Source organism: Micromonospora sp. CP22 (genome assembly GCF_009712475.1).
Lineage (GTDB): Bacteria > Actinomycetota > Actinomycetes > Mycobacteriales > Micromonosporaceae > Micromonospora.
Genome location: NZ_VCJO01000004.1, coordinates 271,863 through 387,205 on the forward strand (window position 1 = coordinate 271,863; position 115,343 = coordinate 387,205).

A 115,343-nucleotide genomic window follows, 5' to 3' on the forward strand; every position below is an offset into this window, starting at 1 on the left:
TGAGGCACCACCACACTGAGCCGATGATTCGCTCGCTGACGCTCACTCATGCCAGCACTCCGCTTCGCTCCGTGCCGCCATGAGGCACCACCACACTGAGCCGATGATTCGCTCGCTGACGCTCACTCATGCTGTCACCTGCTCCTTCTGGGGCTGCGGTGCCGACGGCGTCGGTGGCGGAGTCCCGCGCCGTCGACGGCGGAACTTGGCCCGGAAGGCGGGCGCCTGGATGAGACAGACGGCGATGACGACTACCGCTTTGAACAGCAGCGCCGTCTGCGGTGAGATGTTCATGGCGTACACCGTGGTGGTCAGGGTCTGGATGATCAGCGCGCCGACGATCGTGCCGCTGAGGTAGAACCGGCCACCGGCGAGCGAGGTGCCGCCGATGACCACCGCGAGGATCGCGTCGAGTTCCACCCACAGGCCGGTGTTGTTGCCGTCGGCGCTGGAGACGTTGGCGGTCATCATGAACCCGGCGATCGCGGCGCAGGCGGCGCTGACGACGTAGACCAGGAAGACGATCCGACCCGATCGGATGCCGGCCAGCCGGCTGGCCTCCCGGTTGCCGCCCACCGACTCGACGATCATGCCGAGCGCGGTGCGGCGGGTGAACGCCGCCACCAGCAGCGCCGCGGCCAGCGCGATGAAGATCGCCAGGGGCAGGGTCAGCAGGTGCCCCAACCCGATCGCCCGGTACGGGCCGGAGTTGATGGTGATGATCTGCCCTTCGGCGATCAGCTGTGCGAGGCCGCGACCGGCCACCATCAGGATGAGCGTGGCGATGATCGGTTGGATGCCGATGACGGAGACCAGCACGCCGTTCCAGGCGCCGAGCACCAGCGCGACCCCGAGCGCCATCGCGAGCGCGGTCAGGACGGTGACCAGGTTGTTCTGGTCCGGTGCCCGGCTGATGTAGAGGCAGGCGATGGCGCCGCTGATCGCACAGAGCGAGCCGACCGACAGGTCGATGCCGCCGGTGGAGATGACCAGGGTCATGCCCAGCCCGACCAGGATCAGCGGGGCGCTCAGCCGCAGGATGTCGATCGGGGTGCCGTAGAGGTGCCCGTTGTTCACCTCGATGGCGAGGAACCCCGGACGGTAGATGGTGTTCGCCGCCAACATGGCCACGAGCACGGCGACCGGCCAGAACAGTCGGTGCCCGAGCAGGGGACGGAAGCGGTTCCCGGCGTCGCTCATCGGTTCGCCTCCTCACGTGCGGTGCCGCTGGCGATGGTCTGCATGACGAGGTCGGCGTCCACAGTGTCGTCGTTGTCGAGGTGGGCGACCAGTTCCCGGTCGCGCATCACCGCGATCTTGTGACTGAGGCGGAGGACCTCCTCCAACTCGGCGGAGATGAACAGCACCGCCATGCCACCGTCGGACAGCTGCACCACCAGCTTCTGGATCTCGGCCTTCGCGCCGATGTCGATGCCCCGGGTCGGCTCGTCGAGGATCAGCAGCCGTGGCTCGGTGATCAGCCAACGGGCCAGCAGGACCTTCTGCTGGTTGCCGCCGGAGAGGTTGCGTACCGGCATCTCCGGGTTGGCCGGGCGGATGCTCAACGCCTTGATGTACCGGTCGACCAGTTCGTCCTGGCGGCGGCGCGGAATCGGACGCAGCCAACCGCGAGCGGCCTGCATGGCCAGGATCATGTTCTCCCGGACCGACAGGTCGGCGATGATCCCCTCGGTGCGGCGGTTCTCCGAACAGAAGCCGATGCCGTGGTCGATGGCCTGCACCGGGTTACGCAGACCCGTCCGGGTGCCGTTCACCTCGATCTCGCCACGGTCGGCCCGGTCCGCGCCGAACAGCAGCCGCGCCACCTCGGTACGCCCGGAGCCGAGCAGCCCGGCCAGGCCGACCACCTCACCGGCGTGGATGGTCAGGCTGAACGGGGCGACCGCGCCCCGACGACCGAGCTTCGACACCTGGACGAACGGCGTGCCGCGTTCGATGGCCGCCAACTCGGGCCGGGGCTGCTCCTCGATGCCTTCGAGGACGTCGAGTTCCTTACCGATCATCTTCTCGACCAGCGCGAGCTGCGGCAGCTCGGCGGTCGGGTACTCCCCCACCAGCGTGCCGTTGCGCAGCACGGTGATCCGGTCCGCGATGCCGTAGACCTGGTCGAGGAAGTGGGTCACGAAGAGGATGGCGATGCCCTCGTCACGCAGCTGCCGCATGATGCGGAACAGTTGCGCGACCTCACCGGCGTCCAGGCTGGACGTCGGTTCGTCCAGGATCAGCACCCGGGCCTGCACGTCGATCGCCCGGGCGATCGCGACCATCTGCTGCACGGCCAGCGAGAAACTCGCCACCGGCGCGGTGACGTCGATGTCGAGATCCAGCCGGGCCAGCAGCTGTCGGGCCCGCCGCCGGACCTCGCCCCAGCGGACGGCACCGAACCTGCGCGGCTCCCGCCCGATGAAGATGTTCTCCGCCACGGACAGGTTCGGACAGAGGTTGACCTCCTGGTAGACCGTGCTGACCCCGGCCGCGGCGGCCTGCATCGGTCCGTTGAAGGCCACCTGCTCGCCGTCGAGGGTGACGCTGCCCTCGTCGATGCCGTAGACGCCCGTCAACACCTTGATCAGGGTCGATTTACCGGCGCCGTTCTCGCCCATCAGGGCGTGCACCTCGCTAGGGAAGAGCCGGAAGTCGACATTGTGGAGTGCGCGCACCCCGGGAAAGGACTTGCTGATCCCGGTCATCGTCAGGACCGGACGACTATCCGTCATCCCATCGATCCTCTTCTAATTTTTATGGATGCGGAAGGGCCAGTTATCCCGGCACGCCGCCCGGACCGGCCTGCGGGCCGGCCGGACGGCGTGGCGCGGGATGTCGGACCAGACGCCCAGCCCGTCCGGGAATGGGCGACGCGGTGGGGCCACCACCTCACGTGCGGCGGCCCCGCGCGTCATCAGTACTTACGGTTGGGCAGGGCCTCCTTGGCCTGCTCCTGCGTGAAGGTGGTCTCCTCGGTCTCGATCCGCGGCGGCACCTCCTCGCCGGCGTGCACCTTCTTGGCCAGGTCCATCAGCTGTGGGCCGAGCAGCGGGCTGCACTCCGCGATGAAGTTGAACTTGCCGTCGGCCAGGGCCTGCATGCCGTCCTTGACCGCGTCGATCGTGATGATGGTGATGTCCTTACCGGGCTCCTTGCCAGCCGCGGTGATCGCCTCCAGCGCGCCCAGGCCCATGTCGTCGTTGTGCGCGAAGAGCACGTCGATCTTCGGGTGAGCCTTCAGGAACTGCTCCATCACCTGCTTGCCGCCAGCCCGGGTGAAGTCGCCGGACTGGGAGGCAATGATCTTCAGCTTGGGGTCGGCGGCGATCGCCTCGGCGAAGCCCTTCTTCCGGTCGTTGGCCGGGGCCGAGCCGGTGGTGCCCTGCAACTCGACGATGTTCACGTCGCCGGTCGCGTCCTTCTTGTTCTCCACCAGCCACTCGCCGGAGAGCCGGCCTTCCTTGACGAAGTCCGAGCCGAGGAAGGTCTTGTAGAGCGACGTGTCGGCCGAGTCCACCGCGCGGTCGGTCAGGATGACCGGGATACCGGCGTCCTTGGCCTCCTTGAGGACGGTGTCCCAGCCGGACTCCACCACCGGCGAGAAGGCGATCACGTCCACCTTCTGCTGGATGTAGTTGCGGATCGCCTTGATCTGGTTTTCCTGCTTCTGCTGCGCGTCGTCGAACTTCAGCTCGATCCCGGCCTCCGCCGCCGCCTCCTTGATGGAGTTGGTGTTGGCCGTACGCCAGCCGCTCTCCGCGCCGACCTGGGAGAAGCCCAGGACGAGCTTGCCGTCGTCGCCGCCGTCGCCGCCGGTGTCGCTGTTGCCGCAGGCCGCCACGCCGCCGGCGAGCAGCACGGCAGCGACGACCGCCATGGCGCGCCGACGCGCCATGGGCATTCGCATGTTCCTCATCGGATCTCCTCGGGTGGGGGTGCGGTTGTTCTCGCCGGCTGCGGAGGTACGGAAGCGGCCAGCGCTGGTGGTGCGATCCTGTGCGTCGGTTGGTACCAACAGCCCCGGTCGGACCGGGACCGGTTCAGGACTTCGCCGAAGGCGAAGATCGTTGGCCGTAGACGTTCTGGTAGCGGTCGTAGAGGGCGTCGATGTCGGCCTGCGCCATCGGCACCGGTTGCCCGAGCGCGCGCGCCAGGTGCGCGGTTCGGGCGACGTCCTCACACATCACCGCGGCCTTGACCGCGGCACGGGCGTTGGGCCCGATGGTGAAGACGCCGTGGTTGCGCATCAGCACCGCGGGCGAACGGTGCCCGGTGAGCGTGCTGACGATCCCCTTGCCGATGTCGTCGCCACCGATCAGGGCGAACGGGCCCACCGGGATCTCCCCGCCGAACTCGTCGGCCTGCGCGGTCAGATGGCACGGGATCGACTCACCCCGCGCCGCCCAGGCGGTGGCGTACGAGCTGTGGGTGTGCACGACACCTCCCACCTCGGGCATGGCGCGGTAGACATAGGCGTGCGCCGCAGTGTCGCTCGACGGCGACAACTCCCCCTCCACCGGGTTGCCGTCGAGGTCGCAGAGCACCATGTTGTCGGCCGACAGGTCGTCGTAGTCGACGCCACTCGGCTTGATGATCATGAGGTCCTGGCCGGGAACCCGCGCGGAGACGTTGCCGGCCGTCCAGGCGACCAGGCCGTACCGGGTCAGTTCCCCGTGCAGCCGGGCCACGCTCTCGCGCAGCTCGCTGATCTGGCGGGACACGTCGACGGTCATGCGAACACCTCCTGGGGCGAGGACTCCACGGCGGCGTTACGGATCGCGCGCAGCCGCAGCATCACGTCGTTGGCACCGCGACCGAAGTGGTCGTGCAGCGCCCGGTACTCGGCGTAGAGGGCGTCGTACGCGCGAACCCGGTCCGGGTCCGGCTGGTAGACCGCCGCCGCTATCCGACCCATCGCCTGCGACGCGGCGTGGATGGACGGATGGGCACCGGCGGCCACGGCGGCGTGGATCGCCGAGCCGAGCGCCGGGCCCTGTGCGGAGCCGATGATCCCCAACGGTCGGTTGGTGACGTCGGCGTAGATCTGCATCAGCAGCTTGTTCGAGGTGAGACCACCGGCGATCACCAGGTCGTCGACCGGCACCCCGGCCTCGACGAACGCCTCGATGATCATCCTGGTGCCGTACGCCGTCGCCTCCAGCAGCGCCCGGTAGATGTCCTCCGGCCGGGTGGCCAGGGTCATCCCGACGATCAGCCCGCTGAGGTCGTGGTTGACCAGCAGCGACCGGTTGCCGTTCCACCAGTCGAGGGCGATCAGGCCGTGCGCGCCGACGGGCTGGGCGGCGGCCAACTCGGTGAGTCGCTCGTGCGAGTCGACCCCGGCGGGGGCGGCGTGCTTGACGAACCAGCCGAAGATGTCGCCGACGCCGCTCTGCCCGGCCTCGTAGCCCCAGGCTCCGGAGCTGATGCCACCGTCGACCACACCGCACATCCCGGCCACCTCGGCGGGCTGGGTGCCGTTGACCACGTGGCAGGTCGACGTCCCCATGATCGCCACCAGCCGGCCCGGGTCGAGCGCCTGGGCGGCGGCGGCGGTGACGTGCGCGTCGACGTTGCCGACCGCGACGGCGATCCCCTCCGGCAGCCCGGTCCAGGCCGCGGCACGGGCGGTCAGTCCACCCGCACGAGCGGCGAGGGGCATCAGCGGGCCGTCCAGCTTGGACACGAAGTCGCCGAAGTCGGGGTTGAGCGCGGTGAGGTAGTCCGTCGAGGGGTAGCGGCCGTCCTGGTGGATGCCCTTGTAGCCGGCGGTGCAGACGTTGCGGGTCTCGACGCCGCACAACTGCCAGACGATCCAGTCCGCGGCCTCGATGAACCGCTCGGCCCGCTGGTAGATCTCGGGATCTTCCTCCAGGATCTGCAGGCCCTTGGCGAACTGCCACTCGGCCGAGATCTTGCCGCCGTAGCGACCGATCCAGGGCTCCGCCCGCTCGTGGGCCAGCGCGTTGATCCGGTCGGCGTGCGGCTGGGCGGCGTGGTGCTTCCAGAGCTTCACCCAGGCGTGCGGACGCTGACGCAGTTCCGGCACCTCGCACAGCGGCGTACCGTCGGCCAGCGTCGGCAGCACGGTGCAGGCGGTGAAGTCGATGCCGATGCCGACGACGTCGTTCGGGTCGACCCCGGCGGCGGCCACCGCGGCCGGCACCGCCTGGCGCAGCACCTCGCGGTAGTCCTCCGGATCCTGCAACGCCCAGTCCGGCGGCAGCGGCGTGCCTCCGTCCGGCAGCGCTGAGCTGATCACCGCGTTGCGGTACTCGTGCACCGCGGTTCCCAGCTCGGCACCATCACGGACGCGGACCACCAGAGCCCGCCCCGAAAGGGTGCCGTAGTCGACGCCGACGACGTACTTGTCGCCTGCTGCCACACCGCTCATCTTCACCTCCGGCCGATGACGGACCTCAGTGTTAACGCTCACATCCGATGTCGTCAAGACACCCCCCGGCAACAGCTCCGTAACGGACTGCATGGTCGCAGGCCCACCCGCCGGTCGGCTACCCCGCGCTACCGCGTCGCCTCGCCTCCGGCACCTCTTCGCCCTGCTCAGGCCGGCTGCCCCGGTGGAGAAACCGGCAGCGCGAACCTTGGCCACGGTCAGCGGCTCGCGCCCGCTCGACGCTTGTTGTAGACGTCGAAGGCCACGGCGACCAGCAGCACGAGCCCCTTGACGACCGACTGCAACGACTGGTCCACACCCATCAGCTGCATGCCGTTGCTCATCACGGCCATGATGAGTCCACCCACCATCGCCCCGACGACGGTCCCGACGCCGCCGGTGACCGCCGCACCGCCGATGAACGCCGCCGCGATCGCGTCGAGTTCGAACATGTTGCCCGCCGCGGGCTGCGCTCCGTTGGAGCGGGAGGAGAAGATGATGCCGGCCACCGCGGACAGGAAGCCCATGTTGACGAAGATCCAGAAGTTGACGGTGCGGACCTTCACCCCGGACAGCATCGCCGCGGAGAGGTTGCCACCGATCGCGTAGACCTGTCGACCGAAGACCGTGCGCCGGGTGAGCAGCCCGTAGACGAGCACCAGGGCGGCCAGGATGATCAGCACGATCGGCAGGCCCCGCGCGTGGGCCAGTTGCCAGGCGAACCACATCACCACGGCGCCGACCAGCGCCATCCGGGCGACGAACAGCGCGAACGACTCGACGGGCTGCTGGTAGCGGACCCGGGCCGACCGGGTGCGGAAGCAACTCACCACGTAGCCGGCCACCGCGATGCCGCCGATGAGCAGGGTGAAGGCGTCATAGCCGTCACCACCGATCAGGCCGTTGAGGAACCCGGCGGCGATCCGGTTGTACTCGGCCGGGAACGGCGACAGCGAGATGTTGTCCAGCACCCGCAGGGTGAGGCCACGGAACAGCAGCATGCCCGCGAGGGTCACGATGAAGGCCGGGATGCCGACGTACGCCACCCAGAAGCCGTGCCAGGCACCGACCGCGAGTCCCACCACCAGGGCGGCCAGCACGCCGACCCACCACGGTTGCCCCTGCCGGATGACGACCACGGCGGAGACCGCGCCGGTCAGCGCCACCACCGAGCCCACCGACAGGTCGATGTGCCCGCCGATGATCACGATGACCATGCCGATGGCGAGGACCAGGATGTAGGAGTACTGCAGGACGATGTTGGTGATGTTGCCCGGGCTCAGCGAGAGACCGTCGGTCAGGAACGCGAACAGGGCGACGATGACGACGAGGGCGACGAAGATGCCGCTCTGCCGCAGGTTGTTCATGATCAGCGTACGTGGGTCGCTGGTGCCGGCGTGCAGTGCCGCGGCGGGAGCGCTCTCGGTCGGCCTCTTACCCACCGAGGAGGGCCTGGTGCTGGTCATCCGACGCTTTCCTTGTCCTTCGCCATGAGTTCCATGAGCTTCTCCTGGGTCGCTTCAGCGACCGGCACCTCGCCGGTGATGCGACCCGCCGACAACGTGTAGATGCGGTCACACATGCCGAGCAGCTCCGGCAGTTCGGAGGAGATGATGATGACGGCCTTGCCGTCGGCCACCAGCCGGTTGATGATCGTGTAGATCTCGAACTTCGCCCCGACGTCGATGCCCCGGGTCGGCTCGTCCAGGATCAGCACGTCGGGATCGGTGAACAGCCACTTCGACAGGACGACCTTCTGCTGGTTGCCACCGGAGAGCTTGCCCACCACCGACATCACGCTCGGCGCCTTGATGTTCATGTCGCGCCGACTGGTCTCGGCGACCTTGATCTCCTCGTTGTCGTGCACCCAGCCCAACCGGGCGAGTCGACGCAGTCCGGCCGCCGAGACGTTGCGCCGGATGTCCTCGATGAGGTTCAGCCCGAAGCGTTTGCGGTCCTCCGTCGCGTACGCGATGCCGTTGCGGATGGCCTCCGCGACGGTGCGCGCCCGGACCTCGCGGCCGTGCACGAACAACCGGCCGGTGATGTCCCGACCGTACGAGCGCCCGAAGACGCTCATCGCCAGTTCGGTACGTCCGGCGCCCATCAGCCCGGCGATACCGACCACCTCACCGGCGCGCACGTTCAGGCTCGCGCCGTCGACGACCAGGCGGTCCTGGGTCGGGTGCCGCACCGACCAGTTCTCGATCCGCAGCACCTCCTCGCCCGGCGTGGAGACCCGGTCGGGGTAGAAGCTGTTCAGGTCGCGGCCGACCATGCCCCGGATGATCCGTTCCTGGGTCACCTCGCCGGCGGCCACGTCGAGCCGTTCCACCGTCCGCCCGTCGCGCAGCACCGTGGTGGAGTCGGCGATCGCGGTGATCTCGTTGAGCTTGTGCGAGATCATGATGCAGGTGATGCCCTCGTCGCGCAGGCGGCGCATCAGGTCGAGCAGGTGGGCCGAGTCGACGTCGTTGAGCGCCGCGGTCGGCTCGTCGAGGATGAGCAGCCGGACCTTCTTGGAGATGGCCTTGGCGATCTCCACCAGTTGCTGCTTGCCGACGCCGAGCTGCACCACCGGGGTCACCGGGTTCTCGGCCAACCCCACCGAGGCGAGCAGCTTCGCCGCCTCGGCGTTGGTGCGGTTCCAGTCGATCAGCCCGCCGGGCCCGCGTTGCTCGTTGCCGAGGAAGATGTTCTCGGCGATCGACAGGTACGGCACCAGGGCGAGTTCCTGGTGGATGATGACGATGCCCTGGCTCTCGCTGTCCCGGATGCCCCGGAAGTGCACCGGTTCGCCGTCGAGCAGGATCTCGCCGTCGTAGCTGCCGGACGGGTAGACCCCTGACAGCACCTTCATCAGGGTGGACTTGCCGGCGCCGTTCTCCCCGCAGATGGCGTGGATCTCCCCACGGCGTACGGCGAGGTTGACGTCCTGGAGCGCCGCCACGCCCGGGAAGGTCTTGGTGATGCTACGCATCTCGAGGATGTTGTCGTTGGTAGGCACCATCCTGAGCCTCCGGATCGTCGGGTGGGGGCGGGGGTGGTGCCGGGCTCGGCGGCGATGCGCCACCGAGCCCGGCAGCGCCGTCAGCCGGCCTGGCCGGCGGCGACCTCCTCGGCGGTGAAGTAGCCCGAGTCGATCAGGACCGGCTTGATGTCGTCCTTGTACACCGTCTGGACCGGCAACAGGTACGACGGGACGACCTTGACGCCGTTGTTGTACGTCTCGGTGTCGTTGGCCTGCGGCGTGGTGTCCTTCAGGAACGCCTCGGCGGCGATGACGGCCTGCTCGGCCAGCAGCCGGGTGTCCTTGAAGATGGTGGAGTTCTGCACCCCGTCGTCGATCAGCTTGACCGAGGCGATCTCGGCGTCCTGACCGGTCACCACCGGGAAGTCGGCACCCTTGTAGCCGGCGTTCTGCAGGGCGGTGATGATGCCCCGCGACAGCCCGTCGTACGGCGACAGCACGCCGTCGACCTTGGTGCCGTTGTTGTAGCTGGCGGTCAGCAGGTCCTCCATCCGCTTCTGCGCGGCCTCCTGCTGCCACCGCAGGATCGCCACCTGCTCGATCTTGGTCTGCCCGGAGGTCACCTTCAGGGTGCCGTTGTCGATGAACGGCTTGAGGGTGTCCATCGCGCCGTCGAAAAAGAAGTGCGCGTTGTTGTCGTCGAGCGATCCGGCGAACAGCTCGATGTTGAACGGCCCGGTCGCCTCGCCCTTCCCACCGTCCTTGGTCTGCACCCCGAGGCCGACCAGCAACGCGGTCGCCTGGGCGACGCCGACCTTGTAGTTGTCGAAGCTGACGTAGAAGTCGACGTTCGGGCTGTCCCGGATGAGCCGGTCGTAGGCGATGACCGGGATCTTCGCGTCGGCCGCCGCCTGCAACTGGCCGCTGAGCGCCGTGCCGTCGATCGCCGCGATGATGAGCACGTCGGCACCCCGGGTGATCATCTGGTCGACCTGCTGGGACTGGGTGGGGATGTCGTCACCGGCGTACTGGAGGTCGACCTTGTAGCCCTTGGATTCGAGCTTCTCCTTGACCGAGTTGCCGTCCGCGATCCACCGCTCGGAGGTCTGCGTCGGCATCGAGACGCCGATGGTCAGCTCAGCGGGCTTGTCGCCGTCGTTTCCGCCGCCGCCGGCACCCTCACCACTGCAGGCCGCCATGCTCAGCGCCAGGGCGGCGCTACCGAGAACGGCCAGGACTTTTCTGTTCACTGGCTTCCCCAATCTGGAACTCGCGCCGTCGTAGCGGCTGCGCGGGTCGCACTTGGGGCCCAAGTGTTAGCGCTCACATTGCGGAGGTCAACACCTGTTTCGAAATACCGCGGTCACGGTCTCGTAACGAACGTCGCGCTCCACCCGGCGACTACGTCGTCGCAGGTCAGGTCGGTGATGACCCGGCCTCGCCGCGGAGTCGCGCCGCCCGACCGCGCGACGCTCATCGACAGAGAAGAATACGGCAAGCCAGGGCCCGCGAACACCCCCGACGGCGACCTCCGTGCACAGTTCAGCCCACCCCGCGACCCGCCCTACCCGAGTCGTCGCCGTCGACGCTCGATGTTCGCGCCGTGACCGGTCCTGGGGTCTTGACATCCCCAAGGGCGGACGCCGATGCTCTGCTAAATCAGTTTAGCGCCCGCTGTTCTCGACGCCCGGCAATGCCGCTCGCGCGAGCCGGACCCAGGCGGACGCGTCCAATGAGGAGGGCCGATGAGACTGCGCAGGACGCTCGTCTCCGTCGCTGCGGTGCTGCTGCTCGCCACGTCCGGCACCGCCGCCTACTCCGCCACCCGGGAGCACGGCGGCGACACCGGTGGCATCCGCAGCATCACCCCCATCACCACGGTCTACAGCTACGGCCAGAAGGTCTCGGCGGTCGCCGTGGAGTACGACGCGACGGTCAACCCCCGCAAGCTCGACAACTCGACCTTCACGGTCTCCGACACCAGCTACAACTTCCGTTTCAACCCCATCGAGGACCTGCCCAAGCTGACCGAGCGGACGATCACCCACACGTACACCAACAGCACCGCCACCGTCCGTGCCGACCGTCAGTCCGTACCCGGCCGGTACGTCATCGTCGAGCTGGACCCCGACCAGAACGCCGGCTGGACCGTCATCGTCTCCAAGTGCCCGACCTTCATGTGCACGGTCAAGGTGAACCCGGACCTGCCGACCCGGGTGACCCAGCGCAAGGACGTGCACGCCCAGCCGGGTAACGGCAAGGGCAACGGACCGGTGCTGGCCAAGGGCGCGCCGCACACCTCGCACGGAGTAACCGAGGCGCCGGTGAACCTGCTGGTCGACGAGTTCCGCTACGACTCGTACCTCAGCGGCGGCATGGTGCTGCCGTACCACTACCACCTGCCGAAGAACTACCGGACCGACCGGACGTACCCGCTGATGGTCGTGCTGCCCGGACACGGCATGGGCTGGGACGGCGACAACACGGGTGTGCAGATCGCCGCCGACATCCCGGCGACGGCCTGGCTCCAGCCGGGTGTCACCGGCAGCCAGGAGGAGGTCATCGTGCTCGCCCCGCAGAACCAGCGGGTGGGCGACGTGGCCGAGGCGGACCTGCTGGTCAAGCTGGTCGAGCAGTTCAGCAAGGACCACGCGGTGGACACCGAACGGGTCTACGCCACCACCGTGTCGTACGGCTCACGGCTGCTGTGGGAGGCCTTCGCCAAGCGCCCCGACCTGTTCACCGCCGGCCTGGTGACCGGTGGATTCCAGGTCAGCGCCGGTCAGGCGGCGGCCATCGCCGCCGCCGAGATCCCGCTGTGGATCACCCACGGCGTCAGCGACCACCTGCTCAACATCTCGCTGGCCCGCAACTCGCGGGAGGCGCTGCGGTCGGCGTACGAGGCGCGGGGCGTGCCGGCGCAGCGCGTCGCCGAACTGCTGCGCTACACCGAGTACGGCGACGAGGCGTTCTCGCTGCCCGACTACCACGCGGCCTACGGCCCGACCTACGACGACCAGAGCATCCTGCGCTGGCTGCTGGCCCAGCGCTGACGACCGGCACCTGTCGAGCGGAAGGAGACCGGGCTCGCCGGCCACGACGGGCGTACGTCGTGGCCGGCGAGCCCATTCGGATCCGTCGACGGTGGTCCGGGCTCAGCCGCCGATCGCGATCGCGAAGATGTGCATGGTCGGTACGTAGGCCGCGGGGCCCGCACTGATGTTGGGCAGTTCCACCCGGGTCACCGGCTTGTTCTGCAGGCTCACCCCGACGTAGTAGATGCAGGCGGTGGTGTTCTGCCGCTGGTTGCCCGGGCGGTTCTGGTACGCCATCACGATGGCCGCCGTGCCACCGGAGTGCGGTCCGCCGTACCAGTCGGGGGTGCTGAGCGTGAACGTCTGCCGGGTGCCGTCGGCGTACACCACGGCACCGGTGCCCGACACGGCCCCGTACGTGCCGGTCGCGAGGAAGCCGAGCGTACGGCCCGTGCCGGTCAGACCGATCGACTGGCCCGAGGCGATGGCGTTGTCGGCACCGCCCGGTGCGACGTTGGGCCAGCGGAAGGTGACGCCGTTGCGGCTCACCGTGCTGCCCGGGGTGACCCCGGCCTGGGCCAGGGCCTGCGCGGAGAGGGTGGCCCCGTTGCCGTCGAAGTTCCCGGCACCGGTGTTGTTGTCGTTGGTGGTGCTGACGTTGGTGAAGCTCTGCTCCAGCGGCGGCGCGGTGGGCCCGGCACCGGAGCCGGTGGCCCGGTAGGTGCGCCCGGCTGCGACGGTGACCTCGATCAGGTCGCTCTCGATCCTCGTGGTCCGGGGCGTGCTGCCGTCGGCGGCGTCGACCACGGTGTGGTCGCCGGTGAACATGCGGCCCCGCAACCGGACCGTGCCGGCCCGGTCCGGCCGGACGAGGATCTCGGTGGCCTGACCGTTGCGCCAGGTGATGCCGACGGTGTGACCACCCCGGCCGCGCAATCCGCTGACCTGCCCGTTCGGCCAGGCCGCCGGCAGGGCCGGCAGGATGTGCAGCTCGCCGACGTGGCTGTGCAACAGCATCTCCGCGATGCCGGCGGTGGCGCCGAAGTTGCCGTCGATCTGGAACGGCGGGTGCAGGTCGAACATGTTCGGCGCCAGCCGGGCCGGGGTGGCGAGGTAGCGGATCAGGTCGTGGGCCCGGTTGCCCTCCTCCATCCGCGCCCAGAAATTGATCTTCCAGGCGAGTGACCAGCCGGTGCCGTCGTCGCCCCGGATCTGGAGGGTGCGCCGGGCCGCCTCGAACAGCGCCGGGGTGCCCCGGCGGGTGATCTGGTTACTGGGCGCCAACCCGTACAGGTGTGAGACGTGGCGGTGGTTGCGCTCGGTCTCGACCCAGTCGTAGAGCCACTCCATGATGTTGCCGCGCGACCCGATGCGGTTCGGCGCGAGCCGGTCCCGGGTGGCCCGCACCTGGGCCCGGAAGGTGGCGTCGGTGTTGAGGACCTCGCTCGCTCGGGCGCATCCGTCGAACAGGTCGCGCAGGATCTGGTTATCCATCGTCGGCCCGGCGCACACGCTGGCGTCGGCGTGGTGGCCGATCTCCGGCGAGTTAGACGGGTTGGTCACCAGATAGCCGAGGTTCGGCTCGGTCACCAGGGTGTCGAGGAAGAACTGCGCCGCGCCCTTCATCGCCGGGTAGTTCTCCCGGAGGAACTCGATGTCTCCGGTGAACAGGTAGTGGTCCCAGATCAGGGTGGCCAGCCAGGCCCCGCCGGTCTGCCACATGCCCCAGAACGCGCCGTCGACCACGGAGGTGGCCCGCCAGGCGTCGGTGTTGTGGTGGGTGACCCAGCCACCGGCACCGTACTGGACCTGCGCGGTGCGGGCTCCGGCCACCGCGAGTTCCCGGATCATGTCGAAGACCGGCGCGTGGCACTCGGACAGGTTGGTGGTGTTGGCCGGCCAGTAGTTCATCGGCAGGTTGGCGTTGATGGTGTACTTCGAGTCCCAGGCCGGGGTCAGCGAGTCGTTCCAGATGCCCTGGAGGTTGGCCGGCTGGGTGCCCGGTCGGGAGGACGAGATCAGCAGGTACCTACCGAACTGGAACAGCAGCGCGGAGAACTGCGGATCGTTGACGCTGTTGTGCTGGGCGATCCGCACGTCGGTCGGCTGGTCGGCGGCGGAGGTACGCCCCAGGTCGAGGCTGACCCGCCCGAACAGCGCCTGGTAGTCGGCGACGTGCCGACTGCGCAGCTGGTCGTAGTTGCTGGCCCGCGCCGCGGTGAGATGCCCACGCGCGATGCCCTGGTAGTCGCCGCTGACGTTGCGGTAGTTGACGTAACTGGAGCCGATCGACACGAGCAGGGTCACGCTGGTGGCACCGGTCACCCGCAGCGTGCCACCGGAGCTGCTCACGCTGCCGCCGCTGACGGTGGCGTGGGCCAGCGCGAGGAAACGCACCGCGCCGTTGACGCCCTCCTGGTTGCCGGAGATGCCGTCGAGGGCGATGGTGGAGCCGTCCGGGCTGGAGACCGAGGTCCGCTGCGGGCTGTCGAAGGTCGCGGTGAAGGTGATCGAGCCGCTCCGGTCGGCGGTCAGCCGCATGGCGATGACCTGGTCCGGCGCGCTGGCGAAGGTCTCCCGCTGGTACCGCACGCCGTTCATCACGTACGACACGGTGGTGGTCGCGGTGGTGAGGTCCAGCTGCCGGTCGTACTGCGACGCGCCGCCGGAGGTCGGGAAGGCCAGCCGGAGGTTGCCGACGGTCTGGTACGCCAACTGCCCGACCGGGTTGCCGAGCATGTTCTGGTTGATCAGGTTCTGGGCCTGGGTCCACTGGTTGGCGAACACGAGCCGCCGGATCTCGGCCAGTGCGCCCAGCCCACGGGGATTGCTCGGTTCGTGCGGCCCACCGGCCCAGACGGTGTCCTCGTTGAGCTGTAGCCGCTCGGTGTCGACATTGCCGAAGACCATGGCGCCGAGCCGGCCGTTGCCGATCGGCAGTGCCCGCAGCCAGTCGGTGCCGGCGGGTTCGTCGTACCAGAGCGCCAGGTCACCGGCGGCGAGCACCTGGGGCGGCGCCGACGAGTTCGCTCGGGCGACGGCGGTCCACGGCACCGGCAGCAGGGCTCCGCCCGCGCCCGCCGCTCCGATCTTGAGGGCCTGCCGTCGAGTCAGGTCTGACATCGATCCTCCAACCGTGACCGATCCGGCCATCCGAAGCCCCACGGATCGCCGGCAGGCCCAGAACGGTCAAACATCTGAGGTGTTTCGCGAATGTTACCGCCGCCGACCCCGATAGGCAATGATCGATCTATGCGAATAGCAGGCGACGCGCAGACCCGCCGTCGAGCCAGATAAGTGCGCTCCAGCAGGCATTTCAGCATCTCGGGCAGGATGCCGCCACACCCATCAACCGACCCTGTCGGGCCCGATCGCACACCGGGCTAGGTGCGATCCGTCGACCATATTCGTCAGATGTATCCCGGCGCGGGGCGCGGCCAGACCACTGTGGCGGCAGGCCGTCGCCGACCGGCGACCCGGTGCTGCGCCCCGGGTCGGATCACCAATGCGTCACGTCGCAGGTCTCCCCCTCCAGGGCAGTGAGTCGCTTTCGGCCCCGGCCGCGCTTGCGTCGCCGGGAAACGTCCGATGTCTCTATAGTGGTGAGGATCGCCGGGGCGGCCACGGATTCCGGGTCCAGGCCGGGGGCGTACGGCTGACCGGTCCGGAGGGGGCGTGGATGGCACTGACCGACGACGCGATCGCGAAGATCCGGAGCATGATCCAGAGCGGTGAGCTGCCCCCCGGGACGCGACTGCCACCGGAGCCGGTGCTGGCCGCCCAGATGGGACTGTCGCGCAGCGGCGTCCGAGAGGCGGTCAAGGTGCTCGAATCGGCCCGCGTGCTCGACGTACGGCGCGGCGACGGCACCTACGTCACCAGCCTCGCCCCCCGCCTGCTGTTGCAGGGGCTCGGCGTCGCGGTGGAACTGCTGCGCGACGACACCCTCCTGGAGGTCATGGAGGTACGCCGGATGCTGGAGCCGATGGCGACCGGCCTGGCGGCGTTGCGGATGACCGATGCCGACCTCGACGAGCTGGGCCAGATCCTGGCGGACATGCGGGCGGCGGCCGATGACGCCGAGCAGCTCATCCGGTACGACACCGCCTTCCACCACACCGTCGTCGCCACCACCGGCAACGAGACCCTCACCTCGCTGCTCGACGGGCTCTCCGGTCGTACGCTGCGCGCCCGGGTGTGGCGCGGGTTGATAGAGGGCAACGCGGCGCACCAGACCATCGAGGAACACCACACCATCTACCTCGCCCTGCGCGCCCGGGATCAGTTGTTGGCCCAGGCCAGCGCCCTGCTGCACGTCAACACCTCGGAGGCCTGGCTGCGTACGGTGCTGGCCGCCGGCTCGGCCGACGAGTAGCCACCCACCGCTAACCCGGATGGTCGGACCACGCCAGACATCAGATGATCCGACCGGCACGGGGCGGCATCCGGACCCGGTCGGTGACCGCCCGCCGCCGGTCATGTTCCCGGCGCTTCCGCGATGACCCACGCGTCCACCCACGCCGGGCCGTCCGGGAAGCGGTACCGCGCCAACGAGTCGGGCCGGATCCGCGCGCTCATCCCGGGAGCCTCGGGCGCGCGGTAGCGTCCGCCGCTGACGTGTACCGGATCGACGAAGTGTTCGTGCAGGTGATCGACGTACTCGATGGCCCGGTCCTCGGTGCTGCCGCTGAGCGCGACGACGTCGAACATGGCCAGGTGCTGGACCAGTTCGCAGAGCCCCACTCCCCCGGCGTGCGGGCAGACCGGCACCCCGAACTTCGCGGCGAGCAGCAGGATCGCCAGGTTCTCGTTGACCCCGCCGACGCGGCAGGCGTCGATCTGCACCACGTCGACGGCGTCGGCCTGGAGCAGTTGCTTGAACATCACGGCGTTGTGCACGTGCTCGCCGGTGGCCACCTTGACCGGGGCGAGAGCCTTACGGACGGCGGCGTGCCCGAGCACGTCGTCCGGCGAGGTCGGCTCCTCGATCCAGTACGGGTCGAACGCGGCCAGCTCCCGCATCCATCCGATCGCCTCGGGTACGCCCCAGATCTGGTTCGCATCCACCGCGATCCGCACGTCCGGACCGACCGCCTGCCGGGCGATGCCCATCCGGCGTATGTCGTCGGCCAGGTTCCCGCCCACCTTGAGCTTGATCAGCCGGTAGCCCGACTCGACCGCCTCCCGGCAGAGCCGGGCCAGCTTCTCGTCGTCGTAACCCAGCCAGCCCGGGGTGGTGGTGTACGCGGGGTAGCCCTCGGCGCGCAGCCGCCGCTCGCGCTCGCCCCGGCCGGGCTCGGCGGCGGTCAGCAACGCCAGTGCCTCGTCCTCGGTGAGGGCGTCCCGCAGGTAGCGGAAGTCGACCTGCGCGACCAGCTGTTCCGGGGTGAGGTCGGCGAGCAGCTTCCACAGCGGCTTCCCCGCCCGTCGGGCCGCGAGATCCCACACCGCGTTGACCAGACCACCGGCGGCCATGTGCACGACGCCCTTCTCCGGCCCGAGCCAACGGATCTGGCTGTCCCCGACGAGCCGGCGGGCCAGCGCGCCCGGATCGGCGATCAGCTCGTCGACCCGCTCGCCGACCACCATCGAGGCGAGCGTCTGCACCGCCGCCACCTGAAGGTCGGTGCCACGCCCCACGGTGAAGATCAAGCCGTGCCCTTCGGCCCCGGCCGACGTCCGCACGATGACGTACGCGGCGGAGTAGTCGGGAAACGGGTTCATCGCGTCCGACCCGTCACGATGCCGGGACGTGGGGAACCGTACGTCGATGGTTTCTACGGACGAGACGCGCTCACTCACCACAACTCCTGAGGGGTCGAACAGGTGTGCCCTGGTTGTCTGCCTCGCGACGCCGGCCGGTCGGCCGCCTCACGTCTGCGCCTTGCCTCCGGTGATGCGGGAGACCACCAGGGCCACCAGGATGACGGTGCCGTTGAGGAAGTTCGTCCACTGCGCGGGCACCCCGGCCAAGGTCAACACGTTTATGATCATGAAAAGCAGCAGCACGCCGGTGAAGGCGCCGAACACGCTGCCCTTGCCGCCGTTGAGGCTGACGCCACCGATCACCGCCGCCGCGAACACCTGGAAGATGGCGCCGCTGCCCTGGGCCGACGGCACCGCCGCGAGCCGACCGCTGATCAGCAGACCGGCGAGGGCCGCGAGCACACTGGCCACGATCAGCGCCATCCAGAGCACCCGGTCGGTGCGGATGCCCGCCGCGCGGGCCGCGTCGGCGTTACCGCCGATCGCGTACAGCGCCCGACCCGCACGGGTGTAGCCGAGGACGACGATCCCGGCGGCGAACAGCAGCAGCGACAACCAGATCGAGGCCGGCACGCCGACCCAGGTGGCGGAGCCGAGATAGGTCATCGAGTCGGGCAGCATGAAGAAGGTCTGGCCACCGGAGATGCCGGTGAGCAGACCACGCAGCACGATCAGCATGCCCAACGTGACGATGAAGCCGTTGAGGCCGAACCGGACGATGAGCAGCCCGTTGAAGGCGCCGACGAGAGCGCCGACGAGCAGCACCACCGGGACCGACCAGGCGTCCGGCAGCAGGTCGAGGCCGAGGCCCCGGGTCAACGCCGGGTCCACGACCAGCCAGGCCGCGATGCCGGGCGCGAGACCGAAGGTGGACTCCAGCGACAGGTCCATCTTGCCGGTGATCAGCACGATGGTCTGGGCGAGGACCACGATGGCGATCTCCGACATGCTCTGCAACACGTTGATGATGTTGTCGGTGCTGAGGAAGACCGGGCTGACGATCGACCCGACGATCGCGACCGCGACGATCGCCGGCACCAGCGCCAGATCACGGAGTCGGGCGATGGCCAGGCTGCGCGACGAGGCACCCGGTGCGGACGCGGGCGGCGTGGCCGCCGACCGCGTGGTGGAGAGCGTCTCAGACATGGTGGAGATCCACCCCTTCCATGGCGGCTACCAGCTCGTTGTCGCTCCAGCCGTGGGGCATCTCGCGGACGAGGCGTCCCTGGAACATCACCAGGACGCGGTCACAGATCCGCAGGTCGTCGAGTTCGTCGGAGACGACCAACACGCTGGTGCCGCGACGACGAACCTCCTCGACCACGCCGAGCAGGGTCTGCTTGGAGCGCACGTCCACACCGGCGGTGGGGGTGATCAGGACCAGCAGCTTCGGGTCACTGGCCAGGGCCCGACCCATGACCACCTTCTGCTGGTTGCCGCCGGACAGGTCGGCGACCGGCACCTGCGGGCCGGACGCCTTGATCGCCAGGTCGGCGATGGTGTCCCGGGCCAGGGCGTCGCGCCGGGCCGGCGAGATGAGGCCCCGTCGGCCGATCCGACCCGGCACGGTCATGGTGACGTTCTCGGCGATGGACAGCAGCGGAACCAGGCCCTCCCGGTGCCGGTCCTGCGGCACCAGGCCGACACCGGCGTCGAGTGCGTCGGGCACGCTGCCGGGACGCAGCGTCCGACCGTCGACCACGACCGTCCCACCCACCGGCCGGGCCAGGCCGACGATCGCCTCGGCGACCTCGACCTTGCCGCTGCCGCCACCGCCCGCGATGCCCACCACCTCACCCGCCCGGGTCTCGAGGGACAGCTCGGCACCGGAGGTGGTGACCAGGTCCCGGACGGACAACAGCACCGGGGCATCGCCTACCAGCGGGCGGTGGTCGGCCTCGGGCATCGTCACGTCCTCACCCGTCATCGCACCGACCAACGCCGGTCGGCTCAGCCGCGCCACCGGGGCGGTGACGATGTGTCGGGCGTCGCGGAAGACGGTCACCTGATCGCAGATCTCGTAGATCTCCTGGAGGTGGTGGCTGATGAACAGGAAGGTCACGCCCTGCGCCCGCAGCTGACGGATCCGGGCGAACAGCCGGTTGATGCCGGCTCCGTCGAGCTGGGCGGTCGGCTCGTCGAGGATGATGAACCGGGCGCCGAAGGAGAGCGCCCGGGCGATCTCGACGAACTGTCGTTGCTCGACCGAGAGGGTCGAGGCGGGCTGGCGTACGTCGACCTCCACCGACCATTCCGCCAACAGCTGCTCCGCCTCCCGACGCAGCCGCGACCACCGGATCAACCCGCCCGGACCGCGGGCGTGCCGGTTGAGGAACAGGTTCTCCGCGACGGTCAGCGTGCCGATGATGGTGGACTTCTGGTAGACGCAGGCGACCCGCCTGCGCCAGGCGTCCCTATCCCCCAGCGGCGGTGCCGGGCGCCCGTCGAAGGCCACCGCGCCGTTGTCGGCGGCCTGTAGCCCGGTCAGGATGCTGACCAGGGTGGACTTGCCGGCACCGTTGCGCCCGACCAGGGCGTGGGTCTCGCCCCGCCGGACCACGATCCCCGCGTCGTCCAGCGCCAGGGTCGAGCCGAACCGTTTGGTGATGTTCACCGCCTCGACGACCGGCTGGTCGGCTCGGGCCAGCTCGTCGCCAGGTCGCTCGACGCTCACGGGTTGTTGCCCCACAGGGAGGCGTCGTCGTACTTCACCGTGGGCTCGCCCGCGATCGGCGCACCGTCCAGCGTCACCAGCGGCGCCGGCAGCTGGTCCTCAAGGAGGCCGTCGCGCACCTGGATGATGGTGCTGCCGTGCTCGGTCGGTCCGGGCTGGAAGGTCTTGCCCTCGATCGCCGCCTGCACGTACTCCAGGCCGTACTTGGCGTAGAGGTCGGCCGGCTGGCTGACGGTGGCGTCGATCAGACCGTCACCGATGTGCTTCAGCTCCTCGGGAATGCCGTCGTTGGAGACCACGAAGACGTGCTTGGGATCGCTCGGTGGCACCTGGAGACCGCGCTGTTTGAGGATCTGGAGGGTTCCGGAGAGGGCGAAGGAGGACTGCATGTAGATGCCCTTGACGTCCGGGTCCGACGCGAACCGGGTCTGGAGCTTCGACGCGGCCACGTCCGCTTTCCAGTCGGTGGCCTCGCCGAAGACGGTGATGTCCGGGAACTCCTGCTGCATGCACTCGTTGAACGCCTCGGTGCGGTCCCGGCCGTTGATCGAGTCGAGGCCGCCCTGGAGCATGACGACCTTGCCCGTGCCGCCGAGTTTGGTGCCGAGGAACCGGCACGCCTTGATGCCGTAGGCACGGTTGTCGGCACGGACGACCATGAACACGTTGCCGGTGTCCGGTCGGGTGTCGATGGTGACCACCGGGATCTTCCTGTCGTCCAGTTGGGACAGCGTCGGCGCGATGGCGGCGGTGTCCTGCGGTGCCATCACCACCCCCTGGACCCCCTGGCTGATGAAGGTCTGGGTGTTCGAGATGAGGTTGGCGATGTCGTTCTGTGAGTTCGTCGTCTTGATCTCGACACCGAGTTCCTTGGCGAACTGCGGAACGTAAGTGATGTAGGAGTTCCAGAAGTCCGTGTCGGAGCGGGGGTAGTCCACCCCGACGACCGGGGAATCGGTCGATCCGGATCCGTCGGCCGCACGGTCACCGCAGCCGGCCACCAAGGTGGCCGAGGCGCCGAGTGTCAACGTCAGGCCCAGGCTCAGCAGCGCCCTGTTTGCCATGGTCGTTCCTCCATATCCGGGGCATCACCCGAAGCGCGTCGGCACGCCCGCTACCGGGCGGCGACGTACACCTCGGATGTGAGGTGCGAAGGGTTCATGCGGGTCGACGGACCAGACCACGGGCGCCCACCCGCACCGGGGACGCCTCGACCGGGCCCGACGGCTGGCAGGGGGACGGGACATGGCGATCCCTCCAGGAACACGGTGATGGGTGGTGGAGTTCGCGTACCTCAGACATCAGACGTTAGGGGTTACAGACGTGTGACGTCAACGCTTTCAAAGCCTGCCCGTAAGGCGATCAGGCTGCCCGACGGACACGAACCCAGCCGAATACATCAGATGGATGACGGCCGGCAAGCGGCCACTTCCCGGGCCGAATCCGGCGAACATCCACGCGACGTTCGGGACGGCTCGTCGGAGGTCGCCTGATGTTGACGATCACATCGGCACTCGCCACAACGGCCGTTACCACTGCTGAGGAGGCTCCTGCGAACGTTAACATCGACGAGGTTGATACTGCTAGCCTCCGCTCGAACGACCAGGAGGTGCCGCGATCGTTCGTCGCGAATCCAGCAGGAATGTCAGCCCCGGCTGGCAGGGTGGATCCGCAACGCACGACGATTGGAGGCACCCGATGAGCCGCCACATCCAGGTCACCTTCGACGCCCACGACCCGACGGCGCTGTCGACGTTCTGGCGGGACACCCTGGGCTACGTGCATCCCGGCCCGCCCGGTGTGGACCTGCCCGAGGGAGCCGACCCGCTGGCCGCGTGGGACGACTTCCTCGCCCGGATCGGCGTACCGCCGCAGCAGCGCAACACGAGGGCGGCCATCGAGGACCCGGAGGGCATCGGCCCGCGACTCTTCTTCCAGCAGGTGCCCGAGGACAAGATGGTCAAGAACCGGGTGCACCTCGACGTACGGGCCGCACCCGGGCTCACCGGCGCGGAACGGATGGCCGCGTTGCAGGCCGAGAGCGATCGGCTGGTCGCGTTGGGCGCCACGCAGGTGCGTCGGGTCGAGCCCGCACCCCCGCTCGAGGCCGGTTTCATCGTGATGACCGACCCCGAGGGCAACGAGTTCTGCCTCGACTGACGGGCCGCCGAGCCGCACCGGGCCGACCTTACCCACGAGGCGTAGGGCCGGCAGCCGTGCCGGCCCTACGCCGACTCGCGCTGCTGTGCGATGAGCGCCACCAGTTCGGCGTGCGTACCGGCGTCGGCCGCCGCGACGAGCCTACCCAGGCCGCTCCCCCACGGCTGGCCGTCGATCCCGGTCACCACACAACCCGCTGCCGCGCAGAGCGCGATACCGGCCGCGAAGTGGACACTGTCGCGCGGCTGGCCGTCCGTCACGTACGCCGCCCGCCGCCCGGCCGCGACCCAGGCCAACGCCAACGAGGTCGACACCACCCGGGGCCGGAACCGCTCGGCGAAACCCTGCTGGGCCAGCAGCCGGGCGGCCCGGAACACCCGCTCGTTGGGATAGGGCGGATCAAGGTTGACGTCCACCAACGCGGACTCGGCCGATGGTGTGAGTCGCTGGTCCGTGCCGGCACGCCGCACCCAGGCGCCGGTGCCGTCGGTCCAGAAGACCTCCTGCGCGAACGGGTCCGCAGCGGCGGCCACCACGACCTTCCCGTCGACCCGCAGGGCCACGTTGACCGAGACCAGCATGGTGTGCACGGCGAAGTTCAGCGTCCCGCAGAGCGGATCGACCAACCAGACGCGCCGGTCACCGGCGGAACCGCTGAGTCCGCTCTCCTCGGCCAACAGGGCGTCCTCGGGCCGGGCGGCCCGCAGCACGGCGAGGATGGCCGCCTCGGCTTCGATGTCCGCCGCGGTCGCGAAATCCCACCCCGACTTCGCGATCCGGGCCACCGGCGTCCCGTAGTGCGAGCGCACCACCGCGGCACCGGCCCGCGCGGCCTGGATGGCCAGATCCGCATCGACGAGTGACATCCGCCCACCGTACGCCGGTCGGCGGCGGACCGGTCCCGTCCGGTCCGGTGCGCAGGTTCGGCAGATCGGCTGGTTCGCAGGGCGTCCACCGGGCCCGGCCGCGTCGACAGGACGCGGCCGGGCACCGGCTCTAACGCTCCAGGCAGTCCCGGACGGCGGCGCAGAGCAGGTTGGCGCGTTCGTCGTCGACGCCGCCCATCTGGTTGACGACGTAGCCGAACCCGGCCTGGTGGGCGTCGTCACCGAAGGCCAGGTGCCCGCCCGCACCGTCGTGGCCGAAGCTGCGTACGCCGAGCATCGGCCGTGGCACCGAGTGCACCAGGAAACCGGTGCCCCATCGGTGTCCGGCGTCGGGCAGGCCGTAGACCTGTTGCCCGCTGACGCGGACCGCGATGGCGTCCTCGACGGACTCGGGGCTGAGCAGCCGCTCGCCGCCGACCTCGGACACGCAGGCGGCGTAGAGGCGGGCCAGGCTCTCCGCCGTGCTGACCGCGCCCGCGCCCGGGATCTGGGCGGCCTGGATCGCCGGATCGTTGAAGCTGACCAGGCCATCCGCGTCAGCGGGGAACGGGAAGGCACCGCCCATGGTGATGGCCCGCTCGGAGACCGGGTCGAAGTCCGGGCCGGGATCCCCGATCGGCCCCAGCATCCAGGCGACGGCGTCGCGCTCGGCGGCCGGCAGTCCGATCCAGGTACGCAGGCCGAGGGGCTCGCCGAGGACCCGGCGGAAGTAGTTGCCGGGCAGCTCACCGGTGATCCGGCGGATCACCTCACCGATCAGCCAGCCGAAGGTGATCGGGTGGTAGCTGTGCGCGGTGCCGGGCTTCCACAGGGGAGCCTGTTCCTCGATCGCCTTGATGACCGGATCCCAGGCGAGCACCTCCTCGCGGGTGAAGGACCGGTCCAACGCCGACAGACCGGACTGGTGGGTGAGCAGCCACCGGACCGGGATCTCCGCCTTGCCGTGCTGGCCGAACTCCGGCCAGTAGCGGGTCACCGGCGCGTCGAGGTCCAGCCGCCCCTCCTGCACCAGCAGGTACGCGCAGATCGTCATCATCCCCTTCGTGCAGGAGAAGACGACGGCGGGGGTTTCCGCCGACCACGCACGTCCCGACCTCGGGTCGGCGACTCCGCCGTGCAGGTCGACGACCTTCCGGCCGCGCAGGTACACCGCGACGGCCGCACCCACCTCCTGACGGTGGGCGAAGTTGTCCCGGAACACGTCGGCGACCCGACCGAAGCCCTCGTCGACGTCACCGTGGATCTGGGGGGTGTCACTCACGCCAGCTATCCCTTCACGGAGCCTTGGAGCAGAGCCTTGATGAACTGCCGTTGGAAGATCAGGAATACGATGAGGGTAGGCGTGAGGATGAGCAGAGAGCCAGCGCAGAGCAGCACCAGATCTGTTCCCCACTGCCCCTGGAAGGCGCCGAGCGCACCGGCCATCGTCCGCTTCGTCGCGTCGTCGACGAGCACGATGGCCAGCAGGAACTGGTTCCACGTCCACAGGAACAGCAGGATCGTCAGCGAGGCGATGGCCGGCCGGGCCAACGGCACGTGGACCCGCCAGAACAGCTGCCAGGTGTTGCTGCCGTCGACCCGTGCCGCCTCGGACAGTTCGCGGGGCACGTTGATGAAGTGGGCGCGCATCCAGAAGACCGCGAACGGCATGTAGAGGCCGATCAACGGCAGGACGATCGCCCATCGCGTGTTGAGCAGGCCCAGGTCCCGCATCTGGTAGTACAGCGGGGTCACCACCGCCTCGAAGGGCAGGGTGAGGCCGAGCAGCAGCAGCCCGAAGGCGATGTGACCGCCGGGCACCCGCAGGTGACCGAGGCCGAATCCGGCCATGGTCGCGATGAGCACACCGGCCGGCACCACCCCGGCCACGATCAGCGCGCTCGACTTCAGCAGCGCGCCCATGTTGGCGGCGGTGAAGGCGTCGGCGAAGTTGCCCCACTGTGGATCGCTGGGCCAGGCCAGGCCGGTGGGCACGGTGCCGCGTGGTTGCAGGGCCGCCGACAACATGCTCAGGAACGGCAGCAGGGTAACCACGACCAGCGCGATCAGGAAGATGCGTCCGGTCAGCCGCTCGCTGCGGGTGGTCAGGTTCATCACTTCTCTCCCCGGGTCAGCCGCTGGATCGGCAGGACGCACACCAGCACCAGCAGCATCAGCACCACCGCGAGGGCCGAGGCGAGGCCGACCTGACGCTGGGAGAAGGCGAGCCGATAGATCTCCAGGCCGGGCACGGTGGTCTGGATGCCCGGTCCACCGCTGGTGGAGATGTAGACGATGTCGAAGCTGGCCAGCGCCGCGATGATGGTCACGGTCAGGCAGATCCCGATCTCCTGACGCAGGCTGGGCAGGGTCACCGCGAAGAACTCGCGTACCGGACCGGCGCCGTCGATGCGCGCGGCCTCGTAGAGCGAGGGGTCGATCTTGCTCATGCCGGTGATCAGCAGGATCGTGCAGAGGCCGAGCATGACCCAGGTGCCGATCACGCCCACGGCCGGCAGCGCGGTGCTGAACTCGCCGAGCCAGGCCCGGGTGACGACGTCCAGCCCGACGGCCCGCAGCGCCTGGTTGACCAGGCCGTTGGTGGAGAGCACCCAACTCCAGGCGATGCCGGCCGCGACGAGCGGGATCACCTGGGGCAGGAACAGCACGGTCCGGACCAGCGTGCCAGCCGGGCCGGTGGTGATCCGCCGGACCAGGCTGGCCACCAGCAGGCCGAGGAGGACGGGGATGAAGCTGAAGAAGATGATCAGGATGAAGGCGTTCGAAATGATCTTCAACAGGTCGCGGTCGGTGAAGACGGTGAGGTAGTTGTCCAGCCCCGCCCAGCGGGCCGCGCCGATGCCGTTCCAGTGGTACAGCGAGTACTGCACGGTCAACACGAGCGGACGCAGCACGAAGATGCCGTACATGACCAGTGCGGGCAGCACCCAGAGCCACCCGGCCCACCGGACCGTGCGGCCCCACCGCTTCTGGTGGAGCCGCACGGGTGCCCGGGTGTCCCCCCGGCCGGGTCGGGACGCGGTGTCCGACCCGGCCGGGGCGCTGCCGAGGGCAGACGTCATCGGGACAGTTCCTTCTCGTATTCGGCCTGGACCGCCTTCACGTACCCCTCGGGGGTCTGTTGTCCGGCGATCAGCTTCTGCATCTCAGGGGTGATGGCCGCGGCGAAGATGCCGCCGGTCGCGTTCGCGGTGAAGTCGACCGCGCCGTTGTCCGCCCCGAGCTGCTGGGACGCCTTGAGCGTCTCGGCCAGCACGGTTCCCTCCACCACCGGCGGTAGGGCGAGGTCGGCCGGGCCGCCCGGGTGCGAGCCGCCGATGGTCACCGAGATCTCGCGGGCCTTGTCGTTGGTGTGCGCCCAGTTGAGGAAGAAGGCGGCGGCGTCCGGGTTCTTCGCCCGGGCACCGACGCCGAACGTGTTCGGCGCGGACATGGCGACCCGCTTGGCGTCGGCGGTCTCCCCCGGGAAGAGGAAGAAGCCGACCTCGCCGGCCATGTTCTTGTCCAGGTTCCCCGACTCCCAGTCGCCGTTGAACATGAACAGGCCGTTGCCCTTCTGGAACTCGCCCATCATCGCCGTGTAGTCGATGGCGTTCGCGTCCTTCGGGAAGTAACCGGCCTCGGCCCACTTCTGGATGGTCTGGGTGGCCTTGAGCGCGGCCGGCGTGTCGAAGGTCGCGCCCGGCTTCTGGAAGATCCAGTCGGCGATGGCGTTCGGGTCGCCGTACTGGTTCTGCAATGCCTGGTGCGGGAAGTTGATACCCGCGGTGTTCTTGTTGAACTGCATGATCGGCAGCAGGTCGGCGGCCTTCGCCTTGGCCAGCAGGTCCTCGAACTCGGCGATGGTGGCCGGCGGCTGGGTCATGCCGATCTGCTCGGCCTGCTTGAGGTTGTAGAAGACGCCGGTCACGCTGTAACCCAGGCCCATGCCGTACAGCGATCCGCTGCCCCGCACCGCCCCACCGTCGGACAGGCGCAGCTGGATCAGCTGGGAGGCGGGGAAGGCGTCCCAGCCGTACGCGTCGAAGTACGGGTCCAGGTTCTTCAGCAGCCCGTCCTTGACCAGGTCGACCATGGTGGGCAGCCGGATGAGGTCGGGCGCGTTGTCCGAGGCGAGCACCCGGGGCGCGTTCTCCGTGATCACCGTGAACTGGTCCTCACGGATGTTGAACGTGACGTTCGGGTGTTGCTTGGTGAACTCCTCCGCGAGCGCCTTGGCCAGCGGGAAGCCGGTCTCGGCGTACATTTCGAGGGTGATTGGGTCGGTCCCCAGCTCGGTGCTGACCGGGGCGTCGGAGTCCCCGGAGGGGGTCTGCTCCGAACCGGGCGCGCTACAGCCGGTGACAGCCAGACCGACGGCCAGTAGTGGCGTCAGCAACGCCACCCGGCGTCGGGTGAATCTCGTCGAGAACTCCGGCACCTCTTGCTCCTTGACTCATCCGCGCGCCGAGCCGGTTGTGACGGCCGTTCGTGGCGACCTGCGGCCATCGGTCCGCCGACCACCACATGTCGCGCCCGTCGCGTGCCGAAACTCCGGCGCGCGGCGCGCGGTACCCAATACGACATCGGTAGGCGCGAGGCGTCCACCGCAGAGCCGAAACTCGTCGCTAAACTGATTTAGCAGAGCATGCGCGCGTCGCCCGGTGACTGTCAAGGACGAGTTCGCAACGGTCTGGAAACAGATGGCCCGCCACCTCCGTGGCGCCGACGGGACACGCCGCCGGCGCCACGGGGGTGACTCGACGCGCGATGATGGGACGACGACGGCATCGGGACGGCCGCCGTGAACGGAGGACGCACATGGGTCGTGAGAGAGCGACGTTGGCCGACGTGGCACGACGCGCCGGTCTGTCCAAGACCGCCGCGTCGATGGTGCTCAACGGGCGCGAGGGCACCAGGCTCTCCGCCGAGGCGCACCAACGGGTCTTCGCGGCGGCCGAGGAGCTCGGCTACCGCCCCAACGTGGCCGCCCGCAGCCTGCGTACCCGCAAGACCGCCACCATCGCGTTCGTCTCCGACATCGTCGCCACCACCCGCTTCGCCGGTGGCCTCATCCGTGGCGCGCTGGACGCCGCCCGCGAGCGGGACCACGCCCTGCTGATCACCGAGACGCAGGGGGACCCGACGTTCGAGCGGTACGCCATCGAGGCGATCCTCGACCGCCAGGTCGACGGCGTGGTCTACGCCGCCATGGCGACCCGTCGGCTGGCGGTGCCGCCGGCCATCCTCGGCGGCCCGGTGGTGCTGCTCAACGCCACCAGTCCCGAGCCGCTGCCCTGCGTGCTTCCCGACGACGAGGGGGCCGGCGCGGCGGCGGCCGAGGCGCTGCTCGCTTCCGGTCACCGGGACCGGATCGCCCTGATCGGTCGCAACCTGGAGAAGGAACAGGACCCGGAGGTCTCCCTGGCCGCCGACGCCCGACTGCGAGGCATCCGGGCCACCCTCGCCGCCGCCGGGGTCTCGCTGCTGGAGGAGAGTTTCTGCCCGGAGTGGTTGCCGGAACACGGCCACAACGCCATGCGTGAGCTGCTGGAGCACCCGACCCGCCCCACCGCGGTGATCTGCATGAACGACCGCCTCGCCTTCGGCGCGTACCAGGCGCTCGGCGAGGCCGGACTCACCATCCCCGACGACCTCTCGGTGATCTCCTTCGACGACGACCCGATCGCCGCGTGGCTGCGTCCGGGGCTGTCCACCGCGGCGCTGCCGCACGAACAGATGGGCCGCCGAGCGGTGGAGGTGCTGCTCGACGGCGGCGACGCCGCCACGTCGTTCGTCCCGATGCCGATGCGGCGGCGAGGGTCCGTGGCCGCTCCCGCCGACTGATCCGACCGTCCCTGAGCCGGGCAGACCACCACCCGCCATAGCCGCTAAACCGATTCACTGGTACGTTTCCGGCCATGCTTCGACTGCCCGACCACTGGGTGTGGGACAGCTGGTACGCCCAGGACGACGACGGCCGCTGGCACGCGTTCTTCCTGCGCGCGTCGCGGGCCCTACTCGACCCACACCGTCGCCATCGGCGGGCCTCGATCGGCCACGCCGTCTCCACCGACCTGCGCTCCTGGGACCTGCGCGCCGACGCCCTGGTGCCCGCCGACGCGCCCGCCTGGGACGACCTGGCGACCTGGACCGGCTGCACGGTACGCGGCCCGGACCAGCGGTGGTACCTCTTCTACACCGGGGTCAGCCGGGCGGAGGACGGTCTGGTCCAGCGCATCGGCCTGGCCGTCTCCGACGACCTGGTCAGCTGGCACCGGCACGGCTGCGGCCCGGTGGTGGAGGCCGACCCGACCTGGTACGAGCTGCTCGATCACGAGATGTGGTACGAGGAGGCGTGGCGCGACCCGTGGGTCTTCCCGGACCCGGACGGCGACGGCTGGCACATGCTCGTCACCGCACGCGGCAACCAGGGACCAGGCGACGCGCGCGGGGTCGTCGGCCACGCGACCTCACCGGACCTGGTGAACTGGACGGTGCGACCGCCGCTGTCCGCCCCGGCCGGGTTCGGTCACCTGGAGGTACCGCAGGTCGCCGTCGTCGACGGGCAGCCCCTGCTGCTGTTCTGCACCAACGCCTTCGCCGCCGACCGGGAGGCCGGGCAGCGGATCTGGGTCGCCACCGGCCCGACGGTACGCGGCCCCTGGGACGTCGCCGCCGCCCGGCCGGTCGCCCAACCCCACCTGTACGCCCCACGCCTGGTCCCGGACGGTGACGGCTGGTCCCTGATCGGCTTCGTCGAGCACACCGACGGCGAGTTCGTCGGCGAACTCAGCGATCCCGTCCCGGTCCGCTACGACCCGTCGGTCGGCCTGGTCGCGCGATCCGTGGGTGAGTGAGGTCGTTCCCGGACCGGCCCCGACACCATCGGACACCGGCCCGGTGAACGTTCGGCAGCGGCTTCAGGGCCTGCGTCGAGGTCCTCGGCTCGGCCGAGGACCTCGACGCAGGACCCTAGCTGTTGGCGGCGGCGAGGTCGGCCCGCTGCGCGGGCGTGGACACCGCCGTGGTGGGGCTGTTCGGGGCGATCCGGAGGCGCACGTCGTCACCGGTCCCGATGCCGAGGGCGAGGAACTCGTTGCGGGTGAGGGTCACCGTGACCGGCTGTCCGTCGGCGGTGGTGACCTCGACCCGGATCTCGAAGCCGATCCGGGTGACCCGGGCGACCCGGCCAGGCACCCCGTCGCCCGAGTCGGTGGAGAGCTGGAGGTCGTGCGGACGCACGAGTTGGTCGCCGAGTTGGGTGACCGGGCCGAGGAACCGCATGACGAACTCGTTCGCCGGGCGGTCGTAGAGGTCGTCCGGCGAGCCGATCTGTTCCACCCTCCCCTCGTTGATCACCACGATCTCGTCGGCGACCTCCAGTGCCTCCTCCTGGTCGTGGGTGACGAAGACGGTGGTCACGTGCACCTCGTCGTGCAGCCGACGCAGCCAGTCCCGCAGTTCCTTGCGGACCTTGGCGTCGAGGGCGCCGAACGGCTCGTCGAGCAGCAACACCGCCGGCTCCACGGCCAGGGCACGGGCGAGCGCCATCCGCTGCCGCTGCCCGCCGGAGAGCTGCGTGGGCAGCCGGTCACCGAACTGTCCGAGGTGCACCAGGGCGAGCAGCTCGTCGACCCGCCGACGGATCTCCTCCTTGGACCGTTTGCGGATCTCCAGACCGAAGGCCACGTTACGGCGTACCGACAGGTGCTTGAAGGCCGCGTAGTGCTGGAACACGAATCCGACGTTGCGCTTCTGCGGGGGCAGCGTGGTGGCATCCACACCGTCGATCTCGACGCGTCCGGTGTCGGCGCGCTCCAGTCCCGCGATGATCCGAAGCAGGGTGGACTTGCCGCCACCGGAGGGGCCCAGCAACGCCGTGAGCCGACCGGCCGGGATGCTCACCGACACGTCGTCGAGTGCGACGAAGTCCGCGAACCGCTTGCCGACGTTGGAGATCTCGATGCTCAACGCTCTTCCTTCGGCCTGAGAACGGATACGACGATGATGCAGGCCACCGCGACGAGGGCGAGGAGGAAGGCCGTGGCGTACGCTCCGCCCTTGTCGAAGTTGAGGTACTTCTCCTCCACCACGAGGGTGGCCGTGCGGGTGTCACCGAGCACGTTGCCGGAGACCACCTTGACCGCGCCGAACTCGCCGAGCGAGCGGGCGAGGCTGAGCACGACGCCGTAGATCACGCCCCACTTGATGGACGGCAGCGTGATCCGGCGGAACGTCTGCCAGGCGTTGGCGCCGAGGCTGCGGGCGGCCTGTTCCTGCTCGTCGCCGACCTCCTGCAAGACCGGCACGACCTCCCGGATGACCAGCGGCAGGGCGACGAAGACGGTGGCCATCACCATGCCCGGCACCGCGAAGATGATCTGAATTCCGGCCGACTCCAGGGTCGGACCGAACCAGCCGTCGCGACCGCCGTAGACCAGGATCAACGCGAGCCCGACGACGATCGGGGAGACCGACAGCGGCACGTCGAGCAACGCGTTGAGCACCCGCTTGCCGGGGAAGTCGTAACGGACCAACAGGATCGAGATGCCGACACCGAACACGGTGTTGATGACCACGGCGGCCACCGCGATCACCACGGTGAGTCGCAACGCGTGGGTCACGTCGGGGTCGGTGAGGATGTCCTCGAAGCTGGTGAACCCGTCGGTGAAGGCGTTGCTTCCCACCAGGTACAACGGCCAGGCCACCAGGAAGAACAGGTACGCCACCACCACGAGCCGCAGCAGGTGGCGACCGGGGCGTCGACCGACCGGGCTACGGGTGGCGATCGAACTGTCAGCCACGGCGCACCACCCTCCGCTGGATGACGTCGAGGACCACGATGACGGTGAGCGAGACGGCCAGCAGCATCACCGCGACCGCCGCCGCGCTGTCCGGGTTGTCGTTCTCGATGCTGCTGAGGATCCGTACCGAGGCCACCTCGGTACGCATCGGCAGGTTGCCGGAGAGCAGGACCAGGGAGCCGTACTCGCCGACGGCGCGGGCGAACGACAGCGCGGCCCCGGCCGCGATGGCCGGGGTGAGGCTGGGCAGGATGATCCGTCGGAACGTGACGAACCGGCTCGCGCCCAGCGAGGCCGCCGCCTCCTCGACCTCCGGATCGAGTTCGGCCAGCACCGGCTGCACCGTCCGCACGATGAAGGGCAGTGTGACGAAGAGGAAGGCGAGGAACACCGCGACCCGGGTGTTGGCGACGTTGACGCCGAGCGGGCTGTCCGGCCCGTACAGCGACAGCAGCACCAGACCGGCGACGATCGTCGGCAGCGCGAACGGCACGTCGATGAGGACTTCGAGCGCCCGCTTACCGACGAAGTTGTCGCGCACCAGCACCCAGGCGATCAGGGTGCCCATGACGATGTTCACCAGCGTGACGAGCAGCGCGGTCCCCACGGTCAGCCGCAGGGTGGCGGCGGTCTGCTCGTTGGTGGCCGTCTGCCAGAAACCGTCCCATCCGCCTTCGGAGGCGGTCACCACCACCGCGGCGAGCGGAATCAGCACCAGCAGGCTGAACCACACCATGGCGACACCGAGGCCCAGACCGGAGAGCCGGGTCAGCGGCAGACCGGCCCGGACCGGCCGGCGGTCGCCCGCCGGCCGGTCCGGTGTCACAGCCGTCGAGGTCACTTCGCCTTCCCGGAGGCCGCGATGACCTTGGTGACGATGCCGTCATTCTCGTCGAAGAACTTCTTCGACAACGCCGACCAGCTCTCGAAGTCCTTGTCGACCGTCAGCAGCTTCTGCGGTGCCGGGAACGGGTCGTTCGGGTCGAGGACGCCCTCGATGCCGCTGGTGTCGACGCCCTCGATGATCGGTCGGAAACCGGTCAGCGCGAACTGCCGCTGACCCTGCGGGCCGAGCACGAAGTCGAGCCACTCCTTCGCCTTCGGGTCGGCGTTGGAGAGGACGGCGCCCGGGTTCTCGATCAGCAGGGTGGTGGCGGGCAGCACCCAGTCCAGTTCTTCGCCCTTCTGCCGGGCCAGGATGGTCTCGTTCTCGTAGGCCAGCAGCACGTCGCCGGTGCCGCCGAGGAACGTGGTCGTGGCGTCCCGACCGCTGCCGGGCAGCGACACCACGTTGGCGAAGAGCTTGTTGAGGAACTCCTCGGCCTGGGCGTCGGTGCCGCCGTTGGCGGCGATGTGTCCCCAGGCGGCGAGGGCGTTCCAGCGGGCGGCGCCCGACGAGGCGGGGTTCGGCGTGACGATGCCGATCCCCGGCTTGATCAGGTCGTCCCAGCCCTGGATGTTCTTCGGGTTGCCCTGGCGCACGGCGAGGACCACCACCGACGAGGAGACGATGCCCTTGTTCGGCCCGTCGTCCCAGCTCTCGTCGACGAGACCGGCCTCGACCAGCCGGGTCACGTCGCTGCTGACGGAGAAGTGGACGTAGTCGGCCTTCAGCCCGGAGACGACGGCTCGACTCTGGTCGCCGGACGCGCCGTACGAGGTGCGGAACCGCACCCCCTTGCCCGCCTCGGTCTTGTTCCATTCCGCGGCGATGGCCTTGTTCGCCGCCTCGGGTACCGCGAAACCGACGATGCTCAACGTGGCGTTACCGCTGGCGGCGTCCCCGCCACCGCAGCCCGCCAAGGCCAGGCCGACGACCACGGCCAGGGCGCTGACTGCTCTGATCCGGTGCCTCATCTGCGAACCCGTCCTCCTCCAGTGCCCCGCACTATATAAATCCGACTGGTTAAATAGGTAATTTGCCCAGCATCATGCCGTCACATTGGACGGACACGACGGACGCGGATCACGCCCCGAGCCTCGATGCCCGGCGCGCACCACCAGAACGATCGCCGCACAGCCGTACGGCGAGCCCGCGATCGACCACGTCGATCGCGAACCGAATATCCCACTAACTCGACAGGTTTTCAAGCCTTGGTGTCGGACACCTGACCGACACCGGGGCACCGCGACGCCGTCACGCCGCGCCGGTGCCCTGGTCGACCACCGGCCGCCGCCCCGGATGCTCGCGCTCGAGCAGGTCGGCAAGGCTCGTCCGGTCGACCACCCCCTCGATGGCCCGGTGCACCGACAGCCACACCTCGCCCAGACCGGTCGCCACACCGTGGTACGTCGCCACCTCGGCGGGCGCCCCCCGGACCGTGGTCAACGCACCTGCGGTGGCCCGCAGCACGTCCCCCACCGCGATCTCGGCCGGCGACCGGGTCAACGCGTAGCCACCGTCGGTGCCGCGCAGGCTGTGCAGCAGACCGGCACGTCGCAGGTCGAGCAGGATGCCCTGCAAGAAGGGGTACGGAATGTCCTGGCTGGCCGCCAGCACCGCCGCCTTCACCACCTCCGGGTGATGCTGCGCCACCGCCAGCATCGCCCGGACGGCGTAATCCGACCGCGCCGAGATGTGCACGACCCCACCCCCGTCCCACTATTCCACACAAAACATGTAGGGATAGTGGACAGGGTGGAGGTCACCATCGTCAAGATGCCGACGGTGATGCGGTACGACTACGGACGGACGGAGCCGGCAACGGTGGTGGCGTGGGCGTTCAGGCCGCCCGCATCGCGCGCACGGCCTCCCCGGCGAACAGGCACGCCGCGCGGTGCTCCGGGGCGACCTCGGCCAACACCGGATCGGTCTCGGCGCACTCCGGCCGCGCCTGGGGGCAGCGGGTGCGGAACCGGCAGCCGCCCGGCGGGTCCACCGGGCTGGGGATGTCTCCACTGAGGATGATCCGACGGCGGTCCCGCTCGACCTGCGGGTCGGCGACCGGCACCGCCGACAACAACGCGGCGGTGTACGGGTGCGCCGGAGCCTGCCAGATCTGCGTCGGTGTGCCGCTCTCCACGATCCGCCCCAGGTACATCACCGCCATCCGGTCACTCATGTGCTCGACGGCGGCGAGGTCGTGGGCGATGAAGAGGTACGTCAGGCCGAGATCCCGTTGCAGGCGACGGAGCAGGTTCATGATCTGTGCCTGCACGCTCAGATCGAGCGAGGCGATCGGTTCGTCCAGCACGATCAGGTCCGGTTCGCCGGCCAGGGCACGGGCGATGCCGACCCGCTGCCGCTGGCCGCCGGAGAGTTCGTGGGGATGCCGGTCGGCCAGGTCACCGCGCAACCCGACCATGTCGAGCAGTTCGTCGACGCGGCGGCGTCGGGCCGCGGCACCGTCGACGAGCCGGTGCACGATCAGCGGCTCGGCGATGCTCGCCCCGATGGTGAGTCGAGGGTCCAGGGACGCCTGCGGATCCTGGAACACCATCGCCACCCGGCGACGCAGCGTCCGCAGTTGCCGCCGGGACCACCGGGTGACGTCCTCACCCGCGACCCGGACCGTGCCGGCGGTGGGATCCACCAGCCGCAGCAGGGCCAGCCCGGTGGTCGACTTGCCGCTGCCGGACTCGCCGACCAACCCCAGCGTCTCGCCCCGCCGGATCTGCAACGACACGCCGTCGACGGCGCGGACCACACCGGCCGCCGTCGGGAACCACACGGCCAGATCGTCGAGTGCGGCCACCACCTCGCTCACCTGTCAGTCCCTCCGGTCGGTCGCCTGCGGATAGAAGGTCCGCACCTGGTGCCCGGCCGAGACCGGCACCAGCGGCGGCATCTCGTGCTCACAGCGCGCGTCGCCCCGCACCGGGCAGCGGGGCCAGAACGCGCAGCCCGGCGGCAGGTCCAACGGGCTCGGCGGCGCACCGGCGATGGTGACCAGATCGGCGTCACCGGCCGCCGGGTCCGGGCGGGCGGCCAGCAACGCCCGGGTGTACGGATGCGACGGCGCGCCGAAGACGGCGTCGACCGGCCCCTGTTCGAGGATCCGGCCCGCGTACATGACCGCCACGGTGTCGGCGATGCCGGCGACCACACCGAGGTCATGCGTGATCCAGACGACCGCCGTGCCGAGGCGGCGTTGCAGGTCGGCGACGAGCTCGACGATCTGGGCCTGGGTGGTCACGTCGAGGGCCGTGGTCGGTTCGTCGGCGATCAGCAGATCCGGCTCACAGGCCAACGCCATGGCGATCACCACCCGCTGGCGCATCCCGCCGGAGAACTGGTGCGGGTACGCGTCCACCCGCTGCCCGGCCGACGGGATGCCGACCAGGTCCAGCAGCTCGACGGCGCGGGACCGGGCGGCCCTCCGGGTCAGCCCGAGGTGTTCCTGGGCGGCCTCGACGACCTGCCGGCCGACGGTGAGCACCGGGTTGAGCGAGGTCATCGGATCCTGGAAGACGAATCCGACGTGCCGCCCACGCAGCCGACGACGACGTTGCTCGGGCAGCCCGGTCAACTCCGTGTCGAGCAGGTGGATCCGCCCGGACACCCGGGCGGTACGGGGTGCCAGCCCGGTCGCGGCGAGCACGCTCATGCTCTTGCCGCTGCCGGACTCCCCCACCAGCGCCAGCGTCTCCCCCGGCCGCACCGCCCAGTCGACCCCGGCGACCGCACGGGCCGGTCCCCGCCGGGTGTCGATGGTGACGGTGAGGTCCTCGACGGCCAGCACGGGTTTCATGACGTGCTCCTCCTGGCTTCGTTGACGGTGAGCTGGCGGGGATCGAGCACGTCCCGCAGCGCGTCACCGACCAGGTTGAACGCCAGGACGGTCAGGAAGATCGCCGCGCCGGGGAAGACGCCCAGCCACCACGCCTCGGTGACGAACCCGCGACCGTCGAACAGCATCCGACCCCAGGCGGGATCGGGTGGCTGGACGCCGAGGCCGAGGAAGGACAACGCCGCCTCGGAGAGGATCGCGAAGGCCAGGGACAGCGACGTCTGCACGATCAACGGGGCCGCGATGTTCGGCAGCACGTGTCGACGCATGATCCGCAGGTCGGACGCGCCGACCGACACCGCGGCCCGGACGAACACCTGTTCCCGCACCGAGAGCACGCCGGCTCGGGTCACCCGGGCGAAGATCGGCGTGTAGACCACCCCGATCGCCACCATCGCGGTGAGCAACCCCGGGCCGAGCACCGCCACGATCGCCACCGCCAGCAGCAGCACCGGGAACGCGAACAGCACGTCCATGCAGCGCATCACCACGTTGTCGAGCCAGCCCCGGTAGTAGCCGGCGAACAACCCGAGGGTCACCCCCACCGTCAGCGCGATCCCGACGCTGACCAGGCCGACCTGCAACGACACCCGGGCGGCGACCATGACCCGGCTGAGCACGTCGCGGCCCAGCTCGTCGGTGCCGAACGGGTGCGCCCAGCTCGGTGGTTGCAGCATCCGGTCGACGTCGACCTCGTTGATCCCCGACGGCGCCAGCCAGGCCCCGCCCACGCCCACCACGACCAGCACCACCAGGACCAAACTTCCGGTGAGCGCCAGCGGATCCCGCCGCAGCGCCGACAACGCCCGGCCCAGCTGACCGTCCCGGTTGATCATCCGTACGCCGCTCACTTGACCGTGATCCTCGGGTCGAGGCGGGCGTAGAGGATGTCGACCACCAGGTTGACCAGCAGGAACAGCGCCGCCACCAGCAGCACCGCACCCTGGAGCACCGGGTAGTCCCGGGCCGCGACGGCGTCGTACGTCAGCCGCCCGATACCGGGCCAGGCGAACAGCACCTCGATCACGATCACCCCGCCGAGCAGACTGGCCAACTGCACCGCCACCACGGTCACCACCGGGATCAGGGCGTTGCGCAGCACGTGCCGCAACACCACCACCCGGGTCCGCAGCCCCTTCGCCTCGGCGGTACGCACGTAGTCCTCGGAGAGCACCTCCAACATCGACGAGCGCACGAAGCGGGTGAGGATCGAGGCGGTCACCAGGCCGACCGTGGCGGCGGGCAACGCCACGTGGGAGGCCCAGCGGCCCGGATCCTCGGTGAGCGCGACGTACCCCGACGGGGGCAACCAACCGAGCACCCCGGAGAAGAGCAGGATCGCCATGATGCCCATCCAGAAGTCCGGCACCGAGACACCGAACTGGCTGAACACCCGCGCCGCGTGGTCGACCAGCGAACCGCTGCGGATGGCCGAGACGATCCCCAGCGGAAAGGCGATCACGACCGCGAACAGCACCGCGGTGACCGCCAGCGACAGTGTCGCCGGCAGCCGCTCCAGCACGATCGCGGTGACCGGGCGTCCGCTACGGAAGCTGACCCCGAGGTCGCCGGTCAACGCCCGTCGCAGGTAGTCGAAGTACTGCACCACCAACGGCTGGTCGAGCCCCGCACGGGCGCGCAGCGCCTCGTACGTCTGCGGGTCGAAGCGGGTGCCGAGGGCGACCCGTACAGGGTCGCCCGGCACCAACTGGAGCAGCAGGAACACCACGAGCGTCACGCCGAGTAGCACGACTGCCGACTGCAACAGCCGACGGATTACGAAACGGGCCATCTGAGAGGTCCCCCGCCAGGTCACCGTGCGAGTGCGACCTCGCGGAAGCGGATGGCTCTGTCCGTGCGTACCTCGTAGCCGGTGACCTGCTTCGACCAGCCCTGGGCGACGTCGGGGTTGTAGAGGTAGATGTAGCTGGCGTCGTCCACGATCTGCTTGGCCACCTGCTCGTACCGCTGCTTGCGGGCGGCCTGGTCGGTCTCCGTCCGGGCCTGGTCGAGCAGGCGGTCCACGGTCGAGTTGGCGTACTTGTGGAAGTTGAACGAGCCGTCGCTGTGGTGCTGCGCGTAGTAGAACTCGTCCGGGTCGATGTTGCCCAGCCAGCCGAGCATGAACGAGTCGAACGAGCCCGCGCCCTGCTCGTCGAGCCACTGCGCGAAGTCCAGCGTACGGATCTTGACGGTGATCCCGACGGCTTCCAGCTGCGCGGCGATGACCTGGGCGGCGGTGACCGTCTCCGGGTACTCGCTGGTGACCATCAGGTCCATGGTCAGCCCGCTGACGCCGGCCTGGTCGAGCAGCTGCCGGGCCTGGTTGACGTCGTGCGAGTACGGCGCGTACTCGTAGTAGAAGGCGCTGTTGCGCGGAATGGCCGTCTGGTTGACCGTCGCCAGCCCGAACTTCGCGGCCTTGGTGATCGCCTCGCGGTCCAGCGCGAAGGCGATCGCCCGGCGGACGTTGACATCGTCGTACGGCTTACGCGCCTGGTTCAGCGAGAGGTACCAGTAGTCGGTCGACGGTACCGACCGCACCGTCGGGTCGTCCCCGTCGAGTAGCCCGGGCACCTGCTGCGGTGGCAGGTTGTCGGTCCAGTGCACCTCACCGCCGCGCAGGTTCTGCAGGGCGACGGTGGGGTCGCTGACGAAGGTGAACCGGACGCCGTCCAGTTTGGGCTTCTCGCCCCAGTAGTTGTCATTGCGGACCAGCCGGATGCTGTCGCCGGAGCTGTAGTTCTCCACGACGAACGGGCCGCTGCCCACCGGCTTGGTCGTGATCTCGCCGGACTCCACATTGGACTTCTGCACGATCGCCACGCCCTTGAAGCCACCCAGGTTGGCCAGCAGGTTCGGCGTCGGCGCGTTGAGCGTCACCACGACGGTCTTCGGGTCGGCGGCCTCGATCGACTTCACCGTGCCGAACTTGTACGCGTTGTTCAGCTTCTCGTCGATGATCCGGTTGTACGAGTAGACGACGTCCTCGGCGGTCAGCGGCGAACCGTCGGAGAACGTGACGCCCTCGCGGAGGGTGAACGTCCAGGTCAGCTGGTCGTCGCTGGTGGTCCACTCGGTGGCCAGGGCAGGCTTCATCTCCAGGTTCTCGTCCGGCTCGACGAGGGTGTCGAAGACGTTCTCCAGCACCTGGAAGCTGTAGTAGGCGGAGGTCTTGTGTGGATCGAGCTGATCCGGCTCGCCGCCGATCGCGGCGTTGAGCACACCCCCGGCACCTGCCCCGTCGTTGCCGTCGACGTCGACGCCCTCGCCGCCACTGCATCCCGCCACGGCGGCGAGCATCAGGGCGATCGTCGCGCCGGCCAACCTGAATCTGGTCCTGGACATGGTCCTCCCCTGGATTCCTTCTCCGGCGGTCGAAGAGCTTGCGAGTCTGGCTCCCTGGTCAGCCGATGTCAACACAAAACGTGGCAAATTACCCTACTGGCGGTCCACCCGTTCGCCCACGCTAACCCGTGATCCCGCTGGTCGACAGGGCTCGGACCGGTGACCATCCCCGATCGCCGTCAAGCTGTGACCCGGCCCGGCCCGGCGCGGCAGCCCAAGGGCCGATCGGCGGCTCGGGCCACCGGGTACTGATACTGACCACAGATCTCCGCTACGGACAGTTGTTGCTGGTCCGGCGGACCGTGTACTCGGCGTCATCGACGGTGATGCCCGACGGGACGCCGTCGAAGAAGGTCTCCACCTTCTGCCAGCCCCGGCGCTGCTCGTAGTGCAGGTGCGGCGCGCCGGAGTTGCCGGTGCTGCCGATCCGCCCGATCTGCTGGCCCTGGACGACCCGCTCGCCGGCTTCCACCATCGGCGGCTCCAGCAGGTGCAGGTACTGCGTCTCCCACCGACCGCCGTGGTCGATCTTCACCCAGTAGCCACCACCACGGCCCCGGGGTCCGTCCGGGTTCTCCGGGGTACGCCCACCCAGCGACCCGTTGATCCCGGCCACCGTGACGGTGCCCTCGTACGACGCCAGCACCGGCTGCCCCCACGGGTCACCGGAGAGCGGGAAGAAGTCCACGTCGTAGTCACCGTGCCCGGGATAGGTGCCGAGCTGCCACGTCTCCCCGCAGCCGACCGGCATCTGGAACAGCGGGCGGGGCCCCGCCGGCCGCAGCACGATCACCGCTGCCACGACCAGCGCGACCACGATTCCGAGGGTGAACAGGAGCCCGGGCCTGGTCCGGCGGGCTCGGCGACGGGAACGAGGTTGGCCGGTCGTCACGGTCCAGAGCATGACAGAGATCGGCAACCTCCGTCGGCCGCTGTCAGGCCGGCACCGCCGGCACGACCGGACCGCCCGACGCCGTCACCGGCACCGGGATCACCACCACCGGGCAGGTCGCCTTGCGTACGCACTCCTCACTGACCGAGCCGAGCACGGTGTGCCGCAGCCGGCCGTGCCCGTGGCTGCCCAGCACCAGCAGGTCGGCGCCACGGGCGGCGGCGGTGAGCACATCGGCCGGCCGCCCCTCGACGACCTCGACCGAGACCGGTACCGTCGCCGTACCTCCGGTGACCTCGCCGATCTCCCGGGCCAGCAGGTCCGTGGCCCGTTCCTCCTCCTCGAACGGGTTCGGCGCGACCATGGCCCCACCGTCCAGGCCGTCCCACCGCCAGGCGATCACCGCCTGCACGGTGCCGTTGCGCTCGGCCGCCTCACCGACCGCCCAGCGCAGGGCACGTCGCCCACCGTCCGAACCGTCGACACCGACGACAATCAGGTACGACATCGTCCTCACTCCTCTCCGTCCTGCTTCCAGTGCAGCGTGCGGACGTGGCGCGGACCAGCGGCCGGAGTCCCCCGCGGACAGGTCGGACGGCCCTGCGCCGGGCGGGACCTGCGACCCGGTCGGGCCACCCGACCACGCCGACCGAGGAGAGCCGCCGTCCACCATGGGCCTTGTGAGGCGTCACGATCACCTGATAGACATCACACGTCTTGCGACTCGTTCGCGTCGCGGTATCTGGGGGTGACGGTGAAGCTGCTGCGAGTAGGCCCGCCGGGGCGGGAGACGCCCGCACTGCTCGACGAGACCGGCCGACTCCGGGACCTCAGCGGCGTGATCGACGACGTCGACCCCGCCTTCCTGGCCACCGACGGGCTGGCCCGCCTGGCCGGCATCACCGCGCACGAACTCCCGCCGATCGACGGCACCGGGCTGCGGATCGGCCCCCCGCTGCACCCCGGGAAGATCGTCTGCATCGGGTTGAACTACCGCGACCACGCCGCCGAGACCGGGGCGGCGCTGCCCACCGAGCCGGTGGTCTTCCTCAAGGCGGCCGACACGGTGGTCGGTCCCGGCGACCCGGTGCTGGTGCCCCGCGGCAGCACCAGGACGGACTGGGAGGTCGAACTCGCCGTCGTCATCGGCCGCAAGGCGCGCTACCTGCCGTCGGCCGAGGCGGCGATGGACTGCGTCGCCGGGTACGCCGTCTCCCACGACGTCTCCGAGCGGGAGTTCCAACTCGACCGGGGCGGCCAGTGGGACAAGGGCAAGTCCTGCGAGACGTTCAACCCGCTCGGTCCGTGGCTGGTCACCGCCGACGAGGTCCCCGACCCACAGGATCTGCGGCTGCGGCTCTGGGTAAACGGGGTGCTGCGGCAGGACGGCACCACCAAGGACATGGTCTTCCCGGTGGCCGAGATCGTCCGCTACCTGAGCCAGTTCATGGTGCTCTACCCCGGTGACGTGATCAACACCGGCACCCCGGCCGGTGTCGCGCTCGGGCAGCCGGAACCCAAGCCGTACCTGGTCGCCGGTGACGTGGTCGAGTTGGAGATCGACGGCCTGGGTCGGCAACGTCAGACGCTGGCACCGGCATGACCGGCGACTTCGCCGGACTGTCGGCGGTGGTCACCGGGGGCGCCTCCGGCATCGGACTGGCCACGGCCACCCTGCTCGCCGAACGTGGCGCCCGGGTGGCCTGCCTGGACCTGAACCCGCAGCAGGTACCCGAGCCGTTGCTCGGTCTGGCCGCCGACGTGACCGACGACGCCTGCGTACGGGCCGCGATCGACACCGTCCACGACACGTTCGGCGGTCTCGACATCCTGGTCAACAACGCCGCCGTCGGCGCGGTCGGCACCGTCGAGGCCGACACCGACGACGAATGGCACCGAGTGCTCGACGTCAACGTGGTCGGCATCGTCCGGGTGACCCGGGCCGCGCTGCCACACCTACGCGCCTCCGGCCACGCCGCGATCGTCAACATCGGTTCCATCGCCGCCTGGCTCGGCCTGCCCCAGCGGGCCCTCTACAGCGCCAGCAAGGGCGCGGTGCAGGCACTCACCCTGGCGATGGCCGCCGACTACGTGACGGCCGGCATCCGGGTCAACTGCGTCAACCCCGGCACGGCGGACACCCCGTGGGTACGCCGACTGCTCGACGCCGCCGACGATCCGGCGGCCGAACTGGCCGCGCTGCGGGCCCGCCAGCCCATCGGTCGCCTCACCACCCCGCAGGAGGTGGCCGCCGCCGTCGCGTACCTGGCCAGCCCGCTGTCCGCCGCGACCACCGGCACCGTCCTCGCCGTCGACGGCGGCATGCACGGCCTTCGCCTACCCAGCCCGCGCCCGAACGCCTAGCGGGAAAGGGCACCCCGCTGCCGCCACAGGTGCAGCAGGTGCCTCCGTGCCATTGCTCAGCCTGCCTGTCCCGACCGCCGGACCCCACCTTGCGCACCGACCGACGCACCGGGACAGCCGAGCCCTCGCCGAGACGAGATCTTGGGCGGTTCCCGTTAGCTGCCAACGGAAACCGCCCAAGATCTCGTGCCAACCTCTTACGAGCGGGCGGCAGCTGGGCGTTACTCGGATTCGTGCTCCGGCTCGGCCACGTACACGCCCTTCCCGGGATGCCCTTCGACCACCTTTCTGTCTTTGAGCAACGACATGACCCGGTGGATCGTGGAGATGTGCACGCCGTACTGCTCGGCGAGTTGACGCGTGGACGGTAGCTTCTCTCCCGGCGCGAGCTCGCCAGCCTTGATCTTGCTCGTGATCTCGTTCGCTATGCGCCGGTAGTCGACCTTCTCAGTCGGCATATGTCGATCTCCGTCGGTTCCCTGGCTTCGGCACGCCAATCTGATCACGAGAGAACCTGTTCCAGCAAGTTTCATGATCTAGCTACACGACTTGACCTGTTCCAACCTGTTGGAGTAGGTTGCCGTCTGGGTCGGTTCCCTGGTTTCGGCAAACTCCGCGGTTCCGGCCCGCACACCCACCTTGGAGGCGCTCCTCCTACACCCCAGGGTGGGCACCTACTCGACGTCGGGCGGAGGGTGCCACATGGCCGGTCCCCTGGAATTGCGGTCAGATGCTCGCGGGTCGTTCGCGCGTTATCGGTCGGCACACCATGGATAGTCAGCACGCGGTTGAAACGGATCGTGGCGGGCAACGCGACGTGCCGGACGTGGCCCGGCTGGCGCGCGACGTCGCGCATGCCTGGACCAGTTTCCAGCATGCGCGGTACCCGACGCTGATCGGCCTGCTGCCGGGGTTGCTGGCCGGGGCTCAGCGTTGTCACGCCCACGATCCGGAGGCGGGCCGGGTGTCGCTGGTCGAGGCGTATCGGGTGACCGCGTCCCTGCTGGTGAAGCTCGGCGAGACGGAGTTGGCCTGGCTCGCCGCTGACCGGGCGATGGCCGTCGCCATCGGTAATCCGATGGCGGTGGCCGCCGCCACGGTGCAGCTCGGCCAGGTGTTGCGCGCCGCCGGTCGGACGCGGGAGGCGGGCACGGCGACGATGGCGGCGGCGTACCGAATCGGCCAGGCCGACCTCGACGTGGCGCGTATATCCCTGTGCGGGACGCTGCTGGTGCACGCGGCGGCCCGGCATGGCGACGAGCGGGTCGCCGCCGCGCGGGTCGACGAGGCCGCCGACCTGGCCACCGAGGTCGGCGACGGCAACGACCACCACCGCACCAGCTTCGGTCCGACCGCCGTGGCGCTCGCCCGGGTCATGGTCGCCATCGAGTTGGGTACGACGGACGAGGCGATCGCCCAACACGAGAAGGCTGTCGGGCGGGACGGCTGGCGCTGGCTGCCACCCGAACATCGTGCCGCCCACCTGATCGACGCCGGTCATGCGTACCTTCAGGTCGCCGACCCGGTCAACGCGGCCCGGGTGCTGCTGGAGGCCGACCGGACCGCGCCCGCCGAGGTACGCCACAGGCCCGCCGCCCGCAACGTGCTCACTCGCACGGTCCGCCATCCTGATGCGCCACCCACGATCGTCGCGTTGGCCGCCACTCTCGGGCTGGACGGCACATGACCGCGCCGTTGCTCACCCTGGCGCAGATCCTCAACCGACTCACCCTGACTGCCCGGTGGACCCTCCGTGACCACCAGCCCCGCCCCGACGGCCGCTGCCCGCTCTGCCAGGTCCCCGACTGTGCCGTGGCCAGCGCCGCCCGCGACCTGCTCACCGCCCTCAAACAGACCCGCTGGATTGGGGAGCGCTGACATCGCGGTGGACGACACGCCAGGCACCGGGCCGGGCGTGTCTCCGGCAGAAACGTGGCGGACCGGTCAGCGCAGTGCGATCAGGCGCATGCCGGCGCGGATCAGGACGACCGCGCCACCGGCGGCCATGACCAGCCCGATGCCGGGCATCAGTTGCCCCCAGGCGTCGGTGCTGGCACTGAGACTGATCAGGCGGACCACCTGCCATCCGACGATGGCGGCGACGACCAGCCCGGGGATCAGGCTGTGCGCGATGGCCACCTTCCGGTACGGCAGCAGGGCACCGGCGACGGCGAGGAACGCCATGCTCAGCGTCCAGAGCCCGGGACCGGCCGCGCCGGAGAGCGACCCGAACGGCGTGATGACCCAGGGCAGCAGCGAGCCGACCAGCACGAGTACGCCGCCGACGAGCATGCCGAGACTGCCGGCGTGGAAGACGCGCCGGCGAACCGGGGCGGCGGTGGATGCGGTATCGGCCATGTCCGGATGCTAGGCGGTCAGCGCCGCCGGACCGAACGGGCAATTCGGTGAACGGTCGGCCGGTGTCGGTGGGCGGCCGAAGCGGGTCCGCGAACGACCGCAAATCGGGCGAGTCCGCACGACAGTTCCTACCGCTGAACCGTTCACGGGATCCAACGGACCGCTCAGCGACCCGAACCCGAACCTGACCGGATCAACTCTTGCCTGGCCAGGCCGCGTCACGTTCTCTTCCCACACCAGAGGTGTGACTGACCGCACAACGTCGAGCAGCCCGTCCCGTATCGACCAGGAGGCTCCAGAGATGACCGAGGTAACCCCCGACAAGGAGACCCGTGGCGGTGAGCCGCCACCGTCGGCACCGCCACCGGCGTCGCCGCCGGACAACGGCTGGCGCAAGGAGTACTGGAGCCGGAACCTGCGGCTCATGGTGATCCTGCTGGCCATCTGGTTCATCGTCTCGTTCGGCTTCGGCATTCTGCTTGTCGAGCCGCTCAACAACATCGTCATCGCCGGATTCCCGCTCGGGTTCTGGTTCGCCCAGCAGGGATCGATCTACGTCTTCGTGATCCTGATCTTCGTCTACGCGAAGTTGATGGACCGCCTCGACAACCAGTTCGGCGTCGATGAGCAGGAGATCCAGGAGGCTGGCAAATGAGTCAGATCCAGACCTGGACCCTCGTCTTCATCGTCGGCTCCTTCGCGGTCTACCTCTACATCGCCTGGCGCAGCCGGGTGCGGGAGACGGCCGGCTTCTACGTCGCCGGTCAGGGCATCCCGACCATCGCCAACGGCGCGGCGGTCGCCGCCGACTGGATGTCCGCCGCGTCGTTCATCTCGATGGCCGGCCTGATCGCCTTCCTCGGCTCCGACGGCACCATCTACCTGATGGGCTGGACCGGCGGCTATGTGTTGCTGGCCCTGCTGATCGCCCCCTACCTGCGCAAGTGGGGCAAGTTCACGGTGCCCGAGTTCGTCGGTGACCGGTACTCCGAGACCGTCCGCACCATCGCCGCCGTCGCCGCGATCATCATCTCCTTCACCTACGTGGTGGGGCAGATGCGAGGTGGCGGCATCGTCTTCAGCCGGTTCCTCGGCCTGGACGTCACCGGCGGCGTCATCGTGGCGGCACTGATCATCGGCCTGTACGCGGTGCTCGGCGGCATGAAGGGCATCACCTGGACCCAGGTGGCGCAGTACTCGGTGCTGATCGTGGCCTACCTGATTCCCGCGATCGCGGTGGCGCAGCAGATGACCGGCTTCCCGGTGCCGCAGGTGTCGTTCGGACAGATCCTCGCCGAACTCGACGCGATCAGTGTCGAGATGGGGCTGAACCAGTACACCGAGGCGTTCGCGGCCCGGCCGCAGATCGACGTGTTCCTGGTGACCATGGCGCTGATGATCGGCACCGCCGGTCTGCCGCACGTGATCGTCCGGTTCTACACGACGAAGAGCGTACGGGGTGCCCGCTACTCGGCGTTCTGGGCGCTGTTCTTCATCGCGCTGCTCTACACCACCGCCCCGGCGGTGGGCGCCTTCACCAAGCTGAACCTGCTCCGGGACGTCAACGGCGTCGCCGCCGACGCGCTGCCGAGGTGGATCGAGAACTGGGCGGCGACCGGGTTGGTCACGGTCAGCGACGGAGCGACGACCATCAACACGGTCAGCAACAACCCGACCTCCGGCGCGGACCTGATCGTCAACAACGACATCCTGGTCCTCGCCAGTCCCGAGATCGCCGGCCTGCCGGCACCGATCGTGGGTCTGGTGGCGGCCGGCGGTATGGCCGCCGCGATGTCCACGGCGGCCGGACTGCTGCTGGTGATCTCGTCGTCGTTCTCGCACGACCTGTACTTCCGGCGGGTGAAGCGGGACTCCACCGACAAGCAACGGCTGCTCGTCGGCCGGATCGCGATGGGTCTGGCGGTACTGGTCTCCATCTACGCCGGCATCAACCCGCCCGCGTTCGTGGCGCAGGTGGTCGCCTTCGCGTTCGGTCTCGCGGCGTCGACCTTCTTCCCGGCCATCGTGCTCGGCATCTTCTGGAAACGATGTAATGCCACGGGCGCGGCGGCCGGCATGCTCACCGGTCTGGTGTTCACCGCCAGCTACATGATCTACACGCTGCCGGTGTTCGGCACCGAGGCCAACCCGCACATCTTCGACATCAGCCCGGAGGGCATCGGCACCATCGGCGCGATCGTCAACTTCGCGGTCGCCATCGTGGTGTCGAAGCTGACGGCACCACCGCCGGACGAGATCGTCGAGATGGTGGAGGGCATCCGCTACCCGGCGTCCCGGCGGGAGGTGACCGCCGGCACCTGACACCCGGCACTCCAGAGCCATCACCACAGTGGGGGGAAGCCGCCGCCTCAGCACCACCTGAGGCGGCGGTTCCCTGCCGTCGTCCGCTCCACCAGCGGTGTGAGGTGCGTAACCTCTGCAGATGTGGGGAATGAGGTCGGCGGCGGCGGGTTGCAGCCAGATATGACCATCGCACCACGTTCCGCCCGCTGCACCTGCTCGCGGAAGACGCTCCGGTGAGCGGCGTCGACACCGTCGCCGCGCCACCCGCGCCGATGCCGGGCGACCTGATGACTCGCCGCCAACGTCTGCGCCTCATCCTCGTCCTCGGCTCGCTGATCGCGGTGGGCCCGCTGACCATCGACATGTACCTCCCGGCGCTGCCCTCGATCGTCGACGACCTCGGCACCACCTCGGCGGCGGTCCAGTTGACGCTCACCGGCACCCTGATCGGTCTGGCCCTGGGACAACTGCTGATCGGTCCGCTCTCCGACGCCGTCGGCCGCCGTACTCCGTTGATCGCCGGCACCGCGCTGCACATCGTGACCTCCGTGGGTTGCGCCCTCGCCCCGAACATCGCGGCCCTCGGCGCGATGCGCGTGGTGCAGGGCCTCGGTGCGGCGGCGGCTGCCGTGATCGCCATGGCCGTGGTCCGCGACCTGTTCAGCGGCTCGGCCTTCGCCCAGTTGCTGTCCCGCCTGTTGCTCGTGATGGGTGCCGCCCCGGTCCTCGCGCCGACCCTCGGCAGTGAGCTGCTCCGGTGGACGCAGTGGCGGGGCGTGTTCGCCGCGCTCGCCGTGTTCGGCGTACTGCTGCTCCTGGTCGCGATGCTGGGCCTGCCGGAGACGCTGCCGCCGCTGCGCCGTCAGCGCGGCGGTGTGTCGTCCACCGGCCGGCTCTACGCCTCGCTGCTGCGTGACCGCCCCTTCGTCGGGCTGGTGCTGGTGGCCGGGTTCGCCATGGCGGCACTGTTCGCCTACGTCGGTGGTTCCTCGTTCGTCCTGCAAGGGCAGTACGGGCTCGACGAGCAGCAGTTCGGGTTCGCCTTCGGTGCCGGGGCGATCGGGCTGATCATCGCCACCCAGGCCAACGTACGCCTGCTGCGCCGCTGGTCCCCGCAGCAGATCCTGCTGACCGCCCTGATCGTGGGTACGGCCGCCAGTCTGGTGCTGGTCGGGCTCGCCGCGACCGGGATCGGCGGGCTACCGGCGCTGCTGGCGTCGCTCTGGCTGGTGCTGGCGACGGCCGGGCTGGCGCTGCCGAACGCGCCCGCGCTGGCCCTGAGCCGACACGGCGAGGCGGCCGGCACCGCCTCCGCCCTGCTCGGCGCGGTGCAGTTCGGCATCGGGGCGATCGCCGCGCCGCTGGTGGGGGTGCTCGGCACCGGGGCCGTGGCGATGGCCGTGGTGATCGCCGGTGGGTTGGCCTCGGCGCTGATCGTGTTCGTCGTGGTGGTCCGCCCCGGCCGACTGGCCGTGCCGGAGCCCGTGGCGGCCGCGACCGTCGTGGCACACTGACCGCCCGATCGCGGGTGACCTGCCGCGCCGCCGCCGGTGTCAGAGGCTTCCTCTACCGTGCGCGGCGTGACCACAGTCCAGACCTACCGCTACCTCGCCCCCTCCACCCTCACGCAACGCTCACTCGCCCTGCAGACCAGCGGCGGGCCCGCACCCAATCCCCGCTTCTTCACCGGTTTCCTCACCACCGGGCAGGCGGCGGCGGTGGGGCTGCTGGCGGTGGCCGAGGTGGCCCGCACCCGCTACCACCGGCCGGTCAGTCCGGCGAGTCTGGATCCGGTGGTCACCGGCAGCCGCGACCGGCTCCGCTTCGAGTCCTTCTCCGGGTGCTGCGGGGTGTACGCGCGGCTCGACGCGTTGCCCGCGGGTCTGGACGGCGACGTCGCCGAGCACGGCACCACCAACGTCGACGTGAACAATCCGCTGCGCGAGTCACTGGCCCGGGTCAGTGGCCTGGATCCGCTGCACCTGTCGGTCGGCCCCGACGACCTCACCGTCTCCACTCTGGACGGCACGGTGGTGGAGAAGAAGGTGCCGCTGCCGGCGCGCTGGCTGCGCGGCTTCGCCGAGGTCCACGTGCTGGCCGCCCGCTTCGAGCCCCGGGCCGAGCTGCCGGCGACCGAGGCCGGCGCCTTCCTGCGTCGGTTGCCGCGCGGCGACCGGTCGGTGCTCTGGGTGGTACCGGCCGGTCGGTCCCTGCGGCTGACCTCCCGGCCCGTCGCCGGGGCGGTCTGCCTGGCCGGGGCCGACCGGCTGACCGCACTGCGACCGATGCTGCGCTTCGCGAAGACCCTCCGGGTGTACGGCCCGACGGTGGCGCCCGGCTCCGCCCCGGCCCCGAGCGTCTGGGAACTCGACACCGGCGCGCTACGACTGTCGCTGACCCTCTCCCCCGAGCCGTACCGTGGCTTCTCCGGTGAGGGGGCCGCGCTCGCCGCACTCGCCGGAGACGATGTCGTCGACGACGCCGACCTGGTCTCGGCCCTGCTGTCCTGGGATCCGACCATCGACCCGGATCGGCTGGCCAGGCAGGCCGGTATCGACACCGCCCGGGTACGGGGTGCCCTGGCCCAGCTCGGCACCGCCGGTCGGGTCGGCTACGACGTCGCCGACGGGGCGTACTTCCACCGGGTGATGCCGTACGACGCGGGCCGGGCCGAACGGGACAATCCCCGGCTGGTGGGCGCGCGGGCGCTGCTCGACGCCGCAGCGGTGCGGTGGGACGGCACGGCGGCGACGGTACGCGGCGGCGACCAGGTGTACCGGGTCCGTCGGCTCGCCGACGGCGGGCTGACCTGCACCTGTCCGTGGTGGGCGAGACATCGGGGGCAGCGGGGGCCGTGCCGGCACGCCCTGGCCGCCCGGATGCTGGTCACCGAACAGGTCGAGGAGTCGGCATGACGCACACGGACCCTTCCCTGCGCACTGTGCGACGTCGGCACGAGCTGGCCAACGGCGGCACGAGCGACCTGTTCGACCTGGTGGACCGGGGTGCGATCAAAGCGGTCGCGGCAGCGCTGCACGGGCTGCCGGAACAGCGCCGCCGGGAGATCGGCGTCGAGCTGACCGCCTGGTTCAAGCAGCACCAGCGGGGCATCTGGTGGTCGGGCACCGGCACGGCCCTGGCGATCGCCGTGGTCGGTTGCCTACCGACCGCCGCCCAGGCCGCGACGATCCTCGGCCGTCCCTCGGTCAACCCGCACGGTCGCCTCGCGGCCGAGCTGGTGCACGCCGTCGCGCGGGAGCGAGGGGTCGACTGGCTCGTCGACCTGGCCCATCGGATCGCGGCCCGGTTCACCGAGCAGACCTGGGTCGGCAAGTGGCACTTCGTCGCCACGCTTCTGCACCTGGACGGTGGCGCGCCACCCACCGACGACATGGCCGTACGCCTGTGGTTGACCGCGGTGGACTCCCCCGCCACGTTCCACCAGGGTCAGCCCCCGCCGGTGGTGGACCGGCTACGCGACGACCCGTTCCTGGCCGTCATGCTGCCTCGGCTGTTCGAGGTGGACGACATCGGCAACCTGATGCTGGGCATCACCGATCACCACGACCGCACTGACCCGGGCCGCCCCGTCCTGCCGCCCGCCCTGGCCCAGCTCGCCGCCGAGGGGGTGGTCGACCGGTCGCTCCTGCTCGACGGCTCCCTCGGTCGGCTGTTGCGCGGCGACCGGCCGGGCGCGCTGCGCGCCTTCACCATGCTGCTCGACCAGCTCGCACCGACCACCGCCGAGGTCACCGCCCGGGTCACGGACCATCTCCGGCTACTCGTCGACGCACCCGCGCCGGTGGCCACGATGGCGCAGAAGGCGCTCCGGACGCTGCCCGAACTGGAGCTGGAGTCGGTCCTCGACGCCTCCCGCCAGCTGCTCATCCGCCCCGACAAGACACTGGTCCGGGCCCAGCTCGGCTGGCTCGACCAGCTCGCTCGCCAGCACCGGGACCGGGCCGGTGAGATCGCCGAGGTGATCGCGGTCGCCGCCGACCATCCCGCCGTGCAGCTGCGGGAGCGTGCCGTGGCACTGGCCGCCCGGCACGGCCTCGACCCGGCGGCGGACGAGCCGACCCCGGCGGTCACCCGACCCCGAGGCGACGACCTGCCCCCGCCGCCCACGCCCGCACCGTCGCCCGCGCCGATCACCGACCTGGACGAGCTGACCGAGGAGGTCGCCGCGCTGCTCGCCACGCCGTACCGGGGGATGGCCCTGGAGCGTGTCCTCGACGGGCTGGTCCGGCTCACCGCGACCGACGGGCCTCGGGTCCACGCCGCGCTCGCCCCGGTGGTCGAACGGCGGCACTGGTCCTGGGCGGACGCGCACCGCTCCGATCCACTCTGCCTCTGCGCGACCGTGGTCGAGTTGTTCACGAGCGCCGGGTGCTCGGACGGTCAGCGGGAACGGTGGGAGCGGCTGCGCACCGCGCTGCACCGGGTCGACGCGACACCGGAGCTGGTGGTCACCGACCCCCGGGTGCCGCCGGTCCACCGGCTGCTCCACGCCCGGCTGGCCGAGATCGGCGGGTACCTCACCGGGCCGGGGCAGCCGGGGCTGCTCGCCGCTCCCACCACGACCAACGGTCAGCTCGACCCGGCGGCGTTGGTGGACCGGCTCGCCGCGCTCGGTGACCGGGAGCCCGGCCACTGGGACCTCACCCAGGCGTTGCTGCGGTTGCCGACCGAGGTGGACGAGGCGATCGCCGGCCAGGCCGCGGCGCTCGGCACGGCGGCCGGTCGACGGCTCGCCGCCTGGGTGCGCGACGGTGGCCTACCCCAGCCGGTCGTCCGCCCCCGCACCGTCACCCAGTCCAGCAGCCAGGGCCGACGTTGGGCGGACGCGTACCTGCCGGACGAGCGGATCCTGGTCGAACTGGCCCCACCGGACGGAGCGGTCGACCGGTACGGGCTGTTCACCACGCCCGTGTCACCGCTCACCGGCGAGCACGTCGGTTGGGTGGACCTGTGGCCGTCGATGTTGCCCGGGCACCGAGGGCTGGTCACCGCGTACGCGTTGCCGCTGATCGCCGGTGCCGCGGACATGGACGAGCGGGGCGGGCCCGCGTTGCTGCCGTTGCTCGCGGAGATCGCTGGTCCGGGCGGGGTGGCCCTCGACCTGGCGTTGGCCTACGGGCTCAGCGCCCGGCACGGCCCGGACCGGGTGGCCACGGTGGACGCCCTGCTCGCCTTGGCGGCCACCGGCGACATCGACGCGGCCGGCATCGGGGAGCAACTCGGGACCCTCGTCGCCCGGCACCTGGTGAAGCTGTCCCGGGTCGTCGAGCCGCTGCGCGACGTCGCGCAGGCGGGTGCGCCGCTGACCGTGTGGCGGCTGCTGGCCGCCACGCTCCCGGCGGTGTTGGCCATGCCCACCGCACCGCGTGGCCTGCCGGACCTGCTGACCGTGGCGGCCGAGACCGCCGCCACGACCGGCGTCCGCATCGAGGTGCCGGGCCTGGCCGCCGTCGCCGGGCGGGGCGGGTCAGGTCGCCTGGTCACCGAGGCCCGCAGGCTGCACCGCGTCCTCGACGCGGGGTGAGCCGAGCAGGGCTCACCCCACGAACCGGTGCCAGGTCACGAGGGCGTGGCCGCTCGTGACCTGGCGCCGGTGCCGCGCTTGCGGTCAGCCGACCGGGGCGGGGAACCTCTCCCAGACCCGGTGACCGGCCATGAGCTGCCCGACGGCGGCCAACACCTCCGTCGCGGAGTCGCCGGTGACCACGCCGGGTGTGCCGACGACACCGGACTGCTCCAGCGCCGTGACGCCGGTCCCCCACGCGCCGATGGCTTTGGCGTGCCGCCAGCACTCGTCCACCATCAGCAGCACCCGGGGGTCGATGGTGGCCGAACCGGTCGTGCCCGCCTTGGCGTCGCGGGCCGGCGTCGCATCCGGTGCCGGAGCGGGTGCCGAGGCGAGCAGGAGCGCGTCGAGTTCGACCGAGCGGCCGGTGGCGAAGCTCCGTTGCGCGGGCAGGTCGCCGATCGTTCCGCCGTGCGGCGCGATCAGCAGCGGCACCATGTCGGCGGCGAAGACCGCCTCGCGGACCGCCCGGACGCCGTCGAGGTCGGCCTCGGGTCCGACGACGATGCCGACCATCCGGCCGTCGGCCGGCCACTCCCGCCCGACCTGGGACAACGCGGGGCTCGGCTCGACGTCGGCCAGCGGGATCGTCGGCTCCGGCGCGGGCAGACCGAGGCCGGTGGCGACCTCGGCGCAGAGCACCGGGTCGATGTTGGCCAGGCACTGGAGCTGCCGTTCCTTGATCGCCTGGTGGTAGCACTTGCCCAGCTCGAAGGTGTACGCCCGGATGATGTGCTCCCGCTCGACCGGGGACATGCTCGACCAGAACAGGCGGGCCTGGCTGAAGTGGTCGTCGAACGAGGCCGGGTTGGCGCGTACCTTGGGTGCCTGGGTGACCTGGACCGGCACCTCGACGAACGGGTTGTCGTCGGCACCGGCCGGGAACGGGTTGCCGCCGTCGAGGGTGTTCGGCCGGTACGGGGCCACCCCGGCGTGGACGGCGTGCTGGTGGAAGCCGTCGCGCAGCATGTCGTTGACCTGGGCGTGCGGCCGGTTGATCGGGATCTGCGTGAAGTTCGGCCCGCCGAGGCGGGTCAGCTGGGTGTCGACGTACGAGAAGAGTCGGCCCTGCAGCAGCGGGTCGTTGGTGACGTCGATGCCCGGCGGCAGGTGGCCCACGTGGAAGGCGACCTGCTCGGTCTCGGCGAAGAAGTTCCTCGGGGTGCGGTTCAGGGTCAGCTTGCCGACCGGCTGGACCGGCGCGAGTTCCTCCGGCACGATCTTCGTCGGGTCGAGCAGGTCGATGCCGGCGAAGGTCTCCTCGGGGGTGTCGGGGAAGACCTGGAGGCCGAGTTCCCACTCGGGGAACGCCCCCGCCTCGATGGCGTCGTAGAGGTCACGCCGGTGGAAGTCCGGGTCGATGCCGCCGAGCAGTTGGGCCTCCTCCCAGACCAGCGAGTGCACGCCCAGCTTCGGCTTCCAGTGGAACTTGGCCAGCACCGTCTCCCCGGCGGCGTTGACCAGCCGGAACGTGTGCACACCGAAGCCCTCCATCGTCCGGTAGGAGCGCGGGATGCCCCGGTCGGACATGGTCCACATGGCGTGGTGCTGTGCCTCGGTGTGCAGTGAGACGAAGTCCCAGAAGGTGTCGTGCGCGCTCTGCGCCTGGGGGATCTCGCGGTCGGGGTGCGGCTTTCCGGCGTGGATGATGTCGGGGAACTTGATCGCGTCCTGGATGAAGAAGACCGGGATGTTGTTGGCGACCAGGTCGAAGGTGCCCTCGTCGGTGTAGAACTTCGTGGCGAAGCCCCGGGTGTCGCGGACGGTGTCGGCCGAGCCACGCGACCCGAGGACGGTGGAGAAGCGGACGAAGACCTCGGTGGTCCGGCCCTTGGCCAGGAAACCCGCCCGGGTGACGGCCTCGGCGGTGCCGTACGCGGTGAACTCGCCGTGCGCGCCCGCGCCCCGGGCGTGCACCACCCGCTCGGGGATCCGCTCGTGGTCGAAGTGGGTGATCTTCTCTCGCAGGTGGTGGTCCTGGAGCAGGACCGGCCCACGCGGCCCGGCCTTGAGCGAGTGGTCGGTGTCCCGCAGCCGCGCGCCCTGCGCGGTGGTGAGGAAAGAACCCTGCTGGCCGTACGCCTCGGCCGTCGCGCCGGTCTCGGCACCGGTCGGCGTACGGGTCTGCGGGGCGCCCTGTTCGGGTTTCGCGGGCAGCGGATCGTGTGGGGTCGTCGGCTCGTCGAGCGGTGGCGGGGCGCTGCCCGGCGCTCCCGGCACCTCCGGGGCGAGGGCGTCGGTCACCTTCTCCGCCGCGGCCTCCACGACATCCTTGACCGCCTTGGCGGGGTTGCGGGCGTTCATTTCTGCGGGTACCTCCTGGGACACGAGAGCCAGATGTCAGGGCGGTACCCGGGGTAGAACGAGCAAAACGGAGCGAATGGCGCGGATGTGGGTATCCTCGATCACTCCGGCCGCAGTTGCTCGTAGTACGCCTTCATCGGCGGGTGGTAGTCGTCGAACGGCGGCATCGCCGTACCGTCATGAGCCGCCGCCAGGCAGTCGAGGTAGTACTCCCAGCCCGGCCCCACCTCACCGATGCCGGTGGCGTCGACGAGGTGCTGGACGAAGCGCAGCTCGGTGCGATCGCCCAGGGTGGTCAGCAGCAGTTCCAGCACCCAGTGGCCGTACTCGTCCCGCAGGGACACGGCCAGCCGGTGGGGCGGCTCACACGCCTCGATATCCAGGTCGGACCAGGGTGCCCCCTCCTCGAGGGTCATCCGCACCCGGATGGTGCGCCCGGGTGCGGCCTCGCCCTCCCAGGGGCCGAACCATCGTGCCGTGCGCTCCGGTTCGGTGAGGCTGGCCCATACATCGTCGATCGGGGCCCGGAACGTTCGGGTGAGGACCAGGTCGACGCCGTTCTCGGCGTCGAGGAGTCGGCCGGTCGGTGTACGGGTCATGCGGTGCGCTCCTGTGGGGCGGTTGGCGTCTCGCCGGTGCGGCGATCGCGGCGGGCACGGTAGACCTCGGTCTCCAGGGCGTCGAAGCGGCATTCCCAGAGGTCGGTCCGGGTGAGCTGGATCAGCCACCGGATCAGGTCGGCGAGCCGGGTCGGATCCAGCTCGTAGAGCCGGTGGCGGCCGACGACGGTGTCGCGGACCACTCCGCTGTCGCACAGTACGCGCAGGTGCCGACTGAATCGCCGGTCGACTGATCTCGAACTGCTCGGCGAGCAGCCGTCGCGCGACCGAGACGACCTTCCGGTCGTAGCCGTCGGCCTGACCGTCCCAGTACCGGACCAGTCGCTCCCGTCGTGGCATCTACCGCTCCCGCCCGTTCCGCCCGGCGCGCGGTGGCCGGGATCCCGACCCGGCCACCGGCCCGCATCGTGTCGCGGCGGTGCTCATCGACTCGGCCCGTCAGCGTTGACAGCCCCGATGGTGACGTGATGTGCTCGGCACGCAATGGTAACGACAATCGTTGTCATTAGTTAAGGAGGATCATGTCTCTCACCGTGTCGCCGAGCCTGCTGCGGGCCGCCGAATCCGGCCCCGTCGACGACGAGGCATTCGTGGCCTGCGTCCGCGAGTCACTGCCGTACGCCTGGCGGACCGTCAACCGGGTGGTGTCGGAACTCGTGTCCTCGGACGCCGACTTTGCCGACAACCAGGTGCCCCCACCCAGCGAGGCCGAGCGGGGCCAACTGTTGCGCGCGTTGGCCAGCGACGCCATCCGATCCAGTCTGGAGCGTCACTTCGGCGTCAAGCTCGCCTTCCAGAACTGCCACCGGATCGCGGCGTTCCGACCGTCCGCCGTCGACTCCGACACCTACCGCCAGTTCATCTCGGTCCGGGGCCAGTTGCTCAACCAGTCTCCGGAGCTGCGCAGCTGCTGATCCGAGCTAGGCCGGGCGGGCCACAAAGTCTCGACCCCGCCCGGCCGTAGGTATGGCGCGCGGTGGCACACCTTTGCGACGCTGGTGATCATGTATGACTACGACCTGTTGGTGCTGGGCTCCGGGCCCAGCGGTCAGAAGGCCGCCATCGCCGCCGCGAAGCTGGGCCGGCGGGTCGGCCTGGTGGAGCGCCGCGACATGCTGGGCGGGGTGTGCATCAACACCGGCACCGTGCCGTCGAAGACCCTGCGCGAGGCGGTGCTCTACCTGACCGGCCTCAGCCAGCGCGAGCTCTACGGCAGCAGCTACCGGGTCAAGGAGGAGATCACGGTCAGCGATCTGGCCGCGCGGACCCAGCACGTCATCAACCGCCAGACCGATGTCATCCGGAACCAGTTGGCCCGCAATCGGGTCACGCTCATCACCGGCACCGGGCGGTTCGCCGACCAGCACTCGGTCTGGATCGACGGCGACTCCGGGCGGGAAACCAGGATCACCTTCGACAAGGCCATCATCGCCGCCGGCACCCGACCGGCCCGGCCGGACAGTGTCGACTTCGACGACCGGACGATCGTGGACTCCGACGGGGTCATCAACCTCCAGTCCGTACCCCGCAGCATGGTCGTGGTCGGCGCGGGCGTGATCGGCATGGAGTACGCCTCGATGTTCGCCGCCCTCGGCACGAAGGTGACGGTGGTCGAGCGGCGCGAGCGGATGCTCGACTTCTGCGACGAGGAGGTCGTCGAGTCGCTGAAGTACCACCTGCGGGACCTGTCGGTGACGTTCCGCTTCGGCGAGGAGGTGGCCTCGGTCGAGAAGCACCCGACGGCCGCGTTGTGCGTCCTCAAGAGCGGCAAGAAGATCGTCGCGGACACCGTCATGTACTCGGCGGGCCGGCAGGGTCAGACCGACGGCCTGGACCTCGCGGCGGCGGGACTGAGCGCTGACCGGCGCGGACGCATCGAGGTCGACGCGCACTACCGGACCGCGGTGGAGAACATCTACGCCGTCGGCGATGTGATCGGCTTCCCGGCGCTGGCCTCGACCTCGATGGAGCAGGGACGGTTGGCCGCGCAGCACGCCTGCGGCGAGCCGGACCGTCCGATGCACGAGTTGCAGCCGATCGGCATCTACACCATTCCGGAGATCAGCTTCGTCGGGAAGACCGAGGAGGAGCTGACCGACAGCGCGACGCCGTTCGAGGTGGGCATCGCCCGCTACCGCGAGCTGGCGCGCGGCCAGATCGTGGGCGACTCGTACGGCATGTTGAAGCTGCTCGTCTCGCCGACGGACGGCCGGCTGCTCGGTGTGCACGTCTTCGGTACCGGCGCCACCGAGATCGTCCACATCGGGCAGACGGTGATGGGCTGCGGCGGCACGGTGGACTACCTGGTCGACACGGTGTTCAACTACCCGACGCTGGCCGAGGCGTACAAGGTGGCCGCCCTGGACGCCTCCAACAAGATCCGCAACATCACCCGGCTCGACGCGGACCCGACACCGTGAGTGACGGCCGCCAGGGCGTTCGGGCATGAGCGCGGCCCCCGGTTCTCACCGGGGGCCGCGCTCCGGTCCTGGCTAGCGAGCGGCCAGCGCCGGCTCCCGGGTGACCCCGAGGTGCCGGGCGTACGCCTTGGTGGTGAAGAAGGACGGCAGGTCCTCACCGAGGGCCGTCTCCTCGACGATCCGGGCGGCGTGCTCGGCGCGCTCGCGCTCCGCGCCCACCCGCCCCTCGGCGAGGGCGGCCAGCTCCTCGGCGAGCATCGAGCGGACCAGTTCCTCGGTCACCGTTCCCCCACCGGCCAGCGGCGTGCCGTGGTGCAGCCACTGCCAGAGTTGGCAGCGGGCGATCTCGGCGGTGGCGGCGTCCTCCATCAGGTTCCACAGCGCCACCGCGCCCGTACCGCCGAGCCAGGCGTCGATGTAGCGCAGCGCCACCGCGACGTTGGCCCGTACCCCCGCCTCGGTGACCTGGCCGGGGGTCTTGTCCACCGCGAGCAACTCGGCGGCGGTGACCGCCACCTCGTCGCGACGCCGGTCGAGCTGGTTCGGACGCTCACCCAGCACCGCGTCGAAGACCTCGCGGCAGGTCGCCACCAGGCCGGGGTGGGCGACCCAGGAGCCGTCGAAGCCGTCGCCGGCCTCGCGCTGCTTGTCCGCCCGCACCTTACGCAGCGCCGCCTCGTTGACCTCGGGGTCGCGGGCCGGGACGAAGGCGGCCATCCCGCCGATCGCGTGCGCGCCACGCCGGTGGCAGGTCCGCACCAGCAGTTCGGTGTACGCGCGCATGAACGGCACCGTCATCGTCACCTCGGCGCGATCCGGCAGGACGAAGTCCGGCCACTGCCCGAAGTTCTTGATGACGCTGAAGATGTAGTCCCACCGCCCGGCGTTGAGCCCCGCGGAGTGCTCGCGCAGCTCGTAGAGGATCTCCTCCATCTCGAACGCGGCGGTGATCGTCTCGATCAGCGTGGTGGCCCGGATGGTGCCCTGCGGCAGCCCGAGGTAGCGCTGGGCGAAGACGAAGATGTCGTTCCACAGCCGCGCCTCGCGGTGGGTCTCCAGCTTCGGCAGGTAGAAGTACGGGCCCTTGCCGGCGTCGAGCTGGCGGCGGGCGCAGTGGAAGAGGTAGAGCCCGAAGTCGACCAGGCTGGCCGAGATGGGTCGGCCGTCCACCACGATGCCCTTCTCCGCCAGGTGCCAGCCGCGCGGACGGACCACGATGGTGGCCAGCTCCTCGCCGAGGGTGTACTGCTTGCCCCGGGCGTCGGTGAAGTCGATCCGGCGGTCCAGGGCGTCGATCAGGTTGAGCTGTCCACTGATGACGTTGTGCCAGGTCGGGGCGGTGGCGTCCTCGAAGTCGGCGAGCCACACCTTGGCACCGGAGTTCAACGCGTTGACGGTCATCTTGCGTTCCGGCGGCCCGGTGATCTCGACTCGCCGGTCGACCAGGCCCGGCGCGGGCGGTGCCACCTGCCAGCTCGGGTCCTCCCGGATCGCGGCGGTCTCCGGCAGGAAGTCGGGCAACTGGCCGGTGGCGTAGCGGTCCCGGCGGGCGCGGCGGGTGTCGAGCAGGGCCACCCGGCGGGCGGCGAACTCGCTGTCCAGCGCGACCAGGAACTCCAGCGCCTCGGGCGTGAGCACCTCGTCGAACCGTTCGGCCATGTCGCCGATGATCTCGTACCTCACGCGAACTGCTCCTCTTCGGTCGACCCCCGCAGCGCGGTGGTCTCGGCGGTGGGGTTCAGCACGGTGCTGATCAGGTCGAAGTAGCCGGTACCCACCTCGCGCTGGTGCTTGACGGCGGTGTATCCGGCCGGCTCGGCCGCGAACTCCCGCTCCTGGAGCGAGACGTACGCCGACATGCCGTCGGTCGCGTAGCCCTTGGCCAGGTCGAACATCGAGTAGTTGAGGGCGTGGAAACCGGCCAGGGTGATGAACTGGAACTTGTAGCCCATGTGGCCGAGTTCCCGCTGGAACTTGGCGATGGTGGCGTCGTCGAGGTGCTTGCGCCAGTTGAACGACGGCGAGCAGTTGTAGGCGAGCAGCTGGTCCGGGTACTCGGACTTGATCGCCTCGGCGAAACGGCGGGCGACCTCCAGGTCCGGCGTGCTGGTCTCCATCCAGAGCAGGTCGGCGTGCGGGGCGTAGGCCAACCCTCGGGCGATGCACGGCTCGATGCCGTTACGGACCCGGTAGAAGCCCTCGGCGGTGCGCTCGCCGGTGACGAACGGCTGGTCCCGCTCGTCGACGTCGGTGGTCAGCAGGGTGGCGGCCTGGGCGTCGGTGCGGGCGATGACCACCGACGGCACGCCCGCCACGTCGGCGGCCAGCCGCGCCGCCTCCAGGGTGCGCACGTGCTGACCGGTGGGGATGAGCACCTTCCCGCCGAGGTGACCGCACTTCTTCTCGCTGGCGAGCTGGTCCTCCCAGTGCACGCCGGCGGCGCCCGCCGCGATCATCGCGTTCATCAGCTCGTACGCGTTGAGCACGCCACCGAAGCCGGCCTCGGCGTCGGCGACGATCGGTGCCAGCCAGTCGATGCCGGAGGTGTCGCCCTCGGCGGTGGTGATCTGCGCGGCGCGCAGCAGGGCGTTGTTGATCCGGCGCACCACGGCGGGCACCGAGTTGGCCGGGTAGAGGCTCTGGTCGGGGTAGGTGTGCCCGGCCAGGTTCGCGTCGGCGGCCACCTGCCAGCCGGAGAGGTAGATGGCCTTGAGCCCGGCCCGGACCATCTGCACGGCCTGGTTGCCGGTGAGGGCTCCGAGGGCGTGGATGTAGTCCTCACTGTTCAACAGCCGCCACAGCCGGTTCGCGCCGTGCCGGGCCAGGGTGTGTTCCTCCTGGATCGCGCCACGCAACCGCACCACGTCCTCGGCGCGGTAGCTGCGCCGCACACCCCGCCAACGGGGGTTGGTGTCCCATTCGTGCTGCAACTGCTCGACCGCGGTAACCATCGTTGCTCATTCCCTTCGGATTCCGTCATCACCCGGTGACGCTGCGCCGATGCTGGTCGCCGGGTGTGTGACTCACGGTCACACGGCCGACCGGAGGTGGTCGAGGGACGGAAAAAGCCAATTCTTGAAAAGTCCACAGGCGATTCTGAAAACTTGTGAAAGGGCCTATTCGCAGCAGTGCTAATGTGACCCGGATCGGATCGCCGGACCAGGGAGGTGGGGACCATCGCCAGGACCTTCGCCGGGGCTCGGCTGCGGCGGATGCGCGAGGAGCGCGGGCTCAGCCAGACGGAGTTGGCCCGGCATCTGAGCATCTCCCCGAGCTACCTCAACCAGATCGAGCACGACACCCGGCCGCTGACCGTGCCGGTGCTGCTGCGCATCACCGAGCTGTTCGGCGTCGACCCGACCGTGTTCGCCGCACACGACACCCCTCGACTGGTCGCCGGGCTACGCGAGGCGCTGCCCGGACGCGCCGGTCTCACCGAACTCACCGAACTGGCCACCCGGCTGCCCGAGGTCGCTGCGGCGGTCATCGAGCTGCACCGCCGCTACCAGCAGGCCGACGAGCAGCTCGCCGAGTTGGTCGGCGACCGCGAGCGGATCGGCCGCAGCCCGCACGACCAGGTCACCGAGTTCTTCTACCGGCGGCAGAACTACGTACCCGACCTCGACGAGGAGGCCGAGCGGCTGGCCGGGCGGATGGGGCTGCGCCGCGGCGAGGTCCGCGCACTGCTCCGCGACCGGCTGGCGCAGCGGCACGGCGTACGCGTCGCCCGCGAGGACGCCGCCGCACTCGGCGGAGACCTGCACCGCTACCGCCCGCAGACCCGCACCCTGCACCTGTCCACGTCGCTGCGCGCCGGGCAGGAGGCGATGCGGATGGCGGCGCAGATCGCGTTGCTGGAGTTCGCCGACGTCATCGACGAGATCGTCGAGTCGGAGGAGTTCGACGACGTGCAGACGCAGATCCTCACCCGGGTCGGTCTGGCCAACTACTTCGCGGCGGCGCTGATCCTGCCGTACGAGCACTTCCTCGCGGCCGCGGAGCAGCGTCGCTACGACATCGACCTGCTCACCCAGCACTATGCGATGGGGTGGGAGACGGTCTGCCACCGGCTCAGCACCCTGCAACGGCCCCGGGCACGGGGGGTGCCGTTCTCCTTCGTCCGGGTCGACCGGGCCGGGAACATGTCGAAACGCCAGTCGGCCACCGGCTTCCCGTTCTCCCGCACCGGCGGCACATGTCCACTATGGACGGTGTATGAGGCGTTCAGCGCCCCGGGACGGGTGGTGACCCAGGTCGCCGCCATGCCGGACGGGCAGCGTTACCTGTGGATCGCCCGCACCATCACCCGGCACCACGGCGGCTACGGCCAGCCCGGCAAGTCGTACGCCATCGGGCTGGGCTGCGAGGTGCGCCACGCCGGTCGGCTCGTCTACTCCACCGGGATGGACCTGCACGCGGCCGAGGCCGCGACGCCGATCGGGCCGGGCTGCAAGACCTGCGAGCGGCTGACCTGCCCGCAGCGGGCCGCCCCGCCGATCAGCCGCCAACTCGACGTGGACGAGAACCGCAGCACCTTCATCCCGTACCCGTTGCGCACCTGAGCCCACGGCCACCCAGCCGCAGGGTCCACTCACCCACCGTGACGAACGGGCCGGGTGTCGCGGGCGGTCCGGATACACTGTCAGCCCGCTCCACGAGCCCAGGGCTGGTGCATGCTCTCCCCTCCGTGCCGCGTACCACGACCGGTGGTCGCCCTCGTCGCCCTGGTCTCGTTCGCCGCGCTGCTGACCGACTGCTCGACGGTCGAGACGGCCACCGCCCAGACGCGGATGCGGGTGCTCCAACTGAACCTGTGCAACAGCGGCATGGCCACCGGCTGCTACACCGGCCGCGCGGTCGCCCGTGCCGCCGAGGTGATCCGCGCCGAGACACCCGACGTCGTCACCCTCAACGAGATCTGCGCCGACGACGTGGACGCGCTGGAACGCGTGATGACGCAGGTGCACGACGGCACGGTGGTGGCCGCCTTCCAACCGGCGCGAAACGGCCGCACCGGTGAGCCGTACCGCTGCCTCAACGGGCAGCAGTACGGCGTCGGGGTGCTCACGCACATCCCGGGGTCCGGCGGTGACCACGAGGTGCACGCCGGGATCTACCCGGCCCAGGACCCCGCCGACCCGGAGCAGCGGGCCTGGCTCTGCGTCGAAGCCAGTGGCCTCTTCTTCGCCTGCACCACGCACCTTGCGTACACCAGCTCGACCCTGGCGCTCGCCCAGTGCGCACACCTGGTCGGCACGGCGATCCCCCGGTTACACGCCGATGGTCGCTACCGCCCCACCGTGGTCAGCGGCGACCTCAACCTGCGCCACGGCGGCACACCCGACGTGCGGTCCTGCGTGCCGGCCGACTACCACCACCGGCACGACGGCGGGGTGCAGCAGTTCATGGCCACCGCAGACCTGCGGATCGACGTCACCAGACCGGTGAGCATGGAACGGACAACCGACCACGCGGCCTTCCTGGTGAGGCTCACGCTGCCCGGTCAGGGCGATCCCGCGCACTGAGGGGTGCCGATCAGTCCCACCAGAACGCCCAGGTCGGGGCGTCGACGATCCGTTCGGCGTAGGCGGCCAGGGTGCACGGCCGCTGCCCCTGCCACACGTTGTCCGGGCAGAAGGCGAAGTGTTCGGCCGCCACCCGCAACGCCTCATCGGTCTCCTCCGGTGGCGCGGCGACGCTGAGATACAGCTCGGCGAAGCCGATCCCGATCACCCGTACCCCGAACCGGTCCTCCCAGCTGCGCAGCACGGCCGACAGCCGCCCCGGATCGTTCGTGTGGTTGACCGCGCCCTGCCAACCGAGGACGGCCAGGGCGTCGCTGCCCCGCTCGGCGGGGACCAGGCCGAGGCGCATCGCCGGTCGGGCCAGCGACAGTTGCTCGGCCCAGTGGTCCGCGTGCCGCTCCGGCGTCGTCCAGGGTTCGCCGGCAGGCGCCAGCCCGGGCCAGTCCCGCCCGTACGGTGCGGTGACGGCCACCCGCCTGTCGTTGGACAGGTCGTCGTCGCCGTCGTAGGGCGCGGTCTGGTCGGCCCACCAACCGGCGAGCAGATCCTCCGGATCATGCTCGCTGGGCGACGACACACGGTCGGGCCAGAACTCGCCGTCGTCCCAGGGACGCGTCGGCGCACCGTCGTAGCCGTCCAGCAGCAACGGCCACAACCCCGACTGCGGATGCGCCGCCCGCAATCGCGACCACAGCTCGGCCGGGGCCGGGCCGTCGCTGAGCCACAGTGAGGGCCGGTCGGCGTCGCCTCCGTCGCCGCGCACCGTCCGGCCGGGCGGGAGCGGCACCGACAGCGCCCGGGTGCGCGGAGCGGCGGTCACGAACAACTCCGACAACTCCGCCGGCATCTCGTTCAACTGTGTGGTCATGGCGCGCGAGGATAGTGGCCGCGTCCGACAACCCACGGCGACAGCCGGTCGTGTCGCCGTGCTACCGGAATCCGACGTCGGCGCCGGGTGCCGGGCCGGCCCGGCGCCCGGCGCTCACTCGGCGGCGAGGATCTGCTCGCGGAGAATCTCGGCGTGCCCGCAGTGCTGGGCGAGTTCGCGCAGCACGTGCAGGTAGACCCAGCGCAGCGGCAACGGTCCGCGCCGGTTGCCGGGCAACAGATCGTCCAGGTCGAGAGCCGCGGTGGCACGGCGGGCGGCAGCGCACGCTTCCCGGTGTGCCCGCCGTATGCCGTCGATGGTGTCGGTGTCGTCGAGCACGAACGACTCGTCCGGCGTCGCGGGGATGCCGATCTCGGCGCGCGACCGGCCGGTGACCGCCTCGTCGAACCAGACCTTCTCCACGAACGTGGCGTGCTTGACCAGCCCGAGCAGGGTGGTCCGCGACGGCACCAGCGACCGGCGCGCCTGCTCCTCGGTCAGCCCGTCCAGGCAGCTGTTGAGCATCGCGCGGTGCTGGTCGAGAAACGCCTCGAACTGCGCCCGCAGCGGCTGGTTGCGGACATCCTCGACGGCGGTGGGTGTCGTGGTCACTGCGACAGCATGCCAGCACGTGCCGACACTCGCTGCGTCCGGACGCGGCGCGAGTCAGCGTTGCACGCGGGCACCGGCCCCACGTACCAACGCCTCCACCTCGGCCAGACTGGCCATCGACGTGTCGCCCGGAGTGGTCATCGCCAACGCGCCGTGCGCGGCACCGTACTCCACCGCGAGCGCCAGGTCGCCGTCGCGTTCGAGCAGGCCGTAGATCAGCCCGGAGGCGAAACTGTCGCCGCCGCCGACCCGGTCCAGGATCTCCAGGCCGGGTCGGTGGGTGGCCTCGGCGAACGCGCCACCGGCCCAGGCGACCGCACCCCAGTCGTTCACGGTGGCGCTGCGCACCCCACGCAGGGTGGTCGCCACCACCTTGAAGTTGGGGTACGCCCGCACGACCGCCTCGATCATCGCCTTGAAGTTGCCCGTGTCGAGCGCGCCACTGTGGATGTCGGTGTCCGGCACCGGGAAGCCGAGGCAGGCGGTGAAGTCCTCCTCGTTGCCGATCATGACATCCACCAGGCGGGCCAGGCGGGCGTTCACCTCCTGGGCGCGCTCCTGGCCACCGACGGCCTTCCAGAGGCTGGGTCGATAGTTCAGGTCGTACGAGACGATGGTTCCGTGCCGTCGGGCGGCGGTCATCGCGGCCTCGGCGGTCTGCGCGGCGGTGTCGGACAGCGCGGCGTAGATGCCGCCGGTGTGCAGCCACCGGACCCCGAGCGTGCCGAAGAGGTGGTCCCAGTCGACATCGTCTGGTTTGAGCTGGCTGGCGGCGGAGTGGCCGCGGTCCGAGGTGCCGACCGCGCCCCGGACGCCGAAGCCGCGCTCGGTGAAGTTCAGGCCGTTGCGGACGGCGCGGCCGATTCCGTCGTACGGCAGCCAGGTGACGAAACGGGTGTCCACGCCTCCCTGCAGGATCAGGTCCTCCAGCAGCAGGCCGACCTCGTTGCGGGCGAACGCGGTGACGACCGCGGTCCGCAGGCCGAAGCAGCGGCGCAGGCCCCGGGCCACGTTGTACTCGCCGCCGCCCTCCCAGACCCGGAACTGGCGGGCGGTGCGTACCCGGCCCTCGCCCGGATCGAGCCGCAGCATGACCTCGCCGAGCGAGACCAGGTCGTAGTGGCAGTCGGCCTTCGGTCGGGGGTTCAGCACGCTCATGCCGCACCTCCGGCGGCGGCCAGCGCCGCCCGGGTGCGGGAGGTGATCTCGTCCCACTGCTCACCGGCGATGAGGTCGGCCGCCACCATCCAGCTCGCCCCGACGGCCAGGACCGCCGGGAGGGCCAGGTAGTCGGCGATCACCTCGGCGGTGATGCCGCCGGTGGGGATGAACCGCACGTTGCGGAACGGCGCCGCGAGAGCCTTGATCATCGCCGCGCCGCCGAGCTGCTGGGCGGGGAAGAACTTGACCACGTTCAGACCGGCGTCGAGGGCCATCTGGATCTCGGTGGCGGTGGCGGCTCCGGGCACCACCGGCACGCCGGCCTCTCGGCAGGCGCGGACCACGGCGGGCGCGAAGCCGGGGGTAACCACGAACCGGGCACCGGCTCCGATCGCCTGCTCGGCCTGCTCGACGGTGAGCACCGTGCCCGCGCCCACCGTCAGGTCGTCGCGAGCGGCGAGCGCCGCGATGGCGTCCAACCCGGCGGCGGTACGCAGGGTCACCTCGATCGCCGTCGCACCGCCCTTGACCAGGGCGTCGGCGAGCGGTTCGGCGAGCTGCGCGTCGTCGAGCACCACCACCGGCAGCACCCGACCGACCGGAAGCTGTTCAGACTCATGAACGTTGGTCACGTATGTGACCCTACTGGAGGCGTTCCGGCTTCGCTAGAGTGGCCCCGTGTCCACCGCCCCCGACGACTTCCAGCCCGTCAAGTCGGCCGGGCGCACCCTCGATCTGCTCGAACTGCTCGCCGACCATCCGCAGCCCTGGGCGCTCGGCGACCTGGCCCGCACGCTCGGCATCCCGAAGAGCAGCCTGCACGGGCTGCTTCGGACGCTGACCAGCCGAGGCTGGGTTCGCACCGACGAGACCGGCACCCGGTTCCGGCTCGGCCTGCGGGCCCTGCGGGTCGGTGCGGCCTACCTCGACGGGGACGACCTGGTCGGTCTGCTCGCCGGGGTGCTGGACGAGTTGTCCCGCCGCTTCGGTGAAGCCGTCCACCTCGGCCGACTCGACGGCGACCAGGTCGTCTACCTCGCCAAACGGGAATCGGTGCACCGGCTGCGTCTCTACAGCGCCATCGGCCGTCGGCTACCGGCCCACGCGACCGCACTCGGCAAGGCGCTGCTCGCCGAACATCCCGAGCAGGAGGTGGACCACGCGCTGCCCGCATCGCTGCCCCGGCTCACCCCGCACACGATCACCGACCGCGCGGACCTGCACGCCGCGCTGGCCGCCGTGCGAGCCGCCGGGCACGCCGTGGACCGCGAGGAGAACACCGAGGGCATCACGTGCTTCGCGATGGCCGTACCGCTGGCCAGCCCGGCGGTCGACGCGGTGAGCGTCTCGGTGCCGGTCAGCCGGCTGCGACCGGATCTCGAAGCGGCGATCGTCGCGGCGCTGCGGGAACTCGTCGGCGGCCTCGCCCAGGCCCGCAGCATGCTGATCGCGTAGGCCGATCGCCCCACCACCCGACGCTCGCCCCTGCAGCCGCCGCGATCTGCGCCCGTGACACTCCGGGTTCGTGACAGTCAGCAATACGGTCCGTCAGGAATCCTGGCCCTGGAGGCGGGGTAGGCGAGAGCGCGGAACACCGCGCCGAGGTGCCGCGCCGCCACGGCCGGTCGCTGGCAGCCGCCGATGACCGGCCGAGGCGTTACGGGTGCTGGGTGCCGCGAGGCGGTCAGGTCCTGACGAGGGTCAACGGACGGTGGCCGAGTAGGACGTGGTGTCGACCTCACCCTCGCCGGTGAAGATCTCCGGTCCGGCTTGGACGCTGGTCAGGTACTTCGAGCTGCTCATCCAGCCACGGGAGACCACGTCGTTGGTGAAGTCGCGGAGGTCGAGTGTGGCGCTGGTCGTGTTGGTGGTCCGCACGTACGAGTAGACGTTCCAACTGCCCACGTGACCACGCCACACCTCCCAGGTGGTACCGGCGATGGTGACGGTGCCCTGGCGAGTGCCGGCCGGGGAGGCGTTGGAACGGTAGAGCCAGATCATCAGCTCGTCGGTGGGCTGGTCGTCCGCGCCCGGGTTCGCCATCGGGTGGAACCACATGTCGTACGCGACGTTCATCCGCGAGTCGCCGTTGGAGGTGACGTTGAACAACCAATGGGTGTCGACACTACGGTTCTCCGCGAGCTGCACCGGCAGCCCGGTGTTCGACCTCCGCCAGCCCCAGTGCCAGCCGAGGATCGCCGCCGCGTACGACTTGACGCTGCTCGGGTCGCCGCTCCAGTTGTAGCTGGTCCGCCACGAGAGGGGGTTCCCCGGCCCGCCACGGGACCAGATGCACTGGTTGCCCGTCGCACCGGTGGCGCCCCACTGGTTGTTGGGAATCCAGTACCTGCCGATCTCGATCACGTCACTGCTGTCGCACAGCGGCCCGACCGGCGACCAGTCGGGTATCGGCCCCGGGGTGGTCACGGTCGGCGTCGGGCCCGGGTTCACCGAGCCGGTGCAGGTCACCCCGTTGAGCGCGAACGAGGTCGGTACCGGGTTGCTGCCGTTCCACGAGCCGTTGAACCCGAAGCTCGCGGTGCCGTTGGTGCCGATCGACCCGTTGTACGACGCGTTGACCGCGGTCACCTGCGCGCCGTCCTGGGTCACCGTGGCGTTCCACGCCTGCGTCACCCGCTGCCCCGAGGCGTACGACCAGGTGAGTCGCCACGACGACACCGGATCGCCGAGGTTGGTGATGGTCACGTCGGCGTTGAAGCCGCCCTGCCACTCCGACGGGACGACGTAGCGCACCGCACAACCGACGGCGGCGGCGTGTGCGACCGCCACTCCGACGGCGGCGGTGACGACGGTGCTGGCTACCACGGCGGCGAGCAGGGTGGTGCGCTTGGGTTTCACCATTGCTTTCTCCATTCGATCCCGGCCGCGTCCGGACGGCCGGGATCGAACACGTTCACCACAGCGACGGAACTCCGCCGAGCAGGTCGTGAGCGCGATACTGATGCGGCAGCCGGCAGCGGCATGTGCGTGGTCGAGCCGCGCCAGCGGCAGTGGCCCCGGCCGTCGCGGCCCGTCTCGTCCGGCGACCATGCCCGAAAGGTCACCCGGCAGACACGGTGCCCACTCGACCGCCCGGCATCGATGGCTGTCGCAGCGACGGTACGGTAACGGTTGGACGGCCGTCAATGAGCTCTTCGGTGGCCCGCATTCGCCGAACCACGCCTTGTCGGCCGACCACCATGGTCGGTGCCGCGACACAGACCGGCCGTGCGGGGCAAGCCCCGCACGGCCGGTGCGACTCGGTCAGATCAACCTGCGGTGCAGGACCTGATCTGCGGTCGAGCGCTGGAGTTGCCGTTCATCATCGTGGTGAAGCCGAACGTGTTGCCGCTGCCGTTGGAGCGCATGGTCATCACGTTGCCGCTGCTGTCCCAGGTGGGGTTGCCACTCCAGGTGGCGGAGATCCGCTGCGGCGGAGTGATCTCGACGACCACCGACCAGGTGCTGGCCCCACTGACCGTCACGGAGGTGTTGTAGCGGTCACCCCAGACCTGGCCCGGCGTCACCGTCGCGGTGCAACCACCACCGGGCGGCGGGGTCGTCGGGTTACCGGTGGGCGGCGGGGTGGTCGGGTCGCCGGTGGGCGGCGGGGTGCCGTTGTTCAACGCGGCGAGCACCGCGTCGTACGCCGGCTTCTTCTGGCCGCTGCCGTTGAACAGCAGCGGGCTCTCGTTCGAACGCCACGAGTCCGAGTCACGGATGCCCCAGACGGTGATGCCCTTGCAGCGCGCGACGGCGAGGCAGTCGTTGACCACGTTGCGGTACGCGTCGGACGGCGCGTTCCGGATGTCCAGCTCGGTGATGTGCACGTCGACGCCGAGGGCGGCGAAGCTGGACAACGTGGTGCGGTAGTTGCTCGGGTAGTTCGAACCGCCGGTGAAGTGCGACTGAAGGCCGACACAGTCGATCGGCACGCCACGGCTCTTGAAGTCCTGGACCATCCGGTAGACGGCCTGGGTCTTGGCGTCGTTCCAGTTGTCGATGTTGTAGTCGTTGTAGCAGAGGTCGGCGTTCGGGTCGGCCTGGCGCGCGGCCCGGAAGGCCGCCTCGATCCAGTCGTCGCCGGTGCGCTGGAGGTTCGAGTCGCGGCGGGCGCCGCTCGATCCGTCCTCGAACGCCTCGTTCACCACGTCCCACCACTCGATCTGGCCCCGGAAGTGGGTGGCGACCTGGGTCACATGGTTGAGCATGGCGTTGCGCAGGGTGGGACCGGACATGTTGCGCATCCAGTCGGGCTGCTGCGAGTGCCAGGCGAGGGTGTGCCCCCGGACCAGCATGCCCTGGCTGCGGGCGTGCTGGACCAGCCGGTCGGCGGTGCCGTAGTTGAACTGCCCCTGCTGCGGCTGGAGCGCGTCGATCTTCATCTCATTCTCGGCGGTGACCTGGTTGAACTCGCGGTTCAGGATGCTCGTGTACGCCGAGTCGTTGAGCCTGTTCACCGCGACGGCGGTGCCGAAGTACCGGCCGCGCTCAGCCGCCGACGCACCGAGGGTGCTCGCGGCGCTGGCACTGCCGGGAAGGACCACGGCGGCCGCGGTGGCGAGCAGGCCGACGGCGGCCGAGACGGCGAACGCGGTACGCACTCGCCTCGACCGTCCAGGTGCTCGGGAAGAGTTGGCCATCTGACGCTCCTTCCAGGTCCGGTGGCCCGTAGCCGGGCAGCATGAATCCGGACTTTTGGGTGCGGACTTGATTGACGACGCGATCCGGGCTAATGGTTCGCAGCGCCCTTACGGGGCCGAAGTATTGCAGCGGGATTTCACGCACGTCAATGATTTCCGGAAGTTTCCTCGGAAGTTTCGGAGCATGACTGGGCGCGACGGCGTTCGCCGTCGCGCCCAGTGGTGGGGTCGGTGCTGTCGGTACTACCCGGCGGTACAGGTGGGACTCAACGTGCCGGCGGTGCCGGTGCCCTGGAAACCGAACTCGGTCGACCCGCCGGCGGAGATGGACCCGTTGTAGGTGACATTGCTGAAGGTGACCGCGCCGCTGGAGCCGCTGCGCTGGGTGTTCCAGGCGTTGGTGACGCTGACGCCGGAGGGCAGCGTCATGGCAACCGTCCAGCCGTTGACCGGGGCCGGGCCGGCGGTGACCCGCACGGTGGCGACGAAGCCGCCCGTCCACTGGTCGACCGACACCGACGCGGTGCAGGCACCGCTCGGCGGCGGCGTGCTCGGCGGCGGAGTCGTGGGCGCAGGCGTGGTCGGCGGGGGCGTGGTCGGCGGCGGGGGCGTGGTCGGCGCAGGCGTGGTCGGCGCAGGCGTGGTCGGCGCAGGCGTGGTCGGGCTGTCGGCGAGGACCGGGGTCTGCCAGTCCCGCCACTCGGGCAGGCTGCCGGCCTTACGGCTGGAGATCCGGAAGACGCCCGCCGAGCTGCCCGTCCTGTGCAGGAACTTCTGGATGTGCTGCTGCAACGGGGTCCGCCACTCCGACCGGGCGGCGCAGTGCGTGCCGTCCTGGACGTCCGACCAGTAGGTGATGTTGTCGCCCGCGCCGAGCGCCCGGTAGACCTCCGCGCCGGCCAGCGCCGCGACGCTGGACGAACGCGCTGCGAGCCAGTCGATGTGCGGATTGTCCATGATGAACAATCCGCGCGGGGCCACCATGGCCACCGTCTGGTGGGTGTCCACCGGCAGGTTGGCCGGGTTGCCGGTGTACGAGCCGAAGGCGTCACCGAGCCACGGCTGCTCACCGTACGCGCTGCTCAGCGGCTGAGAACCGGACTCGCCCGGGATGCCCCGGAAGATCGGCGAACCGGCACTGCCCGACTCGATGGGCATGGTCAGGGCGATGCGCTGGTCGAACGCCCCGGTCACGAAGGCGCCCTTGCCGTAGCGGGAGCACCCGGTGACACCGGTCGCGTCCGCGCGCAGGATGCCGCCACCGGACTGCTCGATGACGTCGATGATCCGGCTCACGCCCCAGGCCCAGGCGACCAACAGTCCACTACTGCTGGACGAGCCGTAGATGGTGTAGAAGGCACCCTGCTTGTTGTTGCGGGGGGTGCCCTCGCGTCCCACCGCGAGCGGGTCGTAGCTGATCACCGCAGCGCCGGCGGCCCGAATGGTGGCGGTGTCGGCACCGAACCCGCCCAGCACCACCACGGCCGGATAGGGCGCGGTGCCACTGCTGGGTAGTTGCACGCTCGCCGAGAAGCTGGCGCTGCGACCGTTGTGCGCCACGTTCACCGTGATGGAGGTGTTCGAGACGGTGCCGCTGACGGTCTGCGGTTTCGCCGGCTTGTCACCGTAGACGTACCGCTGCGCGAGTTGCTTGGTGGCGGCGCGCTGGCAGCGCCAGTCCGCCTTGGTGGTGATCCGACTCCCGTCGGGTTTGCGGAAGGGGTCGGGCAGTCGGGAGTTGGCCGTGGTCGAGCCAGGATCCGGGGTGGGGCAGTCGGCCCCCTCGTCCTCCACCGGCGAGACGGCCGCTAGCCGGGCGGTGGCCCGGGCCGTGTCGGCCGGTGCCACGAGCCATGACGCGGTAAGGGTGAGTGCCGTCACCGCCAGCACGACGACCGTCACGCGGGTCCGGGAACGGCCCAGCTTCGTGATCACGGAGAACCTCTTCGGGGCAGGCAGCGCAGGGACAACCAGCAGAATCGAGGTACATCGATAGGCGGTTGAGGGGAAGTTTCGACCCAGGTAGCGAAACATGTCAATATGGTTTCGGTGATTTTCGGCGACCGATCCGACAGCGGGACAATCGATCACGACCTGCCGCCACCGATCGCGCGCGAAGCCGACATCATTCCGAGCCGACCGACCTCAGCACCGCGCGAGGCGCACCCGGATGATCGGAGCGCGCCAAGGCGCTCACCGACCGCAACCCGGGGGCAAGCGACCGCCAGCACGGCGAGCGGCGATCGGATCTCACCTTTTTGCATTCGTCGTGCTCGATGTTTGGGCTCGCACCGCCCCCAATCACGCGCTGACCAGTGACGTCGACCCGAATCGGCGGACCGGGGTGGGGGCGGCACACACGAAGCCCACGTCAACCCCCGCGCAACCATTGACCTGATTCGATTGTTCTGCCTATATTCTCGGAATAGTTGTCGTAAGTTTACCGAGATTTTCGGTCGCGTTCGGTCGGCTGGTCGCAACTCGTGCCGACGAGGGACGGTGTCGGGCCGGCGCGACAGGACCCAGGAGGAAGACAGCAGATGTCGCAGCTCATCCTGTTCGCGATCGACATCGGCGCGGTGGTGCTGCTCGTCTTCGGGCTCTACTTCCCGAGACACCGCCGCCGTGACCTCGTCGTCGCCTACCTCGGCGTCAACGTCGGTGTCCTCGCGGTGGCGAGCGCGCTCAGCGCCAGCAACGTCGGTGCCGGGCTCGGGCTCGGGCTGGCGCTGTTCGGCGTACTGTCGATCATTCGCCTGCGGTCGACGGAGCTTGACCAGCACGAGGTCGCGTACTACTTCTCAGCGCTGGCCCTGGGCATCCTCGGCGCGCTGAGCACCACCTCGGTCTGGCTCAGCGCCGGGTTGATGGCCCTCATCCTCGTGGTGATGTTCCTGGGCGACCATCCCCGGCTGCTCCGTCACTACCGGCACCAGATCATGGTGCTCGACTCGGCCGTGACCGACCACGTGACCCTCGTCGCCCAGCTGGAACAGCTGCTCGGCGCACGCGTGCACGTCGCCACCGTGCAACGACTCGACATGGTCAACGAAACCACCGTGGTCGACGTCCGATACTCGGTCAACGGCCGCGCCACCCGGGCCACGCCCGCCCCGGCACAGGCGGGAGCCAACCGATGAGCACCGAGGCGATCACCGCGCCGCTGACCCACATGGACCCCATCGGCCTGACCGAACTCATCGAGCGGGCCGCGTTGCAGACCAGGGTGGACCGCAAGTACCTCGTCCCACTCGACCGACTGCCGCACCTGCTGGAGCAGCTCGTGCCGCACGCACGGGTGCTGGACATCGACGGCGCGCGGAGCTTCCGCTACGAGTCGGTGTACTTCGACACCGCGAGGCTGGTCAGCTATCACGGCGCGGCCTACCGGCGGCGACGCCGCTTCAAGGTACGCACCCGCACCTACCTCGACTCGGCCCAGTGCTGGCTCGAAGTCAAGATCAGCGGAGCGCGGGACAGCATCACCAAGCACCGGCTGCCGTACGACCCGCGCCATCGCACCACCGTCGGCCCCGGTCAGGACTTCGTCGAGGACGCGCTGGTGCGGGAGGCGATCTGCCCGCCCGCCGGCAGCGTGCTCGACCCGGTGCTGGTCACCGCCTACCGACGGGCCACGCTGCTGCTGCCGGCAACCGCCAGCCGGGTCACCATCGACACCGAACTCGCCTGGCAGGCCGGTGACGCGTCCCTGCAACTGCCCGCCCTGGCCGTGGTCGAGACCAAGACCAGCGCCGCCGCGTCACCCGCCGACCGGATGCTGTGGCAACAGGGGCTGCGGCCCGCCCGCATCTCCAAGTACGCCACAGGTCTGGCCGCGCTACGTCCGGAGCTGCCGGACGCGCCCTGGCGTCGCACACTGCGCCGCCACTTCCGTACCACGACGTCGGTGGGCACGGCACCGACCGCCACCACCCACCGTCCCGTACAGGAGGCATCGTGCGTCTGACCGACCGCAGCGCCGGCACCTCGGCGGCACCCCTGCGCATCGCGGGGGTCGCGGCCGTCGCCGTGCTGGTCGCCGGGATCCTCGTCCCGTCGCCCACACCGGCCGGCGCTGAACCCGTCGCCGACACGTCCAGTTCCAGTACCCGGGTCGACCAGGCCGAGGCCGCCCGCACCGCCGCGGACACCGCGGCGGCTGCCGAGGCCGCCGACGACCTGGTCGGCGACATCGGCTTCTCCGTACCCAGCGGTACCTTCTCCGGCGAGGTCTCGGTGTCGCTGACCACCACCGTCAGCGGCGCCCAGATCCGGTACACCACCGACGGAAGCCTGCCGAACGCACAGTCGCCGCTCTACTCCGGATCGGCGCTGCGGTTCACCCGTACGACCCAGCTGCGGGCGCAGGCGTTCGTCGGACAGACCGCCTCGGGCGCGCCCGGCACCGCCATGTACGTGGCCCGCAACACCAGCGCCGCACACGACCTGCCGATCATCCTGATCGACTCGTACGGCGCGGGCCGACCCGACCGGCAGTACTTCGACTCCACCACGATGATCTTCGAACCGAACGGTGGCAGCACCTCCCTGGCCGCCGCGCCCGCCGTGGCCACCCGGGCCGGGTTCCGGCTGCGCGGGCAGTCGTCGTCGATGTTCGACAAGACACCGTTCCGCATCGAATTCTGGGACAACGACGACGATGACGCCGACTACCCGGTGCTCGGCATGCCGGCCGACTCCGACTGGGTGCTGCGCGGGCCGTTCAGCGACAAGTCCCTGATCCGCGACGCGTTCATCTACGACCTCGGGCGGCAGATGGGTCTGCCCGCGCCCCGGTACGCCTTCGCGGAGTTCTACCTGAACACCGACGCCGGACCGGTCGGGGCCGACGACTACATGGGCGTCTACATGATCGTGGAGACGATCAAGAACTCCAAGAACCGTCTCGACCTCAAGCAGCTACGCGAGGACGACCGGACCCTGCCGAGGATCACCGGCGGCTACATCTGGAAGTTCGAGTGGATGGCGGCCGAGGAGCCCACCCTGCCCTGCACCGGCCCGACGGCGACCTGCTGGAACTACCTGGAGGTCGCCGATCCGTCGCCGCTGCAACCCGAGCAGCGTGACTGGTTGCGCAACCACATCCAGGAGTTCCACAACGTGCTACGAGCACCGAACTTCGCCGACCCGACAACCGGTTACCGGGCGTACATCGACGTGGACTCCTTCATCGACCAGCTCATCATCAACGAACTGAGCCGGGAGATGGATTCGTACATCCGCAGCGCATACTTCTACAAGGACCGCGACACCAAGATCTTCGCCGGTCCGCTCTGGGACTACGACCTCAGCTTCGGGGTGGGTGGCTTCTTCCAGAACGACCAGATCGCCGGCTGGCAGTACCAGCAGATCCGCCAGCCGCTGGCCAACGACTGGTACACGCAGCTGATGCGCGACCCGGCCTTCGTCAACGAGGTACGGCTACGTTGGCAGTCGTTGCGTCAGGGTCTGCTCTCGGACGCGTCGCTGCAGTCCCTGGTCAACCAGCTCAGCGCACCGCTGACGGCCGCCGCGCAGCGCAACTTCCAGCGTTGGCCCAACCTGAGCAGCCGGATGGTCGGGCCGTTCATCACGCCGACCGCGCCGACCTGGCAGGGGCAGGTCGACTTCATGCGGGACTGGATGCTGCGCCGGGCGGCCTGGCTCGACTCCACCGCCGGTTGGGGCGGGTCGACCACTCCCCCGCCGACCACGCCGCCGCCCACCACGCCCCCGCCGACGACTCCCCCGCCCTCCACGCCGCCGACGACCACGCCGCCGCCCACCGCAGGTGGCTGCACCGCGACCTACACGGTGGTCAACCAGTGGGCAGGTGGCTTCCAGGGCGAGGTTCAGGTCACCGCGGGCAGTTCGCCGATCACCGGGTGGACGGTGACCTGGACCTACCCGGCCGGTCAGACGGTCACCCAGGCGTGGAACGCGACCGTCACCAGTCAGGGATCGACGGTGACCGCTCGTAACGTCAGCTACAACGGCAGTCTCGGCGCGGGTGCCAGCACCACGTTCGGTTTCCTCGGCTCCACCAGCGGCACGCCCAGCACACCGACGCTGACCTGCACGGCCGGCTGACGAACCACGCACCCACCCACAGGACCTGTCCGGGCGGCCTGCCCGGCACCAGACCAGTGTCGCTCTGGTGCCGGGCGGTTCCCGGTCAGATCAGACCTCTCGGGTGCCGGGTGCCGTGGCCCGATCGTCCTGGTCGGCCAGCAACGCCACGACGTCGTCGACGCTGTCCACCGCGCGGCCACCGCCGGCCAGTTCGACCTCCACCCCGTACTCCAGCTCGATGGCGTCGACCAGACGCAGCAGCGCGAGCGAGTCGACGCCCAGGGCGATCATGGACTCGCCGGAGAGGACGTCGTCGACCGCGACGGCACCGCCGGTGGCCGCGCTGACCAGCTCCGCGATCCGTACGCGCCGTTCGGTGGCGGTCATGCTCAGGACTCCTTTCCGGACGTACGGACGACCTCCGCGATCTCGGCGATGGTCGGGGTGTCGAAGAAGGCGTCCAGCGGCACCTCCACACCGAGCCGCTGCTGGATCCGGCCGCTGATCCGGGTGATGTGCAACGAGTGCCCACCCAGGTCGAACAGGTCCTCGTGCACGCCGATGTCGGGGATGCGCAGCACCTCCTGCCAGATGAGCCGCAGCTGTGACACCACCGGGTCGTCGTCCGTCTCGGCCGGGTCACCGGTGGTGGGCGACGCCGAGGCGACCGGCCCGGGGTCCACCGCCGGAGCCGTCGAGGCCAGCAGGGCGGCCCGGTCCACCTTGCCGTTCGGGTTCAGCGGCAGCCGGTCGAGCACCACGTAGGCGTTGGGCAGCACGGCGGGCGGCAGGCTCAGCGTCAGGTGCCGACGCAGTTCGGCCGGGGTCACGACGACACCGGCCCGGCACACCACGTACGCGACCAGCGACGCCTCCCCCGCGTCCTCCCGCAGCACGGTGGCCGCGCCGACCACGTCCGGGTGCTCCAGCAGTCGGGCGTCGACCTCCCCCAGCTCGATCCGGTGTCCCCTGACCTTGACCTGGTCGTCGAGGCGGCCGAGGAACTCGATCCGCCCGTCCGGCAGCCAGCGGCAGCGGTCACCGGTGCGGTAGAGCCGACCGCCGGGCGGTGCGAACGGGTCCGGTCCGAACCGCTCGGCGGTCAGGTCGACGCGCCCCCGGTAGCCGTCGGCGAGCCCGGCACCGCCCAGGTACAGCTCGCCGGGCACCCCGACCGGCACCGGCCGGCCCGCGGCGTCCAGCAGGTACGCCCGCACGTTCGGCAGCGGCCGTCCGATGGTGACCTCGTCGACCTCGGCCGGGATCTCGGCCATGGTCGCGTAGACGGTCGCCTCGGTCGGGCCGTACCCGTTGACCAGTCGAGCGGTGCGGGCCCGCAACTTGCGGGCGAGGGTGACCGGCAGCGCCTCGCCGCCGGTGAGCGCCACCAGTGGCGACGCCGTGGTGCCCTCGCCGGTCGGAGCGGTGGTGCCGAGACCGGCCTCCAGCAAGACCCGCCAACCCGACGGGGTGGCCTGTGCGTGGGTCACTCCGGCGGCGTGGAGCAGGCGGAGCACGGCCGGGCCGTCCAGGGCGCTGATCCCCGAGGCGACGACCACCCGGCCGCCGGTGACCAGCGGCAGGAAGACCTCCACCGTGGAGATGTCGAACGACAGCGAGGTCAGGTGCAGCCACCGGTCCGTCGGTCCGCTGCCCAGCAGGTCACGCACGCCGAGCAGCATGTTCGCCAACGCGCCGTGGGGTACCGCCACGCCCTTGGGCCGCCCGGTCGAGCCGGAGGTGTAGAGCACGTACGCCAGGTCCCGCGTGGTCGGTTCCTCGGCGGGAGGCGGCGGCTGCGGGCCGTCGAGCAGGTCGAGCCGGTCGAGGGCGAGCGTTGGCCGGGTCGACCGGCCCTCGGTGCGGGTGACCACCAGGGCCGGCTCGGCGTCGGCCAGCACCATCTCCTGCCGGGCCGGTGGATGCGCCGGATCGATCGGCAGGTACGCGGCCCGGCGACGCAGCACCGCCAGCAGGGTCACCACCGCCTGCCAGGACCGGTCCAGCGCGACCGCGACCAGCGCGCCGGGCCCCACCCCGCGCTGCCGGAGGACCTCGGCGAGCCGGTTGGCGGCGGCGTCCACCTCGGCGTAGCTGAGGGTACGGTCGCCGTCGACCAGTGCCGGGGCGTCCGGCGCCGCCGCGACCCGGGCGGCGAACAGGGCGGTCACCGTGGTCTGCGGATAGGCGCGGATGGTGTCGTCCCAGCCGGTGGTGACCCGGTCGAACTCGTCGGCGGGCAGCACCGGCAGGTCGGCCACCGGTCGGTCGGGGTCGGCGACCGCCGCGGCGAGCAGGGTCCGCAGGTGGTCACCGACCCGGCGTACCGCCTCGGTGTCGATCGCCGCCGGAGTGTGCTGGAGGCTGATCGTGAGCCCGGTGGATGCGTCGACGATCTGCACGTGCAGGGCGTTGCGGGCGGCCCCGCAGAACATGGTCCAGTCGACCTGGCTGGCCACCCCGGGGAAGGTCGGCTCCGCGCCGCGCCGCCGGTAGCCGATGCTGACCGGTGTCACCGCCGGGGTCGGCCGCAGACCGGGCACCGCGTGGGTCAGCGGAACCGCACGATGGCGGTAGACCTCGCGCAGCCGGGCCCGAACGGCGCGTGCGTGCTCACCGAAGGTGCCCTCGGCCGGGTCGACGGTCACCGGCAGTTCGTTGACGAACAACCCGATCCGGTCGGCCTGGTCCGGGGTCCGGGTGGACAGTGACACCCCCAGCGGGATCGCGCCGTTGCCGTACCGCCCGAGCAGCGTGTGCAGCGCGGTGAAGAGCAGTTCGAAGCGAGTCACCCCGAGCGACCGGGCTGCCCGGTCGAGCCCGTCGGTCACCTCGGCCGGCAGGTCGACGGCGACCGCGACCCCCGGCTCGGCACCGGTCGGGCAGCGACGCAGGCCGGGCAGCACCACCGGCTGCGGGCCGGTCCAGTGCCGTGCCCAGTAGGCGCGGGCGGCGGGCAGGTCGGCGGCGACGCGGTGCTGTTCGGCGGCGGCGAGACCGGCGTACCCGTCGGCGGGCGGAGCGGTGCGGAGCGGTGCGCCGTCACGGGCCGCCGCGTACGCCTCGGCCAGCTCCCGGACCAGCACGTCCTTGGACATGCCGTCGAAGGCCAGGTGGTGTGCCGTGACCAGCAGCAGGTGGGTGCCGTCGGCGGCGGACAACAGGGTGAACCGGGCCAGCGGGCCGGTGCGCAGGTCGTACGGCCGGGCGATCTCCTCGGTGATACGCGCCTCGGTCAACTCGCCGAAGGTGACCGACGAACGGCTGTCGGAGGGGGCGAGACGCGGAGCGCCGTCGTCGTCGCCGGTGACCCGGGCGAGGAGGATCGGATGCCGCTCGGTCGACGCGACGCACGCGGCGACGAGTGCCTTGCGATCGAGGTCAGCGGCGAACCGGATGCCCAGCGCCATGTGGTACGCGGTGCCGGCGACCCCGGCCTGCTCGGTGAACCAGACGGCGTGCTGTGCGTATGTCGCCTCGGCGGTGCCCACATGCGCTCCCTGGGTTGTGCTGGTGGTGGTCAGTCGTCGAACAGGTCGGTGAGCTGCCGCTTGAGCACCTTGCCGCCCTCGTTGCGGGGCAACTGGTCCAGCAGCAGCAGCCGGGCCGGCAACTGGTAGTCGGCCAGCCGGTCGGCGAGGAATCCGCGCAGTGCCGGCAGGGAGAGGCCGTCCGGGTCGGCGTGCGGTCGGGGTACGACGGCCGCGGCGACAGCCGAGCCGAGCACCGGGTGCGGCACGCCCACCACCGCCGCCTGGGCGACCAGCGGATGTTCGTGCAGCGCCGCCTCGACCTCCAGGGTGGAGACCTTGAACGCCCCGGTCTTGATGACGTCCTGATGCCGGTCGGTGAGATACAGGTAGCCGTCGGCGTCGACGCGACCGATGTCGCCCATCCGGACCCAGCCGTCGCGGAAGGTGGCCCGGTTGGCGGCGTCGTCGCGGTAGTAGGAGCGCGGGTGCGGGGCGCGCAGCCAGACCTCGCCCGTGCTGCCGGGAGGCAGTGGTGTCCCGTCGGCGTCGGCGACCATCAACCGGCCGCCGAGCGGCCGGCCGACCGAGTCCCGCCGCGACGGGTCGTACACCATCGTGGTCTGGGCCGGTGCCGCTTCGGTGGAGGTGTAGTAGTTGACGATCGTGGCGGTCGGGAAGGTCGCTGCCAGTCGGGCGGCGACCGCCGGTGCCAGCGGCGCGGCGGTGGAGCCGATCAGGTGTACGCCGCCGGTGTGGCGGCCCTCCAGTGCCCCGGAGTCGAGCAGTTCGTGGGCGATCGACGGGACGACGAAGAGCGTCCCGGTCCCGGGTGCCTCGATCAGCCGGGCGAACCGGGCCGGGGTGAAGCGCGGCAGGGTGAGCGCGGTGGCCTTGGCCGTGAGCGCGTTGAGCAGCATCGTCTGGCCCGCGTTGGTGCCGATGGCGAAGGCGTGCAGGAACTTCTCCGAGTGGCCGAGGGCCAGCCGACGCGGATGGTTCGGGGCACCGGCGGTGAGGTTGGCGTGGCTGGCCGCGACGCCCTTGGGTCGCCCGGTCGTGCCGGAGGTGTAGAGGATCTGCGCCAGGTCGGTGGGGCGGGGCATGGTCACGGCGGGGGCGGTCGGCACCTCGGCGAGCAGTTCACCGCAGCCGTACACCGGTGTCGCGGCGGGCACGGCCGGTGCCGGCGTGCTGTCGCCGTGGACGACGGCGGTGGCCGCGCAGTGCGTCAACGCGTACCCGAGTTGTCCGGCGGCGAGCCGGTCGGACAGCGGGACGGCGACCCCACCGGCCCGCAGCACCCCGCAGTACGCCACGGCGAACGACGTCCAGTCCCGGGCGCCGAACAGCAGGCCCACCCGGTCGCCGGGCCGCAGCCCTCGGGCGCTCAGGGCGGCGGCGACCGAACGCGCACCGGCGGACCATTCGGCGAAGGTCAGCGTGGCCACGCCGTGCACCTCGACGGCCACCCGGTCCGGATGCACGGCGGTGCGCCAGTCGAGCAGGTCGGGCACGGTACGGACGGTGGTGGCTCTCACGACCGGCCCACCCCGGACGCCGTGGCCGGTGCCGGTTCGCCCTCGACACCGCCGGTCCTCGCGCGGCGTTCCTCGAGGCCGATCAGGTCGTCCGGCGGGGCGTCGGGTACCTCGTCGTCGAACCGGGCGAGCACCGGCGTGGCCAGCGACACCAACGCGGTCAACGCGATGCAGACGCCGAACAGCACGTAGAGCAGCCCGTGTCCGCGTCCCGGACCGACGCCGATGACCACGCCGACGGTGTCGGCGAGCGGACCGTCGGCGAGCAGCATCGGTTCCACCACCCGGGCGGCGGCCGGTGCGACGAGTCCCCAGCCCAGTGGCAGGGTGGACTGCGCGACCATCTGGTTGAGCGCGAAGACCCGGCCGTGGACGCGCGGCGGCACCTTGGTCTGGATGATGGTGTTGTAGACGCCGTTGACGATGCCGAGCGCCAGGTACATGCCGAACGCGCCGGCACCGATGACCAGCAGATTCGGTCGTAGCCCGGTGACCACGGCCGCCACCGCGATGCCGAGGGTGCCGAACAGCACCGCCCGCATCCGGCGGCGACGCGGGCCGCCCCAGACCAGCATGACCAGGCCGCCGGTCGCCGCGCCGATCCCGCCGGTCAGCGCCACCTGCGCCACCTGGTCCAACTCGGCGAAGCCCAACACCAGCGGGGAGACCAGGAACAGCACGGGGAACAGGAAGAAGTTCAGCGCCGCGAAGAACGCCAGCATGGCGCGGAAATGCCGGCGCCGCAGCGAGTAACGCAGCCCGGCGAGGATCTCCGCGCCGATGCCCTCCCGGCGTCGCAGCGCCAGCGTACGAGGGAACGTCACGGCGGCCAGCACGCCGAGCGCGAACAGGTAGCACGCGACGTCGATGAGCAGGATGCCGCGCAGTCCGACGGCTTGCAGCAACGCCACGGCGAGCAGCGGCACGGTGAACTGGGTGAGGCCGACGGCGGTCTGGGCGAGGCCGTTGGCGTGCCCGAGGAAACGCTTGGGCACCAACTGCGGCACCGCCGAGACGAAGGCCAACCGTTGGAAGGCCAACGCCACCGACAGCCACGCGGTGAACGGGTAGAAGTGCCACACCTGGACCCGGTCGACCAGCACCAGCGTGGCCATCACCGCGACGGCGCTGCCCGCCGCGGCGCAGGCGGCCAACAGGACGCGGCGTCGACTGAAGCGGTCGACCACGGCACCGGCCAGCGGGGCGACGAGCAGGCCGGGCATCAGCGCGAGCACCGCGAAGAGGGCGAACCGGGCGAGCGAGCCGGTCTGGGTGTAGATCCACAGGGGTACGGCGAAGGTGGTCAGCGCGGTGCCCAGGCCGGAGAGGATCTGACCGGCGGCGACCATGCCGAAGCGGCGCAGGCTCGGCGGTGGCGCGGCATCGACCGCCGTCCGCGCCTCGGATGCCTCGGCCCGGTCGTGTCGGGACACCCCGGCGAGCTGCCACGCGGGGGGCGCGCCGGTCACCGGGGGCCGGTCGGTTCCGGCGGAAGCCGGATCGTCGAGCCGGCGGTGTGCGCCGGTGACGATCTCGGCCAGCTCGGCGGCCCGGTACTTGAGGAAGTAGTGTCCGGCCTCGTCGATCACGGCGAGCGCGGTGCGGTCGGTGAGGAAGTGCCACTCCCGGTAGCGTTCCTCGTAGAAGTCGGTGCTGCGGTCGCGCTCACCGACCACCGAGACGATCGGGGCGCGCAGCGGAGTCACCCGTTGCCGCATGAGTTCGGTGAAGTACTCCTCGGACACCTCGGCGTCGTGCCGCATCGCGCGGATCAGGAACCGGACCTCGTCCGCAGCGAGCGATCCGACGTTGGTGCCCTGCGCCTGCAACCAGGTGCGGTAGATCCGGTCACTGCGCAGCCGTTCGGCCAAACGCAGCCGCAGCAGCGGCCCGAGCAGGCCGCCGGTGGGCCGCCCGAAGGGGAAGACCGCGCCGAGGTAGACAGCCGTCAGCTCCCGCCCGGCGGCCTCCAACCGCCGGGCGACCTCCACCGCCAGGGCTCCGCCGGGGCCGCAGTGTCCGTACAGGATCAGTGGCCCGGGAGCCCGCTCCAGCACCTCGGCGACCACCTCGGCGGCGACCTCGTCGAGGGGTGCCGGGTCGTCCGCCAGGCCGATGTCGTGCCCCGGCACCGCCACCGACAGCAGCCGGTAGCCGGGCGGCAGCGCGTCGGCCAACGGCTGGTAGACCACGGCGCTGCCACCGCCGTAGGGGACGCAGACCAGGGTGGCGGTCCGCGCGGCGGCGGGCATCGGCGGGGTCAGTTCGTGCAACAGGCCCACGCTGCCCCCGGCGTCCCCGGCGACCAGACCGGCCAGGTCGCGTACGGTGCGGTGCCGGAACAGGTCCATCACGCTGACCGTCGGCGCGGTCCCGGCCACCACGGCGGGCAGCTCCCGGCGCAACCGGGCCACCACCTGCGTGGCGAGCAGAGAGTGCCCGCCCAGGTCGAAGAAGTCGTCGGTGGCCCCGACCTCGTCGAGACCGAGCACGTCCCGCCAGATCCCCGCGACCAGGATCTCCACCGGCCCGTCGGGGGCCACCCGCGCACCGGTCGGTGGCTCGTCGGTCGGGTCGGGCAGGGCCCGCCGGTCCACCTTGCCGTGTGCCTGCAACGGCAACCGGTCCAGGTGGACCCAGCGGCTGGGCAGCATGTGTTCGGGGAGTCGGTCGGCCAGGTGGCGACGCAGCCGCGCCGGTTCCCAGACGGTCTCGCCGGGCAGCGGCTCCAGGTAGGCCACCAACCGGTCGGCACGCAGCAGCACCGCCGCCTGCGCCACACCGGGGCAGTCCCGCAGCGCGGCCTCGATCTCACCGAGTTCGACCCGGTAGCCACGGATCTTCACCTGATGGTCCCGGCGGCCGAGGAAGACCAGGTTCCCGTCGGAGCGCCAGCGGCCCAGGTCCCCGGTGCGGTACAGGCGCGCGCCCGGTGGGCCGTACGGGTCGGGTACGAACCGCTCGGCGGTCAGGTCGCCGCGGCCGAGGTAGCCCCGGGCGAGTCGGTCACCACCGAGGTACAGCTCGCCGGGCACGCCGACCGGCACCGGACGCATCCGCTCGTCGAGCACGTACACCCGGGCGTGCGGCAGGGGTCTGCCGACGGGCACCGGCCCGCTGTCCGGCCCGTCGGTGCTCACCTCGTAGGTGGTGACACCGACGGTCGCCTCGGTGGGGCCGTAGTGGTTGACCACCCGGGCTCGACCGACGGCGGCCAGCGGGCGTGTCCGGCCCAGATCGGACGGCTCACCGCCGAGGATCAGCGCGCGCCTCGGCAGCAGGTCCGCCACGGCGGCGTCGGCGGTCAGGGCGGCCAGGTGCGAGGGGGTGATCTTCAGGTAGTCGATCCGGTGGTTGCGTAGCGCCTCGGCCAGTTCCGCGCCGGTGCACCGACGCGGCAGCAGCCGCACCGTGCCGCCGGTAGCCAGGGCCAGGTAGAAGACGGTGACGCTGAAGTCGAACGACATCGACTGCATCAGCCCGTACCGGGCGGCCGGCACCACCGCGAGGCGGTCGGCGACCCCGTCCAGGTACCGCAACACCTGCCGGTGCGGCACCGCCACGCCCTTGGGGGTGCCGGTGGAACCGGAGGTGTAGATGACGTACGCGAGGTGGTCGGGGGTCGCGGTGGCCGGTGGCGGGTCGGTGGGTCGGCTCGCCACGTCGACCTCGTCCAGGTCGACCACCGGCACCTCGTCGGGTAGCCGGTCACCCAACCCGCCACTGGTGAGCACCAGGGTCGGGTGGGCATCGGCGAGCATCAGGCCGAGCCGCCCGGTGGGCTGCTCCGGGTCCAGCGGCAGGTACGCCCCGCCGGCCCGTAGCACGCCGAGCAGGGTCACCGCCAGGTCGACCGACTGCTCCAGCAGGACACCGACCAGCCGGTCCGGGCCGATGCCCCGGGTACGCAGCCAGTGGGCGAGCTGGTTGGCCCGGGTGTCCAACTCCTCGTAGGAGACGGTGTCGGGGCCACACGTCACGGCCGGAGCCTGCGGGGTCGCGGCGACGTGCGGGGCGATGAGGTCGGCCAGGGTCCGCGCCGAACCGGTCACGCCGACCACGTCGTCGCGCTCCGGCCAGCCGAGGGCCACCGTACGTTCCCGCTCGGCGGGGGTGAGCAGGTCCAGGTCGACCACGGGCAGGTCCGGGTCGGCGACCGCGGCCCGCAGGAGTGTCTCGAAGCTCGCCGCCAGCCGCCGTACGGTGGCCGCGTCGAACAGGTCGGTGTTGTAGACGAACATGCCACGCAGTCCGTCCGCCCGCTCACCGACGTACAGCGACAGGTCGAACCGGGCGCTGGCGGCGTCGGTGCCGACCCCCTCGGCGCTGAACCCGGCGGGCCAGCTGCCGCTGTCCTGTGCGTAGTTCTGCAGGGTGAACAGCACCTGGAAGACCGGGGTGCGGCTGACGTCCCGGGGCATGTTGAGTTCGGCGACCAGGCGCTCGAACGGGATCTCCTGGTGGGCCAGGGCGCGTACGACGGTGGTGCGGGTGCGCCGCAGCAGCGCGGCGAAACTCACCTCGGTCGCCGGGGTGTCGGCGCTCGCGGCGACCGGGGACAGGTCGGCGCGCAGGGCGAGGGTGTTGACGAATAGACCGATCAGGTTCTCCAGTTCGGGCACCACCCGACCGGCGACCGGTGAACCGACGGCGAAGTCGCGTTGGCCGCTGTACCGGAACAGCACCGCCTGCAAGCCGGTGAGCAGGGTCATGTAGAGGGTGGCCCGGTGGGTACGGCTCAGCCGGCGCAGCGCGTCGGTCAGCTCGGCGTCGAAGGCGAACCGGCAGGTGTCCCCGGCGTAGGACTGCACAGCCGGGCGGGGCCGGTCGGTGGGCAGCTCCAGCGGAGGCACCCCGGCCAGAGCCTGCCGCCAGTAGGCGAAGCCGTCGCCGGTCGCCGGCCCGTCGAGGCGGTCGCGTTGCCACGCCGCGTAGTCGACGTAGCGGGTCGTCGGCGTCTGCGGCGCGGGAGTGCCGTCGCGCAGCGCGCCGTAGGTGGCGGCGATCTCCCGCAACAGCAGGTCCAGCGACCAGCCGTCGCTGACGATGTGGTGCATGGCGACGTGCACCAGGTGGTCGTGCTCGCCGAGCGGGACGACGAGTACCCGCAGCAGGGGAGCGACGGCCAGGTCGAACGGGGTGTGCACGGCGGCGGCCACCAGGTCGCGGGCCTGGGACTGCGACGACACGGCGGCGACGGTCACCGGTACCCGCACCGACGGCAGCACGTGCCCGACGGGTTCGCCGTCGGCGTTCTCGGTGAACCGCATGCGCAGGCTGTCGTGCCGGGCGGCGGTGGCGTCGACGGCGGCCCGTAACAGGTCCAGCTCCAGTGGGCCGCGCAGCCGTACCGTGGCGTGGATGACGTAAGCGGCGGTGCCGGGAGTGAGCTGCTCGGTGAACCAGATCCGCTCCTGGCCGAACGACAGTCGGGGGGTTCCGGCCGGGTTGATGGCATTCGGCGACATGGTGGCGTTCCGCGTCGGTACGTCAACGTTGGTCACGCAGCGCCTCCCTCCGGTGACGGACAGGAGTCAGTAGTCTGCATCTCGTGTGCAACGCCTTGGATCGGCTGATCGGTCCACTGTGTAAGACTCGATCGATCGATCCGCTGCCGAAACGGCTCGTCGTACCGTCGGGAATGCGCTTCGCCGATGTGGTCATTCCTACCGGGTGGGCCGCGGAGACGCTGGTGCCCGCCGAGTTCGCCGCCACCGACGGCGGGACCGCACCGCCGACCTGGGCCCAGCAGGTGCTGTGGCGGTCACTCGTCCGGTTCGGCTCGAACCACCGGTTCCTCAACCTGCGCCGTACCGTCGCCGTGTCCGCGCGGGCCGGGGTGGACGTGGACCGTGCGGTGCGGGCGGTGAGCGCGCTGGTCGGGCGGCACTCCGCGCTGCGCACCCGGCTGCGCGTGCTCGGCGATGAGCCGCACCAGGAGACAGCGGCGGCCGGAGTGCTGCCGATACTGCTGCGGGTCGGCGACGGCGACGGCGCCGACGCCGCCCGGGACACCGCGAACCGCCTCGGTGACGTGGCCTTCGACCACACCGCCGAATGGCCGCTGCGGATCGCGTTGGTCACCGTCGACGACCGGGTACGGCAGGTCGTCGTGGTGTTCAGCCACACCACCGTCGACGCGTACGCCGCCGAACTGGTGCTGCGGGACCTGCGGCTGCTCCTGCTGCGCGGCGGGCTGCCCACGCCGCCGGGCCCGCAGTCGGTGGACGTGGCCCGGTTGCAGCACGGCCCCGACCGCCGCCGCTCGCAACGGTCCGTCGGGCACTGGCTCCGGGAGTTCCGGCGACTCCCCCAGACACCGCTGACCCCGACCGGGCCCGGTCTGGACCCGCCGCTGCGCCGGGGTGTGCTGGTCTCCTCCGCCGTCGACACGGCGGCCCGGCTGATCGCCGCCCGACAGCGGGTCAGCGTCTCCGCCGTGCTGGCGGCGGCGTACCAGGTGATGGCGGTACGCGGCTCCGGGCGCGAACTCAGCGGCCTGTTCCCGATGGCCCACAACCGGTTCCGCGCCGAGTACGCGAACGCGGTGGCCAACCTGGGGCAGATCGGCTTCTGCGTGATCGACCTGACCGGCCGTCCCGACTTCTCCGAGGTGCTGTCCCGCGTCTGGGCCGCCTCCCTCGGCGGGCTGCGGCACGCCTACTACGAACCGGCGGAGCTGCGCCGGGCCTTCGAGGCCGAGGGGGTGGACTTCGAGCGCGCGTTCCTGCCACACCACTACTTCAACGACGTACGGCTGCCGGTCGGAGGCGAGGCCACCGTGCCGGAGACGACCCCGGCCGGCCTGCGTGCCGCGACGGAGCGCAGCAGCTTCTCCTGGACCGCCGGGCTGCACCAGGCGTCCTGGCACCTGCTGGCCCACGTGGTCGACGAACCGGACGGGGTGGGGATCACGCTCACCGCCGACACCCGTCACCTCGCCGTGGACACCATCGAGCCGTTCCTGCGCGGCATGGAGGAACTCCTGGTCACCGCAGCCTTCGCCGACGTGCCGTGGCCGTGGTCACCGGCGACCGGCACGACCTGACCGCCCCGGGGCGCCCCACCTGGGGTGCCCCGGGCTCCGCCGCCCCGGTGGCGTCGGTGACACGAAATGGCGTCGGACGAGGACGGCAGGTTAGGTTGCCCTGACTCGGTACGTGAGGCGGGGGCATGACACAGACCACGGGGCGACTGATCCGTCGGATGTTCTGGCGGCAGCGCCGCGACACCGCCCTGTGTGCCGCGTTCTGGTCGCTGCACCAGGTGTGCGAGGCCCTCGTCCCGGTGGCCATCGGTCTGGTCATCGACCAGGCCGTCGGAACCGGGTCGAGTGCGGCCATGGCCTGGTCCGTACTGGGCATCTTCGCGCTGTTCACCGCGCTCACCATGGGCTGGCGGTCCGGCTTCTGGTTCCTGTCCCGGGCGGTCACCCAGGTGTCCCACGAGTTGCGGATGCGGGTGGTCCGGCGCGTGGTCGGTGGGCAGGGGATCCGGACCAGCCGCCAGAGCGGGGAACTGCTCTCGATCGCCACCTCCGACACCCAGGCCGCCGCGGAACTTCTCGAACTGGGCACCCGGGGCGTGAGCGCGCTCATCGGTCTGACGGTGTCGACGGTGGTGTTGCTCCGGATCGACTGGCTGCTCGGGCTCGGTCTGGTGGTGGGCGTGCCGATCCTGGTGCTCGGGCTCAACGCGCTCGGGCCGGTCGTGGGCCGCCGCACCTCCGCCCAGCAGCAGGCGGTCGGCCGGGCCGCCGCCACGGCGTCGGACCTGCTGCGCGGGCTCCGACCGCTGCGTGGCTTCGGCGGCGTCGACGAGGCCGTACGCCGTTACCGCTCGGCCAGCCGGACCTCGTTGCGTGCCGGCGTCAGCACGGTCAAGGCCGGTGCCACGTTCATCGGCGCCTCCACCTTCACCACCGGCCTGCTGATCACCGTGGTGGCCGCGCTGGCCGGCTGGTTCGCCCTGGAGGGGCGGATCACAGTCGGGCAACTCATCACGATCGTCGGCCTGGCCACCTTCCTCACCGATCCGGTGCTCAACCTCGCCGACTGCGTCTTCCGGTTGGCCACGGCCCGGGCCAGCGCGGCCCGTGTGGCCGAGGTGCTCGCCGCCCCGGAGCGGGTGCCGTCCGGCACGCGTACGGCCCGGCCGGGGACGTTGACCTTCGACGCGGTGCACACCCCTGGCCTGGACGGCGTCGACCTCGTGGTGTCCCCCGGTGAGCTGCTCGGCATCGTCACCGGGGAGACCGGCACCGCCGACGACGTCACCGAACTGCTCGCCGGTGCCCGGTCGCCGGACCGGGGGGAGGTGCGCCTGGCCGGCACGCCGATGCGGGAGCTGGACGTCACCTCGCTGCGCCGGGCAGTGCTGGTCGAACCGCACGGGGTCGACCTGTTCGGCACCACCCTGCGCGAGGTGCTCCAGACCGGCGACGACCGGGACGACGCCGCCCTGCGTACCGCGATGACCTCGGCCTCCGTCGGTGACCTCCTCGCCGACGACGCCGGGTTCGACCGCGAACTGGTCGACCACGGTCTGAACCTCTCCGGCGGCCAGCGGCAACGGCTCGCCCTGACCCGCGCACTGCTGGCCGACCGGCCGGTCACCGTCTTCCGCGACCCGACCACGGCGATCGACGCGGTCACCGAGCACGCCATCGCCGACGGCATCCGCGCCCACCGGGCCGGCGACGGTCGGGCGACCGTGCTGGTCACCACCAGCGCACCGCTACTCGACCGCTGCGACCGGGTCGTCTTCCTCCGGGACGGGCGGGTGGTGGCCGTGGGACGCCACCGCGACCTGCTCGCCGAGTCGTCGTACGCGGAGGTGGTGCTGCGATGACCGCGATCCTGCCGGTCGCGTCCGGGCGGACGACGCTCACCGCCTTCTGGCGTGCGCTGCGCCGCTACCCGCTGCTGGCCTGGACCTCGATCGCGGCGGCCACGGCCGCGAGTGTCGCCGCCGTCGGCGTGCCCATCCTGCTCGGTCGGCTGGTCGACCTGGTGGTGACCGGCGGCACCGTCGAATCACTGCTGCTGACCTCGGGGCTGATCCTCGGCGCGGGCCTGGCCGCCGCGGCCCTCACCGGCGCCGCCAACTGGCTGGTCACCGAGTGGGGGATGCGCGCCTGCGCCGATCTGCGCGAGGAGGTGCTCGACCGGGCGCTGCGAATGGACGCGACCCGGTTGGAGAGCGCCGGGTCCGGTGACGTGGCCTCGCGGGTCACCGAGGACGTGGAGCGGGTGACCGACTCGGTACGGCTGGCGGCAGGGATCTTCACCGCGCTGGTCACCGTGGTCATCACCTTCGCCGGGTTCGCCACGCTCGACTGGCGCATCGCCGTGGCGTTCCTGGTCGTGTTCCCGGTGTACGTGCTGAGCCTGCGCCGCTTCGTGCCTCAGGCGAAACGGCTGTACGCCGCCGAGCGGGAAGCCGCCGCGGTGCGGACCCAGAGCCTGTTGACCACCTTCACCGGGGCCCGGACGGTGCACGCCTACGGGATGCAGGAGCGGCAGAGCCGACGGGTCGAGCAGACCTCCCAGCAGGCGGTCGTGGCGCGGCTGCGCGCGGTGCGCGGCTTCCTCTGGTTCGCGAACACGATGAACTACGCGGAGGCGCTCGGGCTGACCGCCGTACTGCTCACCGGTTTCCTCCTGGTGCGCGCGGGCGACAGCAGCGTCGGCGACGTCACCGCCGCGGCGCTGCTCTTCCACCGCCTCTTCGGCCCGCTCGGTCTGTTGCTGATCTCGTTCAACGACATCCAGTCGGCCGGTGCGGCGCTCGCCCGGCTGGTCGGCATCACCGGGCTCGACGTGCCCGCGACGCGGCCGACCGGACCGGTGCCGCAGCGGCGGCCGACCGGCATCACCGCCAAGTCGGTGTGGCACCGCTACCCCGGTGGTCCCGCCGTGGTGCGGGACGTCTCGATCGAGATCGCCGAGGGTGAGTCGTTGGCGATCGTCGGCGAGAGCGGCGCCGGCAAGACCACCCTCGCGGCCATCCTCGGTGGCGTCTTCCCCGCCGCCGAGGGCGAGGTGTGGCTGGCCGACCGCCCGATCGACGAGTTGCCGCCGGTCGAGCTGCGCCGCACCGTCGGCGTGGTCACCCAGGAGGTCCACGTCTTCGCCGGCACCCTCGCCGAGGACCTGCGGCTGGCCGCGCCGGACGCCACCGACGAGGATCTGCACGCCGCGTTGCGGCTGGTCGGCGCCGACCGGTGGGTCGACGCCCTACCGGACGGGCTGTCGACCCGGGTCGGCGACGGCGAACACCCACTCACGGCCGGTCAGGCGCAGCAGGTGGCGCTGGCCCGGATCGCCCTGCTCGACCCGCCGGTCGTCGTTCTCGACGAGGCCAGCGCCGAGGCCGGCAGCGCGGGCGCACGGGAACTCGAACAGGCCAGCGCCGCCCTGATCCGGGGCCGCACCGCCGTGGTGGTCGCGCACCGGCTCAGCCAGGCGCACACCTGCGACCGGATCGCGGTGATGGCGCACGGCCGGATCGTCGAACTCGGCGCGCCGGACGAGTTGGTGGCGGCCGGCGGCCGGTACGCCGAACTCTGGTCGGCCTGGCGACGCTGAGGCGCACCCGCCTCAGCCGCGGTGACCTGGAGGTGCTCCACGGCCACCTCCCGCCCGGCGACGCCGGCGACCAACCGGCCCACCTGATCATCGCGGTCACGCCGCCCGTCAACGGTTGCGCTCAGTGCGGTTGGGGCAGGTCGCTGCGCTAGGGTCGTCCGCGTGGACCTGGACGTCATCGCCACCCGTCTCGGCGTACCCGTCGAGGAGATCGAACGCGTACACCGACTCGCCGCTGACCACCCGTCGGCACCGGTGCCCGACAGAGCCGACGCGCCCGCGCTGCTCGACCGGCTCGCGGTACGCCCGGACGACGCCGCCGAGATCATGGCCGGCTGGCCCGACCCCGACTCCACACTGTGGACCCCGGAGCTACGCTGGCTGCTCGACCGCTCGATCGCCCTGGTCCGCGCCGACCTCGGCGGGCACGAATGGCTGCCGCCCGGGCCGGCGCTGCCGCGCGAGCGGGGCCCCGCCTGGCGACACCTCTACGTGTACGCGTACCTGGCCCTCGTCGACGTGGTCCGGGACTACCACCGCGACCACGACATCCCCGACGCCGTCTCCTGGGCGACCCTCGCCGACCTGGGCCGCAACCTCGCGATCGACCGGCGGATGCGCCGTGAGGGCTGGCCGGTGATGCAGAGCTGGTTGACGCTGCACGCCCGGGGCAGCGTCTACGAGTTGGGGCGGCTCCAGCACCACCGGGGCGTCGACGCCGTCAGCCTGCACATCCCCGAGTCGGGACCGCTCACCCCGGCGGCGATCGACGCGTCACTGGACGAGGCGCGGGAGTTCTTCCCGCGCCACTTCCCCGACGAGCACTACACGGACTTCGCCTGCGGATCGTGGCTGCTCGACCCGCAGTTGCGGGAGTACCTGCCCGAGGACTCCAACATCGTGAAGTTCCAGCGCCGGTTCGAGTTGGCGCCCTACGAGGAGCCGGAAGGGCTGGACGCCGACACCGAGGTGCTGCGCTTCGTGTTCCGCAGCCTGACCACACCACTCGACGAGCTGCCGCGCGACACCGTCCTCCAGCGCGCGGTCATCGACCACCTCAAGGCCGGTCGGCACTGGCAGTGGCGCAGCGGCCGGTTCCCGATGTAGTCCCAACGCCGTCCGGTCGGCACGGACCGGGCGCGGACCCCGAGTGGGATCCGCGCCCGGATGACGTACGACTCAGCTGACGGTGCAGGCCGCGCCGTTGAGGGTGAACGCGGTGGGTTTCGCGGCGTTGCCGGTGTGGGTGGCCTGGAAGCCGATGTTGACCGACGCGTTCGCGGCGATGGTGCCGTTGTACGACGCGTTCTGCGCGGTCACCTGTCCGGAGGACGGTGAGTAGCTGGCGTTCCAGCCGCCGGTGATGGTCTGCCCGCTGGGCAGCGTGAAGACCAGCGACCAACCGTTGATGGTGGAGCCACCGGTGTTGGTGATGGTGATCTCCTCGGTCAGTCCGTTGTTCCAGGCGTTGACCGTGGCGGTGACCCGGCACGCCCCGCCACCGGGTGGCGGCGTCGTCGGGCCCGGCGGCGGAGTGGTGTTCGGCGGTGGTGTCGTGTTCGGCGGCGGGGTGGTGTTCGGCGGTGGCGTGGTGCCGCTACCGAACTGGGTGAAGAAGCGCCAGGTCTCGCCCGGCAGCCAGGTCCGGGAGCCGCTGTCACCGGGCGCGCCGTCCTGCGGTGCGGCGATGTGTCCCTCGTCGAACGCCGCCCAGACCACGGGGTAACCGGACGCGCATCCGGAGTAGGTGGTGCTGCGGTGGGTGAGGCTGCCCTGCGAGGGTTCCGGCGGGTTCTGCGCGGTGCATCCGTTGTTGCGGACGAACCGGTCCCGCAGCGACCGCCCGTTGGAGATGTTGAGGACACTGTCCCGGATGCCGTGCGCCCCGAAGTAGGCGACCGGCTGGTTGCCGCCGCTGCATCCGCTCAACTGCGCACCGCCGTAGACGGCGACCGCCCGGAAGACGTTCGGCCGGGCACAGGCGAGGGCGTAGCTCATCGCGCCGCCGTAGCTGAACCCGAGCGCGAAACGCTGTGTGGTCTCGACGCAGAGGTCGTTCTCGATCTGCCGCAGCATGTCGTCGACGAAGGTGACATCCTCGCCGCCGGAGTTCGCCCAGCCACTGTTGAGGCCCTGCGGCGCGACGAAGATGGTGCTGTTGTTCGACAGGGGCAGCAGTCCGTAGTAGGCCCAGGTGTCGCGCTGCACCGTCTGGCCGGTGGCCACGTCGGTCGCCGAGCCGTTGAGCCAGTGGAACCCGAACACCAGCCGGTACGGGTGGTTGTTGTTGTAGTTGTCCGGCACCCGCAGGATGTAGCTGCGGTTCTTGCCGTTGCTCTGGATGGTGTGCGTACCGCTGCGCAAGGTGGGTGCCTTGCCGCAGCCGGCGGTCGCGGCCAGGATGCCGGACTGGGCGGCCGGCACGCTGCCGGGGTTCGCGGTGAGCACGGTGCCGGCGGCGGCCAACACCATCAGGGTCGAAAGCACGACCGGTCCGAAGATCGATCTACGCCTGGACATCGGGACTCCATTCCGCGCCCGCTGGGGACGCGCGGTGGTGCGGCACATCGCGGTGGTGGCGACGCCGGGAACGGCCGGCGCAACGCGCAGATGCGCCTGGATACGGTGCGGCACCGTCCCCGGGCTGTCAGGGTGGTGGGCGACCCAGGACGGCGGTCTCGACGTGTGCCATGGCTCCCGCGATGCGCCGTCAGCCGCCTGAGCTGTCGGCGTGACCGTCCCACACGGGCTCGCAGCGCACCGTCAACCGGCGTTGCACGCCTCGGCTCGCCTGGCCACCGGCCGGGCGGGGACGTCGGAGCGTGCCCTTCGCTCCTGCCCCGCAACCTAACCTGTGATCGATAACATCGCAAGATGTAAATAAATGGATCACCACGGGCAACTCCGACCGGCATAGCATGACTTCGATGGCCGCCTTCGTCCGGCGGTCCGGCCACCGAAGGGAGCCGCACGTGCGTCGATCCCCCCACCTGCTGGCACTGATCGGCCTCGGGCTCTCCGGCGCGCTGACATTGAGCGCGGCTCCGGCGGCGGCACGGCCCACACCCACCGTCCCCGGCATCGTCGTCGTCGACGGCATGACCCAACCGGTCTTCTCGCTCGCCGACGCGATCGAGGAACGGGTGTACGTCGAGACCACTGTCGACACCGACGACGACGGCCGACCCGACCGGGTGGCGATCGACATCTCCCGGCCCCGGGAGACCGCCACCGAGGGATTCAAGGTGCCGGTCATCTTCGAGCACAGCCCGTACCGCAAGGACGTCTGGTACGACGTGCCGTACCCGAGCGTGCTGGTGGACGAGCTGCCGCAGAACGGGATCGATCACCGGGGGAACCGGCGGACGTCCGATCCGGCGGTGCAGCGGGCGGCGGCGAAGGCCAACCTGCCCGGCACGCTGGACGACTACTACGTGCCCCGGGGATACGCGGTCGTGCTCGGCCAGAGCATCGGCACCGGCGACTCCGACGGCTGCCCGACCAGCGGAGACCAGGCCGAGACGCTCGGCACCAAGGCGGTGATCGACTGGCTGAACGGCCGGGCGCAGGGGTACGACGCGGCCGGGACGCCGGTGACCGCCGACTGGACCACCGGGGCGGTCGGCATGACCGGCGTCTCCTACAACGGCACCCTGCCCAACCAGGTGGCCGCCACCGGCGTCCCGGGACTGCGGACCATCGTGCCGGTGGCCGCCATCAGCAGCTGGTACGACTACTACCGCGCCAACGGTCTGGTGGTGGCGCCGGGGACGTACCAGGGTGAGGACACCGACGTGCTGGCCGGGTTCACCGCCGGTCAGACCCGGGCCGAGGGCCGCTGCGCCGCGGCGATCGCCGAGCTGACCAACCGGCAGGACCGGATCACCGGCGACTACTCCGCCTTCTGGCGCGACCGGGACCACCTCGACGCCCGGAAGGTCCGGGCCAGCGTGCTCGTCGTGCACGGCCTCAACGACTGGAACGTGAAGACCGAGCACTTCGCCGGCTGGTGGGACGAGTTGACCCGGCACCGCGTTCCGCGCCGGATCTGGCTGCACCAGGGCGGGCACGGCGGTCCGGGCAACACCGCCTCGGTGACCCTGCCCGACGGCCGCACCTGGACCTGGAAGCAGACCGAGAACCGCTGGTTCGACCACTGGCTGTGGCAGGTGCCCAACGGGATCATGGACGAACCGACCGCAGTGGTGCAGCGCGAGGACAGCACCTACACCACGTACGCCAACTGGCCCGACCCGGGCAGCCGGGAGGTCGCGCTGCGGCTGGCCGCCACCGACGCCACCCCCGGCGTACTGACCACCGGGAAGCCGCCGAGGAAACAGGTCGAGCAGCGCTTCGTCGACGAGGGTCGCACCATCCACCCGGACACGCTCATCGCCGCTCCGGACGCGACCAGCCCACACCGGCTGGCCTACCTCTCCCCCACGTTGGATCAGCAGGTCCGCATCTCCGGTCGCCCACAGGTGCGGCTCCGGCTGGCGATCGACAACAAGCCGGGCGCGAACCTCACCGCGTACCTGGTCGACTATGGCCCGCCCGGCTCGGACGCCGCGCCGACGGTGGTGACCCGGGGCTGGATGGACCCGCAGAACCGTCACAGCGCGTCGCGCACCGACCCGCTGCGCCAGGGCAAGCTGTACGACCTGCGGTGGACGCTGGAACCCAAGGACCACGTCTTCCCGGCGGGCCACCGGATCGGCCTGGTGGTCTTCTCCACCGACCAGGAGTACACCCTGCTGCCGCTGGGCGGCACCCGACTGCGCGTCGCGCCGCAGCACAGCGAACTACGCCTACCGGTGGTCGGCGGACGGACCGCCCTCGGTTTCTGACCCCAGCCGGTCGCGGGTGGTGCGTAGCCATTCTTGGACAGTTGCCGTCAGCGCCTGACAGGAACTGTCCAAGATTTCACATCCGCGCCGAGCGCTCGTGCCATTCGTGGGCGAGGATGGCGTAGGTGTAGCCGTCCACCCAGCCCAGCTCGGCGTGCCAGGAGTCCCCGACCCCGTGCTGCTCCCGGCGCATGCCGAGTTTCTCCAGGATCCGCACGGAGGCGAGGTTGTCGGCGAAACAACCAGCGGTGATCCTGCGAATACCCAGCTGGTCGAACGCGTGCGCCACCATCGCGGTGACCGCCTCTGTCGCATACCCACGCCCGCCGTACGCCGGATCGAAGACATAGCCGAGGAGCGCCTCCGTCCGCGGCGGCATACCGGGCTGGCCCATGCCGTCGACCACGTCGAACGAGACGGTGCCGATCACCGTGCCGTCGAGGGTCACAGCCACGCTGTGGTCGTTGGGATCATCGGCCGCGCGCCGCCACGACGCCCGGAAGCGCTCCGGGTCGACGTCGGTGCTGAGCAGCCAGTGCTTGACCTCCGGCAGGTTGCGGTACTCCAGGATCCGGTCGACGTCCGTGTCATCGACCGGACGAAGCACAAGGCGTTCGGTGACGAGGTGGGGCATCCTCGCATGATCGCAAGGCTGTCCAGGGAATTTCGCTCCATAGCCCAGGTCAAGGTCCGGAGGGCGGCCACGTGGCCAGCCCGGTGGGGGCGTCGGCGGCCGTGGCGCTCATCTCGATGAGCGGACGCTGCGAGGATGGCAGGCGCGAAATGACGGTGCGGTGCGCACAGTGGCTGTGGATGATGTCGGCGTGACCGAGACGGGCAACGGGTCTGCCGAGCAGCGCCTGTACGACACTGTGGCGCGCTGGAACGTCGACCCCGGGTACGGCCCAGCGGACATGATCCATGCCGCCTGCCAGGCGCTGGTCGACGGGCTGGACTCGCCGATGTTGCGCGAACTCGCTGGTGCTTCGGCGCGGGATCCATCCTGCGACATCTCCGAACTCGTGACCGAGTCGCTCAAGGAACTCGGGATCCCCGCTCCGGGTACTGTCCCCCCAGGCTTCGCCCCGGCGACCGGCGGAGGAGTCGCGCGCCGACCGGGCGTCGACTCGCTGCGTCTGGAGGTAGCGCCGACGCTCGAGGACGTAGGCGACGGATTCCAGGTGCAGGTCTACGTCAACGGTACGGAGATGACCTCGGCCGCAGCGGGACTCGGGATGGACCCGTACGAGATCTTTGTCCCCACCAATCATCTGGTGGCCACCGCCGAGCCGCGCACCGTTCCGATCGCCCGCTGCTCATGTGGCGTGTATGGCTGTGGGTCCACGGACGTCACCATCACTCGGGACGGAGAGCTGGTGCACTGGGACTGGTCGGGCGAGGCGCCCATGGCCCGCGGCGTCTCCTTCCCGGCCGTCGAGTACGACGTCGAGGTCGCCCGGGTGGCTGCGGATCATTCGTGGGAGACGGCAGATCGCACCGCCGGACGACTCGTCCTGACGGAACTGGACCGCGAACGGTTGCGCGCTCACGGCCTCGAAACCAGTTGGGTCGCCAACGACTACTGCGATGACGACGTGTTCCGGGTCGCCCTTCAGATCGACCGTGACTACCAGGTCTTCGTCGACACCCGGTGGCGTGGCCGTGGCCCCGAGGAGATGGCACGCGAGGTGTGCGCCACCTTGGCCCTTCCGCCCAGTGAGTGGCACGCCACCTGGCGCGCCATCAAGCCCGCCCTGACCAAGCCGCCGAAGATCGCGGGACGGTCCTGGCGACCGGCGCAGTTCTAACCGCCGGACAGGCCTGCCAGCCAGCGTTCCAACGCCTCGGGGGAGTCGAGCAACAGCACCGGTGGTCCGGTCGGATCGGCGTGCCAGGCCCGCAGCCGACGTCGTTCCCGGCCGAACTCGGTCACGTGCCACACCACGACCGAGTCGGTGGACAGCACGCTGCCCAGCGACTCACGGTTGCCGTTGCAGATCCGCTCACCCGTGGAAAGCCGGCGCAGCGTACGCCGCAGCAGCCACCGGAAGGACAGCCCGCGCGGGTAGTCCAGGCCGATGACCAGGTCCGCGCGGGCCAACGGCACATCGCGCCAACCGTGGTACGCCCCGTCGAGGATCCAGCGGTCCCGACGGCAGACGTCCTCGATCCGGCGGCGTTGCACCGGCACCGGCACCTCGACCCAGTTGGGTTCCCAGAGCATGTCGTCGACCGGGTACCAGGGCAACCCGAGTCGCTGGGACAGCCGCTGCGCCAGGGTGGACTTGCCGGAGCCGTGAACTCCGTAGATCAGGATGCGAGACAGCCTCTTGGTCATCGGGCGGCAGCCTAGTGCGGTTCCGCCATCGGCCCACCCGGGCGCCGGTGCACCGGGTCCGGGGCGGTCGGCTCATCGGCCGCCCCGGGACCGGCGTGTCAGCGGTTGGTGGTCAGGTCGCCGCAGTCGGTCTCGTCCGGCAGCAGCGGACGCAGCGTCACCGTCCACCGCTTGCCGTCGGACACCCACGGCGTGGCCGTATTCGCCGATGCCGCGGCGGTGAGCACCTGCTGCGCCTCGTCACCGGTCGCCGTGACACAACCCAACCCCGTACCCTCGGCGAGGTCGGCACCGGGCAGCGCCGGACCGGGCCAGGTCACCTCGGGCTGCTCCCCGGCGTCGGCGTTGGCGGCCCAGGGCTCGGCCACGGCCGCGACGGCGCTCGGCGCGTACGGCTGCTGGTCCGCCTGCGCGGCGGCCAGCGGGCCGGACTCGGCGGTCAGCGACTCGGCGAACTCGCGCAGCTTGTCCCGGCCCGCCCGCTGGTCGGCGGAGAGGCCGGTCGTCACGTCGCCGGACTCGGCGAGGGCGTACACCTCGAACTCCTCGGCCCCGTTGTCACCGAGCACGGTGAAGCGGGTGGAGGGTGCGTCGGATATCGGGGGCCTGCCCAGGTCGGCCCCGCTGCCCACCCCTGCGGCACGGGCCGCCTTGAGCAGCTCGTCGACCTCCGTGGCGCTGATCCTGCCCACCTGGAGGTTGGGCAGCGCCGGTCCCGGAAAGATCAGGTTGACCGGGCCCTGGGTGATCACACGGCCGTCGCCGTAGACGCTGATCATGGGCAGCCGGGTGGCGAGCATGGCCGGCGTGACGAAGCCGCCGGTGTGATCCATCCGGAACACCACCGTATCGGCGGAGTAGGACCGTTCGGGCGAGTCCGCCTCTCCCGAACCGGCGCCACCGGCCTGCTGGGCGCAGGCCGCGGACGTCAGCAACAGCAAGGGGACGACCGCGAGCCGCCCGCTTCGACGAATCCTCATGCCGATCCGACGTTGGCCGTCGCCGATCGGTTGCATCCGAACAGCACCGGGACCGGTGCCCGGTCACGACGGTGGACGAGGAGGTCACGGCAGGTTGATCGTGAACGCGGCGGTGTGCACCGCTCCGTCGACCTGGAAGTCGAGGAACGCCCGGTAACGACCGGTGCTCGGCGCGGTCAGCCAGAACGCGATGCCGCCGTCGACCAGCTCCGGTTCCGGGTGGACGTGCAGGTAGCCCAGGTCGCCCTCGCGCACCACGACCAGATGGCCGTACGCGCCCAGGTAGCGCTCCAACCGCACCGGCTCGGTCACCCCGTCGCGGGCGACGCGGAAGGTCACCGGAACCATCATGCCGATGGTGGGCGTACCGGCCATGGACACCGTGTACGGACCGACGCTCGCCTGCGGCTGCGCCGGCGGCAGTCCGGCCGGTTGGTAGCTGCCCGGCACCTCGTGGTCGACGCCGAGCACCAGCGGCAGTTCCCGGCTGTCGCCGGTGGTGACGGTGAAGTCGGCGTAGATGCGGTAACCACCGGGCCGGGCGAGGGTCAGCGGCACGCTCCAGGTGCCGTCGGCCGCCATGGTCGGGTGCAGGTGCTGGTATCCGCCGAGGTCACGACCGACCACGATCAGGTGCAGCGGCTTGCCGTGCACCACCGCGAAGCCGGTCACCGGCTGCCCGTCGACGCCCACGATCCGGAATCGGTAGTCGGTGGTCGCGCCGGCCGGTTGGGAGCGCAGCACCGGCTTCAGGGTGTACCCGGCGACGCTGACCGTCGTACCGGTGGCCTGGTCCTGAGCGTCGCCCGGATGCGTGTGCGGGCCGGTTCCCGGCGCGTGCTGGTGCCCGTCGCCGACCGCCACCGCCGGTGCGGTGTCCCGACCGCCGTCTCCTGGCGCGGTGCCCGACGGCGCGGCGGTGGGGCTGTCGGCGGCACCGATCCGGCCGAGGGCGAAACCGGCCACCAGCGCCACCACGAGTCCACCGACCAGCAATGCGGTACGCGTGTCGCCCAGCTGGGGCCGTCGACGCGGGGTCGCGCCGTCCGGCGTCGTGGCGGGATCGTTCGTCGTCGCCGGGCGGTCCGCCACCCCGGTGGCCGACGCGGGGGCGGCAGCCGCCGGTCGCTGGACAGGTTCCACCGCCGGGGCCGTCCGGGTGCCGCGCCGGGCCGTGGCGGCCACCGTCCGGCGTTTGTCCCCGCCGGGGGCGGGGGTGCGGCGCTTCTTGGTCGCACTGGCGGGCGTGCCACGGGGTCGGGCGGCACCGGTGCGACGTGTCGCCTTGCGGTTGGGCTGGACGCGGGCCGGTTGGAGCCGCCACCAGAGGAGACCGGCGACGACGGCCACCGCCACGACGACCCAGCCCAGCAGACCGCCGTTGTCCGGGTCGTCCGAGATGGGCGCAGCGGCTTCGGCCGTCGGCTCCGGTGTCGCCGGGGTGACCGGCGACGGGTCGGCACTCGTGCCCGGCGCGGCCTGCGGCTCGGAGTTCCCGTGCTGCTCGGCCGCGGCGAGCAGGGCCGGATCCGGCTGGCCGGTGGGCGGTCGCCAGTTCGGCGGGGCGGCCGTCGGCTTCCCGGTGTACCGGAAGGTGACGGAGCCGCGCACCGGGTCACCGTCCGAGGCCACCGACAGGTAGCTCACCGTGTACCGCCCGGTCGCCGGCAGATGCGCGAGCGTCACCACCGCCGGGAATCCGGTCGTGTACTCGTGTGGCTCGAACACGCCGTCGACCAGGAAGTACTCCCGCACCGGGCGGTCCAACTCACGGGGTTCGCCATGCGTCCACCCGGTGTCGACCCGCCCACCGCCGGGTGCGGTGACGGTGAAGTACGCGTCGTCGCGGACCCGCTCGGTGAAGTAGAGCCGTACCGCCGTCAGGGGTTCGCCGACCTTCGCGCCATCGGCCGGGGTGGACATCGCCAGGGTGCCGTGCGCCGACGCGGGTGTGGCGGCCCCGAGGACGACGACACCGGCCGCGAGGACCAGGGCGAGCAGGGCGGCGGCCACACGGGCAGGGCCCCGGGGGTGATGACGCATCGAATCATCCTCGCGATGGCGAGGTATCACGCAATAGGTAGCCATCTTTTTGTTCAGATGGGAAAAGTTCTGGACGGGATGACCGTTTCCATCGTGGAGCGACACGGGTCAGTCGGCGGTGAGCACGGACGTACGCCCCTCGGCGCGGGCCTGGTCGAGCAGCCGGGCGAGGTGTCGGCGACGTCGGCGCGCGATGGTCAACCACCCCAGGACCAGCACGCCGACCAGTGCCGTGAGGACGAGGTGCGGCCAGGGCACCGTCCAGACGGTCACCGTGGCGGTGGTCGGGCGGAGCTGCGCGCCGGCCGGATCACCGGAGACGATCGCCGGGGTCACCTCGACGGTGGTGGTGAGCCGACCCAGTCCCCACACCCCGCCGACCCGGGCCACGACCTGACGGGCGTCGCCCGGCATCAGTTCCGGCACCTCGACGGTGCCGCTGCGACCTCCCCGGCCGACCGGTTCGCCCACCGTCGCGGTGCCGCCTCCGGTCACCGCGACGTTTCCGGTGTTCCGCGCGGTGAAGCTCAGCCGGACCGCACCGGCGGTGAACGGATTCCACGACCTGTCGTACCTGACGGTCAGGTCGTCGACCTCGATCGCAGCGGTGACCGTCCCGCTGGTCCGCAGCATGACCCGGAACCCGACCCGGCTCTGCACCGCCACCGTCCCACCGGTGCTGGTCACCGTCGCGGCGACACCAGCCGGATGGTCCCCCGGTGTCGCGTCCGGTGGCACGGTGATGGTGAACGGCACCACCTTCGTCTGTTTCGCGCCCACGGTCACCCGCTCGGGCAGCGTGATCCAGGTCCCTCCGTCCACGGACTCCTGGCCGGCGGTGAGCATGTTGAACCGCCCCTTGTCGGTCAGGTAACCGTCGGCGGCCTGCAACGTGAACACCACCGCCGAGTCACTGAAGTTGCGCACCGCCAGGTGTTCGGTCAGCACCGCACCCGGATCCAGGGTGTGCTCGATCCACCGACGGCCGTCCGGGCCGCGCCCGTCCGCCGGCTGCACCGCCCAGGTCACCGCCGCGCCGGTCGGCTCCGCCGAGGCGGCGACCGGAGCGACGACCGAGGTGATCGACACGATGGTCGACAACGCGACCAACACGGCCCCCCGCCGTAGCAGAAGTCGGATCATCACAGTCCTTCGAGGTCGGCCGGGTACGAACCCGGGGGCCGCCGAGTGGCGGCCCCCGGACGGTGCGGCGGTCGGGCCGCCGCACCGGATGTCACTCGAACAGGGACAGGGTCAACGTGGAGGTGTACGAACCGGCCGCGACATCCGCCGGGGTACGCAGGAACAGCTCGGCGTCGACCGAGTACGCGTCCCCGGCCACCGTGCCCGAGGCGAACGTCGACACCAGTAGTTCCTGGTCGACCAGGCCCACGTTGTTGCCGGGTTGGGTCGGCTCGTCCAGCGCGGTCACGACCTCCTCGCCCGCGCTGACCAGGCCGGTGTCACCGCCGTCGAGCAACCGTGGCTTCCAGCCCAGGTGCTCGGCGCCGATCGACGGCTGACCGGCGCTGCCGACGAAGTCGGTCGCGCTGCCCAACACCGCCCACGCCGCACCCTCGGGCGTCCCGTCCGCCGTACGCGTGTCCGTCACGGTGACCGTCGGCAACCCGCCCACGAACTGGCGTACCAGCAGGGTCGACCCGTCCTCGGTCAACGCCACCGAGTCACCGGCGATCGACAACGCCAGCACCCCCGGCTCCTGGACCTCCTCGATGTCGACGGTGACCTTCACCTCGCCGCTGTCACCCGGCTCGGCCAGGGCCGGCGACGGCACCACCGCCGAACCGACCAGCAGGACACCCGCGGCCCCCGCCGCGACCATCCGGTTGCGCTTCCTTCTGCTCATCCGTTGCTCCAAGTGGTGTGTGGTGGATGGACCGGGTCAGGCGCCGCAGGTGACGGCGGGGTGCTCGACGGTACGCACGGTCGTGCCGGCGCTTCCGGCGGCGGTGACGCGGACGGTCGCCGTCCCGGCCGACACCGCTGCCGTACGCGTGTTGAACTGCTGGTACGCGTTGGCACCCGGTGCCACAGCGGTCACCGACCGCTGCCCGTACGCCGTCTCCAGGACCACGTCCACCGGCGTGTCGTGGTCGTTGCGCGCCTGCACCGCCACGTACGCGTTGCCGCCCACGCACCGCGCCTGGGCACTGACCGTCACCGGCAGTTCGGCACCGGCGGCGGCCTCGAAGGCCCACGTGTCGAGTTCGAAGAGGTCGACGCCCTCCGGCCCGGTGTAGGTGAAGTACACGTCGTGCACACCCGCGACACCGCTGAGTTCGGCGGTCAACTCCGTCCACTCACCCACCGGCGCGTCGACCGGGATCGTGGCGACCACCGGCGCGGTGACCTCGTCGAGGCGGACCTGGATCGCCCCGCCGCTCGCCAGCGGCCGTACCTTCGCCGTCACGCTGCGGGCTCCGTCACCGAAGTCCACCGACGACAGGGCGGTCCAGTCGCCGTTGTCGATGTCGCCGACCACCAGGTTCGGCGTACCGTCACCGAACTGGCTGGACCCGCCGTCGACCTTCCTGGTCGCGATGCCCTTGCTCCAGCCGAAGGTCTCCGCCTCGAACACCCGGTACGGGTCGAAGTCACGGACCTGGTCGACACCGGCGTAGGTGCCCACCACCTGCTGGATCGTGCCGTCCGGGTTGAAGGTCAGCTCCTGGATGTGCGGGCTGCGGTACCCCTGGGTGGTGTCGCCGTTGATCCGCTTGTTCAGCGTCGGGGCGTGGTACGTGAAGTAGTACCGGCCCTCGAACTCGAAGACCGACTGGTGGTTGTTGCCACCGGTGCCGGCGCCGAAGAACTGCGACTGGTTGGGGAACAACACGCCCGCGTAGGTCTCCTTCGGCCATTCCATCGGGTCGTCGGAGATGAGGTAGCCGATCTGACCACCTCCCGGGTAGCCGGGCAGCGGCGTCTGGTTGCCGCCGAAGTCGTTGCCACCGAAGTGCGAGGAGTACGACAGGTAGTACTTGCCGTCCCGCTCGAAGACGTGGGCCGCCTCGAAGGCAACGGGTGCGTCGACCACTGCCGCCGTACCCTCGGTCGACACCATGTCGTCACCGAGCCTGATCGCCCGCAGGTTCTTCGGGTTGTTGAAGCGCTCGGCCGGCGGCATGCTCGTCGACGCGGGACCACCACCGAAGTAGAGGTACGGCTCCCCGTCGGCGTCCACGAACGGCGCCGGATCGAACTTCCAGGCCACGTCCTCCGCGCCGGGAGTGCGGCCGTCGATCAGCGTGCTGGTGCGTTCGCTGCGCCACGGCCCGAGGGGCGAGTCGCCGGTGATCACGTTGCTGGAGCCGCCACCGTTGGCGTAGTAGAGGAAGAACTTCTCCTGCCCGTCGACCACCTTGCGGGCCATGCCGGGCGCCCACGAGTTGTTGGTGAACGGCGCCACCCCGTTCGGACCCGCCACCTGGATCTCGCCGTGGTCGGTCCAGTTCACCAGGTCGGTCGAGGAGATCACGGTGATCTGGTTGATGTCGCCGTAGTTGATGCCCGGGGAGACGCCGGTGGCCGGATCGGGCGCGTAGCCCTGGGTGTCGTTGGTCAGGTACAGGTAGACCCGACCGTCGTGCACGAAGCCGAAGCCGTCGGCACCGAACTTGTGCCCGATCAAGGGGTTGTGCTCACCGGGCAGCTTGCCGACGACCTCGATGGTCTTCGACGGTGGGGGCGGGGGTTCCGCACCGACCACCGACACGCTGTCCAGGGTGAAGTCCATCAGGTGCAGGTCCGGGTCCGTGGACGGCGTGCTCGTCCACGGCGTCTCGAAGAACAGCCGGGCCGTCGACACGCTCTGTCCGGCGGGGATGGTGAAGGTTCCGTCGAACTGCGCCCACTGTCCCTTGGTCGCCACCACGCTGACGAGGTTGGTGTAGTTCGCGGCACCGTAGTGCATCGTGGCGAAGAACTGCTTCGTCGCCGGCCCGTTCGGGTTGTCGTACTTGATCCGGGCCGTCAGGGCGTAGGTCTGTCCGGCCTGCACCCGGCCGCTGAGGTCCTGCATCGGGCCGGACCCGGTCGTGGTCCGGTCGGTGACGAGGACGGCGCTCGATCCCGAGTGGGCGTCGGACGTGAGCGACAGCGTGGCGCTGTCGGTCGCGTTGCCGTTGTTGACGAACCAGCCGGTGAGCCCGTCCTCGAATCCGCCGTTGACGATGAGTTCGGTGTCGTCGGCCTGGGCCGGCGACGCGGCGACTAGCCCCGTGGCCAGCATGAGCCCGACCGTGACGAGAGCGGCGGCCCGTCTCACGGGCGCCCTTCGCACGCGATGTGTCACTGACATCCTCCTTGATCACTGCGGTGGATCCGGGGGTTCGGTGCCGACCTCAGCCCCTGCCGGACGTCGGGACGGCCGGATCAGCAGGTGGCGGCCGGGTGGTTCGCGGTCCGCACGGTGGTCACCGCCCGACCGTCGACCGCTCCGCTCACCCGCACGGTCACGGTGCCGGCCGGCACCGCCGCCGACCGGGTGGTGAACTGCTGGTAGGCGTGGGCGCCTGGCGCGACCTCCGGCACCGACCGCCGGCCGTACGCGGTCTCCAGCACCATGTCGACCGGGGCGTCATGGTCGTTACGGGCCTGCACCGCCACGTACGCGCTGCCGCCGACGCAGCGTGCCTGCGCGCTGACCGTCACCGGCAGCTCGGCCCGGAGTACGCCGAGTCGGGCGAGCTGGTAGCTCAGTGCCCGCTCCGGTGCGTCGATCTGGTTCTGGGTGCCGAAGCCACGCTCCCGCGCCGCCTGCGCCTCGGCCAGCCGGGCGCGCATCGCGGCCCACGCGTCGGTCGGGTAGTCGGCCTCGTCCAGCGTGTCGGCGTACGCGATGGCGGCGTCGAGCCGGCTGGTGTCCAGAGGTCGGCCCTGCGCCGTCAACGTGTCGCTGAGCAGGAAGTGGTCGAAGTCGACGTGCCCGCCGGTCTGCTGGGTCGCGTAGTTGAACAGACCGACCCGGTGCCCCATGAAGTGGGCGAGGCTGCCGTCCAGCGTCTGCGGGCCGACCCGACTGCCCAGCTGCGACCAGCTGCGGCCGTCGAGGCTGTAGTGGAAGGTGGTCCAGAGCTGACCGGTCGGCGCGGCGAAGTCCAGGTCCGCCTTCAGGTGCACCTCGGTCGCCTCGCCGAGCGGCGCGGTGCTGCCCGGCAGGAACTCCTCCAGTGTCGCCTGGTCCAGGTCGACCGCGAACGGCTGCCCCCGGTTCACCACGCCGATGGTGTTGACGCCGCCGGTGCGCTTGACCGCGACGTAGGAGAAGCCCCGGTTGTAGGCGGCGAGTCCGGCGACGTCGCCGTCCTTCATCCCGGAGACGTCCAGCTTGGTCTCCACCGACTGCCGGGGCCCGAACGTACGCTGCGACAGGGTGTTGCGGGCCTCCTCGAACCAGGCGAGTTCGGCCCGGTTGGCGAGCTTGGTGTAGACGTAGTCGCCGGTGACCACCGTGCCGGTGGTCAGTCGCAGCCATCCGGTGCGGTCGGTCAGCGACCAGTACCGGTTGTCCGGGGCGTGGTTCCACTGCCACGCCAGGTCCAGCCGCGACCCGTTCGGCGCGATCTCCGCCTCGCCTCCCGGTGGCGGCGTCCACTGTTCGTCCAGGTAGGGCTTGTGCGGCGCGTCGTTGGCGAAGTCGTCCGAGGCCACGATGCTCTGCTGCCGGGCGAACAACTCCTCGGCGGGGCTGAGCCGGATCGGTTTGGCGAAGGTGCCGTCCACCGCCACCACCCCGTCGGCGCCGAAGGTCGGCCAGCCGTCGGACCAGGTGGCGGGGATGAGCGCCGGGATCCGGCCGACCGGGAAGGTGTCCCGGAAGAACATGCCGTACCAGTCGGTCGCCCCGCCGTCCCGCGCGATCGGGACCAGGCTGCCCTGCGCGAAGCCGTTGGAGTTGAGCACTCCCCGCGCCTCGTAGGTGTTCACCCCGCCGGGCGCGGTGTAGCGCCCGAGCAGTTCCCGGGAGCGGAACATGACGACCTGTCGGCCCTGGCCGGAGGGCCAGGTGATGATCACCGCGTAGTACCAGCCGTCGATGTGGTAGAACTGCGCGCCCTCGAACAGCCCGCCGATGAACGGCTGGCCGGCGTAGTCGTTCGCGGTGAAGATGTTCGGGTAGTCAGCGGTGATCGCGGTCAGGGTGGAGTTGAGCCGTACCGCGCTGGTCCCGCCGGAGCCGTGGAAGATGTACGGCGTACCGTCGACGTCGAAGAAGAGCGAGGGGTCGTGCAGGCCCCGGCCCAGCGCGGTGCGCTGCCACGCGCCGTTCTCGATGTCGTCGGTGCGGTAGATGTACGCGCCACCGAGGTTGTTTGTGTTGAACACGACGTAGAAGACGCCGTCGTGGTAGCGCAGCGACGAGGCCCACTGGCCCTGCCCGTACGAGTTCTGTCCGTTGCGCAACGAGAACGCGTCGCCGACGCTCGCCCGGTTGAACACGTAGTTGACGATCTCCCAGTTCACGAGATCGTAGGACTTCATGATCGGCGCACCCGGGCTGAGGTGCATCGTCGTGCTGATCATGTAGTAGACGTCGCGGCCCTCGGCGTTCTCGGCGGCCGGCACCCGCTCCACGCTGATGTCCGGCACGTCGGAGCGCAGCAACGGCACGCTGTAGGTGCCGTCGCCTCGATCGGTCGAGGTGTACGACGACGGTGGTGACCATTCCTCGGCGGCGTGTGCCACCGCGCCCGGCGAGATGGCGGCGGCGCAGAGGAGTACGCCGGTCACCACCAGGGGGATCCGTCGTGGTGAGCGTGGGGTGGGAGAGCCGTCAGGCACCTGCATGGCGGGGCTCCAGACGCGAGTGCTTCGGGAAGCCTCCATGCTGTTAGCGCTAACATCGATCGTCAAGACCTTGGCCGAGATCGATTTGAAATATCTGAGAAACAGGCACTCGGCACGCACCCCCGACGGACATGCCCCGTCCAGGTATCGCAGTTGCCGTCTGAATCCATGGATCAGCCCGCAGATCCTAGGCTTTCCCATCCGCCAGGCTTGCGGATGCATCCCGTAAGGTGTGCGCCGTGACGATGTTTCGCATGGGCGAGGCGGCAGACCTGCTCGGCGTCAGCCCGGACACGGTGCGTCGGTGGGTCGACGCCGGCAGGCTCGCCGCCACCCGCGACGACCAGGGACATCGGGTGGTCGACGGCGTCGACCTGGCTGCCTTCGTACGGGCACAGGCCGGCGACCCGGACGACCGGGCCGACGAGTCGTCGGCCCGTAACCGGCTGCGGGGCATCGTCACGGCCGTGGTCAAGGACGGCGTGATGGCCCAGGTGGACATCCAGGCCGGTCCGTTCCGGGTGGTGTCGCTGATGAGCCGCGAAGCCGTCGACGACCTGGGACTGGCAGTCGGCTCGGTGGCGATCGCGGTGATCAAGTCGACCACCGTCGTGGTGGAGCGGCCCACGTCCCATCCGGACACCAGAAGGAACGGCTCGTGACGGTACGCAGGCTAGCCCTCGCCGCCGTGGCGATGGCCGGGCTGGTCGGCTGCGGTGCAGGTCAGACCGTTCCGCAGGGCGACGCCGTGACCGGCGACGTCACGGTCTTCGCCGCCGCGTCGCTCACCGAGCCGTTCACCCGGATCGGCGAGGACTTCGAGGCGGCGAACCCCGGCGTCCGGGTCACGTACAGTTTCGCCGGCAGCTCCACCCTCGCGGCGCAGATCGACCAGGGCGCACCGGCGGACGTCTTCGCCGCGGCCTCGCCGGACACCATGACCACCGTCACCGACAGCCACGACCACGACCCGAAGGTCTTCGTCCGCAACCGACTCGTGATCGCGGTGCCCGACGGCAACCCGAACGGCGTGAGCGGTCTGGCCGACCTGGACCGGCCGGGGGTCAAGGTCGCGCTCTGCGCCCCACAGGTCCCCTGTGGCGCTGCGGCGGTGCGGGCCCTCGCCGCCGCCGGGGTGGACCTCACCCCGGTCACCCTGGAACGGGACGTGCGGGCGGCGCTGTCCAAGGTGCGCCTCGGTGAGGTCGACGCGGCGCTGGTCTACCGCACCGACGCGCAGGCCGTTGCCGCCGACGTCGACGGCATCGAGTTCCCCGAGTCGGCCAGCGCGATCAACGACTATCCGATCGTCGTGTTGGGCAACGCCCCCAACAAGCCGGCCGCCCGAGCGTTCGTCGACCACGTACTCTCCGACGCGGGTCAGGCCGTCCTCGCCGCCGCCGGATTCCAGGCCCCGTAGGCGATGTCCCGACGCGACGCCGTGGCGGCGCGAACCGACCGGTCGACGCCGCCACCACGACCCAGACACACCAGCCGGGTGCCGGTCGCGTTGCTGCTGCCCGCCGCCCTCGGCCTGCTCTTCCTGGTGCTCCCCCTGGTCGGGTTGCTGGTTCGGACGCCGTGGAGCACGCTGCCGCAACGACTCACCGAGCCGGGGGTGCTCACCGCGCTGCGGCTGTCCGTGCAGGCGGCCACCCTCGCCACCCTGCTGTCGCTCGTCCTCGGGGTGCCCCTGGCCTGGCTGCTGGCCCGCGTCGAGTTCCCCGGACGCCGCCTGGTGCGTGCCCTGGTCACCGTGCCGCTGGTGTTGCCGCCGGTGGTCGGCGGGGTGGCGCTGCTGCTCGTCTTCGGCCGGCGGGGCATCCTCGGCAGCTGGCTCGACAGCACCTTCGGGGTCAGCCTGCCGTTCACCACGGCCGGTGTCGTGCTCGCCGAGGCCTTCGTCGCGATGCCGTTCCTGGTGGTCGCCGTCGAGGGCGCGCTGCGCGGCGCGGACGTCCGGTACGAGGAGGCCGCCGCCACCCTCGGCGCCGGCCGTTGGACCACCTTCACCCGGGTGACGCTTCCGCTGGTCGCGCCGGGCGTCGCCGCCGGCGCGGTGCTGTGCTGGGCCCGGGCGCTCGGCGAGTTCGGCGCCACCATCACCTTCGCCGGCAACTTCCCCGGCCGTACCCAGACCATGCCCCTCGCGGTGTACCTCGCCCTCGAAACCGACCTGGAGGCGGCGATCGTGCTCAGTCTCGTCCTGCTCACCGTCTCGGTGGCGATTCTGGCCAGTCTCCGCGACCGCTGGCTCGGCAGCCGGTGACCGCCGAGACGGGCAAGCCCGCTGCCGTACCGGCATTCGGCGACGCGGTGCTCGACGCCCGCCTGGTCGTGGACCGGGGGGCCTTCCGACTCGACCTGCCGCTGACCATCGGCCCCGGAGAGGTCGTCGCCCTCCTCGGGCCCAACGGTGCCGGCAAGACCACCGCGCTGCGTGCCCTCGCCGGCCTGCTCCCCCTCACCGCCGGACATCTCCGTCTCGCCGGACGTCACCTGGACCACCCCGACCGCCGGGTCTGGATCCCGGCCGAGCAGCGCGGCATCGGTGTCGTCTTCCAGGACTACCTGCTCTTTCCCCACCTCAACGCGCTGGACAACGTCGCGTTCGGACCGCGGCGCCAGGGGCTGAGCCGACACCGAGCGCGACAGCGGGCGGCACGGTGGCTGACCCGGGTCGGCCTCGCCGAACACGCCCGCCGCAAGCCCCGACAGCTCTCCGGTGGGCAGGCCCAACGCGTGGCCCTGGCCCGTGCCCTCGCCGTCGAACCGGCACTGCTGCTGCTCGACGAGCCGCTCGCCGCCCTCGACGCCCGCACCCGGCTCGACACCCGCGCCCAACTTCAGCACCACCTCGGCGGGCACACCGGTGCCACGCTGCTGGTCACCCACGACCCGATCGACGCCGTCGTGCTCGCGGACCGGCTCGTCGTCATCGAGGACGGCCACCTGGTGCAGGAAGGCGACGTCGCGACCGTGATCGACCAGCCGCGCACCGACTTCGTCGCCCGCCTGGTCGGCCTCAACCTCCACCGGGGGCACGCCGACGGGCACCGGGTCCGGGTCACCGACGGGTTCCACCTCGTCGTCGGCGACCGGCACACCGGTGACGTCTTCGTCGCCTTCACGCCGTCGACGGTGGCGCTGCATCCCCGTCGTCCCGACGGCGGTACGCACAACACCTGGCCGGCCACCGTCACCGGCATCCAACGCCACGGCGACCACCTGCGGGTCCAGCTCGCCGGCCCGGTCGCCGTGACCGCCGACATCACTCCGGCCGCCGCCGCGCGGCTGACCCCGAGACCCGGGCAGACACTCTGGGCCACCGTGGACGCCGCCGGGACACGGGTCTACCCGGCCACGCCGACACCCCGGGCCGAAGCTTGAGCCGGTCACCCAGGCCGAAGCCCGAGCCGGTCGGGGCGACCAGGGCGAGCAGACCGGGGTGCCGGTCGGGCTGTCGGTCAGGGGAAGTCGTCCGGGCCGGTGCCGGGCAGCGTCGCCAACAACTGCCCGGCGAGGCCCCGCACGGTGGGATCGGGCTGCCCGGCCAACCGGACGAGTATCGGCCGGGTCCGGGTGTCCTCGCCGTAGTGGCGGGCGAGCGCGAGCAGGGCGGTACGACGGATCTCCCAGTCCTCGTCGTCCACCAACCGCATCAACAGCTCCCGCACCCCGGTCCGGTCCGCCAGGTTGGCCGCGAGCTGCTCGGTGGCCCGGCGACGCACCTCCAGCGCCGGATCGTCGCGTACCAGCCCCACCAGCAGCACCCGGACCTCCGGGTCGTCGCCGAAATGCTCGCCGAGCGCGGCGGCGATGCGGGCCCGGATCGCCGGATCCCGATCGGCCAGCCGACGCATCAACCGCAACGTCACGGCCATCGCGGTCTCACCCCGCTCGATCAGGCAGCACACCGCCGCGTCGAACGCCGCCGGATCGGTGTCCGAGCCGATGCACTCCAACAGCACGTCGGTGACCACGTCCGCGCCGCCGTACGCGCTGAGGGTCTCCACGGCGGCCAGCCGGATGCCCGCGTAGCTGTCCCGGCGGGCCCGCCGCGACAACGTCTCCACCAGCGCGTCGGTGCCACCGTCGCGGGCCAACGCCTGTGCGGCGACGCGCAGCACGTTCGGGTCGGGATCCCGGCGGACCTGCTCGGCGAGACACTCCGCCACGGCCGGGTCGAGCGGATCACCGAGGCGGGCCAGGCTTCGGGTGACGCGGAGCCGGACGAT

General features: G+C 70.6%; 90 protein-coding genes (1 of these 90 only partly in view). 32 read left to right on the forward strand and 58 right to left on the reverse strand.

The window, feature by feature from the left end:
- Positions 1-126 precede the first annotated feature (126 nt).
- The 8 genes from FF096_RS09805 to chvE form a co-directional block, all read right to left on the reverse strand.
- Positions 127-1,200, reverse strand: coding sequence for an ABC transporter permease (locus FF096_RS09805; RefSeq protein WP_155216538.1), 1,074 nt, complete (start codon positions 1,198-1,200; stop codon positions 127-129).
- Entirely contained in the window at positions 1,197-2,738 is a 1,542-nt protein-coding gene (locus FF096_RS09810; protein WP_155216540.1) for a sugar ABC transporter ATP-binding protein, read from the reverse strand. The genes FF096_RS09805 and FF096_RS09810 overlap by 4 nt, the downstream gene beginning before the upstream one ends.
- Before the next feature lie 182 nt (positions 2,739-2,920).
- Positions 2,921-3,922: an ABC transporter substrate-binding protein gene (locus FF096_RS09815; RefSeq protein WP_375335319.1), complete on the reverse strand. Its 1,002-nt coding sequence runs from the start codon at positions 3,920-3,922 to the stop codon at positions 2,921-2,923.
- 124 nt (positions 3,923-4,046) lie between these two features.
- Positions 4,047-4,739, reverse strand: coding sequence for an L-ribulose-5-phosphate 4-epimerase (locus FF096_RS09820; protein ID WP_155216542.1), 693 nt, complete (start codon positions 4,737-4,739; stop codon positions 4,047-4,049).
- A complete protein-coding gene (araB, locus tag FF096_RS09825) occupies positions 4,736-6,400 on the reverse strand; it encodes a ribulokinase (RefSeq protein WP_155216544.1) in 1,665 nt (554 codons plus the stop codon). The genes FF096_RS09820 and araB overlap by 4 nt, the downstream gene beginning before the upstream one ends.
- Before the next feature lie 218 nt (positions 6,401-6,618).
- The gene (gene mmsB / locus FF096_RS09830; RefSeq protein WP_155216546.1) at positions 6,619-7,866 is read right to left on the reverse strand and encodes a multiple monosaccharide ABC transporter permease; all 1,248 of its coding nucleotides are present in this window, start codon (positions 7,864-7,866) and stop codon (positions 6,619-6,621) included.
- Entirely contained in the window at positions 7,863-9,380 is a 1,518-nt protein-coding gene (gene mmsA, locus FF096_RS09835) for a multiple monosaccharide ABC transporter ATP-binding protein (protein WP_305070130.1), read from the reverse strand. Before mmsA ends, mmsB begins: the two co-directional genes overlap by 4 nt.
- A gap of 110 nt (positions 9,381-9,490) precedes the next feature.
- Positions 9,491-10,621, reverse strand: a complete 1,131-nt coding sequence (gene chvE, locus FF096_RS09840) for a multiple monosaccharide ABC transporter substrate-binding protein (protein WP_309223002.1) — start codon at positions 10,619-10,621, stop codon at positions 9,491-9,493.
- A 495-nt stretch (positions 10,622-11,116) separates the two neighbouring features.
- On the opposite strand from chvE, the gene FF096_RS09845 reads away from it, so the two are divergent.
- Complete coding sequence (locus tag FF096_RS09845; protein ID WP_155216550.1) at positions 11,117-12,424, forward strand: hypothetical protein; 1,308 nt, start codon at positions 11,117-11,119, stop codon at positions 12,422-12,424.
- A 102-nt stretch (positions 12,425-12,526) separates the two neighbouring features.
- Here the strand turns inward: FF096_RS09845 and FF096_RS09850 are convergent, their stop codons facing one another.
- A complete protein-coding gene (locus FF096_RS09850) occupies positions 12,527-15,529 on the reverse strand; it encodes a glycoside hydrolase N-terminal domain-containing protein (protein WP_155216552.1) in 3,003 nt (1,000 codons plus the stop codon).
- A gap of 556 nt (positions 15,530-16,085) precedes the next feature.
- Here FF096_RS09850 and FF096_RS09855 point away from each other — a divergent pair.
- The gene (locus FF096_RS09855) at positions 16,086-16,781 is read left to right on the forward strand and encodes a FadR/GntR family transcriptional regulator (RefSeq protein WP_155216554.1); all 696 of its coding nucleotides are present in this window, start codon (positions 16,086-16,088) and stop codon (positions 16,779-16,781) included.
- A gap of 101 nt (positions 16,782-16,882) precedes the next feature.
- Here the strand turns inward: FF096_RS09855 and FF096_RS09860 are convergent, their stop codons facing one another.
- From FF096_RS09860 to FF096_RS09875, 4 genes are all read right to left on the reverse strand, one after another.
- Positions 16,883-18,211 carry an enolase C-terminal domain-like protein gene (locus FF096_RS09860; protein WP_309223003.1) on the reverse strand — a complete coding sequence of 443 codons (1,329 nt, stop codon included), beginning with the start codon at positions 18,209-18,211 and terminating at the stop codon, positions 16,883-16,885.
- Positions 18,212-18,277: 66 nt separating this feature from the next.
- Positions 18,278-19,318: an ABC transporter permease gene (locus tag FF096_RS09865; protein ID WP_155216558.1), complete on the reverse strand. Its 1,041-nt coding sequence runs from the start codon at positions 19,316-19,318 to the stop codon at positions 18,278-18,280.
- Entirely contained in the window at positions 19,311-20,846 is a 1,536-nt protein-coding gene (locus FF096_RS09870; RefSeq protein ID WP_309223004.1) for a sugar ABC transporter ATP-binding protein, read from the reverse strand. The genes FF096_RS09865 and FF096_RS09870 overlap by 8 nt, the downstream gene beginning before the upstream one ends.
- Complete coding sequence (locus tag FF096_RS09875) at positions 20,843-21,910, reverse strand: sugar ABC transporter substrate-binding protein (RefSeq protein WP_155216560.1); 1,068 nt, start codon at positions 21,908-21,910, stop codon at positions 20,843-20,845. The genes FF096_RS09870 and FF096_RS09875 overlap by 4 nt, the downstream gene beginning before the upstream one ends.
- A 634-nt stretch (positions 21,911-22,544) precedes the next feature.
- On the opposite strand from FF096_RS09875, the gene FF096_RS09880 reads away from it, so the two are divergent.
- Complete coding sequence (locus FF096_RS09880; protein ID WP_155216562.1) at positions 22,545-23,006, forward strand: VOC family protein; 462 nt, start codon at positions 22,545-22,547, stop codon at positions 23,004-23,006.
- Between the two features lie 65 nt (positions 23,007-23,071).
- On the opposite strand, the gene FF096_RS09885 is transcribed toward FF096_RS09880, so the two are convergent.
- The 5 genes from FF096_RS09885 to FF096_RS09905 all read right to left on the reverse strand — a co-directional run bounded on the left by FF096_RS09885 (position 23,072) and on the right by FF096_RS09905 (position 28,313).
- Positions 23,072-23,872, reverse strand: a complete 801-nt coding sequence (locus FF096_RS09885; RefSeq protein ID WP_155216564.1) for an inositol monophosphatase family protein — start codon at positions 23,870-23,872, stop codon at positions 23,072-23,074.
- 130 nt (positions 23,873-24,002) lie between these two features.
- Positions 24,003-25,154, reverse strand: a complete 1,152-nt coding sequence (locus FF096_RS09890) for a serine hydrolase domain-containing protein (protein ID WP_309223005.1) — start codon at positions 25,152-25,154, stop codon at positions 24,003-24,005.
- A gap of 5 nt (positions 25,155-25,159) precedes the next feature.
- Positions 25,160-25,987 carry a carbohydrate ABC transporter permease gene (locus tag FF096_RS09895; protein ID WP_155216566.1) on the reverse strand — a complete coding sequence of 276 codons (828 nt, stop codon included), beginning with the start codon at positions 25,985-25,987 and terminating at the stop codon, positions 25,160-25,162.
- Positions 25,987-26,955 carry a carbohydrate ABC transporter permease gene (locus FF096_RS09900; RefSeq protein ID WP_155216568.1) on the reverse strand — a complete coding sequence of 323 codons (969 nt, stop codon included), beginning with the start codon at positions 26,953-26,955 and terminating at the stop codon, positions 25,987-25,989. Before FF096_RS09900 ends, FF096_RS09895 begins: the two co-directional genes overlap by 1 nt.
- Positions 26,952-28,313, reverse strand: a complete 1,362-nt coding sequence (locus tag FF096_RS09905; RefSeq protein ID WP_309223006.1) for an extracellular solute-binding protein — start codon at positions 28,311-28,313, stop codon at positions 26,952-26,954. Before FF096_RS09905 ends, FF096_RS09900 begins: the two co-directional genes overlap by 4 nt.
- Positions 28,314-28,693: 380 nt before the next feature.
- Here FF096_RS09905 and FF096_RS09910 point away from each other — a divergent pair, with 380 nt between their 5' ends.
- A complete protein-coding gene (locus tag FF096_RS09910) occupies positions 28,694-29,719 on the forward strand; it encodes a LacI family DNA-binding transcriptional regulator (protein WP_155216570.1) in 1,026 nt (341 codons plus the stop codon).
- A gap of 74 nt (positions 29,720-29,793) precedes the next feature.
- Positions 29,794-30,732: a glycosyl hydrolase family 32 gene (locus tag FF096_RS09915; protein WP_155216572.1), complete on the forward strand. Its 939-nt coding sequence runs from the start codon at positions 29,794-29,796 to the stop codon at positions 30,730-30,732.
- A gap of 115 nt (positions 30,733-30,847) precedes the next feature.
- Here FF096_RS09915 and FF096_RS09920 read toward each other — a convergent pair whose 3' ends face one another.
- The 12 genes from FF096_RS09920 to FF096_RS09975 all read right to left on the reverse strand — a co-directional run bounded on the left by FF096_RS09920 (position 30,848) and on the right by FF096_RS09975 (position 42,157).
- Positions 30,848-31,846, reverse strand: a complete 999-nt coding sequence (locus FF096_RS09920) for a sulfate/molybdate ABC transporter ATP-binding protein (protein ID WP_155216573.1) — start codon at positions 31,844-31,846, stop codon at positions 30,848-30,850.
- Positions 31,843-32,679 carry a sulfate ABC transporter permease subunit gene (locus FF096_RS09925; RefSeq protein ID WP_309223007.1) on the reverse strand — a complete coding sequence of 279 codons (837 nt, stop codon included), beginning with the start codon at positions 32,677-32,679 and terminating at the stop codon, positions 31,843-31,845. Before FF096_RS09925 ends, FF096_RS09920 begins: the two co-directional genes overlap by 4 nt.
- Entirely contained in the window at positions 32,672-33,520 is an 849-nt protein-coding gene (gene cysT / locus FF096_RS09930; protein WP_309223008.1) for a sulfate ABC transporter permease subunit CysT, read from the reverse strand. The genes FF096_RS09925 and cysT overlap by 8 nt, the downstream gene beginning before the upstream one ends.
- A complete protein-coding gene (locus FF096_RS09935; protein ID WP_155216575.1) occupies positions 33,517-34,536 on the reverse strand; it encodes a sulfate ABC transporter substrate-binding protein in 1,020 nt (339 codons plus the stop codon). The genes cysT and FF096_RS09935 overlap by 4 nt, the downstream gene beginning before the upstream one ends.
- A gap of 280 nt (positions 34,537-34,816) precedes the next feature.
- Entirely contained in the window at positions 34,817-35,263 is a 447-nt protein-coding gene (locus FF096_RS09940; RefSeq protein WP_309223009.1) for an Rrf2 family transcriptional regulator, read from the reverse strand.
- 139 nt (positions 35,264-35,402) lie between these two features.
- Entirely contained in the window at positions 35,403-36,386 is a 984-nt protein-coding gene (locus FF096_RS09945) for an ABC transporter ATP-binding protein (RefSeq protein WP_309223010.1), read from the reverse strand.
- Between the two features lie 3 nt (positions 36,387-36,389).
- Positions 36,390-37,370: an ABC transporter ATP-binding protein gene (locus tag FF096_RS09950; protein WP_155216577.1), complete on the reverse strand. Its 981-nt coding sequence runs from the start codon at positions 37,368-37,370 to the stop codon at positions 36,390-36,392.
- Complete coding sequence (locus tag FF096_RS09955; RefSeq protein ID WP_155216958.1) at positions 37,367-38,245, reverse strand: ABC transporter permease; 879 nt, start codon at positions 38,243-38,245, stop codon at positions 37,367-37,369. The genes FF096_RS09950 and FF096_RS09955 overlap by 4 nt, the downstream gene beginning before the upstream one ends.
- An 11-nt stretch (positions 38,246-38,256) precedes the next feature.
- Positions 38,257-39,201, reverse strand: coding sequence for an ABC transporter permease (locus tag FF096_RS09960; protein WP_155216579.1), 945 nt, complete (start codon positions 39,199-39,201; stop codon positions 38,257-38,259).
- A gap of 20 nt (positions 39,202-39,221) precedes the next feature.
- A complete protein-coding gene (locus FF096_RS09965) occupies positions 39,222-40,757 on the reverse strand; it encodes an ABC transporter substrate-binding protein (protein ID WP_155216581.1) in 1,536 nt (511 codons plus the stop codon).
- A 271-nt stretch (positions 40,758-41,028) separates the two neighbouring features.
- Complete coding sequence (locus FF096_RS09970) at positions 41,029-41,661, reverse strand: M23 family metallopeptidase (protein WP_155216583.1); 633 nt, start codon at positions 41,659-41,661, stop codon at positions 41,029-41,031.
- Positions 41,662-41,692: 31 nt separating this feature from the next.
- Positions 41,693-42,157 (reverse strand): universal stress protein, encoded by a 465-nt coding sequence (locus tag FF096_RS09975; protein ID WP_155216585.1) that lies wholly within the window; start codon positions 42,155-42,157, stop codon positions 41,693-41,695.
- 240 nt (positions 42,158-42,397) lie between these two features.
- Between FF096_RS09975 and FF096_RS09980 the strand changes: the two genes are divergently transcribed.
- Together FF096_RS09980 and FF096_RS09985 are read left to right on the forward strand one after the other, a co-directional pair.
- Positions 42,398-43,252, forward strand: a complete 855-nt coding sequence (locus tag FF096_RS09980; protein ID WP_309223011.1) for a fumarylacetoacetate hydrolase family protein — start codon at positions 42,398-42,400, stop codon at positions 43,250-43,252.
- The gene (locus FF096_RS09985) at positions 43,249-44,013 is read left to right on the forward strand and encodes an SDR family NAD(P)-dependent oxidoreductase (RefSeq protein ID WP_155216587.1); all 765 of its coding nucleotides are present in this window, start codon (positions 43,249-43,251) and stop codon (positions 44,011-44,013) included. The genes FF096_RS09980 and FF096_RS09985 overlap by 4 nt, the downstream gene beginning before the upstream one ends.
- A gap of 221 nt (positions 44,014-44,234) precedes the next feature.
- Here FF096_RS09985 and FF096_RS09990 read toward each other — a convergent pair whose 3' ends face one another.
- Complete coding sequence (locus FF096_RS09990; RefSeq protein WP_155216589.1) at positions 44,235-44,471, reverse strand: GntR family transcriptional regulator; 237 nt, start codon at positions 44,469-44,471, stop codon at positions 44,235-44,237.
- A 311-nt stretch (positions 44,472-44,782) separates the two neighbouring features.
- On the opposite strand from FF096_RS09990, the gene FF096_RS09995 reads away from it, so the two are divergent.
- Both FF096_RS09995 and FF096_RS10000 read left to right on the forward strand, forming a co-directional pair.
- A complete protein-coding gene (locus tag FF096_RS09995; RefSeq protein WP_155216591.1) occupies positions 44,783-45,700 on the forward strand; it encodes an XRE family transcriptional regulator in 918 nt (305 codons plus the stop codon).
- The gene (locus tag FF096_RS10000; RefSeq protein ID WP_196222500.1) at positions 45,697-45,891 is read left to right on the forward strand and encodes a hypothetical protein; all 195 of its coding nucleotides are present in this window, start codon (positions 45,697-45,699) and stop codon (positions 45,889-45,891) included. The genes FF096_RS09995 and FF096_RS10000 overlap by 4 nt, the downstream gene beginning before the upstream one ends.
- A 66-nt stretch (positions 45,892-45,957) precedes the next feature.
- Here the strand turns inward: FF096_RS10000 and FF096_RS10005 are convergent, their stop codons facing one another.
- A complete protein-coding gene (locus FF096_RS10005; RefSeq protein ID WP_155216593.1) occupies positions 45,958-46,371 on the reverse strand; it encodes a hypothetical protein in 414 nt (137 codons plus the stop codon).
- A gap of 301 nt (positions 46,372-46,672) precedes the next feature.
- Between FF096_RS10005 and FF096_RS10010 the strand changes: the two genes are divergently transcribed.
- The 5 genes from FF096_RS10010 (at position 46,673) to FF096_RS10030 (ending at position 54,220) form a co-directional block, all read left to right on the forward strand.
- Positions 46,673-47,026: a DUF4212 domain-containing protein gene (locus FF096_RS10010; RefSeq protein ID WP_155216595.1), complete on the forward strand. Its 354-nt coding sequence runs from the start codon at positions 46,673-46,675 to the stop codon at positions 47,024-47,026.
- Positions 47,023-48,693 carry a sodium:solute symporter family protein gene (locus FF096_RS10015; RefSeq protein WP_155216597.1) on the forward strand — a complete coding sequence of 557 codons (1,671 nt, stop codon included), beginning with the start codon at positions 47,023-47,025 and terminating at the stop codon, positions 48,691-48,693. The genes FF096_RS10010 and FF096_RS10015 overlap by 4 nt, the downstream gene beginning before the upstream one ends.
- A 269-nt stretch (positions 48,694-48,962) precedes the next feature.
- Positions 48,963-50,189 carry a multidrug effflux MFS transporter gene (locus FF096_RS10020; RefSeq protein WP_155216962.1) on the forward strand — a complete coding sequence of 409 codons (1,227 nt, stop codon included), beginning with the start codon at positions 48,963-48,965 and terminating at the stop codon, positions 50,187-50,189.
- A gap of 66 nt (positions 50,190-50,255) precedes the next feature.
- Positions 50,256-51,590 carry an SWIM zinc finger family protein gene (locus FF096_RS10025; protein WP_309223013.1) on the forward strand — a complete coding sequence of 445 codons (1,335 nt, stop codon included), beginning with the start codon at positions 50,256-50,258 and terminating at the stop codon, positions 51,588-51,590.
- On the forward strand, positions 51,587-54,220 hold the full coding sequence (locus FF096_RS10030; protein WP_230462431.1) for a DUF6493 family protein: 2,634 nt from the start codon (positions 51,587-51,589) through the stop codon (positions 54,218-54,220). The genes FF096_RS10025 and FF096_RS10030 overlap by 4 nt, the downstream gene beginning before the upstream one ends.
- 84 nt (positions 54,221-54,304) lie before the next feature.
- Here the strand turns inward: FF096_RS10030 and FF096_RS10035 are convergent, their stop codons facing one another.
- The 3 genes from FF096_RS10035 to FF096_RS26595 form a co-directional block, all read right to left on the reverse strand.
- Positions 54,305-56,566 carry a catalase gene (locus tag FF096_RS10035; RefSeq protein ID WP_155216599.1) on the reverse strand — a complete coding sequence of 754 codons (2,262 nt, stop codon included), beginning with the start codon at positions 56,564-56,566 and terminating at the stop codon, positions 54,305-54,307.
- 101 nt (positions 56,567-56,667) lie between these two features.
- The gene (locus tag FF096_RS10040) at positions 56,668-57,165 is read right to left on the reverse strand and encodes an SRPBCC family protein (protein ID WP_155216601.1); all 498 of its coding nucleotides are present in this window, start codon (positions 57,163-57,165) and stop codon (positions 56,668-56,670) included.
- Positions 57,162-57,368: a hypothetical protein gene (locus FF096_RS26595; protein WP_230462433.1), complete on the reverse strand. Its 207-nt coding sequence runs from the start codon at positions 57,366-57,368 to the stop codon at positions 57,162-57,164. Before FF096_RS26595 ends, FF096_RS10040 begins: the two co-directional genes overlap by 4 nt.
- Positions 57,369-57,707: 339 nt before the next feature.
- Between FF096_RS26595 and FF096_RS10050 the strand changes: the two genes are divergently transcribed.
- Both FF096_RS10050 and sthA read left to right on the forward strand, forming a co-directional pair.
- Positions 57,708-58,100, forward strand: coding sequence for an SCO5389 family protein (locus FF096_RS10050; protein WP_155216603.1), 393 nt, complete (start codon positions 57,708-57,710; stop codon positions 58,098-58,100).
- 90 nt (positions 58,101-58,190) lie between these two features.
- Positions 58,191-59,606 (forward strand): Si-specific NAD(P)(+) transhydrogenase, encoded by a 1,416-nt coding sequence (gene sthA, locus FF096_RS10055; protein ID WP_155216605.1) that lies wholly within the window; start codon positions 58,191-58,193, stop codon positions 59,604-59,606.
- A gap of 72 nt (positions 59,607-59,678) precedes the next feature.
- Here the strand turns inward: sthA and aceB are convergent, their stop codons facing one another.
- Together aceB and aceA are read right to left on the reverse strand one after the other, a co-directional pair.
- The gene (gene aceB, locus FF096_RS10060; RefSeq protein ID WP_309223014.1) at positions 59,679-61,289 is read right to left on the reverse strand and encodes a malate synthase A; all 1,611 of its coding nucleotides are present in this window, start codon (positions 61,287-61,289) and stop codon (positions 59,679-59,681) included.
- Positions 61,286-62,557 carry an isocitrate lyase gene (aceA, locus tag FF096_RS10065; protein ID WP_155216607.1) on the reverse strand — a complete coding sequence of 424 codons (1,272 nt, stop codon included), beginning with the start codon at positions 62,555-62,557 and terminating at the stop codon, positions 61,286-61,288. Before aceA ends, aceB begins: the two co-directional genes overlap by 4 nt.
- A gap of 216 nt (positions 62,558-62,773) precedes the next feature.
- Here aceA and FF096_RS10070 point away from each other — a divergent pair, with 216 nt between their 5' ends.
- Together FF096_RS10070 and FF096_RS10075 are read left to right on the forward strand one after the other, a co-directional pair.
- The gene (locus FF096_RS10070) at positions 62,774-64,168 is read left to right on the forward strand and encodes a short-chain fatty acyl-CoA regulator family protein (protein ID WP_309223015.1); all 1,395 of its coding nucleotides are present in this window, start codon (positions 62,774-62,776) and stop codon (positions 64,166-64,168) included.
- A gap of 111 nt (positions 64,169-64,279) precedes the next feature.
- A complete protein-coding gene (locus tag FF096_RS10075; RefSeq protein WP_155216609.1) occupies positions 64,280-65,131 on the forward strand; it encodes an endonuclease/exonuclease/phosphatase family protein in 852 nt (283 codons plus the stop codon).
- A gap of 10 nt (positions 65,132-65,141) precedes the next feature.
- Here FF096_RS10075 and FF096_RS10080 read toward each other — a convergent pair whose 3' ends face one another.
- The 4 genes from FF096_RS10080 to eda all read right to left on the reverse strand — a co-directional run bounded on the left by FF096_RS10080 (position 65,142) and on the right by eda (position 68,404).
- A complete protein-coding gene (locus tag FF096_RS10080) occupies positions 65,142-65,999 on the reverse strand; it encodes a DUF4253 domain-containing protein (protein ID WP_196222501.1) in 858 nt (285 codons plus the stop codon).
- Between the two features lie 114 nt (positions 66,000-66,113).
- On the reverse strand, positions 66,114-66,611 hold the full coding sequence (locus FF096_RS10085; RefSeq protein WP_309223016.1) for a DinB family protein: 498 nt from the start codon (positions 66,609-66,611) through the stop codon (positions 66,114-66,116).
- Positions 66,612-66,665: 54 nt separating this feature from the next.
- Entirely contained in the window at positions 66,666-67,769 is a 1,104-nt protein-coding gene (locus FF096_RS10090) for a sugar kinase (protein ID WP_155216611.1), read from the reverse strand.
- Complete coding sequence (gene eda / locus FF096_RS10095) at positions 67,766-68,404, reverse strand: bifunctional 4-hydroxy-2-oxoglutarate aldolase/2-dehydro-3-deoxy-phosphogluconate aldolase (RefSeq protein WP_309223017.1); 639 nt, start codon at positions 68,402-68,404, stop codon at positions 67,766-67,768. The genes FF096_RS10090 and eda overlap by 4 nt, the downstream gene beginning before the upstream one ends.
- 46 nt (positions 68,405-68,450) lie before the next feature.
- Here eda and FF096_RS27260 point away from each other — a divergent pair, with 46 nt between their 5' ends.
- Entirely contained in the window at positions 68,451-69,227 is a 777-nt protein-coding gene (locus FF096_RS27260; protein ID WP_309223018.1) for an IclR family transcriptional regulator, read from the forward strand.
- Positions 69,228-69,473: 246 nt separating this feature from the next.
- Here FF096_RS27260 and FF096_RS10105 read toward each other — a convergent pair whose 3' ends face one another.
- The 3 genes from FF096_RS10105 to FF096_RS10115 all read right to left on the reverse strand — a co-directional run bounded on the left by FF096_RS10105 (position 69,474) and on the right by FF096_RS10115 (position 74,350).
- Positions 69,474-70,634 (reverse strand): cellulose binding domain-containing protein, encoded by a 1,161-nt coding sequence (locus tag FF096_RS10105; protein WP_155216613.1) that lies wholly within the window; start codon positions 70,632-70,634, stop codon positions 69,474-69,476.
- Positions 70,635-71,041: 407 nt separating this feature from the next.
- The gene (locus FF096_RS10110; protein WP_155216615.1) at positions 71,042-72,415 is read right to left on the reverse strand and encodes an endo-1,4-beta-xylanase; all 1,374 of its coding nucleotides are present in this window, start codon (positions 72,413-72,415) and stop codon (positions 71,042-71,044) included.
- Positions 72,416-72,658: 243 nt separating this feature from the next.
- Positions 72,659-74,350, reverse strand: a complete 1,692-nt coding sequence (locus FF096_RS10115) for a cellulose binding domain-containing protein (RefSeq protein ID WP_309223019.1) — start codon at positions 74,348-74,350, stop codon at positions 72,659-72,661.
- 605 nt (positions 74,351-74,955) lie between these two features.
- Here FF096_RS10115 and FF096_RS10120 point away from each other — a divergent pair.
- The 3 genes from FF096_RS10120 to FF096_RS10130 are packed head-to-tail and all read left to right on the forward strand — an operon-like array spanning position 74,956 to position 78,505.
- The gene (locus tag FF096_RS10120) at positions 74,956-75,555 is read left to right on the forward strand and encodes a DUF4956 domain-containing protein (protein WP_155216619.1); all 600 of its coding nucleotides are present in this window, start codon (positions 74,956-74,958) and stop codon (positions 75,553-75,555) included.
- On the forward strand, positions 75,552-76,382 hold the full coding sequence (locus FF096_RS10125; RefSeq protein ID WP_155216621.1) for a polyphosphate polymerase domain-containing protein: 831 nt from the start codon (positions 75,552-75,554) through the stop codon (positions 76,380-76,382). The genes FF096_RS10120 and FF096_RS10125 overlap by 4 nt, the downstream gene beginning before the upstream one ends.
- Positions 76,373-78,505 (forward strand): CotH kinase family protein, encoded by a 2,133-nt coding sequence (locus FF096_RS10130; RefSeq protein WP_309223020.1) that lies wholly within the window; start codon positions 76,373-76,375, stop codon positions 78,503-78,505. The genes FF096_RS10125 and FF096_RS10130 overlap by 10 nt, the downstream gene beginning before the upstream one ends.
- Positions 78,506-78,595: 90 nt before the next feature.
- Here FF096_RS10130 and FF096_RS10135 read toward each other — a convergent pair whose 3' ends face one another.
- Genes FF096_RS10135 through FF096_RS10150 form a run of 4 tightly spaced genes read right to left on the reverse strand, consistent with a single transcriptional unit; the run spans position 78,596 to position 89,002 of the window.
- Complete coding sequence (locus FF096_RS10135) at positions 78,596-78,874, reverse strand: acyl carrier protein (RefSeq protein ID WP_155216623.1); 279 nt, start codon at positions 78,872-78,874, stop codon at positions 78,596-78,598.
- 2 nt (positions 78,875-78,876) lie between these two features.
- Positions 78,877-81,978 (reverse strand): amino acid adenylation domain-containing protein, encoded by a 3,102-nt coding sequence (locus FF096_RS10140; RefSeq protein ID WP_309223021.1) that lies wholly within the window; start codon positions 81,976-81,978, stop codon positions 78,877-78,879.
- 29 nt (positions 81,979-82,007) lie between these two features.
- The gene (locus tag FF096_RS10145) at positions 82,008-83,498 is read right to left on the reverse strand and encodes an AMP-binding protein (protein ID WP_309223022.1); all 1,491 of its coding nucleotides are present in this window, start codon (positions 83,496-83,498) and stop codon (positions 82,008-82,010) included.
- Entirely contained in the window at positions 83,495-89,002 is a 5,508-nt protein-coding gene (locus FF096_RS10150; protein WP_309223023.1) for a non-ribosomal peptide synthetase, read from the reverse strand. The genes FF096_RS10145 and FF096_RS10150 overlap by 4 nt, the downstream gene beginning before the upstream one ends.
- A gap of 188 nt (positions 89,003-89,190) precedes the next feature.
- Here FF096_RS10150 and FF096_RS10155 point away from each other — a divergent pair, with 188 nt between their 5' ends.
- From FF096_RS10155 to FF096_RS10170, 4 genes are all read left to right on the forward strand, one after another.
- Positions 89,191-90,546: a condensation domain-containing protein gene (locus FF096_RS10155; protein ID WP_196222502.1), complete on the forward strand. Its 1,356-nt coding sequence runs from the start codon at positions 89,191-89,193 to the stop codon at positions 90,544-90,546.
- 125 nt (positions 90,547-90,671) lie between these two features.
- A complete protein-coding gene (locus FF096_RS10160) occupies positions 90,672-92,348 on the forward strand; it encodes an ABC transporter ATP-binding protein (protein WP_155216627.1) in 1,677 nt (558 codons plus the stop codon).
- A complete protein-coding gene (locus FF096_RS10165) occupies positions 92,345-94,087 on the forward strand; it encodes an ABC transporter ATP-binding protein (RefSeq protein ID WP_155216629.1) in 1,743 nt (580 codons plus the stop codon). The genes FF096_RS10160 and FF096_RS10165 overlap by 4 nt, the downstream gene beginning before the upstream one ends.
- 162 nt (positions 94,088-94,249) lie before the next feature.
- A complete protein-coding gene (locus FF096_RS10170) occupies positions 94,250-95,194 on the forward strand; it encodes an acyltransferase domain-containing protein (protein WP_309223024.1) in 945 nt (314 codons plus the stop codon).
- Between the two features lie 72 nt (positions 95,195-95,266).
- Here FF096_RS10170 and FF096_RS10175 read toward each other — a convergent pair whose 3' ends face one another.
- The gene (locus tag FF096_RS10175) at positions 95,267-96,607 is read right to left on the reverse strand and encodes a cellulose binding domain-containing protein (RefSeq protein ID WP_155216631.1); all 1,341 of its coding nucleotides are present in this window, start codon (positions 96,605-96,607) and stop codon (positions 95,267-95,269) included.
- 452 nt (positions 96,608-97,059) lie between these two features.
- Between FF096_RS10175 and FF096_RS10180 the strand changes: the two genes are divergently transcribed.
- The gene (locus FF096_RS10180) at positions 97,060-98,934 is read left to right on the forward strand and encodes a Xaa-Pro dipeptidyl-peptidase (protein WP_309223025.1); all 1,875 of its coding nucleotides are present in this window, start codon (positions 97,060-97,062) and stop codon (positions 98,932-98,934) included.
- Between the two features lie 76 nt (positions 98,935-99,010).
- On the opposite strand, the gene FF096_RS10185 is transcribed toward FF096_RS10180, so the two are convergent.
- Entirely contained in the window at positions 99,011-99,568 is a 558-nt protein-coding gene (locus tag FF096_RS10185; RefSeq protein WP_155216635.1) for a GNAT family N-acetyltransferase, read from the reverse strand.
- A gap of 190 nt (positions 99,569-99,758) precedes the next feature.
- Between FF096_RS10185 and FF096_RS10190 the strand changes: the two genes are divergently transcribed.
- Positions 99,759-100,742, forward strand: a complete 984-nt coding sequence (locus FF096_RS10190) for a hypothetical protein (protein WP_309223026.1) — start codon at positions 99,759-99,761, stop codon at positions 100,740-100,742.
- On the opposite strand, the gene FF096_RS10195 is transcribed toward FF096_RS10190, so the two are convergent.
- The 7 genes from FF096_RS10195 to FF096_RS10225 form a co-directional block, all read right to left on the reverse strand.
- Positions 100,739-101,272, reverse strand: coding sequence for an AAA family ATPase (locus FF096_RS10195; RefSeq protein ID WP_155216637.1), 534 nt, complete (start codon positions 101,270-101,272; stop codon positions 100,739-100,741). The genes FF096_RS10190 and FF096_RS10195 overlap by 4 nt on opposite strands.
- A 98-nt stretch (positions 101,273-101,370) precedes the next feature.
- Positions 101,371-102,252 (reverse strand): hypothetical protein, encoded by an 882-nt coding sequence (locus FF096_RS10200; RefSeq protein WP_155216639.1) that lies wholly within the window; start codon positions 102,250-102,252, stop codon positions 101,371-101,373.
- A gap of 84 nt (positions 102,253-102,336) precedes the next feature.
- On the reverse strand, positions 102,337-104,295 hold the full coding sequence (locus FF096_RS10205; RefSeq protein ID WP_155216641.1) for a copper resistance CopC family protein: 1,959 nt from the start codon (positions 104,293-104,295) through the stop codon (positions 102,337-102,339).
- 108 nt (positions 104,296-104,403) lie between these two features.
- Positions 104,404-105,438, reverse strand: a complete 1,035-nt coding sequence (locus FF096_RS10210; protein WP_155216643.1) for a hypothetical protein — start codon at positions 105,436-105,438, stop codon at positions 104,404-104,406.
- A 91-nt stretch (positions 105,439-105,529) separates the two neighbouring features.
- Positions 105,530-106,162 (reverse strand): hypothetical protein, encoded by a 633-nt coding sequence (locus FF096_RS10215; RefSeq protein WP_155216645.1) that lies wholly within the window; start codon positions 106,160-106,162, stop codon positions 105,530-105,532.
- A gap of 36 nt (positions 106,163-106,198) precedes the next feature.
- Entirely contained in the window at positions 106,199-108,547 is a 2,349-nt protein-coding gene (locus tag FF096_RS10220; protein ID WP_230462436.1) for a family 43 glycosylhydrolase, read from the reverse strand.
- A 143-nt stretch (positions 108,548-108,690) separates the two neighbouring features.
- Positions 108,691-111,105: a family 43 glycosylhydrolase gene (locus tag FF096_RS10225; protein WP_155216649.1), complete on the reverse strand. Its 2,415-nt coding sequence runs from the start codon at positions 111,103-111,105 to the stop codon at positions 108,691-108,693.
- A 239-nt stretch (positions 111,106-111,344) separates the two neighbouring features.
- On the opposite strand from FF096_RS10225, the gene FF096_RS10230 reads away from it, so the two are divergent.
- From FF096_RS10230 to FF096_RS10245, 4 genes are read left to right on the forward strand one after another with little or no spacing between them, the layout of a single operon-like run.
- Complete coding sequence (locus FF096_RS10230; protein ID WP_309223027.1) at positions 111,345-111,767, forward strand: TOBE domain-containing protein; 423 nt, start codon at positions 111,345-111,347, stop codon at positions 111,765-111,767.
- Between the two features lie 32 nt (positions 111,768-111,799).
- A complete protein-coding gene (modA, locus tag FF096_RS10235; RefSeq protein ID WP_155216991.1) occupies positions 111,800-112,525 on the forward strand; it encodes a molybdate ABC transporter substrate-binding protein in 726 nt (241 codons plus the stop codon).
- Positions 112,526-112,528: 3 nt separating this feature from the next.
- Positions 112,529-113,374: an ABC transporter permease gene (locus FF096_RS10240; protein WP_155216651.1), complete on the forward strand. Its 846-nt coding sequence runs from the start codon at positions 112,529-112,531 to the stop codon at positions 113,372-113,374.
- Entirely contained in the window at positions 113,371-114,495 is a 1,125-nt protein-coding gene (locus FF096_RS10245; RefSeq protein WP_309223029.1) for an ABC transporter ATP-binding protein, read from the forward strand. Before FF096_RS10240 ends, FF096_RS10245 begins: the two co-directional genes overlap by 4 nt.
- A 77-nt stretch (positions 114,496-114,572) precedes the next feature.
- Here the strand turns inward: FF096_RS10245 and FF096_RS10250 are convergent, their stop codons facing one another.
- Positions 114,573-115,343: the final stretch of a HEAT repeat domain-containing protein gene (locus tag FF096_RS10250; protein WP_155216653.1), read on the reverse strand. It continues 3,507 nt past the right edge of the window; only the last 771 of its 4,278 coding nucleotides appear in the window; its start codon lies beyond the right edge, outside the window; the stop codon is at positions 114,573-114,575.

Coding starts and splice junctions, on each gene's coding strand:
- FF096_RS09805 (WP_155216538.1), bottom strand. CDS start 1,200: ATGAGCGACGCCGGGAACCGCTTCCGTCCCCTGCTCGGGCACCGACTG.
- FF096_RS09810 (WP_155216540.1), bottom strand. CDS start 2,738: ATGACGGATAGTCGTCCGGTCCTGACGATGACCGGGATCAGCAAGTCC.
- FF096_RS09815 (WP_375335319.1), bottom strand. CDS start 3,922: ATGAGGAACATGCGAATGCCCATGGCGCGTCGGCGCGCCATGGCGGTC.
- FF096_RS09820 (WP_155216542.1), bottom strand. CDS start 4,739: ATGACCGTCGACGTGTCCCGCCAGATCAGCGAGCTGCGCGAGAGCGTG.
- araB (WP_155216544.1), bottom strand. CDS start 6,400: ATGAGCGGTGTGGCAGCAGGCGACAAGTACGTCGTCGGCGTCGACTAC.
- mmsB (WP_155216546.1), bottom strand. CDS start 7,866: ATGACCAGCACCAGGCCCTCCTCGGTGGGTAAGAGGCCGACCGAGAGC.
- mmsA (WP_305070130.1), bottom strand. CDS start 9,380: ATGCGTAGCATCACCAAGACCTTCCCGGGCGTGGCGGCGCTCCAGGAC.
- FF096_RS09845 (WP_155216550.1), top strand. CDS start 11,117: ATGAGACTGCGCAGGACGCTCGTCTCCGTCGCTGCGGTGCTGCTGCTC.
- FF096_RS09850 (WP_155216552.1), bottom strand. CDS start 15,529: ATGTCAGACCTGACTCGACGGCAGGCCCTCAAGATCGGAGCGGCGGGC.
- FF096_RS09855 (WP_155216554.1), top strand. CDS start 16,086: ATGGCACTGACCGACGACGCGATCGCGAAGATCCGGAGCATGATCCAG.
- FF096_RS09865 (WP_155216558.1), bottom strand. CDS start 19,318: ATGTCTGAGACGCTCTCCACCACGCGGTCGGCGGCCACGCCGCCCGCG.
- FF096_RS09875 (WP_155216560.1), bottom strand. CDS start 21,910: ATGGCAAACAGGGCGCTGCTGAGCCTGGGCCTGACGTTGACACTCGGC.
- FF096_RS09880 (WP_155216562.1), top strand. CDS start 22,545: ATGAGCCGCCACATCCAGGTCACCTTCGACGCCCACGACCCGACGGCG.
- FF096_RS09885 (WP_155216564.1), bottom strand. CDS start 23,872: ATGTCACTCGTCGATGCGGATCTGGCCATCCAGGCCGCGCGGGCCGGT.
- FF096_RS09895 (WP_155216566.1), bottom strand. CDS start 25,987: ATGAACCTGACCACCCGCAGCGAGCGGCTGACCGGACGCATCTTCCTG.
- FF096_RS09900 (WP_155216568.1), bottom strand. CDS start 26,955: ATGACGTCTGCCCTCGGCAGCGCCCCGGCCGGGTCGGACACCGCGTCC.
- FF096_RS09910 (WP_155216570.1), top strand. CDS start 28,694: ATGGGTCGTGAGAGAGCGACGTTGGCCGACGTGGCACGACGCGCCGGT.
- FF096_RS09915 (WP_155216572.1), top strand. CDS start 29,794: ATGCTTCGACTGCCCGACCACTGGGTGTGGGACAGCTGGTACGCCCAG.
- FF096_RS09935 (WP_155216575.1), bottom strand. CDS start 34,536: ATGAGGCACCGGATCAGAGCAGTCAGCGCCCTGGCCGTGGTCGTCGGC.
- FF096_RS09950 (WP_155216577.1), bottom strand. CDS start 37,370: ATGAAACCCGTGCTGGCCGTCGAGGACCTCACCGTCACCATCGACACC.
- FF096_RS09955 (WP_155216958.1), bottom strand. CDS start 38,245: ATGATCAACCGGGACGGTCAGCTGGGCCGGGCGTTGTCGGCGCTGCGG.
- FF096_RS09960 (WP_155216579.1), bottom strand. CDS start 39,201: ATGGCCCGTTTCGTAATCCGTCGGCTGTTGCAGTCGGCAGTCGTGCTA.
- FF096_RS09965 (WP_155216581.1), bottom strand. CDS start 40,757: ATGTCCAGGACCAGATTCAGGTTGGCCGGCGCGACGATCGCCCTGATG.
- FF096_RS09970 (WP_155216583.1), bottom strand. CDS start 41,661: ATGCTCTGGACCGTGACGACCGGCCAACCTCGTTCCCGTCGCCGAGCC.
- FF096_RS09975 (WP_155216585.1), bottom strand. CDS start 42,157: ATGTCGTACCTGATTGTCGTCGGTGTCGACGGTTCGGACGGTGGGCGA.
- FF096_RS09985 (WP_155216587.1), top strand. CDS start 43,249: ATGACCGGCGACTTCGCCGGACTGTCGGCGGTGGTCACCGGGGGCGCC.
- FF096_RS09990 (WP_155216589.1), bottom strand. CDS start 44,471: ATGCCGACTGAGAAGGTCGACTACCGGCGCATAGCGAACGAGATCACG.
- FF096_RS09995 (WP_155216591.1), top strand. CDS start 44,783: ATGGATAGTCAGCACGCGGTTGAAACGGATCGTGGCGGGCAACGCGAC.
- FF096_RS10000 (WP_196222500.1), top strand. CDS start 45,697: ATGACCGCGCCGTTGCTCACCCTGGCGCAGATCCTCAACCGACTCACC.
- FF096_RS10005 (WP_155216593.1), bottom strand. CDS start 46,371: ATGGCCGATACCGCATCCACCGCCGCCCCGGTTCGCCGGCGCGTCTTC.
- FF096_RS10010 (WP_155216595.1), top strand. CDS start 46,673: ATGACCGAGGTAACCCCCGACAAGGAGACCCGTGGCGGTGAGCCGCCA.
- FF096_RS10015 (WP_155216597.1), top strand. CDS start 47,023: ATGAGTCAGATCCAGACCTGGACCCTCGTCTTCATCGTCGGCTCCTTC.
- FF096_RS10020 (WP_155216962.1), top strand. CDS start 48,963: ATGACTCGCCGCCAACGTCTGCGCCTCATCCTCGTCCTCGGCTCGCTG.
- FF096_RS10030 (WP_230462431.1), top strand. CDS start 51,587: ATGACGCACACGGACCCTTCCCTGCGCACTGTGCGACGTCGGCACGAG.
- FF096_RS10035 (WP_155216599.1), bottom strand. CDS start 56,566: ATGAACGCCCGCAACCCCGCCAAGGCGGTCAAGGATGTCGTGGAGGCC.
- FF096_RS10040 (WP_155216601.1), bottom strand. CDS start 57,165: ATGACCCGTACACCGACCGGCCGACTCCTCGACGCCGAGAACGGCGTC.
- FF096_RS10050 (WP_155216603.1), top strand. CDS start 57,708: ATGTCTCTCACCGTGTCGCCGAGCCTGCTGCGGGCCGCCGAATCCGGC.
- sthA (WP_155216605.1), top strand. CDS start 58,191: ATGTATGACTACGACCTGTTGGTGCTGGGCTCCGGGCCCAGCGGTCAG.
- aceA (WP_155216607.1), bottom strand. CDS start 62,557: ATGGTTACCGCGGTCGAGCAGTTGCAGCACGAATGGGACACCAACCCC.
- FF096_RS10075 (WP_155216609.1), top strand. CDS start 64,280: ATGCTCTCCCCTCCGTGCCGCGTACCACGACCGGTGGTCGCCCTCGTC.
- FF096_RS10080 (WP_196222501.1), bottom strand. CDS start 65,999: ATGACCACACAGTTGAACGAGATGCCGGCGGAGTTGTCGGAGTTGTTC.
- FF096_RS10090 (WP_155216611.1), bottom strand. CDS start 67,769: ATGAGCGTGCTGAACCCCCGACCGAAGGCCGACTGCCACTACGACCTG.
- FF096_RS10105 (WP_155216613.1), bottom strand. CDS start 70,634: ATGGTGAAACCCAAGCGCACCACCCTGCTCGCCGCCGTGGTAGCCAGC.
- FF096_RS10110 (WP_155216615.1), bottom strand. CDS start 72,415: ATGGCCAACTCTTCCCGAGCACCTGGACGGTCGAGGCGAGTGCGTACC.
- FF096_RS10120 (WP_155216619.1), top strand. CDS start 74,956: ATGTCGCAGCTCATCCTGTTCGCGATCGACATCGGCGCGGTGGTGCTG.
- FF096_RS10125 (WP_155216621.1), top strand. CDS start 75,552: ATGAGCACCGAGGCGATCACCGCGCCGCTGACCCACATGGACCCCATC.
- FF096_RS10135 (WP_155216623.1), bottom strand. CDS start 78,874: ATGACCGCCACCGAACGGCGCGTACGGATCGCGGAGCTGGTCAGCGCG.
- FF096_RS10160 (WP_155216627.1), top strand. CDS start 90,672: ATGACACAGACCACGGGGCGACTGATCCGTCGGATGTTCTGGCGGCAG.
- FF096_RS10165 (WP_155216629.1), top strand. CDS start 92,345: ATGACCGCGATCCTGCCGGTCGCGTCCGGGCGGACGACGCTCACCGCC.
- FF096_RS10175 (WP_155216631.1), bottom strand. CDS start 96,607: ATGTCCAGGCGTAGATCGATCTTCGGACCGGTCGTGCTTTCGACCCTG.
- FF096_RS10185 (WP_155216635.1), bottom strand. CDS start 99,568: ATGCCCCACCTCGTCACCGAACGCCTTGTGCTTCGTCCGGTCGATGAC.
- FF096_RS10195 (WP_155216637.1), bottom strand. CDS start 101,272: ATGACCAAGAGGCTGTCTCGCATCCTGATCTACGGAGTTCACGGCTCC.
- FF096_RS10200 (WP_155216639.1), bottom strand. CDS start 102,252: ATGAGGATTCGTCGAAGCGGGCGGCTCGCGGTCGTCCCCTTGCTGTTG.
- FF096_RS10205 (WP_155216641.1), bottom strand. CDS start 104,295: ATGCGTCATCACCCCCGGGGCCCTGCCCGTGTGGCCGCCGCCCTGCTC.
- FF096_RS10210 (WP_155216643.1), bottom strand. CDS start 105,438: ATGATCCGACTTCTGCTACGGCGGGGGGCCGTGTTGGTCGCGTTGTCG.
- FF096_RS10215 (WP_155216645.1), bottom strand. CDS start 106,162: ATGAGCAGAAGGAAGCGCAACCGGATGGTCGCGGCGGGGGCCGCGGGT.
- FF096_RS10220 (WP_230462436.1), bottom strand. CDS start 108,547: ATGCTGGCCACGGGGCTAGTCGCCGCGTCGCCGGCCCAGGCCGACGAC.
- FF096_RS10225 (WP_155216649.1), bottom strand. CDS start 111,105: ATGCAGGTGCCTGACGGCTCTCCCACCCCACGCTCACCACGACGGATC.
- modA (WP_155216991.1), top strand. CDS start 111,800: ATGGCCGGGCTGGTCGGCTGCGGTGCAGGTCAGACCGTTCCGCAGGGC.
- FF096_RS10240 (WP_155216651.1), top strand. CDS start 112,529: ATGTCCCGACGCGACGCCGTGGCGGCGCGAACCGACCGGTCGACGCCG.